This is a genomic window from Streptomyces sp. NPDC127197 (assembly GCF_042672405.1).
GTDB lineage: Bacteria > Actinomycetota > Actinomycetes > Streptomycetales > Streptomycetaceae > Streptomyces > Streptomyces flavusporus.
Genome location: NZ_JBHXVG010000005.1, coordinates 135534 through 248642, shown reverse-complemented (window position 1 = coordinate 248642; position 113109 = coordinate 135534). Strand labels below are relative to the sequence as shown.

General features: G+C 71.4%; 98 protein-coding genes and 2 pseudogenes (1 of these 100 cut by a window edge). 34 read left to right on the top strand and 66 right to left on the bottom strand.

The features are described from left to right. The 4 genes from ACFVJQ_RS10610 to ACFVJQ_RS10595 form a co-directional block, all read left to right on the top strand. On the top strand, positions 1-177 hold the final stretch of the coding sequence (locus ACFVJQ_RS10610; protein WP_385782581.1) for a thiamine pyrophosphate-binding protein. 1506 nt of this gene lie to the left of the window's left edge; the window shows 177 of its 1683 coding nt (coding positions 1507-1683); the start codon falls outside the window, past its left edge; it ends in the stop codon at positions 175-177. A 9-nt stretch (positions 178-186) separates the two neighbouring features. Then, positions 187-1419: a formyl-CoA transferase gene (frc, locus tag ACFVJQ_RS10605; protein WP_385259289.1), complete on the top strand. Its 1233-nt coding sequence runs from the start codon at positions 187-189 to the stop codon at positions 1417-1419. A gap of 4 nt (positions 1420-1423) precedes the next feature. Beyond that, entirely contained in the window at positions 1424-3622 is a 2199-nt protein-coding gene (locus ACFVJQ_RS10600; protein ID WP_385510086.1) for an acetate--CoA ligase family protein, read from the top strand. Between the two features lie 122 nt (positions 3623-3744). Beyond that, positions 3745-5133 (top strand): OFA family MFS transporter, encoded by a 1389-nt coding sequence (locus tag ACFVJQ_RS10595; RefSeq protein WP_385782578.1) that lies wholly within the window; start codon positions 3745-3747, stop codon positions 5131-5133. Between the two features lie 126 nt (positions 5134-5259). On the opposite strand, the gene ACFVJQ_RS10590 is transcribed toward ACFVJQ_RS10595, so the two are convergent. From ACFVJQ_RS10590 to ACFVJQ_RS10505, 18 genes are all read right to left on the bottom strand, one after another. Further along, complete coding sequence (locus ACFVJQ_RS10590) at positions 5260-6300, bottom strand: sugar phosphate isomerase/epimerase (RefSeq protein ID WP_224734030.1); 1041 nt, start codon at positions 6298-6300, stop codon at positions 5260-5262. 60 nt (positions 6301-6360) lie between these two features. Next, positions 6361-7743 carry an alkaline phosphatase family protein gene (locus tag ACFVJQ_RS10585; RefSeq protein ID WP_385509889.1) on the bottom strand — a complete coding sequence of 461 codons (1383 nt, stop codon included), beginning with the start codon at positions 7741-7743 and terminating at the stop codon, positions 6361-6363. A 2-nt stretch (positions 7744-7745) separates the two neighbouring features. Further along, positions 7746-8903, bottom strand: coding sequence for a metabolite traffic protein EboE (gene eboE / locus ACFVJQ_RS10580; RefSeq protein ID WP_385782574.1), 1158 nt, complete (start codon positions 8901-8903; stop codon positions 7746-7748). Positions 8904-8906: 3 nt separating this feature from the next. Beyond that, positions 8907-9755 carry a TatD family hydrolase gene (locus ACFVJQ_RS10575; protein WP_385782571.1) on the bottom strand — a complete coding sequence of 283 codons (849 nt, stop codon included), beginning with the start codon at positions 9753-9755 and terminating at the stop codon, positions 8907-8909. After that, positions 9755-10534 carry an EboA domain-containing protein gene (locus ACFVJQ_RS10570; protein WP_385782568.1) on the bottom strand — a complete coding sequence of 260 codons (780 nt, stop codon included), beginning with the start codon at positions 10532-10534 and terminating at the stop codon, positions 9755-9757. The genes ACFVJQ_RS10575 and ACFVJQ_RS10570 overlap by 1 nt, the downstream gene beginning before the upstream one ends. Before the next feature lie 557 nt (positions 10535-11091). Then, positions 11092-12066: an SCO3242 family prenyltransferase gene (locus tag ACFVJQ_RS10565; RefSeq protein WP_385509886.1), complete on the bottom strand. Its 975-nt coding sequence runs from the start codon at positions 12064-12066 to the stop codon at positions 11092-11094. Then, a complete protein-coding gene (locus tag ACFVJQ_RS10560) occupies positions 12063-13418 on the bottom strand; it encodes an inositol-3-phosphate synthase (protein ID WP_385782565.1) in 1356 nt (451 codons plus the stop codon). The genes ACFVJQ_RS10565 and ACFVJQ_RS10560 overlap by 4 nt, the downstream gene beginning before the upstream one ends. Positions 13419-13504: 86 nt before the next feature. Continuing rightward, positions 13505-17227, bottom strand: coding sequence for a ThuA domain-containing protein (locus tag ACFVJQ_RS10555; RefSeq protein WP_385782562.1), 3723 nt, complete (start codon positions 17225-17227; stop codon positions 13505-13507). A gap of 263 nt (positions 17228-17490) precedes the next feature. Beyond that, positions 17491-18489, bottom strand: a complete 999-nt coding sequence (locus ACFVJQ_RS10550) for a sugar phosphate isomerase/epimerase family protein (protein ID WP_385509883.1) — start codon at positions 18487-18489, stop codon at positions 17491-17493. Positions 18490-18507: 18 nt separating this feature from the next. Then, positions 18508-19716: a Gfo/Idh/MocA family protein gene (locus tag ACFVJQ_RS10545; protein WP_385782559.1), complete on the bottom strand. Its 1209-nt coding sequence runs from the start codon at positions 19714-19716 to the stop codon at positions 18508-18510. 82 nt (positions 19717-19798) lie between these two features. Further along, positions 19799-20842, bottom strand: coding sequence for a substrate-binding domain-containing protein (locus tag ACFVJQ_RS10540; protein ID WP_224739155.1), 1044 nt, complete (start codon positions 20840-20842; stop codon positions 19799-19801). Positions 20843-20859: 17 nt separating this feature from the next. Further along, a complete protein-coding gene (locus ACFVJQ_RS10535; RefSeq protein WP_385509881.1) occupies positions 20860-21879 on the bottom strand; it encodes an ABC transporter permease in 1020 nt (339 codons plus the stop codon). Beyond that, positions 21876-23393 carry a sugar ABC transporter ATP-binding protein gene (locus tag ACFVJQ_RS10530; RefSeq protein WP_385509880.1) on the bottom strand — a complete coding sequence of 506 codons (1518 nt, stop codon included), beginning with the start codon at positions 23391-23393 and terminating at the stop codon, positions 21876-21878. Before ACFVJQ_RS10530 ends, ACFVJQ_RS10535 begins: the two co-directional genes overlap by 4 nt. Positions 23394-23485: 92 nt before the next feature. Continuing rightward, entirely contained in the window at positions 23486-24667 is a 1182-nt protein-coding gene (locus ACFVJQ_RS10525; RefSeq protein ID WP_385509879.1) for an ROK family protein, read from the bottom strand. A gap of 164 nt (positions 24668-24831) precedes the next feature. Then, positions 24832-25509, bottom strand: a complete 678-nt coding sequence (locus ACFVJQ_RS10520) for a GntR family transcriptional regulator (protein ID WP_129800230.1) — start codon at positions 25507-25509, stop codon at positions 24832-24834. A 144-nt stretch (positions 25510-25653) separates the two neighbouring features. Continuing rightward, positions 25654-26592 (bottom strand): beta-ketoacyl-ACP synthase III, encoded by a 939-nt coding sequence (locus ACFVJQ_RS10515; RefSeq protein WP_385509878.1) that lies wholly within the window; start codon positions 26590-26592, stop codon positions 25654-25656. Positions 26593-26739: 147 nt separating this feature from the next. Continuing rightward, the gene (locus tag ACFVJQ_RS10510) at positions 26740-26874 is read right to left on the bottom strand and encodes a hypothetical protein (RefSeq protein WP_263579290.1); all 135 of its coding nucleotides are present in this window, start codon (positions 26872-26874) and stop codon (positions 26740-26742) included. Next, positions 26843-28174: an OFA family MFS transporter gene (locus tag ACFVJQ_RS10505; RefSeq protein WP_385782552.1), complete on the bottom strand. Its 1332-nt coding sequence runs from the start codon at positions 28172-28174 to the stop codon at positions 26843-26845. The genes ACFVJQ_RS10510 and ACFVJQ_RS10505 overlap by 32 nt, the downstream gene beginning before the upstream one ends. Before the next feature lie 225 nt (positions 28175-28399). On the opposite strand from ACFVJQ_RS10505, the gene ACFVJQ_RS10500 reads away from it, so the two are divergent. From ACFVJQ_RS10500 to ACFVJQ_RS10470, 7 genes are all read left to right on the top strand, one after another. Next, the gene (locus ACFVJQ_RS10500) at positions 28400-29371 is read left to right on the top strand and encodes a 2-dehydropantoate 2-reductase (RefSeq protein ID WP_385782549.1); all 972 of its coding nucleotides are present in this window, start codon (positions 28400-28402) and stop codon (positions 29369-29371) included. After that, positions 29368-31290 (top strand): molybdopterin oxidoreductase family protein, encoded by a 1923-nt coding sequence (locus ACFVJQ_RS10495; protein ID WP_385509875.1) that lies wholly within the window; start codon positions 29368-29370, stop codon positions 31288-31290. Before ACFVJQ_RS10500 ends, ACFVJQ_RS10495 begins: the two co-directional genes overlap by 4 nt. A 5-nt stretch (positions 31291-31295) precedes the next feature. Continuing rightward, positions 31296-33113: an NADH-ubiquinone oxidoreductase-F iron-sulfur binding region domain-containing protein gene (locus tag ACFVJQ_RS10490; protein WP_385782829.1), complete on the top strand. Its 1818-nt coding sequence runs from the start codon at positions 31296-31298 to the stop codon at positions 33111-33113. Further along, entirely contained in the window at positions 33110-33970 is an 861-nt protein-coding gene (locus ACFVJQ_RS10485; protein WP_385509874.1) for a 2Fe-2S iron-sulfur cluster-binding protein, read from the top strand. Before ACFVJQ_RS10490 ends, ACFVJQ_RS10485 begins: the two co-directional genes overlap by 4 nt. A gap of 7 nt (positions 33971-33977) precedes the next feature. Then, complete coding sequence (gene fdhD / locus ACFVJQ_RS10480) at positions 33978-34826, top strand: formate dehydrogenase accessory sulfurtransferase FdhD (protein WP_385782545.1); 849 nt, start codon at positions 33978-33980, stop codon at positions 34824-34826. 263 nt (positions 34827-35089) lie between these two features. Then, a complete protein-coding gene (locus tag ACFVJQ_RS10475) occupies positions 35090-36967 on the top strand; it encodes an exo-alpha-sialidase (protein WP_385509870.1) in 1878 nt (625 codons plus the stop codon). 11 nt (positions 36968-36978) lie between these two features. Beyond that, positions 36979-38202, top strand: coding sequence for a DUF4185 domain-containing protein (locus ACFVJQ_RS10470; protein WP_385509869.1), 1224 nt, complete (start codon positions 36979-36981; stop codon positions 38200-38202). Here ACFVJQ_RS10470 and ACFVJQ_RS10465 read toward each other — a convergent pair. Next, positions 38141-39181, bottom strand: coding sequence for a bile acid:sodium symporter family protein (locus ACFVJQ_RS10465; protein ID WP_385782541.1), 1041 nt, complete (start codon positions 39179-39181; stop codon positions 38141-38143). The two genes, ACFVJQ_RS10470 and ACFVJQ_RS10465, sit on opposite strands and share 62 nt — an antisense overlap. A gap of 133 nt (positions 39182-39314) precedes the next feature. Between ACFVJQ_RS10465 and ACFVJQ_RS10460 the strand changes: the two are divergent. The 3 genes and pseudogenes from ACFVJQ_RS10460 to ACFVJQ_RS10450 all read left to right on the top strand — a co-directional run bounded on the left by ACFVJQ_RS10460 (position 39315) and on the right by ACFVJQ_RS10450 (position 43198). Continuing rightward, positions 39315-40182, top strand: a pseudogene (locus ACFVJQ_RS10460) (LysR substrate-binding domain-containing protein). A gap of 247 nt (positions 40183-40429) precedes the next feature. Further along, the gene (locus tag ACFVJQ_RS10455) at positions 40430-42256 is read left to right on the top strand and encodes an AMP-dependent synthetase/ligase (RefSeq protein WP_385782538.1); all 1827 of its coding nucleotides are present in this window, start codon (positions 40430-40432) and stop codon (positions 42254-42256) included. A gap of 105 nt (positions 42257-42361) precedes the next feature. After that, positions 42362-43198, top strand: coding sequence for an aldo/keto reductase (locus ACFVJQ_RS10450; RefSeq protein WP_385782535.1), 837 nt, complete (start codon positions 42362-42364; stop codon positions 43196-43198). Positions 43199-43266: 68 nt separating this feature from the next. On the opposite strand, the gene ACFVJQ_RS10445 is transcribed toward ACFVJQ_RS10450, so the two are convergent. After that, on the bottom strand, positions 43267-44157 hold the full coding sequence (locus ACFVJQ_RS10445) for a class I SAM-dependent methyltransferase (RefSeq protein ID WP_385509866.1): 891 nt from the start codon (positions 44155-44157) through the stop codon (positions 43267-43269). 140 nt (positions 44158-44297) lie between these two features. On the opposite strand from ACFVJQ_RS10445, the gene ACFVJQ_RS10440 reads away from it, so the two are divergent. Beyond that, positions 44298-45068 carry a phytanoyl-CoA dioxygenase family protein gene (locus tag ACFVJQ_RS10440; protein ID WP_385782532.1) on the top strand — a complete coding sequence of 257 codons (771 nt, stop codon included), beginning with the start codon at positions 44298-44300 and terminating at the stop codon, positions 45066-45068. A 20-nt stretch (positions 45069-45088) separates the two neighbouring features. Here the strand turns inward: ACFVJQ_RS10440 and ACFVJQ_RS10435 are convergent, their stop codons facing one another. Continuing rightward, positions 45089-46810: a glycoside hydrolase family 6 protein gene (locus tag ACFVJQ_RS10435; protein WP_385782529.1), complete on the bottom strand. Its 1722-nt coding sequence runs from the start codon at positions 46808-46810 to the stop codon at positions 45089-45091. Positions 46811-46869: 59 nt separating this feature from the next. Continuing rightward, positions 46870-48354 (bottom strand): cellulase family glycosylhydrolase, encoded by a 1485-nt coding sequence (locus ACFVJQ_RS10430; protein ID WP_385782526.1) that lies wholly within the window; start codon positions 48352-48354, stop codon positions 46870-46872. A gap of 252 nt (positions 48355-48606) precedes the next feature. Between ACFVJQ_RS10430 and ACFVJQ_RS10425 the strand changes: the two genes are divergently transcribed. After that, positions 48607-51522 carry a glycoside hydrolase family 48 protein gene (locus ACFVJQ_RS10425; protein WP_385782523.1) on the top strand — a complete coding sequence of 972 codons (2916 nt, stop codon included), beginning with the start codon at positions 48607-48609 and terminating at the stop codon, positions 51520-51522. A gap of 127 nt (positions 51523-51649) precedes the next feature. Here ACFVJQ_RS10425 and ACFVJQ_RS10420 read toward each other — a convergent pair whose 3' ends face one another. Then, positions 51650-53350, bottom strand: a complete 1701-nt coding sequence (locus tag ACFVJQ_RS10420) for a hypothetical protein (protein WP_385782520.1) — start codon at positions 53348-53350, stop codon at positions 51650-51652. A 147-nt stretch (positions 53351-53497) separates the two neighbouring features. Here ACFVJQ_RS10420 and ACFVJQ_RS10415 point away from each other — a divergent pair. Then, positions 53498-53779, top strand: a pseudogene (locus tag ACFVJQ_RS10415) (xyloglucanase); the annotation flags it as partial. 58 nt (positions 53780-53837) lie between these two features. On the opposite strand, the gene ACFVJQ_RS10410 reads toward ACFVJQ_RS10415, so the two are convergent. The 4 genes from ACFVJQ_RS10410 to ACFVJQ_RS10395 form a co-directional block, all read right to left on the bottom strand. Beyond that, entirely contained in the window at positions 53838-55724 is a 1887-nt protein-coding gene (locus tag ACFVJQ_RS10410; RefSeq protein ID WP_385782517.1) for a rhamnogalacturonan lyase, read from the bottom strand. Between the two features lie 93 nt (positions 55725-55817). Continuing rightward, positions 55818-56567: a class I SAM-dependent methyltransferase gene (locus ACFVJQ_RS10405; protein WP_385782514.1), complete on the bottom strand. Its 750-nt coding sequence runs from the start codon at positions 56565-56567 to the stop codon at positions 55818-55820. A gap of 7 nt (positions 56568-56574) precedes the next feature. Next, complete coding sequence (locus ACFVJQ_RS10400) at positions 56575-56880, bottom strand: 4a-hydroxytetrahydrobiopterin dehydratase (RefSeq protein ID WP_224736927.1); 306 nt, start codon at positions 56878-56880, stop codon at positions 56575-56577. 81 nt (positions 56881-56961) lie between these two features. Further along, positions 56962-58044 (bottom strand): ADP-ribosylglycohydrolase family protein, encoded by a 1083-nt coding sequence (locus ACFVJQ_RS10395; protein WP_385782826.1) that lies wholly within the window; start codon positions 58042-58044, stop codon positions 56962-56964. A gap of 28 nt (positions 58045-58072) precedes the next feature. Between ACFVJQ_RS10395 and ACFVJQ_RS10390 the strand changes: the two genes are divergently transcribed. Then, positions 58073-58903, top strand: a complete 831-nt coding sequence (locus tag ACFVJQ_RS10390) for a helix-turn-helix domain-containing protein (protein ID WP_385509855.1) — start codon at positions 58073-58075, stop codon at positions 58901-58903. Here the strand turns inward: ACFVJQ_RS10390 and ACFVJQ_RS10385 are convergent. After that, the gene (locus tag ACFVJQ_RS10385) at positions 58885-59310 is read right to left on the bottom strand and encodes a hypothetical protein (protein WP_385509854.1); all 426 of its coding nucleotides are present in this window, start codon (positions 59308-59310) and stop codon (positions 58885-58887) included. The genes ACFVJQ_RS10390 and ACFVJQ_RS10385 overlap by 19 nt on opposite strands. A 229-nt stretch (positions 59311-59539) precedes the next feature. On the opposite strand from ACFVJQ_RS10385, the gene ACFVJQ_RS10380 reads away from it, so the two are divergent. Continuing rightward, positions 59540-60406, top strand: coding sequence for a helix-turn-helix domain-containing protein (locus ACFVJQ_RS10380; protein WP_385782509.1), 867 nt, complete (start codon positions 59540-59542; stop codon positions 60404-60406). Between the two features lie 69 nt (positions 60407-60475). Then, complete coding sequence (locus ACFVJQ_RS10375; RefSeq protein ID WP_385509852.1) at positions 60476-61291, top strand: SAM-dependent methyltransferase; 816 nt, start codon at positions 60476-60478, stop codon at positions 61289-61291. Positions 61292-61303: 12 nt separating this feature from the next. Here ACFVJQ_RS10375 and dnaK read toward each other — a convergent pair whose 3' ends face one another. The 7 genes from dnaK to ACFVJQ_RS10340 all read right to left on the bottom strand — a co-directional run bounded on the left by dnaK (position 61304) and on the right by ACFVJQ_RS10340 (position 70149). Further along, positions 61304-63166: a molecular chaperone DnaK gene (gene dnaK / locus ACFVJQ_RS10370; RefSeq protein WP_385782506.1), complete on the bottom strand. Its 1863-nt coding sequence runs from the start codon at positions 63164-63166 to the stop codon at positions 61304-61306. A gap of 109 nt (positions 63167-63275) precedes the next feature. Then, positions 63276-64046, bottom strand: coding sequence for a glycerophosphodiester phosphodiesterase family protein (locus tag ACFVJQ_RS10365; RefSeq protein ID WP_385509850.1), 771 nt, complete (start codon positions 64044-64046; stop codon positions 63276-63278). A gap of 70 nt (positions 64047-64116) precedes the next feature. After that, positions 64117-64542, bottom strand: coding sequence for an OsmC family protein (locus ACFVJQ_RS10360; RefSeq protein ID WP_224736920.1), 426 nt, complete (start codon positions 64540-64542; stop codon positions 64117-64119). A 74-nt stretch (positions 64543-64616) separates the two neighbouring features. Next, the gene (locus ACFVJQ_RS10355; RefSeq protein ID WP_385782502.1) at positions 64617-66416 is read right to left on the bottom strand and encodes a hypothetical protein; all 1800 of its coding nucleotides are present in this window, start codon (positions 66414-66416) and stop codon (positions 64617-64619) included. Next, a complete protein-coding gene (locus tag ACFVJQ_RS10350) occupies positions 66413-67474 on the bottom strand; it encodes an ATP-binding protein (protein ID WP_385509848.1) in 1062 nt (353 codons plus the stop codon). Before ACFVJQ_RS10350 ends, ACFVJQ_RS10355 begins: the two co-directional genes overlap by 4 nt. A 79-nt stretch (positions 67475-67553) precedes the next feature. Then, positions 67554-69653 carry a phage holin family protein gene (locus ACFVJQ_RS10345; RefSeq protein ID WP_385509847.1) on the bottom strand — a complete coding sequence of 700 codons (2100 nt, stop codon included), beginning with the start codon at positions 69651-69653 and terminating at the stop codon, positions 67554-67556. A 94-nt stretch (positions 69654-69747) separates the two neighbouring features. Beyond that, the gene (locus ACFVJQ_RS10340) at positions 69748-70149 is read right to left on the bottom strand and encodes a hypothetical protein (protein ID WP_224736916.1); all 402 of its coding nucleotides are present in this window, start codon (positions 70147-70149) and stop codon (positions 69748-69750) included. An 83-nt stretch (positions 70150-70232) separates the two neighbouring features. On the opposite strand from ACFVJQ_RS10340, the gene ACFVJQ_RS10335 reads away from it, so the two are divergent. Then, on the top strand, positions 70233-71006 hold the full coding sequence (locus tag ACFVJQ_RS10335; protein ID WP_385782498.1) for an MBL fold metallo-hydrolase: 774 nt from the start codon (positions 70233-70235) through the stop codon (positions 71004-71006). Continuing rightward, positions 71003-71623 carry a DedA family protein gene (locus ACFVJQ_RS10330; RefSeq protein ID WP_224736914.1) on the top strand — a complete coding sequence of 207 codons (621 nt, stop codon included), beginning with the start codon at positions 71003-71005 and terminating at the stop codon, positions 71621-71623. The genes ACFVJQ_RS10335 and ACFVJQ_RS10330 overlap by 4 nt, the downstream gene beginning before the upstream one ends. A 153-nt stretch (positions 71624-71776) precedes the next feature. On the opposite strand, the gene ACFVJQ_RS10325 is transcribed toward ACFVJQ_RS10330, so the two are convergent. The 3 genes from ACFVJQ_RS10325 to ACFVJQ_RS10315 are packed head-to-tail and all read right to left on the bottom strand — an operon-like array spanning position 71777 to position 74996. Continuing rightward, on the bottom strand, positions 71777-72835 hold the full coding sequence (locus ACFVJQ_RS10325) for an MBL fold metallo-hydrolase (RefSeq protein ID WP_385782495.1): 1059 nt from the start codon (positions 72833-72835) through the stop codon (positions 71777-71779). Next, entirely contained in the window at positions 72832-74079 is a 1248-nt protein-coding gene (locus tag ACFVJQ_RS10320; protein WP_385509844.1) for an aminotransferase class I/II-fold pyridoxal phosphate-dependent enzyme, read from the bottom strand. The genes ACFVJQ_RS10325 and ACFVJQ_RS10320 overlap by 4 nt, the downstream gene beginning before the upstream one ends. Positions 74080-74135: 56 nt before the next feature. Beyond that, positions 74136-74996, bottom strand: a complete 861-nt coding sequence (locus ACFVJQ_RS10315; protein ID WP_385782492.1) for a hypothetical protein — start codon at positions 74994-74996, stop codon at positions 74136-74138. A 259-nt stretch (positions 74997-75255) separates the two neighbouring features. On the opposite strand from ACFVJQ_RS10315, the gene ACFVJQ_RS10310 reads away from it, so the two are divergent. The 5 genes from ACFVJQ_RS10310 to ACFVJQ_RS10290 all read left to right on the top strand — a co-directional run bounded on the left by ACFVJQ_RS10310 (position 75256) and on the right by ACFVJQ_RS10290 (position 79140). Next, the gene (locus ACFVJQ_RS10310) at positions 75256-77049 is read left to right on the top strand and encodes a thiamine pyrophosphate-requiring protein (RefSeq protein WP_385509842.1); all 1794 of its coding nucleotides are present in this window, start codon (positions 75256-75258) and stop codon (positions 77047-77049) included. An 80-nt stretch (positions 77050-77129) separates the two neighbouring features. Further along, positions 77130-77513, top strand: coding sequence for a DUF2795 domain-containing protein (locus tag ACFVJQ_RS10305; RefSeq protein WP_385509841.1), 384 nt, complete (start codon positions 77130-77132; stop codon positions 77511-77513). Then, positions 77513-77971, top strand: coding sequence for a CBS domain-containing protein (locus ACFVJQ_RS10300; RefSeq protein WP_385510083.1), 459 nt, complete (start codon positions 77513-77515; stop codon positions 77969-77971). Before ACFVJQ_RS10305 ends, ACFVJQ_RS10300 begins: the two co-directional genes overlap by 1 nt. Next, positions 77968-78591: a diguanylate cyclase gene (locus ACFVJQ_RS10295; protein ID WP_385782488.1), complete on the top strand. Its 624-nt coding sequence runs from the start codon at positions 77968-77970 to the stop codon at positions 78589-78591. The genes ACFVJQ_RS10300 and ACFVJQ_RS10295 overlap by 4 nt, the downstream gene beginning before the upstream one ends. Before the next feature lie 6 nt (positions 78592-78597). Beyond that, on the top strand, positions 78598-79140 hold the full coding sequence (locus tag ACFVJQ_RS10290) for a type 1 glutamine amidotransferase domain-containing protein (protein ID WP_385509838.1): 543 nt from the start codon (positions 78598-78600) through the stop codon (positions 79138-79140). Between the two features lie 54 nt (positions 79141-79194). On the opposite strand, the gene ACFVJQ_RS10285 is transcribed toward ACFVJQ_RS10290, so the two are convergent. Then, positions 79195-79545 carry a DUF6158 family protein gene (locus tag ACFVJQ_RS10285; protein WP_385509837.1) on the bottom strand — a complete coding sequence of 117 codons (351 nt, stop codon included), beginning with the start codon at positions 79543-79545 and terminating at the stop codon, positions 79195-79197. A gap of 57 nt (positions 79546-79602) precedes the next feature. Between ACFVJQ_RS10285 and ACFVJQ_RS10280 the strand changes: the two genes are divergently transcribed. Further along, positions 79603-80697 (top strand): Vms1/Ankzf1 family peptidyl-tRNA hydrolase, encoded by a 1095-nt coding sequence (locus ACFVJQ_RS10280; protein ID WP_385782484.1) that lies wholly within the window; start codon positions 79603-79605, stop codon positions 80695-80697. 6 nt (positions 80698-80703) lie between these two features. On the opposite strand, the gene ACFVJQ_RS10275 is transcribed toward ACFVJQ_RS10280, so the two are convergent. After that, a complete protein-coding gene (locus ACFVJQ_RS10275; protein WP_385259413.1) occupies positions 80704-82323 on the bottom strand; it encodes an ABC-F family ATP-binding cassette domain-containing protein in 1620 nt (539 codons plus the stop codon). Between the two features lie 42 nt (positions 82324-82365). Next, positions 82366-83022, bottom strand: a complete 657-nt coding sequence (locus tag ACFVJQ_RS10270; protein ID WP_385782481.1) for a histidine phosphatase family protein — start codon at positions 83020-83022, stop codon at positions 82366-82368. A 72-nt stretch (positions 83023-83094) separates the two neighbouring features. Between ACFVJQ_RS10270 and ACFVJQ_RS10265 the strand changes: the two genes are divergently transcribed. From ACFVJQ_RS10265 to ACFVJQ_RS10255, 3 genes are all read left to right on the top strand, one after another. Then, complete coding sequence (locus tag ACFVJQ_RS10265) at positions 83095-84588, top strand: bifunctional phosphatase PAP2/diacylglycerol kinase family protein (protein WP_385782478.1); 1494 nt, start codon at positions 83095-83097, stop codon at positions 84586-84588. 101 nt (positions 84589-84689) lie between these two features. After that, on the top strand, positions 84690-85511 hold the full coding sequence (locus tag ACFVJQ_RS10260) for a class I SAM-dependent methyltransferase (RefSeq protein WP_385509831.1): 822 nt from the start codon (positions 84690-84692) through the stop codon (positions 85509-85511). Between the two features lie 42 nt (positions 85512-85553). Continuing rightward, complete coding sequence (locus ACFVJQ_RS10255) at positions 85554-85724, top strand: hydrophobic protein (protein WP_073495203.1); 171 nt, start codon at positions 85554-85556, stop codon at positions 85722-85724. A 14-nt stretch (positions 85725-85738) separates the two neighbouring features. Here ACFVJQ_RS10255 and ACFVJQ_RS10250 read toward each other — a convergent pair whose 3' ends face one another. The 13 genes from ACFVJQ_RS10250 to ACFVJQ_RS10190 form a co-directional block, all read right to left on the bottom strand. Continuing rightward, positions 85739-86023 carry a gas vesicle protein K gene (locus tag ACFVJQ_RS10250; RefSeq protein ID WP_129800270.1) on the bottom strand — a complete coding sequence of 95 codons (285 nt, stop codon included), beginning with the start codon at positions 86021-86023 and terminating at the stop codon, positions 85739-85741. Then, positions 86020-86208, bottom strand: coding sequence for a gas vesicle protein (locus ACFVJQ_RS10245; protein WP_129800271.1), 189 nt, complete (start codon positions 86206-86208; stop codon positions 86020-86022). Before ACFVJQ_RS10245 ends, ACFVJQ_RS10250 begins: the two co-directional genes overlap by 4 nt. Next, positions 86205-86981 carry a GvpL/GvpF family gas vesicle protein gene (locus tag ACFVJQ_RS10240; protein WP_385509830.1) on the bottom strand — a complete coding sequence of 259 codons (777 nt, stop codon included), beginning with the start codon at positions 86979-86981 and terminating at the stop codon, positions 86205-86207. The genes ACFVJQ_RS10245 and ACFVJQ_RS10240 overlap by 4 nt, the downstream gene beginning before the upstream one ends. Beyond that, positions 86978-87304, bottom strand: coding sequence for a gas vesicle protein (locus tag ACFVJQ_RS10235; RefSeq protein ID WP_385782473.1), 327 nt, complete (start codon positions 87302-87304; stop codon positions 86978-86980). The genes ACFVJQ_RS10240 and ACFVJQ_RS10235 overlap by 4 nt, the downstream gene beginning before the upstream one ends. Next, positions 87301-88377: an SRPBCC family protein gene (locus ACFVJQ_RS10230; protein WP_385782470.1), complete on the bottom strand. Its 1077-nt coding sequence runs from the start codon at positions 88375-88377 to the stop codon at positions 87301-87303. Before ACFVJQ_RS10230 ends, ACFVJQ_RS10235 begins: the two co-directional genes overlap by 4 nt. After that, positions 88374-89030, bottom strand: a complete 657-nt coding sequence (locus ACFVJQ_RS10225) for a DNA primase (protein ID WP_385782467.1) — start codon at positions 89028-89030, stop codon at positions 88374-88376. The genes ACFVJQ_RS10230 and ACFVJQ_RS10225 overlap by 4 nt, the downstream gene beginning before the upstream one ends. Continuing rightward, the gene (locus ACFVJQ_RS10220) at positions 89027-89305 is read right to left on the bottom strand and encodes a gas vesicle protein GvpG (protein ID WP_129800276.1); all 279 of its coding nucleotides are present in this window, start codon (positions 89303-89305) and stop codon (positions 89027-89029) included. Before ACFVJQ_RS10220 ends, ACFVJQ_RS10225 begins: the two co-directional genes overlap by 4 nt. Before the next feature lie 3 nt (positions 89306-89308). Continuing rightward, positions 89309-90082, bottom strand: a complete 774-nt coding sequence (locus tag ACFVJQ_RS10215) for a GvpL/GvpF family gas vesicle protein (protein ID WP_385509825.1) — start codon at positions 90080-90082, stop codon at positions 89309-89311. Continuing rightward, the gene (locus ACFVJQ_RS10210; RefSeq protein ID WP_385509824.1) at positions 90079-90513 is read right to left on the bottom strand and encodes a gas vesicle structural protein GvpA; all 435 of its coding nucleotides are present in this window, start codon (positions 90511-90513) and stop codon (positions 90079-90081) included. Before ACFVJQ_RS10210 ends, ACFVJQ_RS10215 begins: the two co-directional genes overlap by 4 nt. A gap of 58 nt (positions 90514-90571) precedes the next feature. Then, the gene (locus ACFVJQ_RS10205) at positions 90572-90925 is read right to left on the bottom strand and encodes a gas vesicle protein (RefSeq protein ID WP_385509823.1); all 354 of its coding nucleotides are present in this window, start codon (positions 90923-90925) and stop codon (positions 90572-90574) included. 105 nt (positions 90926-91030) lie between these two features. Then, the gene (gene ligD, locus ACFVJQ_RS10200; protein WP_385782463.1) at positions 91031-91957 is read right to left on the bottom strand and encodes a non-homologous end-joining DNA ligase; all 927 of its coding nucleotides are present in this window, start codon (positions 91955-91957) and stop codon (positions 91031-91033) included. After that, positions 91954-93801: a transketolase gene (locus tag ACFVJQ_RS10195; protein ID WP_385782461.1), complete on the bottom strand. Its 1848-nt coding sequence runs from the start codon at positions 93799-93801 to the stop codon at positions 91954-91956. The genes ligD and ACFVJQ_RS10195 overlap by 4 nt, the downstream gene beginning before the upstream one ends. Next, positions 93798-95411 (bottom strand): NAD(P)/FAD-dependent oxidoreductase, encoded by a 1614-nt coding sequence (locus ACFVJQ_RS10190; protein WP_385782458.1) that lies wholly within the window; start codon positions 95409-95411, stop codon positions 93798-93800. Before ACFVJQ_RS10190 ends, ACFVJQ_RS10195 begins: the two co-directional genes overlap by 4 nt. A gap of 199 nt (positions 95412-95610) precedes the next feature. On the opposite strand from ACFVJQ_RS10190, the gene ACFVJQ_RS10185 reads away from it, so the two are divergent. Together ACFVJQ_RS10185 and ACFVJQ_RS10180 are read left to right on the top strand one after the other, a co-directional pair. Then, positions 95611-96570 carry an LLM class F420-dependent oxidoreductase gene (locus tag ACFVJQ_RS10185; RefSeq protein WP_385509819.1) on the top strand — a complete coding sequence of 320 codons (960 nt, stop codon included), beginning with the start codon at positions 95611-95613 and terminating at the stop codon, positions 96568-96570. A 15-nt stretch (positions 96571-96585) separates the two neighbouring features. Next, complete coding sequence (locus ACFVJQ_RS10180; protein ID WP_385782455.1) at positions 96586-97677, top strand: enolase C-terminal domain-like protein; 1092 nt, start codon at positions 96586-96588, stop codon at positions 97675-97677. Here ACFVJQ_RS10180 and ACFVJQ_RS10175 read toward each other — a convergent pair. The 3 genes from ACFVJQ_RS10175 to ACFVJQ_RS10165 form a co-directional block, all read right to left on the bottom strand. Then, entirely contained in the window at positions 97674-98687 is a 1014-nt protein-coding gene (locus ACFVJQ_RS10175; protein ID WP_385510082.1) for an SDR family oxidoreductase, read from the bottom strand. The two genes, ACFVJQ_RS10180 and ACFVJQ_RS10175, sit on opposite strands and share 4 nt — an antisense overlap. 30 nt (positions 98688-98717) lie before the next feature. Beyond that, positions 98718-99221: a phage holin family protein gene (locus ACFVJQ_RS10170; protein WP_385509817.1), complete on the bottom strand. Its 504-nt coding sequence runs from the start codon at positions 99219-99221 to the stop codon at positions 98718-98720. A gap of 64 nt (positions 99222-99285) precedes the next feature. After that, positions 99286-100185: an arginase family protein gene (locus tag ACFVJQ_RS10165; protein ID WP_385509816.1), complete on the bottom strand. Its 900-nt coding sequence runs from the start codon at positions 100183-100185 to the stop codon at positions 99286-99288. Positions 100186-100251: 66 nt separating this feature from the next. Here ACFVJQ_RS10165 and ACFVJQ_RS10160 point away from each other — a divergent pair, with 66 nt between their 5' ends. Beyond that, positions 100252-100599, top strand: coding sequence for a DUF6204 family protein (locus ACFVJQ_RS10160; protein WP_385509815.1), 348 nt, complete (start codon positions 100252-100254; stop codon positions 100597-100599). Here ACFVJQ_RS10160 and ACFVJQ_RS10155 read toward each other — a convergent pair. From ACFVJQ_RS10155 to ACFVJQ_RS10115, 9 genes are all read right to left on the bottom strand, one after another. Further along, positions 100571-101122 (bottom strand): GNAT family N-acetyltransferase, encoded by a 552-nt coding sequence (locus ACFVJQ_RS10155; RefSeq protein WP_224739046.1) that lies wholly within the window; start codon positions 101120-101122, stop codon positions 100571-100573. The genes ACFVJQ_RS10160 and ACFVJQ_RS10155 overlap by 29 nt on opposite strands. Before the next feature lie 34 nt (positions 101123-101156). After that, complete coding sequence (locus ACFVJQ_RS10150; RefSeq protein WP_385782450.1) at positions 101157-102935, bottom strand: CocE/NonD family hydrolase; 1779 nt, start codon at positions 102933-102935, stop codon at positions 101157-101159. Between the two features lie 155 nt (positions 102936-103090). After that, positions 103091-104014, bottom strand: coding sequence for an LD-carboxypeptidase (locus ACFVJQ_RS10145; RefSeq protein ID WP_385782448.1), 924 nt, complete (start codon positions 104012-104014; stop codon positions 103091-103093). Further along, on the bottom strand, positions 104011-105954 hold the full coding sequence (locus ACFVJQ_RS10140; protein ID WP_385782445.1) for a S9 family peptidase: 1944 nt from the start codon (positions 105952-105954) through the stop codon (positions 104011-104013). The genes ACFVJQ_RS10145 and ACFVJQ_RS10140 overlap by 4 nt, the downstream gene beginning before the upstream one ends. Before the next feature lie 25 nt (positions 105955-105979). Next, positions 105980-107284 carry a M20/M25/M40 family metallo-hydrolase gene (locus ACFVJQ_RS10135; RefSeq protein WP_385782442.1) on the bottom strand — a complete coding sequence of 435 codons (1305 nt, stop codon included), beginning with the start codon at positions 107282-107284 and terminating at the stop codon, positions 105980-105982. After that, complete coding sequence (locus tag ACFVJQ_RS10130; protein ID WP_224738421.1) at positions 107277-108110, bottom strand: M55 family metallopeptidase; 834 nt, start codon at positions 108108-108110, stop codon at positions 107277-107279. Before ACFVJQ_RS10130 ends, ACFVJQ_RS10135 begins: the two co-directional genes overlap by 8 nt. Before the next feature lie 137 nt (positions 108111-108247). After that, positions 108248-109387 carry a glycine amidinotransferase gene (locus ACFVJQ_RS10125; protein WP_385509808.1) on the bottom strand — a complete coding sequence of 380 codons (1140 nt, stop codon included), beginning with the start codon at positions 109385-109387 and terminating at the stop codon, positions 108248-108250. A gap of 45 nt (positions 109388-109432) precedes the next feature. Then, positions 109433-109645, bottom strand: coding sequence for an MbtH family protein (locus tag ACFVJQ_RS10120; RefSeq protein ID WP_385509807.1), 213 nt, complete (start codon positions 109643-109645; stop codon positions 109433-109435). A gap of 53 nt (positions 109646-109698) precedes the next feature. Beyond that, positions 109699-113109: condensation domain-containing protein (locus ACFVJQ_RS10115; RefSeq protein ID WP_385782438.1), on the bottom strand; the 3411-nt coding region annotated here is incomplete at its 5' end.

The window sequence follows — 113109 nt, the reverse complement described above, 5'->3', positions numbered from 1 at the left end:
CACTACGACAAGTTCGCGCAGATGCTGGGCGGTTACGGCGAGGAGGTCCGCGACCCCGCCGACATCGGCCCCGCGCTGCGGCGCGCCCGGGAGTCCGGGAAGCCGTCGCTGATCAACGTCTGGGTCGACCCGGACGCGTACGCCCCCGGAACCATGAACCAGACCATGTACAAGTGAGGTGATCCGGTGACCACCAAGGCTCTCGAAGGCATCCGCGTCCTGGACATGACCCACGTCCAGTCCGGGCCCTCCGCAACCCAGCTGCTCGCCTGGCTCGGCGCGGACGTCGTGAAGCTGGAGGCGCCGACCGGGGACATCACGCGCAAACAGCTGCGCGACCTCCCGGACGTCGACTCCCTCTACTTCACGATGCTCAACTGCAACAAGCGGAGCATCACCCTCAACACCAAGACCGAGCGCGGCAAGGAACTCCTCACCGAACTGATCCGGCGCTCCGACGTCATGGTCGAGAACTTCGGACCGGGCGCGGTCGACCGCATGGGCTTCACCTGGGACCGCATCCAGGAGATCAATCCACGGATCGTCTATGCCTCCATCAAGGGGTTCGGCGAAGGCCCGTACACCAACTTCAAGGCGTACGAGGTCGTCGCGCAGGCCATGGGCGGGTCGATGTCGACCACCGGTTTCGAGGACGGGCCGCCGCTGGCGACAGGGGCCCAGATCGGGGACTCGGGCACGGGCGTGCACGCCGTGGCGGGCATCCTCGCGGCGCTGTACCAGCGGGAGCGCACCGGGCGCGGGCAGCGGGTGAACGTGGCCATGCAGCACGCTGTGCTCAACCTCTGCCGGGTGAAGCTGCGCGATCAGCAGCGCCTGGCCCACGGCCCGCTCGCTGAATATCCCAACGAGGACTTCGGCGACGAGGTTCCCAGGTCCGGGAACGCGTCCGGCGGCGGCCAGCCCGGCTGGGCGGTCAAGTGCGCGCCGGGCGGTCCGAACGACTACGTGTACGTCATCGTGCAGCCCGTCGGCTGGCAGCCGATCAGCGAGCTGATCGGCCGGCCCGAACTGGCCGACGATCCGGAGTGGTCGACGCCGGAGGCCCGGCTGCCCAAGCTCAACAAGATGTTCCAGCTCATCGAGGAGTGGTCCTCGACCCTGCCCAAGTGGGAGGTGCTGGAGAAGCTCAACGCGCACAACATCCCGTGCGGGCCGATCCTGTCCACCAAGGAGATCATCGAGGACACCTCGCTGGTCGCGAACGAGATGGTCGTCCGCGTGCCGCACCCGGAACGCGGCGAGTTCGTGACCGTCGGCAGCCCGCTCAAGCTCTCCGACTCCCCCGTGGACGTGACCAGTTCACCCTTGCTCGGCGAGCACAACGAAGAGGTCTACGTCGGCGAGCTCGGCCTCGGCGACGAGGAGCTGCGCCTGCTCAAGTCGAACGGAGTGATCTGACGTGATGGCCGAAGACCGGGTGCTCAGGGTGCGCGCGCTCCTCGACGCCGTGCGCGCCGAGGGGCGCACGGCGCTGACCGCACCCGAGGGCAAGGTGATCGCCGACGCCTACGGGATCGCCGTACCGGGCGAGGAACTGGCGACCGACGTCGACGAGGCCGTGGCGTACGCGGCGCGGTTCGGCGGGCCGGTCGTGATGAAGATCGTCTCGCCGGACATCCTGCACAAGACCGACGCCGGCGGTGTGATCGTCGGCGTCGAGGGGGCCGGTGACGTACGGGCCGCGTTCCACAGAATCATCGACAACGCGCGCGCGTACAACGCGGACGCCCGCATAGCGGGCGTGCAGGTGCAGGAGCTGCTGCCGCAGGGACAGGAAGTCATCGTCGGCGCGGTGACGGACCCGACGTTCGGGAAGGTCGTGGCCTTCGGGCTCGGCGGAGTGCTGGTCGAGGTCCTCAAGGACGTCACGTTCCGGCTCGCGCCCGTGGACGCCGACGAGGCGCTCTCCATGCTGGACTCGATCCGGTCGGCGGAGATCCTGCGGGGGGTGCGCGGCGCGGCGGGCGTGGACCGGTGGGCGATCGCCGAGCAGATCCGCCGGGTCTCCCAACTCGTCACGGACTTCCCGGAGATCGCCGAGGTGGACCTCAACCCGGTGATCGCCACCCCCGAGGGAGCGGTCGCCGCGGACATCCGCGTGATCCTCTCCGAGACGCCCGCGAAGCAGCGCCGCCGCTACTCGCGCGACGAAATCCTCACCTCCATGCGCCGGTTGATGCAGCCGCGCTCGGTCGCCGTGATCGGCGCCTCCAACGAGCAGGGCAAGATCGGCAACTCGGTGATGCGCAACCTCGTCGACGGCGGCTTCCCGGGAGAGATCCACCCGGTGAACCCCAAGGCCGATGACATTCTGGGCCGCAAGGCGTACAAGAGTGTCACGGACGTTCCCGGTGAGGTGGATGTGGCCGTCTTCGCCATTCCCGCCAAGTTCGTGGCCGCGGCGCTGGAGGAGGTGGGGCGCAAGAAGATCCCCAACGCCGTGCTGATCCCGTCCGGGTTCGCGGAGACCGGCGAGCACGAACTCCAGGCCGAGATCGTCGAGATAGCGGAGCGGCACGGCATCCGGCTGCTCGGCCCGAACATCTACGGCTACTACTCGACCTGGCAGGACCTGTGCGCCACGTTCTGCACACCGTACGACGTCAAGGGCGGGGTGGCGCTCACCTCGCAGTCCGGCGGCATAGGGATGGCGATCCTGGGCTTCGCCCGGACCACGAAGACCGGCGTGTCGGCGATCGTCGGCCTGGGCAACAAGTCCGATCTGGACGAGGACGACCTGCTGACCTGGTTCGGCGAGGATCCGCACACCGAGTGCATCGCCATGCACCTGGAGGACCTCAAGGACGGCCGGGCGTTCGTGGAGGCCGCGCGGGAGACCGTCCCCAAGAAGCCGGTCGTGGTGCTGAAGGCGGGCCGTACAGCGGCGGGCGCGAAGGCCGCCGGCTCGCACACGGGGGCCCTCGCGGGCGACGACGCCGTGTACGACGACATCCTGCGGCAGGCCGGTGTCATCCGGGCACCCGGGCTGAACGACATGCTGGAGTACGCGCGCGCGTTGCCGGTGCTTCCTACTCCTCAGGGTGACAACGTCGTGATCATCACCGGGGCGGGCGGCAGCGGTGTACTGCTGTCCGACGCGGTGACCGACAACGGCTTGACCCTGATGGAGATCCCGCCGGACCTGGACGCGTCGTTCCGGAAGTTCATCCCGCCCTTCGGGGCCGCGGGCAACCCGGTGGACATCACCGGGGGCGAGCCGCCGTCGACGTACGAGGCGACGATCCGGCTGGGTCTGGAGGACCCGCGCATCCATGCGCTGGTCCTCGGCTACTGGCACACCATCGTCACCCCTCCGATGGTCTTCGCCGAGCTCACCGCGCGCGTGGTGGCCGATTTCCGGGAGCGCGGGATCGAGAAGCCGGTGGTGGCGTCGCTCGCCGGCGACGTCGAGGTCGAGGAGGCCTGCCAGTACCTCTACGAGCGGGGTGTCGTGGCGTACCCGTACACGACCGAGAAGCCGGTGGCCGTACTCGGCGCGAAGTACCGCTGGGCCCGGGCATCAGGGAGGCTCGGGGCCGAAGGCCCCTCCGCTGAGGGTGGCGGCGGGCGACGGGCGGGACTGTTGGGGGGCGGCTCATGAGGTGAGTGAACAGGGAGCCGGCCGACGGTGCGCGTCGGCCGGCCCCGGGACCCGTGCGCGCACGAAAGGCATTGGACAGGGGGCGCTGGCCAGAACTTTCGACGCAAGGGGTGCAACACGACATGACAACCACCGATTTTCCGGCATCGGTTGCCTACCGAGAGGTGACGGACGCCAACGGGCGCGTCTACCGCGTCGGTGAGACCGACATCGACATCATGGGCCGCAAACGCAAGTGGATGGTCATCCTGCCGTGGGTCGGCATGATGGGCATCAGCTCGGCCGAGTACGCCTTCGCGTCCGCCGAGGACACTCTGCACACGGCGCACAGCTGGAGCAGCGGGCACATCTTCTGGATGCTGGGCGTCTGGGTCTTCTTCCAGGCCGCGGTGGCCTTCCCGGCGGGGAAGCTGCGCGAGAGCGGCAAACTTCCGGCCCGCTGGGCGATGATGCTGGGTGCCGTCGGCACGCTGCTCGGCTATCTTTCGCTCGCGTTCGCGCCGCATGTGATCGTCGCGTACATCGGCTTCGGCATGTTCAGCGGCATGGGTGCCGGCATGGTCTACGCGACCTGCGTGAACATGGTCGCCAAGTGGTATCCGGAGCGCAAGGGCGGCAAGACGGGCTTCGTCAACGGCGGTTTCGCCTACGGCTCGGTGCCGTTCGTCTTTCTCTTCACCGGCTACATGGACCTCACCAACTTCCGCTGGGTGCTGGTCTCGGTCGGTGTCTTCCTCGCCGCGGTCGTGGCGGTGGCGGGCTACTTCTTCAAGGACCCGCCGAAGAACTGGTGGCCGGCCGACGTCGACCCGCTGAAGAAGCCCGACGACGCCCGCGCCCGGCGCGCGCTGGAGAAGAACCCTCCGGCCGTGCACCAGTACACCCCCATGGAGGCATGGCGGACGGGCCGCGTGGCGCTCATGTGGTTCTGTCTGCTGTGCACCTCGGGTGTGAACATCTTCGGTATCGCCTTCCAGGTGCCCTTCGGTGACGAGGCGGGCTTCGCGGGCGGCATCGTGGCGACCGCGATGTCGCTGAAGGCGATCGTGAACGGCACCGGCCGCGGTGTCATCGGCTGGCTCTCCGACCGCTACGGCCGCAAGCAGTGCCTGATCTTCGTCTGCATCGTCCTCGGACTGTCGCAGTACGGCATCCTGTTCTCCGGCAGCATCGGCAACCTGCCGCTGTTCCTGCTGTTCTCGTCCATCTCCGGTTTCGGCGGCGGCGCCATCTTCCCGATGTTCGCGGCGATGACCGCCGACTACTTCGGCGAGAACAACAATGCCTCCAACTACGGCCTGGTGTACTCGTCGAAGCTGGTCTCCGGCCTGCTCGGCTCCGGCATGGGCGCCGTGGTGGTGGCTGCCTGGGACTACGCCGGCGCGTTCGTCCTGGCCGGCTCGATCTCCCTGTTCGCGGGCTTCGTGGCGCTGTTCCTGCACCCGCCGGGACGGCCCAGGGCCAAAGGCATCGCTCCCAACCCGCACCCGCTCGGCGAGGAGATGGCCTGACATGGCGGCGACCCCCGTCGCCGGGCACGACCCACCGTCACACCCCGACGCCGCGCACCGTCCCCCACCATGACCTGAAGGCCCTCCCCGCGAGCGGGGAGGGCCTCCTCGTGTCCGTACCGCCCGTCAGCACTTCTCCCGCAGCGAGTGCAGGTGCTCGCTGGAGCGCCGGGCGAACGTGAACGACTCGGTCGGGTTGTCGTGCTCGGCCTGCCAGTGGTGGGCGAAGCGCTGTCCGCGCAGCCGGGTGACGGCGGAGATGAACCGCTGGTAGTCGATGTCTCCGTCGCCCACGTCGGTCATGCGGTAGCCGTACTGGTTCGAGGGGTCGTTCACGCCGTCCTTGACGTGGAAGAGCGGGTAGCGGTCGGGCTGCTTCAGCACGTAGTCGAGGGGTTCGAAGGGCGCGGGGGTGCCGTCGGGCCGCTTCGAGAAGCGGAACTGGCCGGAGTACGCCCAGAAGATGTCCATCTCCAGGTAGACGAGGTCGGGGTCGGTCTCGGCGAGCAGCACGTCGTAGAGGCGGACGTTCGGCTGGTCCGAAGCGAAGGAGAACTCCTCGGAGTGGTTGTGCTGGTAGAACTTCATGCCGCGGGCCCGCGCCGCCGCGCCGTAGGTGTTGAAGTCCTCGGCAGCCCGCTTCCATGCGTCGACGGTCGAGCCGTAGCGGAAGGGGCCGGAGGCCGTGCCGATGTGCTTCAGGCCGAGTGCCTCTGCGTCGTCGAGGACCTTGGTGAGGTTCTGCGCGAAGGTGTACGCGTTCGGGTCGTTGGAGTAGTAGCCGACGTGGCTGCCGATCGGGTTCAGGCCGTGGTTCCTGGCCAGCCGCTTGAGCTGGGCGAGCGTGATCGGGCCCGCCGAGCCCTGCGTGTATCCGGCGAACTCGACCTCGTCGTAGCCGTACCGCTCCAGCTCGGCGAAGACGGCGGCGAAGCCCAGGGTGGAGACCTTGTCACGGAGGCTGTAGAGCTGAATGCCGAGGCGGCCGGGGGGCAGGACGGGGCGACCGCGGCCCCGGGTGCCGCTCGCGGACTCGGTGGCGGCCGCTGCAGGGGACGCTGCGGCGCCCAGCAGGGCGGCGGCGGTGGCGCCTGCGGCCACGCCGAGCATGCCTCGTCTGGTGAGGCGGTGGGTGAGTTCGGGATCGGGCTGGGAGATGCGGCTCATGCCTGGAACTCCTCGATGTCGGAAGGCGTTGTCAGTGGTGAGTGCTTCACTTGTGACCAGTCAGCACAGACCGGCCAGTTGGAGCAGTAGTGACTTCACGTCGGTGGCCGCGACGCGGTCGCCGACAGCGCGGGGGGTGGAGCAGATGAGGAGCGGACCGTCGTCGTCGCTCGTGGGAAGGCGGCCGTGGCTGCCGCGAATAGGTGAGGGATCCAGCGGCACGACCGCCATGCGGTAGCGCATGCCGAGCTTCTTGCGGGCCAGTGCGGTGGCCGCCTTGACCTTGACGTAGGGGTCGAGGGGATCCATGAAGAGTTCGACCGGGTCGTAGCCCGGTTTGCGGTGGATCTCGACGAGTCGCGCGAAGTCGGGCGCGCGGGCGTCGTCGAGCCAGTAGTAGTACGTGAACCAGGCATCCGGCTCCGCGACAGCCACGAGCTCGCCGGAGCGGGGATGGTCGAGCTGGTGGGCCTTCTTGCCCTCGTCGTCGAGGAGTTGCTCGATACCGGGCAGTCCGTCCAGCGCGGCCCGGGTCGCGTCCAGGTCCTCGGGGCGGCGTACGTAGACGTGGGCGATCTGGTGGTCGGCGACGGCGAAGGCACGGGACGCCATCGGGTCCAGGTACTCCATGCCGTCCTGCGTGTGCACCTCGAGCAGGCCCGCGCGGCGCAGGGCGCGGTTGATGTCGACGGGCCTGTTCACGCGGGTGATGCCGTACTCGGACAGGACGACGACGGTACGGCCCTCGGTGCGGGCGTCGTCCAGGAGCGGGGCGACAGCTCTGTCCAGGTCGGCGGCGGCCTTCAGGGATCGCGGGTCGTCGGGGCCGAAGCGCTGCAGGTCGTAGTCGAGGTGGGGGAGGTAGCAGAGCGTCAGGTCGGGGTGCCGGGTGCGCAGGATGTGGCGGGTCGCGTCGATGATCCAGCGGCTGGAGACCAGGTCCGCACCGGGCCCCCAGAAGTGGAAGAGCGGGAAGGTGCCGAATTTCTCGGTGAGTTCGTCGTGGAGGGCCGCGGGCCGGGTGTAGCAGTCGGGTTCCTTGCGGCCGTCGGCGTAGTAGATCGGACGGGGGGTGACGGTGATGTCGGTGTCTGCGCCCATGGCGTACCACCAGCAGATATTGGCGACCGTGTAGCCGGGGTGTGCGCGGCGGGCGGCGTCCCAGATCTTGTCTCCGGCGACCAGGCCGTTGTGCTGGCGCCACAGCAGGACGTCGCCGAGTTCGCGGAAGTACCAGCCGTTGCCGACGATGCCGTGCTCCGACGGCATCGTGCCGGTCAGGAACGTGGACTGGGCGGCGCAGGTGACGGCGGGCAGGACGGTGCCGAGCGAGGCGCGGGAGCCGGACCGGCCGAGGGCCTTGAGGTGCGGCATGTGGTCGAGGAGACGGGGGGTGAGGCCGACGACATCGAGGACGAGGAGTGGGGTGGGGTCAGGGCTCATGCTCAGGGGAGCTCCTTCAGTCCGAGGTCCGTCAACAGATCGCGGGCCAGGGTGAGTTCGGCGGCGATGCCGTCGGCCAGCTGGGCACGGGCCCGGGGCCGCTGCTCCGGCGGGAGGGCCTGCCAGGTGTAGGTCTCGACCTCGAGATGGTGGGTGAGCGGGTGCGGACCGCCGACGAGCCCGGCCAGTGCCGTCTTCAGGACGTCGAGTGTGGAGGTGAGCGGCGCGGCGGGCGCCGCGTGCAGCGGGACGTGGAAGTGGGCGCGCCAGGGGGCGCCGTCGGGGAGGGCTTCGCCCTTCAGGGCCTCGCCGAGATCGTCCGTGCCGCGCAGGCCCGCGGCGGTGGCAGTACGGGTCTGGTGCAGGAAACGGGGTTCGTCGAACGCGGCGAGGGCCTCGCGTACTTCGGGGAGATGGGGGTGTTCGGCGTGCAGGGCGGCAGAGAGCTGGGTTTTGACGATGGGGACGCCGGCTCGGGTGAGGGCGTCCAGGGCGGTGTCGGGGTCTTCGAAGGAGGTGGCGAGGTGGCAGGTGTCGACGCAGATGCCGATACGGTCGTGGGCGATGGCGGTCAGCGGGGCTATGGCGTCGCTGGTGGTCTCTATGAGGCATCCGGGTTCCGGTTCCAGACCGACGCGGATGGACCGTCCGGTCAGTTCCCGCAGTGCGTCGAGGCGTTCACCGAGGGTCCGCAGGGCGGCGTGGGCCGACTCGGCCCGCCGGGTGCGCCAGGCGAGCGGGAGGGTGGAGATGCTGCCCTCGGTGACGTCGTCGGGGAGCAGGCCGGCGAGCAGCCGGGCCAGGGCCGTGGTGTGGTCGAGGCGCTCGGGGTCGGTCCAGTCCGGCTTGTACACGCGGTACTTGACCTCTTCGGCGCCGAAGCCCTCATAGGGGAAGCCGTTAAGGGTGACGACTTCCAGGCCGCGCCGGTCCAGGTCGGTGCGCAGGCCGCGCAGCGCGGACGGGTCGGTGACCAGGGCGTGGGCGGCGTCCCTGGCGAGCCACAGGCCGATGCCGAGGCGGTCGCGGCCGAGGCGGCGGCGGACGGGTTCGCAGTGGTCGCGGAGCTGGGCGAGGACGCCGTCGAGGGTTTCGGCGGGGTGGACGTTGGTGCAGTAGGCGAGGTGGACCGTGGAGCCGTCGGGGTGGCGGAAGCGCATCGCTCACTCCCCTCCGCGCAGGATGGAGTTGCCCTCGTGGGTGACATCGGTCGCGGCCACGTCCAGATGCAGACGGCCGCTGAGTCCGTAGAAGGCGACGGGGTTACGCCACAGCACCTGGTCGACGTCGTCCTCCGTGAAACCCTCGGCCAGCATCAGATCGCCGACCTTGCGGGTCTTCAGGGGGTCGCTGCGGCCCCAGTCGGCGGCCGAGTTCACCAGGACCTGCTCGGGGCCGTAGGCACGGAGGATGGTGACCATCCGCTCCTCGTCCATCTTGGTGTCCGGATAGACGGAGAAGCCCAGCCAGCAGCCGCTGTCCCTGGCCTCCTTGACGGTGGTCTCGTTGAGGTGGTCGAGCAGGACCCGGTCCGGGGACAGAGCCGACTCCCGGACGACGTCGAGGGTGCGGCGCAGCCCGGCGAGCTTGTCGCGATGCGGGGTGTGCACGAGCGCGGGCAGCTCGTGGTCGGCGGCGAGCTGGAGCTGGGCGGCGAGCGCGGTGTCCTCGGCGGGGGTCATCGAGTCGTAGCCGATCTCGCCGACGGCCACGACCTGGTCCTTGACGAGATACCGGGGCAGTTCGTCGAGGACGGGGACGCAGCGCGGGTCGTTCGCCTCCTTGGGGTTCAGGGCGAGAGTGCAGTGGTGGGCGATGCCGTACTGGGCGGCGCGGAAGGGTTCCCAGCCCAGGAGGGAGTCGAAGTAGTCGAGGAAGGTGGCGGGCGAGGTGCGGGGCTGGCCGAGCCAGAAGGAAGGCTCGACGAGCGCGCGGACGCCCGCGGCGTGCATGGCCTGGTAGTCGTCGGTGGTCCTGGACGTCATGTGGATGTGGGGATCGAAGATGCGCATCAGGACTCCTTGCCGTGGGGGGTGTCCGAGCCGTGCGCCGGCGGCGCGGACTCGGTCAGGGCCAGGACGCGGTGCAGGTCCTCCGGTACGGGACGGCCCGCTGCGGTGCGTTCGGCGGCGTAGTCGCCGAGCATGCGGGCGAGTTCGGCGTCGGCTCGGGCGCGGCGTTCCAGGTCGGCCACCTCGTCGATGGGCACGCCGGTGAAGAGGCACTTCAGCACGGCCTGACGCCAGTTGTGCGGGTCGAGGTGCCGGGCGGCGTAGGGGCCGACGGCGGCGGCGAGGAGGCGGGTGTCATTGGTCCGCAGGGCGTCTTCGATCAGCGGGAGGGCGTCCGGGCCGGGCACGAGGTGGGGCAGTGCGTGCAGGACGGCGCGGCGTTCCGCGGCGGTGCCCTGTCGGTAGACGCGGGTGAGTGCGGCCGGGTCGGCTCGGGCGGCGTGCAGGATCAGGACGCGGGCAGCGTCGGCGTGCTCGTCACCGCAGCGGCGGCCGGCCTCGGCAAGGCGCAGCTCCCAGACGGAGATCGGGCCGTGCATGCCGGGGTGTGCGGCGGCCTCGGTGAGGGCTCGCTCGAGCCAGGCACGGGCGGATGCGGAGAGGTGGGTGCTGAGCTGGGTGTGGAGGGTTTCGGGAGGGGTGCGGGCGGGGGTGGTGCGCGTGAAGGCTGTCGTGCCGACGGCGGCGGGGCCGGCGGCAGGGGCATCAGGGCCGGTGGCAGGGGTCGTGTCCTTGGTTCTCGCCGCCGGGGTGGCCGGGGTGGCGTGGTGGCGTGTCATGGGGTGCTCCCTTGTGGGGTGGCGGAGGGCTCGCCGGGTGGTGCGACGGGCGCAGTGGGGGGTGGGACTGGCCCGTTGGGTGGCGTGGTGTTCAGCGGCGTGGCGTCGGGGTGTGCGGTGGAGGACGACATGGCCTGCGGGGCAACCGTGCCGGGTCGGGTCGGCGCGGACGCAGTCGGCCGGAGAAAGGGGTTGGGCAACTGCTCGCTGAGGAGTGTGTACAACATCGGTTTAGCTCGATCGTGTGATGGTCCGCTCGCGGGCTTGCGGTGGCCTGGGGCCGACTGGAGTAGCGTGATCAGCGCGATCTGGGACACCGGGTACGGCGCCAGCGTGCGGGGCCCCCGCTCCACCGGAGTGATGGTTCGGGGCCTCCCAGTCGCCTCTGGCCGTGCCCACCTGGCCAGGTCGTACAGGGAACTGGCCTCCCGGGATCGGACCACGCACAGGATGCGTGTCGCCGCCCCGGGGCTGAGTACGCCGGGGACCAGTGCGCCCAAGACCGTTCGGGGCGTGCGGCTGAGCGGACTCACTTCTGCTCAGTCCAAAGGAACGGTTCATGTGATGCTCACCTTCCTCGCGTACTTCCGTCCGATCGGGGCGAGCGCGGCAATGGCCACGGCGGTGAGGCCGGCTCCGGCGCGGGCGGCCAGGGCGGCCTGGAGAGGGATGGTCGCGCGGATGCCGCCGCCGACGGCTCGCTGGGTGAGCGGGGGTGAGGGGTTGAGCACGGCGTGGGTGTAGGGGCGGCCGGCGGTGGCGGCATAGGGGGTGGCCAGGGCGGTGCGCAGAGCACCGTCGAGCGTGAGGCTGGCCCGGTCGTGCGCCGGCGTCCGGCGGCCGATGCTGGTGGCGGTGCCGGTCCTGGTGCCGGTGCCGATCCTGATGCCGGTGCCGGTCGCCGTGGCGTCCTTCGTGCCGCGCGTGCCGCTTGCCACGAGCCGGGTGAGGACGGCCGTCGCGGTGAGGGCGGCCAGCGGTGCCAGTGCCGAGCCGCCCTGGGTCTCCCGGCGGGAGACCGCCGTCACCGCGAGCGTGTGGGTGCCGAGGAGGGCGGCGGAGGGCAGTGCCTCCCGCGGACAGCCGGTGGTGGCGGCAGCGCCGAGGAGATGGTCGAGGCCGCGGGCGGCGGCCATGGCCACGGGGCCGGCGGGGGTGTGCTTCAGGGCGAGGTCGTACGCCCAGACGGTGGCCGCGAGGGGGGTGGCCACGGCCAGGGCCGGGCGGCCGGCCCGGGCGGCGAGGGCGAGCCCGGCCGCGGTGAGGGCGCAGGCCGCCGTGAAGGCGGAAGATGGCCGGATCCGGCCGGAGGGCAGGGGCCGCTCGGGGCGCTCGGCGGCGTCCTCCTCCCGGTCCGCCCAGTCGTTGAGAGCCATACCGGCCTCGTAGAGACACACGGAGGAACCGATGGCGAGGACGGTCCGCGGGTTGGGGCGGGCACCCGTGGCGACGGCACCGCTCAGGGCGTCGCCGGGGACGGTGAACAGCGCGGGAAGCCGCAGGAGTTCAGCCCAGGCGCGGCTACGGCTCATGGCCGCTCCCCCTCGGCGGCCTCGCCCTGAGCTTGCGCTTCCGGCCTCTCGGGTCCGGCTTCCGTCGCCGCACCGGCAGCATCGTCAGCACCGCCACCGGCACCCGCACCGCGACCAGCAGCCGCACTGCCACCGCTGTCGCCACCGGCACCCGCACCGCAACCGACAGCCGCGCCCCCACCACTATCGCCACCAGCAGCCGCACCGGCAGCCGCGTCCGATCCCACACCCGCACCCCGGAGCCGTTCCGCCAGCCGACCCAGCGCCGCGTACTGCTCGGCCAGGCCCGCCGGTCCGTCCCCCACCGGGTCCTTGAAGTAGAAGCCCAGGTCGCCGAGCGGGCCGGTCAGGCCAGCCTCGTGGGACCGGGCGGTCAGGCGGGCCAGGTCCAGGACGAGGGGGGCCGCGAGGGCGGAATCGCAGCCCTGCCAGATGGTCTGGAGGATCATGCGGGTGCCGAGGAAACCGTCGAAGGCGATGTGGTCCCAGGCGGTCTTCCAGTCGCCGAGCGCGGGGACGTCGTCGATGTGGACCTCGCCCTCGGGAACGGTGCCGAGGGTGTCGGCGAGGACGCGTACCTTGCCGGCGTTCTTCGCCGCTGCGGCGGACGGGTCGGCGAGGGCCGCGCCGTCGCCGCCGCCGAGCAGGTTGGTGCCGGACCAGGCCCGTACGTTCAGCGCCCGCTGCGCGAACATCGGACCCAGCACGGCCCGCAGCAGCGTCTGTCCGGTCTTGCCGTCCCGGCCGGCGTACGGCAGGCCGCTCCGCTCGGCCTCACGGGCGGCGACGGGGTGGTGCATGCCCTCGGACGGGGTGAAGTTGACGTAGGGGCAGCCCGCGCGCAGGGCCGCCAGCGCGTACAGGGTGCTGGCCGGCAGCGGGGCGTCGGGCCCCTGGGACGCGGGTTCGGTGGAGGCGACGTTCACCACCACGGCCCGCTCCAGTTCATGGCGGTGCACGAAGTCGCGTATGTCGTCGGCGAAGGCCATGATCAGTTCGGCCTCGCTCCTGGTGTCCCCCGGGGTGGGGCCGCCGGGCCTGATCTCCCGGTCGGCGGCGGCGAGTTCGGCGGCGACGGCGGTGGCGACGCCCGGCGGGAGGACGCCGCCGGCGGTCAGGGTCTCGGCGCGTTTGGGCAGGGGGCAGTCGACGGTGTCATGGCCGCCGAAGACGAGGTCGGACAGCGCGGGCAGGCCGCTGTCGATGAACGCCGAGGTCTCGGTCACCATGCCGGTGGGCGGGTGCAGTCCCGCGGTGACGGCGGCGCACCCCGTGACGACGGTGGTGGCGACGGAGCCTCGGGCTCCGATCAGCCACACCCCCACACGCGGTCGGGAGAGGGACGCGGACATGGGCAGCCTCCTGGTCGTGCGCGAAACCCGGGGGGGGAGGGACGGAGACGGGGGGGGGGGGTCCGGCGTCCCCCGCCCGCCGCCGTTCAGTCGCCCGTGACGGGCAGTTCCTTCAACTGGATGTTGCGGAAGGAGACCTGGTCGTCGGCACCGTGGTTCTGGAGGCCGATGTGACCGTCGGTCAGGCTCCGCTGGGGGTCCTTGTTGGTGAAGTCGTTGATCTTGACTCCGTTGAGGAACACCTGGAGGCGTTCGCCCTGGACCTTGATCTCGTAGGAGTTCCACTGGCCGGGCGGCCGCAGGACCTGGTCACGGGCCTTGATGTTCGCCGACTTGAACGAGTAGACGGAGCCCGTGGTGCGGTCCGGCGCATCCGTGGCGTCGATCTGGATCTCGTAGCCCTTGTTCACCGCGGACCAGGGGTCGTCGGAGGCCGGGAAGCCCACGAAGATCCCGGAGTTGTCGTCGCCCTGCATCTTCCAGTCGAGCTTCAGGGAGTACGACTTCAGCTCCTTGGCCTGGTACCAGAGCAGGCCCATGCCGCCCTCGGACTCCAGGGTGCCGTCCTTGACGTTGAACTTGCCGGGGCCGGCCTGCTTCCAGCCGTCCAGGGTCTGGCCGTTGAAGATCTTCCGGTAGTCCTTGCTCGGCTGGCAGTCCGCCTTCACCTGACCGGTGGCGTACTGCAGGCCGCCGAGCAGGTGGGCGCGGAAGGCTTCTTCGGCGTAGGACTCCTTGGTGTGGCCACCGCCGGTGTAGAAGGAGCGGCCACCGCCGTAGCTCTGGCACCAGGCGATCGGGTGGTCGCCCTTCATGGTGCCGCCCTGGTAGGTCGTCTCGTCCAGGGTGGCGAGGACCTTGGCCTGCTCACGCGGGTTGGTGCGGTAGTTGTACCACTCGTCGGTGCGCTCCCAGGCGTCGCCCAGGTGCGCGGTGGACGGGTGGTCGTGGTCCTCGACGCGCACGGTGGCCTTCTGGATGGCCGGGTGCGAGGCGAAGTAGGCGCCGACGAGGCCGCCGTAGAACTCCCAGTCGTACTCGGTGTCGGCGGCGGCGTGGATGCCCATGTAGCCGCCGCCGTTCTTGACGTAGTTCTCGAACGCCTTCTGCTGGTCGGCGTTGAGCACGTCACCGGTGGTGGACAGGAAGGCCACGGCGTCGTACTTGGCGAGGTTGGCCGTGGTGAACTGTCCGGCCTCCTCGGTCGCGTCGACCGTGATGCCGGCCGGGGCGCCGAGCTCCTTCAGGGCGGTGATGCCGGCCGGGATGGAGTCGTGGCGGAAGCCGGCGGTCTTGGAGAAGACCAGGACCTTCTTGCCGTCCTTGAACGGCTCCTTGGAGAACTCGAAGTCGTCCACGTCGTACAGCGCGCCCTCGCCGCCCTTGAAGACCAGGTAGATCTCCGTGGTGCGCTTGGGCAGCGACCGCAGCGGCACGTCGACGTTCTGGAAGGTCTCCCAGCTGCCGGTCGGCGGGATGTAGGCCGAGCCGTGCAGCGGCCCGTCGGGCGAGCCGGTGCGCAGCTCGATGAAGCCGCCCGCGCCGCCGGAGGAGGCCCGCACGGTCATCTTCTTCTGCCCGTCGAACCGGTAGGGAGTGAAGGAGATCCAGTCGCCGTCGTGGATGTCGCCGACGGTCTTGCCACCGTTGGCGCCGGTCTTGTCGATGACCGCGATGCCCTGCTGCTTGGTGAAGTGCTCGCCCTGTCGGTGCAGCGGCTGGAGCACGGTGCGGGCGGTGCCCGTCAGGGCCTCCTGGCCGTTGGCGCCGCCGTCGGTGTAGCTGGCGCCGACGACGCCGTAGATGTTGGCGTTGGGGTCGTGACCGCCGTCTCCGGCGGGCGGCTTCAAGGTGCCCTCGCAGCCCATCTCGCTGGTCAGCTCGTGGGCGTGGGAGTCGTGGCCGAGGCTGTAGACGACCTTGACCTTGGAGCAGTCGATGGTCTCCTCGGGGTCGGTGACGGTCACCTTGAACGGGACGGGCTTGCCGAACTCGGCCAGGCTGCCGTTGCCCGGGACGTCGATCTTCACCTTGGGCTCGGTGTTGCCGACCACGATCCGGGCGCTGGCGTTACCGGTGTTGCCCTCGGGGTCCTTGGCGGTGAAGGTCGCGGTGTAGGTGCCGACCTTCTTGTACTGGTGGGTGGGAGTGAGACCCTCGCCCTTCGTGCCGTCACCGAAGTCCCAGCTGTAGGTGAGATCCGGGGAGTCGGCATCCTTGGCGGAGGCGGTGAACTTGACCTTCAGGCCGGCCGCGCCGGACGTCTTGTCGGCGCTCACCTCGGCGATCGGGGAGAAGCCGTCCTCGGCGTTCTCGATCCGGTAGAGCGCGGAGTGCTCGTCGCCCTGGAACCAGGAGACGCCGTAGTCGAGGACGTAGAGCGCGCCGTCGGGGCCGAACTCCATGTCCATGATCTGGGTGCCGGTCCACGGGAAGTCGTTGATCTTCGCGACCGAACCGTCCTCGTTCTGCTCGATCCGCTTGATCCAGCGGCGGCCGAACTCACCCGCGAAGAAGTCGCCGTCGTACGACTCGGGGAACTTCACCTTGGAGTCGAGGTCGGGGTCGTAGCGGTAGACGGGCCCGGCCATCGGGGACTCCGAGCCGCTGCCGAACTCGGGCACGGAACCGCCGTCGTAGGGGATCCAGGCGGCCTGCGCGGGCGGTAGGTCGACCAGGCCCGTGTTGTACGGCGAGGTGTTCTTCGGGGCGGCGCAGTCGAACTTCTCACCGGAGGTGCCGGTGGCGAAGTCGTAGTCGACGTAGGCGTCGTTGTTCCCGGTGCAGAACGGCCAGCCGAAGTTGGCGGCCTTGGTGACCTTGGCGAACTCGACCTGGCCTGCCGGGCCCCGGTTGGGATCGGCGGCGCCCGCGTCGGGGCCGTAGTCGCCGACGTAGACGATGCCGGTCTTGTCGTCGACGCTCATCCGGAAGGGGTTTCGGAAGCCCATCGCGTAGATCTCGGGGCGGGTCTTCTCGGTGCCCGGGGCGAAGAGGTTGCCCTCCGGAATGGTGTACGAGCCGTCCTCGGCGACCTTGATCCGGAGGATCTTGCCGCGCAGGTCGTTGGTGTTGGCGGAGCTGCGGCGGGCGTCGAAGGCGGGGTTGCGGCCCTCGCGGTCGTCGATCGGCGTGTAGCCGTCGGAGGCGAAGGGGTTGGTGTCGTCGCCGGTCGACAGGTAGAGGTTGCCGTCCGCGTCGAAGTCGATGTCGCCGCCGACGTGGCAGCAGGTGCCGCGGGAGGCCGCGACGTCCAGGACCTTCTTCTCGCTGGCCATGTTCAGCGTGCCGTTGGCGTTCAGGACGAAGCGGGAGAGGCGGTTGACGCCGTCGAACTTCGCGAACTCCTCGGCGGTGCCGGTCTCCGGGGCGTCGCCCGCGGGGGTGTCGAGCGGCGGGGCGTAGTAGAGGTAGATCGCCCGGTTGTTCTTGAAGTCCGGGTCGATGCCGACGCCCTGAAGGCCCTCCTCGTCGTGGCTGTAGACGGGGATCTTGCCGGCGACCTTGGTGACGCCGCCCTGGTCGGTGAGGCGCAGCGTGCCGTCGCGCGAGGTGTGCAGGACACTGCGGTCCGGGAGCACGGCGAGCGACATCGGCTCGCCCGTCTCGGGTTCGCCCTTGGCGAGCGGCACCTGCTGGAACTGCCCCTCGGCGGCGGCCGGTTCGTCGTGTTCCGGGTGGCCGGGGTGGGCGCCGGCGACGGTCGCCGGGGTGCCCACGGCCAGGAGCAGGCCGGTGAACAGGGCGAGGCTTGTGCGAAGTCTGGGACGCCTCGCAGTGCGGGTGCTTCTGAGTCTGGTTCTGTGCACGAAGTCCCTCCGGGAACGGGGTGGGCCGTACGGGGTGGGTCGAAGACGTGCGGTGCGGGCGCCGGGGTGCGCCGTCACCCCGGAGGTGTGTGTGTCCTGAACACTTCAGGGACGGTAACCGCGTCCGTCCGGGGCGAACACCCCTTGCGTCAGGGTTGGTTCGAACTTTCTCCCATCGCAGGACAAAGCAGGATCCGCGCAGGTCGGAGGGGGGACCGGCGGTTGTTCCGGCCCCCGTCCCGACCTGCCGCCGGGTGCGTGGTTCAGTGGTTGAACGCGGCGTCGAAGGACGCGCTGGGCGGCTCGAAGTCGAAGGCCTTCAGGCGGGCCAGCGCCTCGGGGGCGCCCTGGAGCCGGTCCATGCCGGCGTCCTCCCACTCGACCGAGATGGGGCCCTGGTAGTCGATGGAGCGCAGCATCCGGAAGACGTCCTCCCAGGGGACGTCCCCGTGTCCGGCGGAGACGAAGTCCCAGCCGCGGCGCGGGTCGCCCCACGGCAGGTGGGAGCCGAGCCGGCCGTTGCGCCCGTCGAGGCGCTTGCGGGCCTCCTTGCAGTCGACGTGGTAGATCCGGTCACGGAAGTCCCACAGGAAGCCGACCGGGTCGAGGTCCTGCCAGACGAAGTGCGAGGGGTCGAAGTTCAGCCCGAAGGCGGGACGGCGGTCGACCGCCTCCAGCGCCCGCTGCGTCGTCCAGTAGTCGTACGCGATCTCGCTGGGGTGGACCTCGTGGGCGAACCGCACGCCCTCGGCGTCGAAGACGTCCAGGATCGGGTTCCAGCGCTCGGCGAAGTCCTCGTAGCCGCGTTCGATCATCGACTCGGAGGCGGGCGGGAACATCGCGACCAGGTGCCAGATGGCGGAGCCGGTGAAGCCGATGACGGTGTCGACGCCGAACGCGGCCGCGGCGCGCGCGGTGTCGGCGATCTCGGCGGCGGCCCGCTGCCGTACGCCCTCGGCGTCGCCGTCGCCCCAGATGCGGGCGGGCAGGATGGCCTGGTGGCGTTCGTCGATGATGGCGTCGCAGACGGCCTGGCCGACCAGGTGGTTGGAGATGGCCCAGCATTTCAGGCCGTACTTGTCCAGCAGCGCATGCCGGGATTGGAGGTACGCGGGATCGGTCAGCGCCTTGTCGACCTCGAAGTGGTCGCCCCAGCAGGCGAGTTCCAGCCCGTCGTAGCCGAAGTCACGGGCGAGGCGGCAGACCTCCTCGAGCGGCAGGTCGGCCCACTGGCCGGTGAAGAGCGTGAAGGTGCGGGGCATGTCAGGGGCTCCTCGGTATCAGACCGCTATCGGTGTGTAGACGGAGTTCTTCTGGGCGCTCTCCTCCACCGCCGCGAGGACGCGCTGTACCTGGAGCCCGTCGGCGAAGGAGGGTTCGGGCCGGCGGCCCTCGGCGACGGCGTGGACCAGGTCGCGGGCCTGGTGGACGAAGCTGTGCTCGTAGCCGAGGCCGTGGCCCGGCGGCCACCAGGCCTCCAGGTAAGGGTGGTCGGGCTCGGTGACGAGGATGCGGCGGAAGCCGGCGTGCGCGTCGGGTTCGGTGCCGTCGTGGTACCAGAGCTCGTTGAGCCGCTCCAGGTCGAAGGCCAACGAGCCGCGTTCGCCGTTGAGTTCGATGCGCAGGGCGTTCTTGCGGCCGGTGGCGTACCGGGTGGCCTCGAAGGAGGCGAGCGCGCCGGAGGTGAAGCGGGCGGTGAACACGGCGGCGTCGTCGACGGTCACCTGCCCGGTACCGGCGGCCGTGACCGCGGACAGGCCTCGCGCGGAGCCGCCGGGCAGCGGGCGCTCCCGTACGAACGTCTCGGTGAGCGCGGAGACCCCGGCCAGCTGCTCGCCGGCCAGGTACTGCGCCAGGTCGACGATGTGCGCCCCGAGGTCGCCGAGCGAGCCGGAGCCGGCCAGTTCCTTGCGCAGCCGCCAGGTCAGCGGGGCCTGCGGGTCGACCAGCCAGTCCTGGAGGTACGTCACACGGACGTGCCGCAGGGTGCCGATCCGGCCCTCGGCGACCATCCGGCGGGCCAGCGCGGTGGCGGGCAGGCGGCGGTAGTTGAAGCCGACCATCGCCAACTGGCCGCGCTCGTACGCGGCTTCGGCGGCGGCCGTCATCGTCTCGGCCTCCTCGACGGTGTTCGCGAGGGGCTTCTCGCACAGAACGTGCTTGCCGGCGGCAAGCGCGGCCAGGGCGATCTCGGCGTGGCTGTCGCCGGGGGTGCAGATGTCGACCAGGTCGACGTCGTCGCGGGCGATCAGGGCACGCCACTCGGTCTCGGCCGCCGCCCAGCCGTGCCGGTCGGCCGCCGCCCGCACGGCGGTCGCGTCCCGCCCGCAGATCGCGGCCAGTACCGGGCGCCGGGGCAGGTCGAAGACGCGGCCCACGGTGCGCCAGCCCTGGGAGTGGGCGGCGCCCATGAAGGCGTAGCCGACCATGCCGATGCGCAGCGGAGGCTTCTCGGACTCGGCCCCTTCGGACGTTTGCGGCTGTGCCATACGGATGTCCTCCTCGTCGTCGTGGCGCGGTGGGGGGTGGGGCCCGACCGAGACGTGCGGTCGGGCCGTCGTACAGGGCGCCTCACTGGAAGCCGGTGGACATGTACTGGTCGACGTTGGTCTTGTCGACCACGGCCGAGTAGAGCGTGATCGACGCCGGGATCTCGTACTCGGCGAGGCCGCCGACGCCCTTGCCCTGCCCGAGGGCGCGGGCCAGGTCGATCGCGGAGGCCGCCATGGTGGGCGGGTAGAGGACGGTCGCCTTCAGGACGCCGTTGTCCTGCTCGATGGCCTGGAAGGCGGAGAGCGCGCCCGCGCCGCCCACCATCAGGAAGTCGTCACGGCCGGCCTGCTCGATGGCACGCAGCGCGCCCACGCCCTGGTCGTCGTCGTGGTTCCACAGGGCGTCGAACTTCGACTGCGCCTGGAGCAGCTGGGCCATCTTGGCCTGCCCGGACTCCACGGTGAACTCGGCGGCCTGGCGGGCCACCTTCCGGATGTTGGGGTAGTTCTTCAGCGCGTCGTCGAAGCCCTTGGTGCGCTGCTGGGTCAGTTCCAGGTTGTCCAGCCCCGCCAGTTCGATGACCCGGGCATTGGGCTTGTCCTTGAGCTTCTCGCCGATGTAGTGGCCGGCGTTGAGGCCCATGCCGTAGTTGTCGCCGCCTATCCAGCAGCGGTACGCCTGCGGGGTGTTGAAGATCCGGTCCAGGTTGACCACCGGGATCCCGGCCCGCATCGCCTTGAGCCCGACCTGGGTGAGCGCCTTGCCGTCGGCGGGCAGCACGACCAGGACGTCGACCTTCTTGTTGATCAGGGTCTCGATCTGGCCGATCTGCTGGGCCGTGTCGTTGGAGCCCTCGGTGATCTCCAGGGTCACGTCCTCGTACTTCTCGGCGCGGCTCTTGGCGTTGTCGTTGATGGCGTTGAGCCAGCCGTGGTCGGCCTGCGGGCCGGCGAATCCGATGGTGACCTGCTTGCCCGGCTGGTCGTCGGCGGCCGGCTGGTTGCTGTCGGCGGCCTCGCCCTGCTCCTTGGGCTCGTTACTCGTGCAACCTGCGAGGAGGGCACCGGCCGAGACGGCGGCGGTCCCGAAGAGCAGTCCTCTGCGTGTGGGGAGCTGTGACATGGCGGTGAACCCTTTCCTCAGGTCGTGCTCGCGGTACGGCGCTGGACCAGCACGGCGGCGACGATGATCGCGCCCTTGGCGATCTGCTGAACGTCGCTCTGCAGGTTGTTCAGGGCGAAGATGTTGGTGATCGTGGTGAAGATCAGGACGCCGAGCACGGAGCCGACGATGGTGCCGCGGCCGCCGCTGAGCAGCGTGCCGCCGATGATCGCGGCGGCGATGGCGTCGAGTTCGTAGAGGTTGCCGTTGGTGTTCTGACCGGAGCCGGACAGGATGATCAGCAGGAAGGCGGCGATACCGCAGCACAGTCCGGACAGCAGGTAGAGGTAGAGCCGCTGGCGGCGGACGTCGATACCGGCCAGCCGGGCCGCCTCCGCGTTGCCGCCGACGGCGACCGTGCGGCGGCCGAAGGTGGTGCGGTTCAGGATCAGCCAGCCGATGATCGTGACCACGGCGAAGACCAGGACGAGCGGCGGGATGCCGAGCACGTACGCGTCGCGTTCGCCGAGGTCGAGGATGCCGTCGACGGTGACGATCTGCGTCTTGCCGTCGGTGATCTGCAGCGCCAGTCCGCGTGCCGAGGCCAGCATGGCGAGGGTGGCGATGAACGGGACCATCCCGCCGTACGCGATGAGCAGTCCGTTGACCAGACCGCAGCCGAGGCCGACGAGCACCGAGGTGAAGAGGATGCCGCCGAAGCCGTACTCCTGTGTGGCGACGGTGGTCGCCCACACGGAGGCGAGGGCGACGATCGCACCCACGGAGAGGTCGATGCCGCCGGAGGTGATGACGAAGGTCATGCCGACGGTGACGACGCCGATCACCGAGGCCTGGGTGAGGACGAGTTGGAGGTTGCGGGTGTCGAGGAACTCGTCCGGCTTGGTGATGCCGCCGATGACGACCAGCGCGGCGAGCACGCCGAGAAGGGACAGGGTGCGGACATCGGCGCGGGCCAGGAGGCCGCGCCAGGCGGGGAGTTGACCGACCGGCGGCACCTTGTCGGTGCTGCCCCGCGGCGGGGACACGGGCTGCGTCATGACGCCGGGCTTCCTTCCATCACGAGGTCGAGTACGCGGTGTTCGTCGAGTTCACGGGCGGGGGCGGTGTGTACGACGCGGCCCTCACGGAGCACCAGGACGCGGTCGGCGAGGCCCAGCACCTCGGGTACTTCACTGGAGACCAGCAGGACGGCGAGCCCCTCGTCGGCGAGCCTGCGGACCACCGCGTAGAGCTCGGCGCGGGCGCCCACGTCGACTCCGCGGGTGGGTTCGTCGAGCAGCAGGACGCGGCAGCCACGCAGCAGCCAGCGGGCCAGGACGGCCTTCTGCTGGTTGCCGCCGGAGAGGGTGCGCACCGGCACGTTCGGGTTGTCGGGCCGCAGCGACAGTTCGCGGGTCGCCGCCCGTGCGGCGCCCAGTTCTGCTCCGCGGTCGATCCAACCGCCGCGTGAGAAGCGGGACATGGAGGAGACCGAGACGTTACGGGTGACCGACTCCAGCATCAGCAGGGCCTGCGCCTTGCGTTCCTCGGGCGCGAGTCCGAGTCCGGCGCGGACGGCGGCGCGCACGCTGCCGGACTTCAACGGCCGTCCATCGACCAGCACCTGGCCGGAACTCGGCTTGCGGGCACCGTAGATGGTCTCCAGGATCTCGGACCGCCCGGAGCCGACGAGCCCCGCCAGACCGACGATCTCGCCGGGCCGCACGCTCAGGTCGAACGCCTCGAACTCACCGTCCCGGGCCAGTCCCCGGACCTCGAGCAGCGGCTCGCCCTGCGCCGGTGCGGCCGGCCGGTCGGGGAAGACGTACTCGACGTTGCGTCCGGTCATCAACGCCACCACCTCACGCGTCGGCGTCGACTTCGCGGGCAGCCCGCCCGCCACCGCCCGCCCGTCCTTCAGCACGGTGACCCGGTCGCCGATGCGGCGGATCTCCTCCAGGCGGTGCGAGATGTAGACGACGGCGACACCGTCGGCGGTGAGGTCGCCGACGATCCGGAAGAGGTTGTCGACCTCGTCGGGGTCGAGGGCGGCGGACGGCTCGTCCATCACGATCAGCCGTACGTCGTGGGAGAGCGCGCGTGCCATGGAGACGATCTGCTGCTGGGCCGCGGACAGCTCGCCGACCAGACGTGCGGGGTCGATCTCCGGGTGGCCGAGCCGTTTCAGCAGCTGCGCCGTCGAGGCTTTCGCCGTCCTGCGTCGTACGACGAAACCGGCGGCCGTGGGTTCATGGCCCAGGTGCACGTTTTCGGCCACCGACAGATGCTCCACCAGGTCGAGTTCCTGGTAGATGGTGGCGATGCCGAGGCGCATGGCGGCGATGGGTGAGCGGAGGGTGACCGGTTCGCCGCGCCAGCGGATCGTGCCGTCGTCGGGCTGGTGGGCGCCCGCCAGGACCTTGATGAGCGTGGATTTCCCGGCGCCGTTCTGGCCGAGCAGACAGTGCACTTCACCGGCCTGGACGTCGAGGTCGACACCGTCCAGGGCGCGGACGCCGGGGAACGACTTGGTGATGCCGGACATGCTGAGCAGCGGTGGTTCTGGTGCCATGTGGGTTCCCCTTGGCGGGCGTGCGGACCGGTTCAGGGCAGGGCAAAGCAGAGCAGGGTGCGGTGCTGGACGAACTGTGGTGCGAGGTCTCGTTACGCCGGTGAGAACAGGTGGTCGCTGATCAGTCGGGCCGCGCCGATGACTCCGGCGGTGGGGCCCAACTCCCCCAGAACGATGGGCAGGTTGCCGGTCGCCAGTGGCAGCGACTGGCGGTAGACCTGGGTGCGGATCGCGGCGAGCAGGGTGTGGCCGAGGCCGGTCACCCCGCCACCGATCACCACCAGGCCGGGGTTGAAGAAGCTGACCAGGCCGGCGATGACCTGGCCGGTGCGGTTGCCGCCCTCGCGGATCAGCTCGAGGGCGGTGGCGTCGCCGGCGGCGGCCGCGGCGGCGACGTCGATCGCGGTGAGGCTGCCGTTCGCCTCCAGCCTGGTCGCGAGCTCGGCGGAGAGCCCGTGTTGAGCCGCCTCCAGCGCGTCGCGGGCGAGTGCCGCGCCGCTGAAGTGGGCCTCCAGGCAGCCCCGGTTGCCACAGACGCACGGACGTCCGTCGGGCACGGCCTGGATGTGCCCGATGTCGCCCGCGGAACCGGTCGTGCCGCGGTGGACCGCACCGCCGACGACGATGCCGCAGCCGATGCCGGTGCCGATCTTGACGCAGAGGAAGTCGCCCACGGAACGGGCGACGCCCGCGTGCATCTCCCCCATCGCCATCAGGTTCACGTCGTTGTCGACCATGACCGGACAGCCGAGTTCCTGGCTGAGCGCCTCCCGCACCGGGAAGCCGTCCCAGCCCGGCATGATCGGCGGCGCCACGGGGACGCCCTCGGGGAACCGGACCGGACCGGGGACGCCGATGCCGGCGCCGTCGAAGCCCTCGGCGAGCCCCGACGCCTTCAGCTTGGCGGCCATGGCCAGGACCTGCTCGAAGACCGCGACCGGACCCTCGCGCACCTCCATCGGCTGGGTGATGTGCCCCAGGATCTCCAACTCGGCGTTGGTGACCGCGACGTCGATGGAGGTCGCGCCGATGTCGACGCCGAGGAAGCGCAGGTTCGGCGCCAGCCGGATGTTGTGCGAGCGGCGTCCGCCGCGCGAGGCGGCGAGTCCGTCGGCGACGACCAGGCCCGTCTCCAGGAGCCGGTCCACCTCCACGGCCAGCTTGGACCGCGACAGGTCGACCTGATCACCCAGCTGGGCCCGGGAGTTGGGCCCGCCGTCGCGCAACAGCTTCAGCAGCCTGGCCTGGTGGGCGTTCGCGGGTCGTGCCGTCATGCGTCTCACAAGCCCCTCCCCGCCTCGGATCGGCCATCGCTGTCCGGCTTTCGAGGGGAACGTAGCAGCGGCTGCCGGAGGGGGGAAGAAGTCGCGCAGGAATTCGCGCAGACTTTTTCCACTGACAGGACAAAGACCCGGCACCTAGGGCCGGTGAGGCAGGCTCAGGACGTCGCCCGCGCGTGGTACGACCGCCGTGTGTGCTCCGTGTGCTCCCGCATCAGCTGCGTGGCCCGCTGCTCGTCCCGTTCGGTGATCGCGGCGATCAGGGCGCGGTGCTCGATCCAGGACTGCTTGCCGCGCTGCCGGGCGACCGGCGTGTAGTACCAGCGCACCCGGCGGTCCACCTGGGCGGCGAGTTCGGCGAGGACCGCGTTCCCCGCCAGTTCCATGATCTTCGCGTGGAAACGGGCGTTGAGCGCCACCGCCCCGTCCACGTCGTCGGCGGCGACCGCGCCCTCGCCCTCGGCGCACAGCTCCTCCAGGGCGGCGACACCGGCGCTGCCGGCGTTGGCGGCGGCGAGCCGGGCCGCCTCGGCCTCCAGGAGCGTACGGACCGTCAGGAGCTGGTCGGCCTCCTCCTCGGTGGGCTCGTGCACGAACGCGCCCTGGGCGGGCCGCAGATCGACCCATCCCTCGGTGTTCAGCCGCTGCAACGCCTCGCGCACCGGCTGCCGGGAGACGCCGAGATGCCCGGCCAGTTCGCTCTCGACCAGGTGCTGGCCGGGCTGGAGGGCGCGGGTGGTGATGAGTTCGAGCAGCGCCTCGTAGACGCGATCGCGCAACGGGCCGGGCCGTTCGAGCTTGGGCACCGCCCCCTGCGGCAGTCCTGTCGACAACATCGGTCCCCCTCCTCGGCAGGCCGTGCACAGCAGCCGTAAAGCCAATGGAAAGACAGTATCAATTGTCTTTCGTCTACAGTCTACGGCGCACAAGTGCCAGGCCCCGGGGGAGTCGACCGCGTCACACCCCGTGGTCCGCGCAGGTCAGGGGCACCGGACGACCTGCCCGGCGTACGACAGGTTCCCGCCGAAGCCGAACAGCAGCACCGGATCCCCGCTCGAGATCGCGCCCTGCTCCACCAGTTTGGAGAACGCCAGCGGGATGCTGGCGGCCGATGTGTTGCCGGACTCGGAGACGTCGCGCGCGACGACCGCGTTCACCGCGCCGAGCTTCTCGGCGAGCGGCTCGATGATGCGCAGGTTGGCCTGGTGCAGCACGACGGCGGCGAGGTCCTCGGGGGCGAACCCGGCACGCTCGCAGGCCTGGCGGGCGAGGGGCGGCAGTTGGGTGGTCGCCCAGCGGTAGACGCTCTGGCCCTCCTGCGCGAACCGCGCGGGCTCGCCCTCGATGCGCACGGCGTGCCCCATCTCGGGCACGGATCCCCACAGCACCGGACCGACACCCGGCTCGTCGGCGGCCTCCACGACGGCGGCCCCCGCTCCGTCGCCGACGAGCACACATGTCGTCCGGTCCGTCCAGTCGGTGACGTCGGACATCTTGTCGGCGCCGATGACCAGCGCCCGGGTCGCCGCACCCGCGCGCACGGTGTGGTCGGCGGTGGCGAGGGCGTGGGTGAAACCGGCGCACACCACGTTGATGTCCATCGCGGCGGGCCGGGGGATGCCGAGCCGGGCGGCGACGCGGGCGGCCATGTTCGGGGAGCGGTCGACGGCCGTCGAGGTGGCGACGAGAACCAGATCGATGTCGCCGGGGGCCCGTCCGGCCGACGCGAGCGCCTTGGCCGCGGCGTGTGCGGCCAGCTCGTCGACCGGCTCGTCGGGGCCGGCGATGTGACGGGTCCGGATGCCGACCCGGGACGTGATCCACTCGTCGCTCGTGTCGACCATGCCCGCCAGGTCCTCGTTCGTGAGCACTCTGGCGGGCTGGTAGTGGCCGACGGCGGCGATCCGCGAGCCGTTCATGGTGTCCCCCTCCTTGTTGCGGTTAGCGGGGTTCACCAGTCTGATCAGTGACTCGCGGGTACGACGGCAGGTGAAGCCACAGGAATCGGCCGCCCGGCTTGTCGGCTTCCCTCAGATTCCCGGACGTCCAGCAAAGTCCCGGAGCGGTCACCCGGTGAACAGCTGGGTGGCCTTCCGTACGAGTTCGTACAGGCCGTAGGCGAGTGGCGCCCCCACCCACAGCCAGGCGAAGGCGATCAGCGGCCGCCGGTCAGGCGGACTCTGGCTGCTGTCGTCGGACATCGGCGGCCTCCCTCGGAGTGGACACGTGGTGGCGGGGATGGACGGGGCGGACCAGCTCGTTGGCGACGAATCCGACGACGAGCAGCCCGATCATGATGACGAACGACAACCCGTACAGGGACGCGCCGTGCTTGCCGGCCTCCTCCTGCCGGTCGGCGATCCAGTTGACGATCAGCGGACCGAGCACACCGGCCGTGGACCAGGCGGTGAGCAGCCGTCCGTGGATGGCGCCGACCTGGTAGGTGCCGAAGAGGTCCTTCAGGTAGGCGGGGATGGTGGCGAACCCGCCGCCGTAGAAGGACAGGATCACCAGCGCGCACAGGATGAACAGCGGCTTGGAGGAGTCGCCGAACAGCGCGATGAGCAGGTACATCAGCGCGCCCGCGCCGAGGTAGACGCGGTAGATGTTCTTGCGCCCGATCAGGTCGGACGTCGACGACCAGCCGATGCGGCCCGCCATGTTGGCCGCCGAGAGCAGGGCGACGAATCCGGCGGCCGCCGTCACCGAGACCGGCGTGGAGGTGTCGGCGAAGAAGTCCGTGATCATCGGTGCGGCCTTCTCCAGGATGCCGATGCCGGCGGACACGTTCATGCAGAGCACGACCCACAGACACCAGAACTGCGGGGTGCGCACGGCGTTTCGCGCCGACACCTGCACGCCCTCGACCACGCTCGGCCCGTCGGCCACCGGCTTCTCGGTCCGCGGCACCCGCACCAGCAGCACGCCGAGCAGCATGAACACGGCGTACGTCAGCCCGTGCACAAGGAAGGCGAGCGCGATCCCGGAGCTGTCCGAGCCGAACGACTCCAGCATCTGCGCCGACCAGGGCGAGGCGATGAGCGCGCCGCCGCCGAAGCCCATGATGGCGATGCCGGTGGCCATGCCGGGCCGGTCCGGGAACCACTTGATCAGTGTGGAGACGGGCGAGATGTAGCCGATGCCCAGGCCGATCCCGCCGACGAAGCCGTAGCCGAGGACGATCAGCCAGTACTGCTCCGTCGCCGCACCGAGCGCGGAGAGCAGAAAGCCCGACGAGAAGCACACCAGTGCCACCGTCATCGCCCAGCGCGGCCCGTTGCGCTCCACGAGCGTGCCGCCGAACGCGGCCGACAGACCGAGCATGACGATGCCGAGCTGGAAGGGCAGCGCACTCTGCGTGCCGCTGAGACCGAGCGCGGATTCGAGCGGCGGCTTGAACACGCTCCAGGCGTAGGCCTGGCCGATGGACAGGTGGACGGAGAGCGCGGCGGGCGGCACCAGCCACCGGCTCCATCCCGGGGGTGCGACGGGGGGACTCATGATCCCGAACGGTAGGAAGGAAGAAGGGAGTTGAGAAGTCGACGCGTCGACCGTATGCGGTGAACGGTATCCCGGGCGCGACGAACGGTCAGCGCTCGGACTCTTGCCGACCCAACTTCCATACTGTAGACAATATTTCGTCGACAAGACATGAAACCGCCGTCGACCACCCCGGACCCACCCCGACCACCTCCGCGGTATCCCTCAAACCGAACGGAGTGTCCCGTGAAAGTCGCAGTCCTCGGCGCCGGTGCGATCGGCGCCTACGTCGGCGCCGCGCTCCACCGCGCGGGTGCCGATGTGCATCTCATCGCCCGTGGACCGCATCTGGCGGCCATGAGGCAGCACGGAGTGCAGGTGCTCAGCCCGCGCGGTGACTTCACCGCGCACCCCCACGCCACCGACGACCCGGCCGAGGTCGGCCCGGTCGACTATGTCTTCCTGGGCCTGAAGGCCAACTCGTACGCGGCGTGCGGGCCGCTGATCGAGCCGCTGCTGCACGACACCACGGCGGTCGTGGCCGCCCAGAACGGCATCCCCTGGTGGTACTTCCACCGGCACGGCGGCCCCCACGACGGCCACCGCGTCGAGAGCGTGGACCCGGACGGCGCGGTCAGTGCGGTGCTCGCGCCCGAACGGGCCGTCGGCTGTGTCGTCTACGCGGCCACCGAGCTCGAAGGGCCGGGTGTCGTACGGCACTTGGAAGGCACCCGGTTCTCCATCGGCGAGCCCGACCGCAGCGTGTCCCGGCGGTGTCTCGCCCTCAGCGAGGCCATGCAGACCGGCGGGCTGAAGTGCCCGGTCGAGCCGGACCTGCGCAACGACATCTGGCTGAAGCTGCTCGGCAACATCTCCTTCAACCCGATCAGCGCGCTGGCCCGCGCGACCATGCGGCAGATGTGCCTGCACGGCGGCACCCGCAGAGTCATCGAGATCATGATGGCCGAGACCCTCTCCGTCGCCGAAGCCCTCGGCTGCAAGGTGGGCGTCTCCATCGAACGCCGCCTCGCGGGCGCCGAGAAGGTCGGCGACCACCGCACCTCCACGCTCCAGGACCTGGAGCGCGGCAAGCCGCTGGAACTCGACGTACTCCTGGCCGCCGTCGTCGAGTTGGCGGACATCACCGGCGTGGACGTGCCCACCCTGCGCACCGTGCACGCCATCTCCGACCTGCTCGCGCTGAGGAGCGCCGCATGAGGAAACGCCAGTCCACGAAGACGTACACCCGGCTCACCCACCCCCTGGTCCGCGACTCCCGCGATGAGCCGCTGCGCCGGGCCACCTGGGACGAGGCGCTCGACCGGACCGCCCGGGGCCTGGCGGCCGCCCGCGGCGCATTCGGCATGTTCTCCTGCGCCCGCGCCACCAACGAGATGAACTACGTGGCGCAGAAGTTCGCCCGCGTGGTCATGGGCACCAACAACGTCGACTCCTGCAACCGCACCTGCCACGCGCCGAGCGTCGCGGGCCTGTCCGCCGCCTTCGGCTCGGGCGGCGGGACCTCCTCGTACGAGGAGATCGAGCACACCGACGTCATCGTGATGTGGGGTTCCAACGCCCGTTTCGCGCACCCGATCTTCTTCCAGCACGTACTGAAGGGGATCAGGAACGGCGCCCGGATGTACGCGGTCGACCCGCGGCGGACGAGCACCGCCGAGTGGGCGGAGAGCTGGCTCGGCCTGAACGTCGGCACGGACATCCCGATGGCGCACGCGATCGGCCGCGAGATCATCCACGCCGGCCTGGCCAACGAGGCGTTCATCGAGCGGGCGACCAGCGGCTTCGAGGAGTACCGGGCGCTCGTCGAGCCGTGGACGCTGTCCCTCGCCGAGAAGGTGACCGGCGTACCCGCCGCCGCCGTCCGGGAGTTGGCGCACGCCTACGCCCGAGCCGAGCGCGCCCAGCTGTGCTGGACCCTCGGCATCACCGAGCACCACAACGGCACCGACAACGTCCGCGCCCTGATCAACCTGTCCCTGCTGACCGGCCACGTCGGCCGCTACGGCGCCGGGCTCCAGCCCCTGCGCGGCCAGAACAACGTCCAGGGCGGCGGCGACATGGGGGCCATCCCCAACCGCCTGCCCGGCTTCCAGGACATCCTCGATGCGGACACCCGGCTCAAGTTCGAGTCGGCCTGGGACACCGTCATCCAGCCGCACTACGGGCTGAACCTGACCGAGATGTTCGAGGCGATGGAGGAGGGCACGCTCAGGGCCGTCTACTGCATCGGCGAGAACCCGGCGCAGTCGGAGGCGGACAGCGGGCAGGCGGTACGGCGGCTGCAGGCCCTGGACTTCCTGGTCGTCCAGGACATCTTCCTGACGAAGACCGCCGAACTGGCTGACGTCGTCCTGCCCGCCACCGCCGGTTGGGCGGAGACCGAGGGCACGACCACCAACAGCGAGCGCCGGGTCCAGCGCGTACGCCGGGCCGTGACCCCGCCCGGCGAGGCCCGCGAGGACATCGACATCATCTGCGACCTGGCGGCCCGGCTCGGCCACGAATGGAAGTACGCCGACGCCGAGGCGGTCTGGAACGAGCTCAGGTCGGTGTCCCCGGACCACTACGGGATGACCTACGAGCGCCTGGAGGACCACCAGGGCATCCAGTGGCCCTGCCCCAGCACCGAGCGGCTCGAACCGACCTATCTGCACGGCCGGTTGTGGGAGTCCGACCCGGCGAAACGGGGCAGGCTCGCGCCCTTCGGGCTGGTGCAGCACGATCCGCCCGTCGACCTCACCGACGAGGAGTACCCGATCCGGCTCACCACCGGGCGGCGGCTCGACTCCTACAACACCGGTGTGCAGAGCGGCGGTTTCGCCTCCCCGCTCCGGCGCGGCGAGTACGTCGAGCTGTGCCCGGAGGACGCCGAGCGGTACGGGGTCGTGGTCGGCGAGGAGGTGCGGGTGACCTCACGGCGCGGCTCGGTCGTGGCGCCGGTGTGGGTCGACCCGGCGCTGCGGCCCGGGCTCGCCTTCATGACCATGCACTTTCCCGACGAGGTGGACACCAACCAGCTCACGATCGAGGCCAACTGCCCGATCGCGGGGACGGCGGAGTTCAAGGCGTCGGCGATCCGGATCGAGAAGCTCCCCGTCGCGACCATCGTGAGGTGACGCAAGTGGACCTGCACTTCGGCGACAGCAAACCGACGGACGACGAACGGGCGGCCGTCGACGCCCTGCTCGGGCCTCCGGAGTCCTCCTGGGAGGGCGCCGACCGCTCCGATGCCGACCTGAGGTGGGCGCGCGGCGGCCGCGAGGCCCGGGACCGTCGCGACCTGCTGTTGCCGGGGCTGCACGCGATCAACGACCGGGTCGGCTGGATCAGCGAGGGCGCCCTGGACTACCTGTGCCGCCGGCTGACCGTGCCGCCGGCGGAGGCGTACGGGGTGGCCACCTTCTACGCCATGTTCTCCGTCCGACCCCGGCCGGCAACCGTGCTCCATGTGTGCACGGACCTGGCGTGCCAGGCCGCCGGGGCGGCGGAGCTGTGCGCCGGGGTCGAGGCCCGGCTGGGGCCCGGGGTCTTCGTGGAACGCAGCCCCTGCCTGGGCCTGTGCGAACGTGCCCCGGCCGCGCTCGCGATCAGGGCGGGGGATCCGGTCCGTACGGCGGTCTCGGCGCCGACGACCGTGCACGAGGCCGTCCTCGCTGCCACCTCGCCCGACTCGGCGCCTGAGGAGCCGCCGGCCGCGATGGCGGTGCCGCAGGCGGGCTCCCCTGGGCTGACGCTCCTGCGCCGCGTCGGCGTGGTGGACCCGTCCTCGCTCGACGACTACCGCGCCCACGGCGGCTACACCGCCCTGCGCCGCGCCTTCGAGCTCGGCCCGGCCGGAGTCATCCGCGAGGTCACCGACTCCGGCCTGGTCGGACGCGGCGGCGCCGCCTTCCCGACCGGCCGCAAATGGCAGGCCACGGCAGCGCAGCCGGACCACCCGCACTACCTCGTCTGCAACGCCGACGAGTCCGAGCCCGGCACCTTCAAGGACCGCGTGATCATGGAGGGCGACCCGTACGCGCTGGTCGAGGCGATGACCGTCGCGGCGTATGCGACCGGCGCGCACAAGGGCTATCTCTATCTGCGCGGCGAGTACCCGCGCGCCCTGCACCGCCTGGAGCACGCCATCGCCCAGGCACGCGCGCGTGGCCTGCTCGGCGACGACGTCCTCGGCCAAGGGTACGCCTTCGACATCGAGATCCGTCGGGGCGCGGGCGCGTACATCTGCGGCGAGGAGACGGCACTGTTCAACTCCATCGAGGGCTACCGGGGCGAGCCGCGCTCGAAACCGCCGTTCCCCGTGGAGAAGGGCCTGTTCGGCAAACCGACGGTGGAGAACAACGTCGAGACGCTGGTCAACGTGCTGCCGATCCTGACGATGGGAGCACCGGCGTACGCGGCGATCGGCACGGAGAAGTCCACCGGACCGAAGCTGTTCTGCGTGTCGGGGAGTGTGGAGCGGCCCGGGATCTACGAACTCCCCTTCGGTGCCACCCTGGGCGAGCTGCTGGAGCTGGCAGGGGTGCGCCAGGGTCTGCGGGCCGTGCTCCTGGGCGGCGCCGCGGGCGGCTTCGTACGCGCCGACGAGCTCGGCATCCCGCTCACCTTCGAAGGGACCCGCGAGGCCGGCACGACGCTCGGTTCGGGGGTCGTCATGGCCTTCGACGACACCGTCCCGCTGCCCCGGCTGCTGCTGCGCATCGCCGAGTTCTTCCGCGACGAGTCGTGCGGGCAGTGCGTGCCGTGCCGGGTCGGGACGGTGCGGCAGGAGGAGGCGCTGCACCGGATCGTGGAGCGCACGGGCGCCGCTGCCGCCGACGACATCGCACTGCTGAGGGAGGTCGGCCGCGCGATGCGGGACGCCTCGATCTGCGGTCTGGGGCAGACCGCGTGGAACGCCGTGGAATCCGCCATCGACCGTCTGGGGGCGTACGAATGACCGCGATACCGTTGGGAGTGCCGCGCCGGCTGGTCGAGTTCACCATCGACGGGGAGGAGGCCCGCGTCCCGGAGGGCTCGACCGTCCTCGACGCCTGCCGGGCCGCCGGGAAGGACATCCCGACCCTCTGCCAGGGCGACACTCTGACGCCCAAGAATGCCTGCCGGGTCTGCATGGTCGAGGTCGAGGGCTCCCGCACCCTGGTCCCGGCCTGTTCCCGCAGGGCGGAGCCCGGCATGGCGGTGCACACCGACACCGAGCGCGCCCGTCACAGCCGCAAGCTGGTCCTCGAACTCCTCGCGTCCTCAGTCGACTTGTCGACCACTCCCCAGGTCGCCGAGTGGCTCAAGGAGTACGAGGCGAAGCCGGACCGCTTCGGCCCGGACGCGGCCCGACTCAACGAGGAGCCGAAGGTCGACAACGATCTGTACGTGCGCGACTACGACAAGTGCATCCTCTGCTACAAGTGCGTCGACGCCTGCGGCGAGCAGTGGCAGAACACCTTCGCGATCTCCGTCGCGGGCCGGGGCTTCGACGCCCGGATCGCGGTCGAGCACGACGCCCCGCTCACCGACTCCGCGTGCGTGTACTGCGGGAACTGCATCGAGGTGTGCCCGACGGGAGCGCTGTCCTTCAAGTCGGAGTTCGACATGCGGGCGGCGGGCACCTGGGACGAGTCGCAGCAGACCGAGACGACCACCGTCTGCGCGTACTGCGGAGTGGGCTGCAACCTCACGCTGCACGTGCAGGACAATGAGATCGTGAAGGTCACCTCGCCGCACGACAACCCGGTGACCCACGGCAACCTGTGCATCAAGGGCCGCTTCGGCTACCAGCACGTACAGAACCGGGACTGATGGGGACATGGGACGAGTCACGGAACGACGCAAGGTGATCCGCATCCGGGACGGGGCGGTCTCCGCCCGTCCGGACACGCTCGTCGCCGAGGAACCCCTGGAGATCCGGCTGAACGGCAAGCCGCTCGCGATCACCATGCGCACCCCGGGCGACGACTTCGCGCTCGCCGCGGGGTTCCTGGTGAGCGAGGGTGTACTGGCCGAGCGGACGGACCTGCAGAACATCGTCTACTGCGCCGGCGCGACACAGGACGGCTCGAACACGTACAACGTGGTGGACGTGAAGACCGCGCCGGGCGTCGCGATTCCCGACATCACGCTGGAGCGGAACGTCTACACCACCTCCTCCTGCGGGCTGTGCGGCAAGGCGAGCCTGGACGCGGTCCGTACGACGGCCCGCTGGCCCATCGCCGACACTCCCCCGGTCCGGGTGGAGCCCGAGCTGCTCGCAAGCCTCCCCGACCGGCTGCGCGCGGCCCAGCGGGTCTTCGACCGGACCGGGGGGCTGCACGCGGCGGCCCTGTTCGCCGAGGAGGGGGAGCTGCTCGACATACGGGAGGACGTGGGCCGGCACAACGCGGTCGACAAGCTGGTCGGCCGCGCCCTGCAGAGCGGCGGTCTGCCCCTGTCCCGCACGATCCTGCTGGTGTCCGGCCGCGCCTCCTTCGAGCTGGCGCAGAAGGCCGTGATGGCGGGCATCCCGGTACTGGCCGCGGTCTCGGCGCCCTCGTCGCTGGCCGTGGACCTGGCCGTGGAGAGCGGGCTGACCCTGGTGGGCTTCCTGCGGGGCAGCTCCATGAACGTGTACGCGGGCGAGGACCGCATCGCCCTGCGGACCGCGGCCGCCCAGGGCTGACGGTTCCCCGCGGCACGGCGGCGGGACCCCGACCGGCGGGGAGCGCCCCCTGCGCCGCAGGGGTCCCGCCTCACACTTTGTCATGAACGCGTCCAATTTCGTGACGAGGTTTCAGTTGACGTGAGCTCAGACGACCACTCCCCCAGTCGAGTTGCCCCGAGCACGTTTCTTGTGGTGTGTCGCTGCCACCAACTACCCTCTGTGACGCGTAGGTTCGACGTGGGATGTCCCGATGTTCTGACAAATGAAGGGCGGGTCACTGCATGCCGTCGAGACTTCGCGCACGTCTGAGAGCCACCCTCACCGCGGGCGTCGTCATGACGGCGACAGCCGTCCTGCCCGACCCGGTGCAAGCCCAACCCACCACGGCTGCCCCGCAGTTCGAGCAGCAGGTGCTCTTCAGGACGTCGCAGGATCCCGGCTACGCCTGCTTCCGGATCCCGGCCATCGTGCAGACCACCGAGGGCACGCTGCTCGCGTTCGCCGAGGGCCGCGTCCTCAACTGCGGAGACGCGACCGACATCGACATCGTGATGAAGCGCTCCACCGACGGCGGCCGCACCTGGGGCCCGCTCCAGGTCGTCAACGACGGCGCCGGCGACACCCACGGCAACCCGGCCCCGATCGTCGACCGCGAGACCGGCCGGATCCTGCTGGCCCAGACCTACAACACGGGCCGTACGGACAGCGGCAACTGTGAGGTCCCGTGCGACCGCCGGCCCCATCTGCAGTACAGCGACGACGACGGCCACACCTGGTCCGATCCGCGCGACCTCAGCTCGCAGACCATGCCCGCGCACTGGAACTCCTGGTACGCCACCGGTCCCGTGCACGGCATCCAGCTCACTCAGGGAAGCCGCGCCGGCCGACTGGTCTTCGGCGTCAACACCGAGACCTGGGACGGCACCAGGGTCACCGGAAACCACGCCGCCCTCATCGTGAGCGACGACGGCGGCGACACCTGGCGGGTCGGCGCCAACGACTCCTGGCCGATCGCGTTCGACGGCACCTTCCGGCAGAAGCCCTCGGAAGTCACCCTGACCGAGCACACCGACGGCTCGCTCCTGGTCAGCGGCCGCGAACAGGACGGCACCGACCTCGGTCACCGCACCCAGACCGTCAGCCGCGACGGCGGCGACAGCTTCGCCACCCCCTTCCGGTCCGTCCCGGACCTCTACGCGCCCCAGGTCCAGGGCGCCACGCTGCGCCTCGGCGACCGGATGCTGCTGTCCTGCCCCGGTGACCCCGACCGCCGCCGGACGATGATGATCCGCTCCTCCTACGACGGCGGCCGCACCTGGGAGAGCGTGGACCGCGGCACCGTCGTCACCAGGGACTGGTCCGGCTACTCCGACCTGGCGCCGATCGACGACAGCACCGTAGGCCTGCTGTACGAAGGCGGCACGGTCGACGCCCGCGACGAGATCCGCTTCGCCCGCTTCAACGAGGAGTGGCTGAAGCCGCGCCGCGGCGCCGACCCGACCACGCCCGACCATGCCGTGCTCGGCCAGCCGGCGGCCGTGCTCGGCGGCGCCGAGCGCACGACCGGCGTGTCGGGCGGCGCGCTGACCTTCGACGGCACCGACGACGCCGTACGCCTTCCGTACCGCCCCCAACTTCCGCTCGACACCAAGGACTTCACCGCCTCACTGTGGTTCCGCTACACCGCCGGGAGCGGAGATCAGCCGCTGCTGTGGATGGGCGGCGTGGGCAACAGCCAGCCCCAGGTGTGGCTGCGCGGTGAGCCCGCCGCCGACCGGGTGCGCGGCCTGATCGCCACCCGGGAGGACGCGACGACCGTACGGTCGGCATCCGTGAGCACCACCGGCGCCCACAACGACGGCCGGTGGCACCACGTCGCACTGCGCCGCGGCGACGGACGGCTGACCCTGTTCGTCGACGGCAGCCCCAGCAGCACGGCCGACGTGCCCGGCTCCGTCAGCCGCAACTCGCCGTTCGGCGTGCACATCGGCCAGAGCATGGACAGCCGGGCCTTCTTCACCGGGGCCATCGACGAGGTGCGCGTCTGGGACCGGGCGCTCAGCGACAGCGAGATCGCCGACGTACACGAGACGCACACCGGCCCAGACTTCGACAACGTGCTGTGGCTCCCCATGGACCAGGTGGCCGCCGGCCGCTAACGTCCCGGAACGTGCCCGACGACATACGTGCACGACAGCGGACGGGAGCCGGGGTCGGCCTGCTGCTGACCCTGGTTCTCGCGGCCGTGCTGCTCACCGCCCTCCCGGACGACGACCGGGAGGGCGGCGCCGCGTGCGAGGCCCGTACGATCGCGTCCTGGTCGCCGCACGACGCGCTCACCGCCGAGTTCGCCCGCTACGGCGACGACGCGACCCGCACCGACGACTGGACCGGCGGCGACGGCACCCACTCGCTGCGGCTGCCGGACGGCCGGGTGCTGTGGCTGTTCTCCGACACCTACCTCGGCCCCGTGCACGCCCCGCCCAACCCGTCCGGCGAGTCGTACGCCTGGCGCGACACGACGGCGCCGCTGGTGCGCAACTCGGCGGTGGTGATGTCCGACGGCCGCCTGAGTACGACACTGCCCGCGCCCCTCTTCCCCGACCCGGCCCCGAACCAGTGGCGCTGGCCGGTCGCCGCCCGGGTCGAGCCGCGCTCCCCCGGCTCGTCGGAGCAGGTCGTACGGGTGCTGCTGTGGACGCGAGCGGCGGGCCAGGCGCCGTGGATCTACGGCGTGCCCCTCGCCACCGAAGTCGCCACGCTGTCCCTGCCGGACCTGCGCGTCGAGGGCATCGCCAGGGTGTCCGACCAGCAGCGGGTGCCGGACCCGTCCCGGCGCGTGCTGTACGGGACGACGCTGCTGACGGACGGCGGCTGGACCTACGTCTTCGGCGGCAACGACGGGCAGGCCGCGTCCCGCCCGACCTCCTCCGCGTATGTGGCGCGGGTGCCGGCGGGCGGGCTCGCCGACCCCGCCGCCTGGGAGTACTGGGACGGCTCCGCATGGGTCACCGGGTCGCGTCCGGCTCCGGTGCTCGGGGACCAGCGGCGCACCGGTGTGGGCAGCGCGTTCTCGGTGGTCCGGGACGAGGACACGTACGTGCTGTTCACCATGGCCGCCGGAGCACAGGGGCTGACCACGGTGACGTCGTACTGGGCCTGCTCGCCCACCGGGCCGTGGCACGGGCCGACCCGCAGCTTCAGCCCACCGCTGCCCGCCGGCGGGGTCGCCGCGTACAACCCGCAGGCGCATCCCGGCGTCGGCGGCGGGGATCGCCTCGTCCTGAGCTACGACGTCAACTGGCTGGCGACCACGGGCGCGTCCGCGCAGATCAACGGGAACGTGAGCCTGTACCGACCGCGGTTCGTGACGCTGCGGCTGACGCCCGCGTAGTGAGCGGCTCGACGGGGTCGTGGGAGCGGCGCTTGGCGATCACCGCGCACACCATCAGCTGCATCTGGTGGAAGAGCATCAGCGGCAGCACGGCCAGCGACGCCTCGGCCCCGAACAGCACGCTCGCCATGGGCAGTCCGGAGGCCAGCGACTTCTTCGAGCCCGCGAACTGGATGGCGATGCGGTCCCCCCGGTTGAAGCCCAGCGCCTTGGCGCCGTACCAGGTCAGGGCGAGCATCACGGCGAGCAGCACCGCCTCGACGCCGAGCAGTCCGCCCAGCCGGGCGGGGCTGACCTGGTGCCAGACGCCCTGGACCATGCCCTCGCTGAACGCGGTGTAGACGACCAGGAGGATCGACCCGCGGTCGACGAGGCCGAGGCCCTTCCGGTGGCGTGTGACGAACCCTCCGATCCAGCGGCGCAGCAGCTGCCCGGTCAGGAACGGCACAAGGAGTTGCAGCACGATCTTCACGATCGAGTCCGCGTCGAACCCGCCGGCGCTGCCGCCGAGCAGCGAGGCCGCCAGGAGCGGGGTGATGACGATGCCCGCCAGGGAGGAGAAGGAGCCGGCGCAGATCGCGGCGGGCACGTTGCCGCGGGCGATCGAGGTGAAGGCGATCGACGACTGGATGGTCGACGGGACGAGGGTGAGGAAGAGCAGGCCCGTCCACAGCGAGTGGGTGAGAAACACCGGCACCAGTCCGCGGGCGGCGAGGCCGAGCAGGGGAAACACGACGAAGGTGCAGGCGAGGACGGTGACGTGCAGCCGCCAGTGCCTGAGCCCGTCCAGCGCCTCGCGGGTGGACAGCCGGGCGCCGTAGAGGAAGAAGAGAAGAGCGATCGCGGCGGTGGAGGCGCCGGAGGCCACGTCGGCACCCGTACCGCGCGCCGGGAGGAGCGCCGCGAGGCCCACCGTCCCGAGCAGCAGCAGGATGTACGGGTCGATCGGCAGCCAACGCGGCCATCGCAGGCGTTTCACGGTGCTCCACTTGCTTGTGCTCGGGCGGTATCGGGAGCCAAGAGGTCCCCTCTCCATCCTGCTCCTCGGCACGTCGATCGGGAATCCGGCATACCACTCTGACTGTCATCACGATCGGCGATAGGCTGGCACGGTGTACGACCCTTCCCACCTGCGGACGTTTCTCGCGGTGGCCCAGACGCTGAGCTTCACCCAGGCCGCGCGGCGGCTCGGGCTGCGTCAGTCGACCGTCAGCCAGCACGTACGGCGGCTGGAGGACGCCACCGGACGGCAGCTGTTCAGCCGGGACACCCACTCCGTGCAGCTGACGGAGGACGGCGAGGCGATGCTCGGCTTCGCGCGCCGGATCCTGGAGGTGCACGAGCAGGCCACGGCGTTCTTCACCGGCACCCGGCTGCGCGGCCGACTGCGCTTCGGCGCCTCGGAGGACTTCGTACTGACCCGGCTGCCGGAGATCCTGGAACGCTTCCGGCACGACCACCCCGAGGTCGACCTGGAGCTCACCGTCGAACTGTCGGGGACGCTGCACGAGCAGCTCGCGGCCGGGAAGCTGGACCTGGTGCTGGCCAAGCGGCGGACCGAGGATCCGCGCGGGGAGCTGGTGTGGCACGACCGGCTGGTCTGGATCGGCGCGGAACGCCTGCGCCTCGACCCCGACCGTCCGGTCCCACTGATCGTCTATCCCCCGCCCGGCATCACCCGCGAGCGCGCCCTGGATGCGCTTCAGCGGCAGGGGCGCGAGTGGCGCATCGCCTGCACCAGCGGCAGCCTCAACGCACTGATCGCGGCCGCCCCGTGCGGGCCTCGGCGTGATGGCCCACTCCCGGGGCTTCGTCCCGCCCGGCCTGGTCCGGGTGCCCGACCGCGTCGGCCTGCCCGAGCTCGGCCCGGTCGACTTCGTCCTGATCCACGGACACCGCCGGCCCGCCGCCGCCCAGGGGCCCGCCGATGCCCTGGCCACAGCGATCCTGGCGGCGGGCGACCGGCTGCACCGGCGCTGACGTCCCGGTCGGCGCGGGGCCGTAGTCGGGTCGTACAGATTCCGTGGAGATTACGGCGCCGAAACTTACTCCACCGTCAGGAATCTGTCCGACCCTTCCCCTTGTGCGCGTATTTTCCCCGCTGACCAGCGCATACCTGAACACTGCTCGGCTTTCGCGCCCCCTCCCGTCCCGACTGCGTGTGGGGTAGCTTTCACCGCCTGTGCGGAGCGTCACAGGGAGCCGTCACAGAGAGCGGGGAACGGGTTTGCGCGAGTTCACCAATCCTCCCTTGGCGTTGGCACCCCCGGTGGGCGGTCTGGCCGACGCCGTCTTCGAGCACGCCCAGGAGGACCCGCTCCACATCGCGCTCGGCCGCAAGGACGAGTCGGGGCAGTGGCGGGACGTGACCGCGGCCGAGTTCCGCGACGAGGTCCTCGCCCTGGCCAAGGGCCTGCTCGCCCGCGGTATCCGGTTCGGCGACCGGGTCGCCATCATGTCCCGCACCCGCTACGAGTGGACGCTGTTCGACTTCGCCCTGTGGACGATCGGCGCCCAGGTGGTGCCCGTCTACCCGACCTCCTCGGCCGAGCAGTGCTTCTGGATGCTGTACGACGCGGAAGTGGCGGCCGCGATCGTCGAGCACGAGGACCACGCGATGACGATCGCCACCGTCATCGACCGGCTCCCGCGGCTGCGCCAGCTGTGGCAGCTCGACGCGGGCGCGGTCCAGGAGCTGTACGACGCGGGTGCCCATCTCGACGACGAGGTGGTGCACCGGCACCGCAAGGCGGTCACCCCCGACTCCGTCGCGACCGTCATCTACACGTCGGGCACGACCGGCCGCCCCAAGGGCTGCGTCATCTCGCACGGCAACTTCATGTACGAGGCGGACACCGTCATCGAGCGCTGGGAGCCGGTGTTCCACTCCAAGAAGGGCGACGAGGCGGCGACGCTCCTCTTCCTGCCGCTCGCGCACGTCTTCGGCCGGATGGTGCAGGTCGCCGCGATCCGCGGCCGGGTCCGCTTCGGCCACCAGCCTCAGCTCAACGCGGCCGCCCTGCTGCCGGACCTGGCCGCCTTCAAGCCGACGTTCTTCCTCGCCGTGCCGTACATCTTCGAGAAGGTCTTCAACGCCGCCCGCCGCAAGGCCGAGCGGGAAGGCAAGTCCGGACCGTTCGAGAAGGCCGTGGACGTCGCCGTGCGGTACGCGGACGCGGTGGAGGCGAAGGCGTGGGGGATCGGGCCCGGCCCTTCGGCGGGTCTGCGCATGCAGCACCAGCTCTTCGACAAGCTCGTCTACTCCAAGGTGCGCGAGGCGATGGGCGGCCGGGTGCGCAACGCGATGTCGGGCGGCTCGGCTATGGACCGGCGGCTCGGGCTGTTCTTCGCGGGCGCGGGCGTGCCGATCTACGAGGGGTACGGCCTGACCGAGTCCACGGCGGCCGCGACCGCCAACCCGCCGCACCATACCCGGTACGGCACGGTCGGGCAGCCCATCCCCGGCATGACCGTGCACATCGCGGACGACGGCGAGATCTGGCTGCACGGCCCGAATGTCTTCCAGGGCTACCTCAACAACCCCAAGGCCACCGACGAGACCCTGCACGACGGCTGGCTGGCGACCGGCGACCTGGGCTCCCTCGACGAGGACGGCTTCCTCACCATCACCGGCCGCAAGAAGGAAATCCTCGTCACGTCGGGCGGCAAGAGCGTCGCGCCGGGACTGCTGGAGGAACGCGTACGCGACCACCCGCTGGTCGCCCAGTGCATCGTCGTCGGCAACGACCGCCCGTACATCGCGGCCCTGGTCACCCTGGACCAGGAGGCCGTCGAACACTGGCTCCAGATGCGCAACAAGCCCCAGCTGTCCCCCGCCGAACTGGTGCGTGACCAGGATCTGGAGACCGAGGTGCGGCGCGCGGTGGTCGCCGCGAACACACTTGTCTCGCAGGCCGAGTCGATCCGCACCTTCCGCATCCTCGCGCAGCCGTTCACCGAGGAGCACGGACTGCTCACCCCCTCCCTGAAGCTGAAGCGGAAGGCGATCGAGAACGCGTACGCCAACGAGGTGAACGCCCTGTACCAGACGTGAGGCGGGCATCTGATTCCGGCGGATTATGCGGTCAGGAATGCAAGGGGGCTCGTGATCGTTGACGATAGGAGTACCACCTGACGACAACCGAAGGATCAAGAGCTCGTGAGCAGCAAGGTCCCCCCGATCATCCTCAACAACGGCGTCGCGATGCCCCAGCTGGGCTTCGGCGTCTGGCAGGTGCCGGACGACGAGGCGGAGCGGGCGGTGGCGACGGCGCTTGAGGCCGGGTACCGCAGCATCGACACAGCGGCGATCTACGGCAACGAAGAGGGCACCGGCAAGGCGATCGCCGCCTCCGGTCTCCCCCGCGAGGACCTCTTCGTCACCACCAAGCTCTGGAACAGCGACCAGGGGTACGAGTCCGCTCTGCGCGCTTTCGACGTCTCCCTCGGCAAGCTGGGCCTGGAGTACGTGGATCTGTACCTGATCCACTGGCCGTTGCCGTCCAGGGGCAAGTACGTCGACACGTACAAGGCCTTCGAGAAGCTCCACGCCGACGGCCGGATCCGCGCCATCGGCGTCTCCAACTTCCTGCCGGAGCACCTGGAGCGGCTGATCGCCGAGACGTCGGTCATCCCCGCGGTCAACCAGATCGAGCTGCACCCGCACCTCCAGCAGCACGCCGCCCGTGAGTACCACGCGGAGCAGGGCATCCACACCGAGGCCTGGTCGCCGCTCGGCCAGGGCAGAGGCCTGCTGGAGGTTCCGGCGATCGTGGCGATCGCCCAGAAGCACAACCGCACGCCCGCCCAGGTCGTGCTGCGCTGGCACCTCCAGCTCGGCAACATCGTGATCCCGAAGTCCGTGACGCCGTCCCGGATCGAGGAGAACATCGACGTCTTCGACTTCTCGCTGGACACCGAGGACCTCGCGGCGATCAGCGCGCTCAACGAGGACCGGCGGCTGGGTCCGGACCCGGCCACCTTCGACATGGGCTGACGCACCGTACGCCGAAGCGCCCCGGGGACCACACCGGTTCCCGGGGCGCTTTGCACATGTCGGTCGGTCTACGGGGTCCTGGTCGCCGTGTGGACCGTGTGCGCCGCCAGGACGAAGACGTCCGGACGGTGATGGACGCTCGCCTTGTCGTCGGGGTCGAGGAGGCGGTCCAGGGTGGCGCGGTCGGTGGCGTCGAGTTGGTCGCCGAAGGCATCGCGCAGCCGGGACAGGGAGGCCGCGATGTAGGCGCGGGCCCGGCCGGTCGCCGGGGCGGGCAGGTCCAGCAGGAAGCTGCGGGTGCCGGTGGGCTTCAGGCCCGCCGCGGTCATCAGCGCCGGCCAGTCCTCTGTCTCGGCGACGGCACCGGGCAGGGACGAGCGCATCTGTGCGAACCACTCCTCCTCCAGCGCGTCGAGCCGCGCCTGCAGTCCGGGACGGCCGATGCCGATGTCACGCGGCAGGAACCGGGAGGGCAGCCCGCCCTCCATGAGGGCGAGCGTGCCGCCGGGCGCCAGGTGCCCGGCGAAGGCGGCGAGCGCGGCCCGCTGGTCGCCGAGGTGGTGCAGACTCCGGCTGGCCCACAGCAGGTCGGCGGGGTAGTCCAGATCGCCGAGGACCTCGGGAAGGTCACCCGGGAGCGTGGCGAAGCGGTCGGCGACGCCCAGCCGCTTCGCCCGGGCACCGGCCCGCTCCAGCAGCGGCTCGGTGCCGTCGACCGCGACGACCCGGGCACCCGGGAAGGCCTCGGCCAGCAGACAGGCGACGACACCGGGACCGCTGCCCGCGTCGACGATCAGCCCCGGGTCGGTCTGCCGCTTCGCGAGCCAGGCCAGCGCCCGCTCGTACAGCGGGGTGAACAGCTCCGCCTGCGCTTCCAGCAGCGGGCCCATCTCGGCCCAGTCGATGTCGGCGTGGTCGTGATGGTGATGGCCGTGATCGTGCTTGTGGTCGTGCGCCATGGTGGTCAGCCTCTCCTCCGGATACGGCCAGCGTGCGGCGGCGCACCACCAAGGGGCAAGTTCCGTTGCCGGAACTGCAAAAAGATGGACGCCAGAAAATGGGATGCGGACGCCCGCCGGGCTCGCCCACCATGGCCGGCATGGACGACGAGATGGTGGAGCGGTTCCTCGAGGACGGGTTCGTGAGGATCGAGGGTGCCTTCCCGCCACGCGTCGCCGAGGACTGCGCGCGGCTGCTGTGGCGGGAAACGGGATACGACCCGGAGGACCCGGGTACGTGGAAGGCCCCGGTGCACTGGGTGGCCGCGATGGCGCAGGGCCCGTTCGCCGCCGCCGCCAACTCCCCCGTGCTGCACGAGGCGTTCGACGTGCTGGTCGGCGCGGGTCGCTGGGTGCCGCGCTATGCGCTGGGCAGTTTCCCGCTGCGGTTCCCGCACGAGGAGGAGCCGGACGACGCGGGCTGGCACATCGAAGGCAGTTACCTTCCCGAGGGCGCGACCCTGTGGCACACCAACGTGCGGTCGAAGGACCGTGCCCTGCTGATGCTGTTCCTGTTCAGCGAGGTGACCGAGGCGGACGCCCCGACCCGTATCAGAGTCGGCTCGCATCTCGACGTACCGCCGGTCTTGGAGCCGTACGGCGAGGCGGGCGCCTCCTTCCTGGAGCTCGGTCCGAAGGTGGACGCGGCCTCCGCACACCGCCCGCGGGCGTACGCCACCGGCCGTCCCGGCGACGTGTACCTCTGTCATCCGTTCCTGGTGCACGCCGCCCAGCCGCATCACGGCACCCGGCCCAGGTTCATGGCGCAGCCGCCGCTGTGTCCGGCGCAGCAGGTGGAGCTGGACCGGGCCGACGGGGACTACTCGGCCGTGGAGTTCGCGATCCGCCGGGGTCTGTCCCGGGAGGGATGACCCCGGCGGACCGGATCAGGTCACGACAGCGGCGGGTACGCGTTCGCCATCAGCTGCCGGAACTGCGCGGAGAACCAGTGCCCGGACAGTGGTGCGTCCGGCAGGGCGCCCGACATGTTGAAGTTGTTCCGGGCGTTGCCCGTGTAGGTCGGGTCGCACATCCGGTCGAAGCCCTTGCCCTCGTCGTTCGGGATCTCCCGGCTGGCCCCGTCGGACTCCCCGGGCGGCTTCATCCACACGTAGGCGTCGATGCCCGCCGCGGGAGCGGCCTGCGGGCGCTCGCCGAGGCCCGCGCCGGACTGGTTGCACCAGTTGCCGACGTGGATCCGGCGGTCGTAGCGGCCCCCGTCGACGTAGGTGTCCACACTGGTCAGCGAGCCGGGGCCGGTGGGCCGGGCGGAGCCGCCCCAGCCGTTGCGGGAGGTGTCGATCAGCATGCCGATGCCCGGGTTGAAGCCGACCGAGACCAGCTGGCTGCGGAACGCCTGGGCGAACGACAGCTCGTCGACGTAGCGGTTCCAGTCGACCCACTTGGACTGGCGCACCGAGGTGCCGTTCACGGCGTCGTTGATCGTGAAGTTCTCCTCCTTCAGGGCGCTGTAGTTCGCCGTGTTGGTGATGAAGCCGTGGACGTCGTTCACCGTGGCGCCCTCGGCGGTGGCCGCCTCCTTGAAGGTGTTGGCCGAGGCACCGAAGTTGTCGTCCCAGCCGATCCAGCCGTGGTGTCCGGCGTCCACGTAGTTGTAGACGTTCGGCACGTCGCCGAGCTTGTTGAGCGCGTAGCCGACGCCCTTGACGTAGTTGCCGTTGGCCTTCATCACGTCGCACTGGGGGGTGGCCGTCGGGCGGCTGCCGGTGTTGGTGACCAGGTTCGGCAGCGAGTCGATCTCGACGGTGGTGACGATCCGCAGGTCCGCGTACTTCGGGTCGGCGAGGATCGCGGCGATCGGGTCGATGTACTCGGTCTTGTACCGGCCGATCTCCGTCGGGCCCAGCTCGCCGTTGGAGGCGAGGGCCGCGCAGTCACGGCCGGGCAGGTTGTAGATGACCAGCTGGACGACGAGCTCGTCTGCGCCCTTCTGCTCCAGCGCCTCGTCGAGGTGGTCGCGCAGGCCCATGCCGCCGTTCACGCCGTTGATGGCGGCGATCCGGTCGAGCCAGACGCCCGTCGGTTGGTCGGAGATCCGGCTGCCGCCCGGTTCGGCGGCGGCCTTCGCCGACCATTCGGGGTTCACGTACACCTTGGCGCCGGAGTAGGGATTGTCGACCCGCGCGGTGGGGTCGGGGTCCGGCGGATCCGTGGGGCCGCCGCCTCCGTCGTCGACGTTGCAGGTCACGCCGTCGAGGGTGAAGGTCGCCGGGACGGCGTTGGTGCCGCTGTACGTGCCGTTGAAGCCGAAGCTGACCGAACTGCCGGTGGCCAGCGTCCCGTTGTGGCTCTCGTTGGCGGCCGTGACGGCGGCGCCGCTCTGGCTGACCTTCGCGTTCCAGGCGCTGGTGATCTGCTGGTTGCCGGCGTACGACCACTTCAGCGACCAGGCGTTCTTCGCGGCGCTGTGGTTGGTGACCGTGACGGATGCGGTGAAGCCGGTGTCCCACTGGTTCTGCACCTTGTAGTCGACGGTGCAGGGGATGGCGGCGGCGCCGACGTCGCCGGGGGCCGCCGCCATCGCGGTCCCGGTGGCACCGCCCACGAGCGCCAGGGCGGCGAGCAGTGCCGTTCTTGTTCTGGTACGGCTCATCAGTGCGGGTTCCTCTTCCTGGGTTGGGATTCCTGGGTTGGTGTGTTTCTGGGTTGGGGTCATCCGTCGAGGCCGCGCAGGTGATCGCGCAGCCCGATTCCGTACGACGTGGGAGTCCCGTCGTAGCTGGAGATCAGGGCCGGACCGGAGTTGCAGTTCCAGGTGTTCCAGGTCCAGCCGAGGTAGGAGAGCTCACGCGCGTCGAACCAGGCCATGACGCGGTCGATGAAGGAGTGCGCGCAAGTGTTCTCGCCGATCTCGCCCGCGACGAGCGGCACCTGGGCGGCTACCGGGGCGAGGGTGGAGTCCCAGCAGCTCTCGTTGGCACAGACGTTGAAGTTGTACACGTGCCAGGCGGCGGCGAGGTTGCCCGCCGGGTCGCTCGGCTTGTACGTCAGCCACTGGCTGAGGTCGTTGGAGTACGCGAGCCCGCCGGCCAGGATCAGGTTCTTGGCACCGGTGGCGCGGATCGCGTCGATCAGATCCTGCATGCCGGCGACCTGGTAGCCGATGCCGGGGCAGGTGCCGCCTTCGCGCCAGCAGGTCCAGGCCTGCTCCGCCGTCGAGGTGGCGCGGTCCGGGTAGGGCTCGTTGAACAGGTCGAAGACGACGGTCGGGTCGTCCTTGAAGGTGCCCGCCACCGAGGACCAGAACGACGGCGTGTACTCCATGTTGGGCATCGGCTTCTGGCAGCTGGCGTGGATGTCGGAGCAGCCGGCCGAGTTGCCCGTGTACTGGCCCCAGGACCAGTGGAGTTCCAGCATCGGCGTCATGCCGTGCGCCTTCACCCGGGTCACCAGGTCCTTGACGGCGTCGATGTAGTGGGCGCCGGCGTACTCCGGCTCGATGTTGGAGGTGCCGAGCCAGCACTCCTCGTTGAGCGGGATGCGGACGGTATTGGCGTTCCAGTCGGCGATGGCCTTGATCGCGGCGTCGTCGACCGGGCCGTCCCAGATGCCGTATCCCTGCACGCACGCGAACTCGCCGCCGGAACGGTTGACGCCGAGCAGCCGCCGGGTGGCGCCCCCGGCGTCCACGAGCTTGTTGCCGGAGACGCTCAGGACCGGGGGCCCGTCACCGGGGTCCGGGGGGTCGGTCGGGTCGGTGGGCGTCGGGGTGGGTTCCGTATCGACGTTGCATGTCGTGCCGTTCAGCCGGAACGACATCGGTGCGGCGTTGCCCCCCGACCAGGAGGCGAGGAAGCCGGCGCTGACGCTTGCGCCGGTGGCCAGTGAGCCGTTCCAGTTCTCGTTGGCCGCGGTGACCGTCGTACCGGACTGGGACCACTTGGCGTTCCAGCCCTGGCTGACCTTCTGGCCGCCCGCGAAGTCGAAGGTGAGACTCCAACTGCTCACTGTTGCCATGTTGTTGGTGATGGTCACGGCGCCCTGGAAGCCGGTGTCCCACTGGCTGGTGACGGAGTACTCCACTGTGCAGGCGGGCGTGGCTCCCTGGGCCGTGACGACGGGTGCGACCGCGGTGCCCAGCAGGGCGAGCGCGGCGGCACCGGCGAGTAAAAGACCTGAACGCGGGGGGTGTCGCATGAGCGACTCCTTGCAGCTCGGGCGCGTCGTGACGGACGCGTCGACTGATGGAACCGCTCCCACTGGTGTTGGCGAAGGTAGCGCCAAGTGACGGTAAAGAACAGGGGAGTTGCTTGACTTTTCCTCAACCGCATCCATCGAATCTTTTCGACTCTTCAAGCACCTTGACCCTCTTCGCCCCTGTCCCCACTATGGGAGCGCTCCCACTGGTTCAAGCCTTGACTTCTCCGAGCCGCAAGGAGGAACCAGCACATGCCCCCCAGAAACAGACGCCGCGCCGTGCGGCGGTTATGGACCGCCGTAGTGGCGGCCTTCGCGGTCCCCTTGTCGATGCTGGCGGCGAACCCGACTCCCGCGCATGCGGCGGCGGTTCAGTGCAGCGTGGACTACAAGACCAATGACTGGGGCTCCGGCTTCACCGCGGACCTGACCATCACCAACCGCGGCACGGACGTCATCGACGGCTGGACCCTGACGTACGCGTACGCCGGCAACCAGAAGCTGACCAACGGCTGGAACGGCACATGGTCCCAGTCCGGCTCGACGGTCACCGTGCAGAGCGCCTCGTACAACGCGCGGATCGCCGCGGGCGCGGCCGTGTCGACGGGTGCCCAGTTCACCTACAGCGGCAGCAACGCGGCGCCCACCTCGTTCGCCGTCAACGGCACCACCTGTGCGGGTGCGCACCAGCCGCCCATCACGGTGCTGACCAGCCCGGCGCCGGGTGCGGTTTACTCACAGGGCGATGCGGTGCCCCTGGCGGCCACCGCCGCGGCGGCCGACGACGCGACGATCACGAAGGTCGAGTTCTACGACGACACGACGCTGCTCGGCACCGACACCAGCGCGCCGTACTCGTTCTCGGCCACCGGGTTGACCGTGGGCAGTCATTCGCTGGTGGCCAAGGCGTACGACAGCCTGGGCGCATCGGCGTCGTCCACACCGGTCGGCATCACGGTCGCCTCGGGACCGGCCGTGGTGGCCACGCCCACCCAACTGCCCGTACGGCAGGGCAGGTCGGCCACGTACGATGTGAAGCTGTCGACTCAGCCCTCGTCCAATGTGACCGTGACGACCGCCCGCACCGGCGGCAACACGGGCCTGTCCGTGACCGGCGGCGCCTCGCTCACCTTCACGCAGTCGAACTGGAACACGGCACAGCAGGTGACCGTCACCGCCGACTCCTCCGGCACCGGCGCGGCGACCTTCGAGTCGACGGCGACCGGGCACGCCAAGGCCTCGGTCACGGTCACGCAGATCGCCGCGACCAAGGAGTACGACGCCCGTTTCCTGGAGCTCTACGGGAAGATCACCGATCCCGCGAACGGCTACTTCTCGCCCGAGGGCATCCCCTACCACTCGGTCGAGACGCTGATCGTCGAGGCGCCGGACCACGGCCATGAGACGACGTCGGAGGCGTACAGCTACCTGCTGTGGCTGCAGGCGATGTACGGCAAGGTGACGGGCGACTGGACCCGGTTCAACGGCGCCTGGGACCTGATGGAGAAGTACATGATCCCGACCCACGCCGACCAGCCGACCAACTCGTTCTACACCGCGTCGAAGCCGGCGACGTACGCGCCCGAACTCGACACCCCGCAGCAGTACCCGGCGCAGCTCGACCCGAGTGTCCCGGTCGGCCAGGACCCGCTCGCCGCCGAGCTGAAGAGCGCGTACGGCACCGACGACGTCTACGGCATGCACTGGCTGCAGGACGTCGACAACGTCTACGGCTACGGCAACGAACCGGGCAAGTGCGAGGCGGGCCCGACGGCGACCGGGCCGTCGTACATCAACACCTTCCAGCGCGGCTCCCAGGAGTCGGTGTGGGAGACCGTCCCGCAGCCGACCTGCGACGCCTTCAAGTACGGCGGCACGAACGGCTATCTGGACCTGTTCACCGGTGACGCGTCCTATGCCAAGCAGTGGAAGTTCACCAACGCCCCGGACGCCGACGCGCGTGCGGTGCAGGCCGCGTACTGGGCGGACCTGTGGGCCGAGGAACAGGGCAAGGGCGGCGATGTCTCCGCGACCGTCGCGAAGGCGGCGAAGATGGGCGACTACCTGCGCTACGCCATGTTCGACAAGTACTTCAAGAAGATCGGCAACTGCGTGGGCGCCTCGGCCTGCCCGGCGGGCGGCGGCAAGGACTCCTCGCACTACCTGCTGTCCTGGTACTACGCCTGGGGCGGCGCCCTGGACACCTCCGCGGGCTGGGCCTGGCGCATCGGCTCCAGCCATGCGCACGGCGGCTACCAGAACCCGATGGCCGCGTACGCGCTCAGCTCCTACGCCGACCTGAAGCCCAAGTCGGCGACCGGGCAGGCGGACTGGGCGAAGTCGCTCGACCGGCAGCTGGAGTTCTACCGCTGGCTGCAGTCCGCGGAGGGCGCCATCGCGGGCGGCGCGACCAACAGCTGGCAGGGGCGGTACGCCACCCCGCCGGCCGGGAAGTCGACCTTCTACGGCATGTACTACGACGACAAGCCCGTCTACCACGACCCGCCGTCCAACCAGTGGTTCGGCTTCCAGGCGTGGTCGATGGAACGGGTCGCCGAGTACTACCAGCAGAGCGGTGACGCGGACGCCAAGGCGGTCCTGGACAAGTGGGTCGACTGGGCACTGTCCGAGACCACGGTCAACCCGGACGGCACCTACCAGATCCCGTCCACCCTCCAGTGGTCGGGCCAGCCCGACACCTGGAACCCGTCAAGTCCGGGCGCCAACAACGGACTTCACGTCACCGTCGCGGACTACACCAACGACGTGGGCGTGGCGGCCGCGTACGCCAAGACGCTGACGTACTACGCCGACCGTTCCGGCGACACGGAGGCGGCGGCGACCGCGAAGGCCCTGCTCGACGGCATGTGGGACAACCACCAGGACGCGCTGGGCATCGCCGTGCCGGAGACGCGGGCGGATTACCTCCGGTTCGACGACAGCGTGTACGTCCCGAGCGGGTGGAGCGGCACGATGCCGAATGGTGACCCCGTCAATTCGTCGTCGACCTTTGATTCGATTCGGTCGTTCTATGAGGACGACCCGGCGTGGTCGAAGATCGAGGGCTATCTCGCGGGCGGGGCGGCGCCTTCGTTCACGTATCACCGGTTCTGGGCTCAGGCGGACATTGCGTTGGCTCTGGGCTCGTATGCGGAGTTGCTGGAGTAACGGCCGCGGAGCGTTTCGGGGGGCGCGGGTTGTGTGGCGGCTGCGGGTCATCCGTGGCTGGTCGCGCCCACGCGGCGGAGCCGCATATCGACACAGCCCCGCGCCCCTATCGGCGCCTCAACCGTTCCTAGGGTTGTCGGCCGGTGTCGGCCAACTCGCCATAAACCGGGCCGGTGATGGTCCGGTGGCCCTCCGAACGGTCTTGAGGGCCGGGGAACAGCGCGAGCTGGTCACCTCGGCACGGTCGGGTCTTGCCGCCCTGGGTGGGCGTGCCCGCTGTCCTGGGTGGGCTCGCGGTCCCGCACGCCCGCGGCAGGGATACGGCCTGGCCGGCAGCTCTCCGCTGCACCATCCTCTGGTGGTGGGCGGTCACACCTGGCCGACGCCGGATCCCGTATCCGAGGGCGCGCCTGCCGATGGCCACACCGGCTGCGTGGTGCCGGGTGACCGTGGTCTTCTTCGCCTGCTCCTGCAGGGGCTTTGCCCAGTGCTGTCCGCCCCAGCGGCTGGTGTAGGCCGGGTCGACCGCGACTACCACCAGACCGGCGTGATACGCCATCCCGCGCAGGCGTTCGCGGAAGCGGGCGGTGGGCATCCCGGCCACCGTACGGCGGAACGCCTTGCCGCGCCTGCCCCGGCCCATCGTCTCCCGGCCGGTGGCCCGGGCGTCGGCAAAGCCCAGGTTTTCCATCGCGATCCCGGCGCAGCCGTGCGCGCGGGCGAGGGCGATCAGGTCGCCGATCGCGGCCCGCAGCCGCCCGTCTCGCGTGGCGGCGGGGCCGGTCAGCTCCAGCGGGACGGTGAGGGGTTCACCGATGGGGTTGCCGTGCGGGTCGAGAACGTAGGCGGCCAGGTGGTCGGCGTTCAGGTCGACCCCGAGCAGCGGCCTGCCGAGCGCCTTGAGCTCGTCCGGGGTGGGCGGCACGACGGTGCCGACGGTCCAACTCGCGTCCAGGTACCAGCGGCCCCGGGCCGGGTCGCAGGTGATGTCGTAGCGCACGGCCCGGTGGGCGGTGACGCGGTCCAGCCACTCGCCGCGCCGGTGGTGAAACGTGACGGTGCAGCCCAGCTTGTACCGCCCGCGGGGCGCGTTGGCCAGGTGCCGCAACGGCTCGGGCAGCACAAGCGTCACCGAGCCGTCGGCCGGATCGACGGTGCTGGTGTGGTTGCCGTACGGGGCACCGGACTCCCCGTCCGCGGTCAGGAACAGCCGCTCGGCCTCCCACCGCCGACGCCACTCGGCCTCGGTGAGCTGCGCGTCGGCCAGATGGTGCCGCACTCCGGCCAGGCGGCTGCCGCCCACCGTGACCGACGGCCGGCCGGAGGCGATCTTCTGCTCCACGGAGGCAAGCCTGGCTTGGAGTACGTGCACCCGGCGCTGTTTCTGGAAGCGCTCGCTCTGGTCGGCGTAGCCGCGCACCCCGTTCTTGGAGCGCTTGCCGCAGGGGGCGGCCAGTCGGCGGGTGATCGTGCAGATGGCGCGGCGCAGGCTGGCGCGTGCGTCGTACAGGCAGCGCATCGACAGCTGGTACTGATCCTCCGAGGCGCGGGTCATCGCCCCCGCCCAGCGGGAGGAGGACACCGCCGTCAGCCGCTTCTTGCGCTCCGCCCGCCGCGTGTCCTTCGTTTTCACCCGGCCGAGCCGGACGCGTTCGGCCAGGTCGGCCCGCTGATGATGGCCGAGGTGCTCGCCCACCAGACGCAGCACCTTCTCATCCGCCGCTGCCAGGCGCAGCCGGTCCCTGATCCGCGCCCCCGACGGCGCCGCCACGGTGAACGGAGCAGCCGGCACACGCTGTTCCCGCTTCCTCCCGCGCTTGCGTGCCACCAGCCCCTCCCTTCCCCTGGTCGCGGCGAACTCAGCTGCCACCACCGATCATGCGTTCCAGGCGCTTACATGATCCGGGAAACCAACCCCATTCACTCATACGAGGGATATGACGGCCAACCATGACCAATAACCCAGTCAACAGCTGCATACCCGTCACCGCCCGAGCAGACCCCGAAACTCGGCTGGATGACCGAGACGTTGGAGATCGACCCGTTCGACTCGGACCGCATGATGTACGGCACGGGCGCCACGATCTACGGCACGGACAACCTCACGAACTGGGACAGCGGCAGCACGTTCACCATCGAACCGATGGTGCAGGGACTGGAGGAGACGGCCGTCAACGATCTCGCCTCTCCCCCGTCGGGCGCTTCACTGCTCAGCGCCCTCGGTGACATCGGCGGCTTCCGGCACACGGACCTCACCCTCCGGCGGCGCCTGAACCGGTGGGGGCGTGCCGGCCGGGGCACGCCCCCACCCTGGTTCACGGTGTGTGGACCGTCGGCCGCGGGGCCGTCGCCATGCCGTTGCCGATGAAGAAGCTCGGGTGGGGCGGCTGGTTGTAGGCGGTGTTCTGCCAGGCCAGGGCCACGCGGTACTGCGTGTCGTGGAGCAGGGTCGTGATCCTGGTGTTCGTCTCGTGCGGCGTCGAGTAGATCCTGAGCGCCCGGTTGTCGCTGGTGCGCCAGACGACCTCCTCACGCCAGTCGCCCAGGATGTCCCCGGAGATCGCCGGGGTGGACTTGCTGCCGTTGTTCGACGAGACGCCCGACCCCGTCAGCAGGCGGGTGTCGGAGGACGTGCCGTACTTGTCGATGCGGGTGCCGTCGAGGAGTTCGCGGACCGGGTCGCCGTCCCACCAGTTGACGAAGTTGATGCTGGAGGGCTCGCGGCCCAGCGAGCCGCCGGTCGCCGAGCGCAGGGTGGTGTCCGAGGCCGACCAGGACTCGGCGCCCGCGGAACCGGCGTGGATGTCGGCGGAGACACCGCGCCCGTTGTCCGCGCCGGACGCCGTCTGCCACAGGATCTGGCCGGTGCGGGCGTCGGCCATCCAGGAACCGGGCTTGGAGGAGTCCTCGGACACCTTGAAGTACTCAAGGCCCGATCGCGCCGGGTTGAGGTCGCCGACGTGGCCCGCGTCGCCGTGGCCGAGCTTCGTCGTCCACAGGCCCCAGCCGTTGTCGTCGACGGTCATCGCGCCGTAGACGATCTCGTCCTTGCCGTCGGCGTCCACGTCGGCGACGGACAGGCTGTGGTTGCCCTGTCCGTCGTAGCCCTTGCCCGCGTTGGTGGAGGCGTTGGTGTCGAAGGTCCAGCGGCGCGTGAAGGCTCCGTTGCGCCAGTCCCAGGCGGCGATCACCGTGCGCGTGTAGTAGCCGCGCGCCATGATCAGCGAGGGGCGGGCGCCGTCCAGGTAGGCCGTGCCGGCGAGGAAGCGGTCGACACGGTTGCCGTAGGAGTCGCCCCACGACGAGACCGTGCCACGGGCCGGGACGTAGTCGACGGACTGCATCGCCGCACCCGTCTGGCCGTTGAACATGGTCAGGTACTCCGGCCCGGACAGGACGTAGCCGGAGGAGTTGCGGTGGTCGGCCGACGAACTGCCGATGACCTTGCCCGTCCCGTCGACCGTGCCGTCGGCGGTCTTCATGGCGACCTCGGCCTTGCCGTCGCCGTCGTAGTCGTACGCCTGGAACTGCGTGTAGTGCGCGCCGGAGCGGATGTTGCGGCCCAGGTCGATGCGCCACAGCCGGGTGCCGTCGAGCTTGATGCCGTCGACGACGGTGTTTCCGGTGTAGCCGGACTGGGAGTTGTCCTTGGCGTTGGTGGGCTGCCACTTGAGGACGAAGTCCAGGGCGCCGTCACCGTCGAGATCGGCGACGGAGGCGTCGTTGGCCTCGTAGGTGTAGGCGACGCCGTCGGGGGTGGTGCCGCCGGCCGGCGGGGAGAGCGGGACGTCCTTGTAGCCGCTGCGGAACTGGATCGCGTGGACGGAGTCGCCCTGTTCGACACCGTTCACGACCGCGCGGACGGTGTAGTCGGCGTGGGACGGGGCGCCGGAGTGGAAGAAGCTGGTGGAGCCGGTGATCGGCGACGAGTTGACCTTCGTACCGGCACGGTACACGTTGAAGGAGACGTTGTCGGCGTCGGTGCCGAGCCAGCGCCAGCTGACCAGGTTGCCGCTGCCGGTGTGCACGCTGACCACACCCCGGTCGAGCTTCTCCACCTGGCGGGCGGTGGCCGCCTCGGCGGAGTCCGGGCCGAGGACGATGACTCCGGCGCCGACCAGGGTGGCCGCGGCGGTCGCGGCCGCGAGGACGGCGTTACGGCATCTGCGGTGCTTGTGCGCATGCCTGTGCGGGTGCTTCACGGGGACGAACCTCCCGGGAGGACGGACGGGTTCCGTCACTCAGTTGCCGCCGGGGGCCGAGGGGTTGCCGTATGTCCCGGCGTTTCGGATGATTCACGCGGTCGGCGGTTTCCGGAACGCTCGCAAAGTGAACCAGGGGTCGGGGCGCGGCCGGTCCTGGTCGGGCAGGGCCGCCAGGCGGGCGGCGAAGCCGTCGGCAAGCGGGTGGCCCGGCGGCAGTGTGACGAACCAGCCGCGGCGCAGGTCCGCGACGGTGCGGCGCGGGCTGCGGCCCTGACCGCGGCCCGGGAAACGGGTCTGCCCGGCGGGATACAGGCCGTGTTCGACGGCGTACGACTCGACGGCCGACGCCTCGTCGACGGCGCGGCGGCGGGGCCGGGAGGCGAGGACGGCATCGATGTCACTGCCCACGTTGTGCGAGGCGGCCTTGTCGACCGTCGTGACATACACACCGCCGGGCCGCAGCACCCGCGCGCACTCCGCCACGACGGCCCCGACGTCCGCCGGGCGCGGCAGCAGGTGGAGCAGCCACACGCTGCTCACGGCGTCGAACTCCCCGTCCCGGAAGGGCAGTCGGCGGCCGTCGGCGAGGGCGACGGCGCCGGGCAGGCGGGCGGCGGCCTGCCGGGCCATCGCGTACGTGAGGTCGACGCCCGTCACCCGCATCCCGTCCCGGCCGGCCGCGAGCCGCCGCGTCACGATGCCGGTGCCGCAGGCGACGTCGAGCAGGCTGCGCGCATCCTGCGGCACCAGGCTCAGCACGCCCTGCGCCGCGGCCGCCGCCCGCGGCTCCCCGCCGCGGGCGGCGTCGTACCGTTCCGCCTCCTTGCTGTAGTCCAGCACCGTGGGCTCAGCTCGCGCCGTGCGCCGGGGCCAGGTCCGCCACGCGCCGGGCGAGCCGGAAGTCCAGCTCGGTCACCTTGCCGCCCACGCTGTGCGTGTTCACGGAGACGGACACGGTGTGGTAGCCGAGGGTGAGGTCGGAGTGGTGGTCCAGCTCCTCTTGAACCTGGGCGATGTGCACGACCATGGCCGTCGCGGCGAAGTGCGAGCCGAGCCGGTAGGAGCGGGTGAGGCGGTCACCGTCGGCCGACCAGCCCGGCAGTTCGGCGATGCGGTTCTCGATCTCCTGCTGCGACAGCGGTTCGACGGGCATGAGGTCGCTCCCTTTCCTCGGGGTCGCGTGCGGTGTCGCGTACCTGTTCAGCGTGCCACAGGCGGACGGCAGCGGCCCTGGTCAGAAGGGGTCGCCGGGGTCGGAAGGGGCGCATTCGGCCGCCAGGTCGTCCGCCAGCGCAGCGATCCGGTCCCGTCCCTCGACCCGCTCGACCCACGTGTGCGGCAGCCCGACGTCGCCGTGCCGGGCGCCGAGGATGTTGCCGCAGAGGGAGCCGGTCGAGTCACTGTCCCCGGAGTGGTTCACGGACAGCAGCAGGGCGTCCTCCACCCGGGCGACCGCCAGCGCGCAGTACACGCCGATGGCGAGGGCCTCCTCGGCGACCCAGCCCGCGCCGAGCTTCTCCACCTTCTCGGGGGCCGGGCTGCCCTCGGCGGCCAGGTCGAGGGCGGCTTCCAGCGCTGCGGTGGTCTCCTCGTGGCCGGGGTGACGGGCCAGCAGGCGCAGGGCGCGCAGCACCGCGCCCTCGACGGAGTCGCCCGCGACGAGGAACGACACGATCGCGGCGAACGCGCCGGCCGCGTAGTAGCCGGTCGGGTGGCCGTGGGTGATCTGGGCACAGCGCGCGGCGAGCCCGAAGGCCGGGCCGGCGGGAGCGCCGGTGAGCCCGAAGGGCGCCGAGCGCATGACGGCGCCGCAACCCTTGGAGTCGGAGTTGACCGGACCGGGCGGGCCCAGCTCGGCCCAGGGCAGCGGCACATGCTGCTGGGCGAGTCCGGAGAGGCAGGCGTTGCCGGGGGCGCGACGGGCGTAGAGCCAGGGTTCGGTGACCAGGCCGCCGCCCGCTGCGGAGGGCTTCGGCTCGCTCTGGGTGCGCAGCCAGTCCCCGTAGGCCTCGCGCAGCAGCCGGGGTGCCGCGCCGCCGATGCCCTTGAGCCGTTCGCGTCGGTGCGCCCGCAGGACGCCCTCCACGGTGAACAGGGTCATCTGGGTGTCGTCGCTGATGCGGCCCACGACGCCGTCCGTGTCGGGCACGAGCCCGGACACGCCGCGCGGGCCGTGGTCCTGGCGGATGCGGTCCAGGGAGGAGAACTCCACGGGATAGCCGAGGGCGTCGCCGACCGCCCCGCCAAGGAGGCAGCCGCGCACCCGGGAGCGGTAGACCGCCTGTGCCTCCAAGGTCGACTTCCACGGCTCGTTCATGCGGTCCTCCTCGACTACGGTCGTCGGCATGACCATTCTCCCGTCCGCGCACACCACGCCCGCCGCCACCCCCGCCGGTCAGGGTGTCGGTCCGCTGCTGCGGGCCTGGCGCGAGCAGCGGCGGGTCAGCCAGCTGGAGCTGGCGCTGCAGGCCGGCTCCTCCGCCCGGCACATCAGCTTCATCGAGACGGGCCGCTCCCGGCCCAGCGAGGAGATGGTGCTGCGGCTGGCCGAGCACCTGGACGTGCCGGTGCGGGAGCGCAACGCCCTGCTGCTGGCGGCCGGTTACGCCCCGCGCTACCCGCAGACACCCCTGGACGACCCGGCGCTCGCCGCCCTGCGTGAGGGCATGGAGCGGCTGATCCAGGGCTACGAGCCGTATCCGGCACTGGTGGTGGACGCCATGTACAACGTGGTGGCCGCCAACCGGGGCATCACCATGCTGCTGGACGGCATCCCCGAGGCCCTGCTGACGCAGCCGCTGAACGCGATGCGGCTGACGCTGCACCCCGAGGGACTGGCGCCGCGCATCCGCAACTTCCGTGAGTGGCGCGGCCATCTGCTCGCCCAGATGGAGCGGCAGATCGCCCTGCAGCGCTCCGCGCCGCTGCGGGAGCTGTACGAGGAGGTGGCCGCGTATCCGGTGCCCGAGTCGGCGACGGACGCCGAACCTGCCGAGCCGGTCCCGTACTTCGCGCTGCCGATGCAGATCGAGCACGCGGGCCGGACGCTGTCCTTCATCTCGTCGATCTCCACGTTCAACACACCCCTGGACGTGACCGTCGCCGAGCTGGCCATCGAGACGCTGCTCCCGGCCGATCCGGCGACGGTCAAGTACCTTCAGTCACTGCTCCCATGACGTCCCCTCAGCGCGAGGTACTGCAGCACCGCGAACCCCGCCACGGTGAGTGCCTGGAGCACCGTCCAGACCGCGCCCGCCGTGCTCGGCGTGAGCCAGAGGGCCAGGGCGAGGAAACTCAGCACCGTCCAGGCGAGGTTGGTCTCGATCACCGCCCGCACGGGGAGCGCCGGCGGCCGCTGCCGGGCGGCGAGCAGTCCGACGGCGGCCGCGTACGCCGTGAGGAACACGCCGAGGACCAGCAGGAGTCCGGAAGTGACGCCGAGGAAGTCGCCGAGCGGACCGGACGCGACGAGGTAGGCGACGCCGTTCGCCCCGGTGACCACCGCGTCCAGGGCCAGGAAGCGACGCAGCACGGTCTGCGGCTCGGTGGTGCGGGCGAGAGCGGCGAGCTGGGTTGCGGACATGGCGGAATCACCCTCCGTCGAGGTCGAGTTGCACCTGGGGCCCGGGTTCCGGACCGGAGTGCGCCGGCCCGGAACCCGGTACGACCACGATGGCGCGCGGGGACGGACCGGTCGATTACCCCCGAGGTAATGACGGGCGCCGGTGCCTGCCTCACCGCCGGCCCGGTGAGACCGGAAGCGGAACATGGCAGACTGCACACAGACTTTCGGCGCGTAGGGGAGGCGTGGCGTGAGTGAACGGCGGGCCGCGCCCACCGTCGGCCAGGTGGTGCTCGGAAGACGGCTGCAGGAGCTCCGGGAGGCAGCCGGCCTCAAGCGCGAGGAGGCCGCCCGGGTGCTGCGCGTGGCCCCGGCGACCGTACGGCGCATGGAGATGGCCGAGGTCGCGCTCAGGATCCCGTACCTGCAGATCCTGCTGCCCGCCTACGGTGTCCCCGAGGACGAGGTGGCCGCGTTCGTCGCGCTGGCCGAGGAGGCGAACCGGCCGGGCTGGTGGCAGCGGTTCCACGATGTGCTGCCGGACTGGTTCAGCCTGTTCGTCAGCCTGGAGGGCGCCGCCGGGATGATCCGCTCCTACGAGCCGCACTTCGTGCCCGGGCTGCTGCAGACCGAGGACTACGCACGTGCCGTGCTGGAGGCCGGGACGATCGGGCAGGCGGGCGGACCGCAGACGATCGAACGGCATGTGTCGCTGCGGATGGCCCGGCAGGAGCTGCTGTGCCGCGCGGACCCGCCGCACCTCTGGGTGATCATGGACGAAACGGTCCTGCGGCGACCGGTGAGCACCCGCCCCGGCGTCATGCGCGCCCAGCTGGACCGGCTGCTGGAGGCCGCCGAGAGCGACCGGGTCACCCTGCAGGTCGCGGAGTTCGGCAAGGGCCCGCATCCGGGGACGTACGCGCCGTTCTCGCTGTTCCGGTTCGCCGAGCCGGAACTGCCGGACATGGTGTTCACCGAGTACCTCACCGGCGCGCTCTACCTCGACTCCCGCACTGAGGTCTCCGCGCATCTGGAGGTGCTGGACCACATGACGGCGCACGCCGCGTCGGCACAGCGCACCAAGAAGATCCTCCAGGAGCGCCGCAGGGACTTCTAGCGCCCCTGGCCCCCTGATCCCCGTACCGAAGCCCCTGCCCCGTACCGAAAACCGAGGAGACCACACCGCATGACCGGATCCGACGCCGCGCCCACCCGCATCGACACCAGCCGGCCGCATCCGGCCCGGGTGTACGACTGGTGGCTGGGCGGCAAGGACAACTACCCGGTGGACGAGGAGCTGGCCCGGAAGATCCTCGCCGCGGACGAGACGGTGCTGCGGGGGGCGCGCGCCAACCGGCGTTTCATGCACCGGGCGGTACGCACCGCCGCCGAGGCCGGGATCCGCCAGTTCCTGGACATCGGCACCGGCATCCCCACCGAGCCGAACCTGCACCAGGTGGCCCAGGGTGTCGCGCCGGAGTCCCGGGTCGTGTACGCCGACAACGACCCGATCGTGCTGCGGCACGCGGAGGCACTGCTGCACGGCTCCGCCGAGGGCGCCACGCACTATGTGCACGCCGACGTCCGCGACCTGGACGGCGTGCTGCGGAAGGCGGGCGAGACGCTGGACTTCGACCGGCCGGTCGCGCTGTCGCTGGTCGCGCTCACCCACTACCTGAGCGACGACCCCGACGGTGACGACGTGTACGGGCTGCTCGCGAAGTACGTCGCCGCCCTCGCCCCCGGCAGCCACCTGATCCTGTCCCAGGTCACCCCGGACCTCAGCCCGGAGGCCATCGGGAAGGCGGCCGACCACTTCCGGCGCAGCGGCACCCCGTTCTTCCCCCGGTCGCTCGCGGAGTTCGCCCGCTTCTTCGACGGGCTGGAACTGCTCGGCCCCGGAGTCATCCCCGTCCACGGCTGGCGCCCGGAGGCGGAGGACGTGGCCTCCCAGGCCGAGGGCATCGTGCCGGTGTACGCGGGCGTCGCCCGCAAGCCCTGACGGTGCGGGGCCTCAGGCCGCCCCGCCCTTGGAGTCCTTCTCGTCGTCCACGATCTCCGCGTCGACCACTCCTTCCTCGTCCTGGGGTGCGGTGCGCGGCTCGCTCGGCTCCGTCGGGGTCTGCTGGGCCTGCGCGTACATGGCCTGGCCCATCTTCTGGCTCACGGTGGCGAGTTTCTCGACGCCGGTGCGCAGCTCGTTCGTCTCGGCGTTGCGCTCCAGCAGCTGCTTGAGCTCGGTGACGGCCGACTCCACCTCCGACCTGGTGTCGGCCGGCACCCGTTCCTCGTTCTCGCGGAGGAACTTCTCGGTCTGGTAGACGAGCTGCTCGGCCTGGTTGCGGGTCTCGGCGGCCTCCCGGCGCTTGCGGTCCTCCTCGGCGTACTGCTCGGCCTCCCGCATCATGCGGTCGATGTCGTCCTTGGGCAGCGCCGAGCCGCCGGTGACGGTCATCTTCTGCTCGCGGCCGGTCGCCAGGTCCTTCGCGGAGACATGCATGATCCCGTTGGCGTCGATGTCGAAGGCGACCTCGATCTGCGGGACGCCGCGCGGGGCGGGCGGCAGGCCGGTGAGGTCGAAGGTGCCGAGCTTCTTGTTGTACGCGGCGATCTCGCGTTCGCCCTGGTAGACCTGGATGCCGACCGAGGGCTGGTTGTCGGTGGCGGTGGTGAAGATCTCCGAACGCCGGGTCGGGATCGTGGTGTTGCGCTCGATCAGCTTCGTCATGATGCCGCCCTTGGTCTCGATGCCCAGGGACAGCGGGGTGACGTCGAGAAGCAGTACGTCCTTGACGTCGCCGCGGATGACGCCGGCCTGGAGGGTCGCGCCGATGGCCACGACCTCGTCGGGGTTGACGCCCTTGTGCGGGTCCTTGCCGGTGAGCTGCTTGACCAGCTCGGTGACGGCGGGCATGCGGGTGGAGCCGCCGACCAGGATGACGTGGTCGACCGCGGCGAGCTTGATGCCGGCGTCCTTGACCGCCTGGTGGAAGGGGGTCTTGCAGCGGTCGAGGAGGTCGGCGGTGAGCTCCTGGAACTGAGCCCGGGTGAGCTTCTCCTCCAGGTGGAGCGGGCCCTCCGCGGAGGCGGTGATGTACGGCAGGTTGATCGACGTCTCCGAGGAGCTGGACAGTTCGATCTTGGCCTTCTCGGCGCCCTCGCGGAGCCGCTGGAGGGCCATCTTGTCGTTGGACAGATCGATGCCGTACTGCCCCTTGAAGCGTTTGACGAGGTGTTCGACGATTCGCTGGTCCCAGTCGTCGCCGCCGAGGTGGGTGTCGCCGTTGGTGGCCTTGACCTCGATCACACCGTCGCCGATTTCGAGGAGCGAGACGTCGAAGGTGCCGCCGCCGAGGTCGAAGACGAGGACGGTCTGCTCCTCGCCGCGGTCGAGGCCGTAGGCGAGGGCGGCGGCGGTCGGCTCGTTGATGATCCGCAGCACCTTCAGGCCCGCAATCTCCCCGGCCTCCTTGGTCGCCTGCCGCTGGGCGTCGTCGAAGTAGGCGGGCACGGTGATCACCGCGTCGGTGACGTCCTCGCCGAGATAGGCCTCGGCGTCCCGCTTCAGCTTCTGCAGGACTCGCGCCGACAGCTCCTGGGCGCGGTAGCGGGTGCCGTCCACGGAGCCCTGTTCCGGGAACCGCCAGTTCGCATCGCCCATGTGGCGCTTGACGGAGCGCGCGGTGCGCTCGACGTTCGTCACGGCCTGCCGTTTGGCGACCTCGCCCACGAGCACCTCGCCGTTCTTGGCGAAGGCCACGACCGACGGTGTGGTCCTGGCCCCTTCCGCATTGGCGACCACGGTGGGTTCGCCGCCCTCCAGGACGGCCACCACCGAGTTCGTGGTTCCGAGATCGATACCGACCGCGCGTGCCATCGCTGTCCCCTTCCGCCAGGGAGCCTCTCGATGTCCAGCAGAAAACTTGAGTGGGCTCTTGTCAATGGGGCCTCCTGGTCATTCAGGCACATACCCGGGCAGGGGCCGGTCAGTCGGCGCGGGGCTTCCCGGCCGGTGCAACCGGCTCCGCGGCGCGCGCCCCGTCGCGCAGGGCCACGGCGCGCCGCGGCCGGTCGGTGATCAGTACGTCCACCCGCTCATCGGTCAGGAAGGTCCGCAGTCCGGCGTCGTCGTTGACCGTCCACACCATGCTGAACAGACGGTGCCGGGCGGCCTCGCGCAACACGTTGGCGCGGGCGAGCCGCTGGTGCACGGCGACCCCGTCCGCTCCGCAGGCCCGCACCCGCCGCAGGGGGAACAGTTCGCTCGCCCGGGTCGCCGCCAGCCGCCCCGCGGCCACCTCCTTGCGGCCGCGTCCCAGCGACAGGGCCGTCCGCACACGGGGGAACGCGTGCTTGATCGCGGCGATGGAACGGTCCTCCAGCGTGGTGGCCACGAACCCGTCCGTGCCGAGCAGGGCGATCGCCCGGTCGATCAGCTCGCGCTCATGGCCGGTCTCCTTCAGGTCCAGGTGCCCGACGAGCCGGCCGGCGATCAGCTCCATGACGTCGTCCACGACGGGCACGGGGTAGCCGGCGCGTTCGCTCAGCTCGGCGTGGGTGATCAGGGACAGCAGCGGCCCGCCCAGTCGCACGCGCGCATCGTGGTGGACGACGAAGACACCGTCGGCGGTGCGCCGGATGTCGAACTCGACGTACTCCGCGCCCGACCGCAGCGCGTCCTCGTACGCCTCCCAGGTGGCGGCGCCGAACTGTTCGGAGCCGCCCCGGTGGGCCGAGACGGCGGGGCGTGGCGTCATGGGTCAACTCCCGGACGACGAGCGGGGCACGGGCCGCCCCCTGAGGGACGGCCCGTGCCGGAAGTGCGGCTCAGGCGAGCTTCGCGGTGAGCGTGATGGTGGTGCCCGTCAGGGCCTGGCTGACCGGGCAGTTGGCCTTGGCGTCCTCGGCGGCGGCGACGAACGCGTCGTTGTCCAGGCCGGGGACCGTGCCCTCGACGGTGAGGTGGATACCGGTGATGCCCTCGCCGGGCTGGAAGGTCACGTCGGCCGAGGTGATGAGCTTGGTGGGCGGGGTCCCGGCGCCGGTCAGGCCGTGCGACAGGGCCATGGAGAAGCAGCTGGAGTGGGCGGCGGCGATCAGCTCCTCGGGGCTGGTCTTGCCGTTCGCCTGCTCGGCGCGCGACGGCCACGACACCGGCTGCTGGCCGATGCCGGAGGAGTCGAAGGTGACTACGCCGTTGCCCTCGAGCAGGTTGCCTTCCCAGACGGTGTGTGCGGAGCGCGTGGTTGCCACGGTTCTTCCTTTCACATGCTTTTGATGCGACCCCGTCTCCGGGGTTCTCGGGCACCATCCGATCACATTCCGGCTCACCGTACGCGGAACACAGGCCCACGGGGGGTGAACGGCAGGCGGGCACCCTGGGGAACGAGGTAGGCGTGCTCGCGGCGCACCCGCAGCACATCGCACCAGCCGTCCGTGATCACCAGGACCGGCGCGGCCGGCGGGAAGTCGTCCGCGCGGTGCAGCAGATCGATCCCGGGCTGCAGGACCGTACCGCCGCGGCCGTGCACCCGCACCTTCCCCGCGATGTCGGTGACCGGAAGGTAGCCCGCGTCGTGCGGGGCCGCGTCGCAGAACACGACGCGGGCGGCCGGCACGTCCCGGGCCTCGGCGTACGAGGCGATCGCGCCCAGCGCCTTGCCGAGCAGCGTGCGGTCCATCGAACCGGAGGTGTCCAGGACGACGCCGAAGGTGCAGCGGGCGATCTCCTCGGGCGGGAAGTACCGGCCGGCCCGGGGAATGTCGGGGGTGGACGCCTGGCGGCGCGAGGGACGGGCGTACGACCGTACGGGCTCGGGTCGGGGCACGAACTCGTCGAACCAGCGGGCGAGCTGCGCGTCCCAGGGCAGCGGCGGCTGGCTGAGCGCGCGGATCTCCTCGACCAGGCCGCCGGGCAGGAAGCCGCGCTCCTGCTGCTGGTGCAGGTCGAGGCCCTGGCCGAGACCGCGGCGGTAGAACTCGTCCAGGTCGACGTAGTCGCGCGGGCTGCCGAGCGGTCCGCCGAGGATGTCGCCCACGCCCTTGCCGCGCAGGGTCGACAGCCGGCGCATCCGGCGCAGGTCGCCCGCGATCCGGTCGTACACCTCCTCCGCCGACAGGCCCTTCAGGTCCGGGTCGTGCAGCAGCCCCTCGGGCATCGTGCCGACCTGCATCTCGCACAGCCAGCCGTTGATGACGTAGTCGGCGGCGATGTTGAACAGGTACGGGTCGCGGGTGCCGCAGCGGTCGCCGTGCCGCAGGGCGGCGTGCAGCATCTCGTGGGCGAGGACGAACCGCCACTCCTCGTCCTCGAACTGCCTGAGCGGGTTGACGTAGATCTCGCCGGCCTCGGCGTTCACGGCGGCGATCGAGATGTCGTGGGCGCGGGCGAGTTCGGCGTCGGCGACCAGCCGGATGCCGGCGGCGATGCCGCCGAGCAGCGGATAGGAGGAGACGAACCAGCTCAGCGCCTTCTCCCAGGGGCGCTGCGGGGCGAGCTTGCCGTCCATGGTGTCGCGGCGGCCGCCCGCCAGGTCGAGGGCCGCGGACATGGTGCGGGTCAGGGCGTCCGCGAACGCGAGCTGCCAGTCCTGGGGCGGCCCGAACCAGGTCCCCCAGTCGACGAGCAGCTGGTCGGCCTCCCCGCCCGCGGTACCGCAGCGCTCGTACACGGCCGGGATGCCGGCACGCCGCCAGCGCGCGGCGAGCTGCTCCTCGTCCCCGTCGGGATAGGAGGCGGGCAGGTCCTCGGGCGTCCGGCCCACCGGGAAGGTGAGGAGGAAGCGGTTGACGACGGCACAGCGGGCGGCGAGGTCGTAGCGGTCGGGCTGCTCGCGCACCCCCCTCGCCGCCGGGACATGGCCGAAGCCGAGGTGGATGACGGCGTGCGCGATCGCCCAGGCCCAGTCGCGGCCGTCGGCAAGGCGGTCGGGGTGGGAGTGCAGGACGCCGTCGGAGTCGACGCGGATGAGACCGTCCTTGGGCGCCAGTGTGCAGTCCTCGCGCCGGCAGGTGTTGAAGTCGACGGCTTTCAGGGCGGGGTTGGCGAGGACCAGCCGCATGCCCTCCGCGAACGCCTCCCCCGCCACGTCCCGCTTCTTCTGCCCCTTCGCGCGGGTACGGCTCATCGTCGCGCCTCCACCAGCCGCGGCATGTCCCGGGCGGCCTCGATGAGGAACCAGGCGGGCAGGACGGGGTTGCCGTCGGCGTCGGAGGCGATGACGCTCTGGGCGACCTCGACGGAGATCTCGGCGAGCTGCACGAGCAGGGACTTGGCGCGGTACGCGGTCTCCCGTCCGTGCGCCGACATGTGCTCCTTGCTCGTCGGCAGTTCCTTGACGAGACGCCCCCGGAACGACTCGGCGAGGTAGTACAGCAGGTCCCGGTCCTCCAGGCGGTGCGGCCAGCGCGCGTCGCCCTTGATGATCGCCTCGATGCCGTACCGGCTGCGCACGATCTTGACGTAGCCGCAGAAGGCGGTCGCGTGCGCGGGCGTCAGCGTGCCGTGCGCGATGACCTTCAGGGTCTCCTCGTCGAGCCCCGCACCGAAGGAGTGCAGCGCGTCGGAGAGCATGTGCCAGGAGCGGGGCGTGGAGAACGGCTCCTCGGTCTTCGGCGGCTTGGACCACAGGTGGTCGGGCCGGTCGGTGAGGTGGTCCAGGATCCAGGGGTGGATGCCGTTGTTCGCGGCCCAGGTCAGCCAGTCCTTCGGCGAGGCCTCCAGGTGCACGTGGGTGAGGCGGTTGACGAGGGCGGAGGCGATCGGGCGGGCGAGCGCGTTGTCGGTGGCGCGGTTTCCGGCGCCGATGACGATGGAGCCCTTCGGCAGTTCGTAGCTGCCGATCCGGCGGTCCAGGATCAGCGAGTAGAACGCCTTCTGCACATCCGGGGTCGCCGCGTTCAGCTCGTCCAGGAACAGGCAGTACGGCTCGTCGCGGGCGATCGCCTCCGGCGGGCAGAACACCGAGCGCCCGTCCCGGATCTGCGGCACGCCGATCAGGTCCTCCGGCGCGAGCTGCGTGCCGAGCAGGCTCACACACTCCAGGCCCAGGGACTCGGCGAACTCCCTGACCAGGGAGGACTTTCCGATACCGGGGGCGCCCCAGAGGAAGACCGGCCGCACGGTCGCGAGACCGAGGAGCAGTTCCGGTACACGGGCGGGAGTGACGGTCACAGCAGCCTGCAACGCAGGGGCTCCTTGAAGGTGTTGAAAGATGCGGAATGCGACCAGTGTGTGGGTACGCATCCGAAAGCGCAGCCGATTTTCAGGCGGCCCGCTCCTCCGGCTCCGCCTCGATCGGCACCTGCGGGCCGGTCGTCTCGCGCAGCCAGCGGCGCAGGACGCGGTGGACGTGCTCGGCGCCGACGAGGTCCTCCCCGTCGTCGACGGGCGCGGAGAAGGTGTACGGCGACAGCAGGAACGGCTTGGCCTGGGCGCCGCCGAGGCCGCCGTGCGAGCCGATCTGCTCCTCGAAGGCGAGGACCTCGCCGTCGCCCGGGTCGTGGAAGGAGTTGACCATGATGTCGGCGGCGTGCGGGAAGGAGTGCGTCCGGCGGACGGCGTCGGCGGCGCCGGGTCCGAAGGGGGCGAGCGGTCCGGAGTGGTCGTCGTCCAGCTGGTCCACCGGAATCTCCGCGCCGTACGCCCCGAGCACGACCCCGCCGTGCTCCTCGCTGCGCACGAGCAGGAAGCCGATGCCGGGATGGTTGGCGAGGGTCGGCAGCAGCGCGGGGTGCCGGGCGTCGATCTCCTCCTTGGTCATCCGGTGGTGCACGTCCGGGAAGGAGACCAGGCCGAGGTTGCCGGAGGCCAGCACGATCGGCTCCGAGCGGCGCGCCGGGCGGCGCTGCTCGTGCTCCTCCTCCACGGGCCGGTGCAGCGCCGCCCGCACGGCCGCGCGCGCCTCCGCGCCGCTGCGGGTGCGCCCCGCCCTGCGCGGCACGGGCAGCCCGCAGCCGGCCCGAACCAGGTCGCCGAGGGTGAGGCCGTAGCGGGAGCGGAAGGTCTCGCCGGGGCTCTGGCCGTGGTCGGACAGGACGACGATCCGGTACGGCCGCGGCGCGTGCTCGGCGACCTTCTCGATCAGCGCGAGTGCCCGGTCCAGGCGGGCGAGCACCTTCTCGGCGTCCCGGCTCATCGGCCCCGAGTGGTGCGCCACCTCGTCGTACGCCACCAGGTCGGCGTAGACGGCCGTGCGGCCCGCGAGCATGTCGCCCATCACCGCGGCGACGACGACGTCCCGTTCGACGACGGTCGCGAAGGCACGGACGAACGGGTAGAGGCCGCCGCGGGCGACCCGCGGGCGGACCTTGCGCAGCCGGGCCCGGGTGGACTGGCCGATCTCGCGACCGACCTCGGCGATGAACGACAGGGCGGTGCGGACGGCGTTCGCCGGGTCGGAGAAGTAGGCGAAGTAGCCCGCCCGGGAGCGGTTCTCCCGGCTGCGCCGCCGGGCGGCGATGGACAGCACGAGGGCCTGCTGATCGGCGCCGCCGCTGAAGAGGTTGCCGCGGCTGGCGCCGTCGACGGAGAGCAGTCCTCCGTCACCGGTGCGCTCGACCGCCCGGCGCTGGAGTTCTGCAGCGCTGGCCGGCCGGTTGCTGACCATCACCTCCTGGCGGTCCTTCTCGTACCAGCGGAACGCGGGGATGTCGAAGTTGCTGCCGTGCAGGATGCCGAGCTGGCTGGCGCCGGTCTGGCTGGACCAGTCGGTGCGCCACGGGGTGAGCCGGTGGGTGGGTTCGGTCTCGGCGGCGCCGTCCGAGCCGTTGCCGAGCCAGTGGGCGACGGTCGGCATCAGCCCCTTGTCGACGGCGCTCGTCAGCACGTCGTGGCCGACGCCGTCGAACTGCACGAAGACGGTGCCGGGGCTGACGGGGCCGGGCGGCAGGGCGTGCGGGCGGCGGTCGGAAAGGCGGTAGAGCCGGCGCCGGTAGGCGTCGTCGTCGCGCACGGCGAGGGCACCGCCGGTGGCGGAGGCGACGGCGGACATCGCGGCGGCCACCACGACCGCCGTCTCCGGGTCGACGGCGCCGCGCTCGGCGGGATCGAGGCGCAGCGCGACCAGCAGCAGCGCACCGTTGAGGAAGAACACCAGCAGGCCGAGAACGAGCGCGGGCACGAGCAGCAGCAGCCGCACCAGCAGCGGCCAGACCACCGCGGACAGCAGACCGAAGGCGCCGGCCGCCGACGCGGCGGTCACGGCGATGGTGGTGGCGCTGTCGCCGTCCGCGCTCTGCAGCTGGAAGTCGGGCAGGATCCCGGCGAGTACCAGCATCGTGACCGTGCTGACGGCCCACACCGCGACGCTCCGCCCGATCTGGCTGACGGCCCGCCGCCAACGCCCTGCACGCACGCCCTGCACACCTCACGTCCCGGCCCGCCGCCGGAGCGGGCCTGCGTCCAGATTGTCACAACGCCTGGCAGACCCCGTTCGTCCCCCGGGGCCGCACCATCCGTCAGCGCCCGTCGTACCCGGCCGTCGGCATCGACAGCCGCCGATGGACGCGGGCCTTCATCTGCGCGTCGTACGACGGCTCGGCGCGGCCCACCGTCTCGACCCGCACCCCGCGCCGCGCGCACTCCGCGGTGAACTCGTCGACGGACGACAGCGCGCTCTCCAGCACCCGGCGGCTGGGCGCCACGAACAGGTCGCATCCGGGCCGCACTCCGTCCCACAGGGCGCAGTGGTCGGGGCGCAGCCCACGGACCAGCAGCTGCCGGGCCACGACGTACCCCCGCTCGGCGGCCCAGCGCGCGCACATGGCGTGCTGGCTGCGGGAGTCCACCAGGAAGGGGTCCGCGTCCAGCTCCTGCAGCGGCGTCAGGCTGGCGATGGCAGTGACCCGCAGTTCTCCCATGGCGTCCCCCTCACCTCCGGGTTTCGCCGCAGACCCTACTCCTGCCCGTAGGCTTCGGGGAGTCGCGCGAAGGAGGCAAAGAGGTGCCGGTGGAGGTCACGTGGTGGGGTCACGCCACCTGCACGGTCGCGGACTCGGGCGTACGTGTGCTCACCGACCCTCTGTTCGCCCGTCGGCTCGCGCATCTGCGCCGCCGCCGCGGTGCGCTGCCCCCGGCGGACGCCTGGCGCACCGACGTGGCACTGGTCTCGCATCTGCACGCCGACCACCTGCACGTGCCGTCGCTGGCGCGGCTCGCGCCGGGCACGCGCCTGGTCGTACCCCGGGGCGCACCCCGGTCCGTGCCGGGTCTGCGCCGACTCGCCCATCTGCAGCTGACCGAGGTGGCTCCCGGGGACGAGACCCGGGTGGGCGGCCTCGTCATACGGGCCGTGCCCGCGCAGCACGACGGACGGCGGCTCCCGATGGGCCCGCACCGCTCCCCCGCCCTCGGCTACGTCATCGAGGGCGAGGCCCGGACCTACTTCGCCGGGGACACCGGGCTGTTCGACACGATGGCGAAGGAGGTCGGGCCGGTCGACGTGGCGCTGCTGCCGGTCGGCGGCTGGGGGCCGTACCTGGGGGACGGGCATCTCGACGCGGGGCGGGCGGCCGAGGCGCTGGCCCGGCTGGCGCCGCACAGTGCCGTGCCGGTGCACTACGGCACGTACTGGCCGATCGGCATGGACGCCGTACGCCCCCATGAGTTCCACGCGCCCGGCGACGACTTCGTGCGGCTCGCGGCCCAGCGTGCGCCGCAGGTCGCGGTGCACGCGCTCCGGCACGGCGAGAGCGTGCGCCTGGAGGTCGCCCGGTGAACTGGCTCGCGGCCTCCTCCACGGTGCCGCCGGAATCCACCCAGCAGGCGATCGGCTATCCGACGCTGTTCCTGCTGGTGCTGATCGGGGCGCTGGTGCCGGTGGTGCCGACCGGGGCGCTGGTGAGTTCGGCGGCGGTGGTCGCTTTCCATCAAACGGCGCCGTTCTCGCTGGCGCTGGTGTTCGTGACGGCTTCGCTGGCCGCGTTCCTCGGTGATGCCACGCTGTACTGGCTGGGGCGGCGCGGCATGGGGTCGAGGAACGGCTCGCGCTGGCTGGAGGCGATCCGGGCGCGGGCGCCGGAGGAACGGCTGGCCCAGGCCCAGGAGAAGCTCGCCGCGCACGGGGTGGCGGTGCTCGTGCTGTCCCGGCTGGTGCCGGCGGGCCGGCTGCCGGTGATGCTGGCCTGCCTGCTGGCGAAGTGGTCGATGCGGCGGTTCGCCCGCGGCAATCTGCCGGCCTGTCTGGCCTGGGCTGTGACGTATCAGCTGATCGGGATTCTCGGTGGGTCGCTCTTCCCCGAGCCGTGGGAGGGCGTGGTCGCGGCGGTGGCACTGACGCTGGTCATCAGTGCGGTGCCGAGTGGCTGGCGCCGGCTGCGGAAGGCCGGCGCCTGAGAACTCGGGGGCAATGCCGTACGGCGGCTGCGGGTCGTTCGTGGCTGGTCGCGCCCACGGTGGGGGTCCCCCCGCTCGAGCGAAGCCGAGAGTGGGGGAGGAGCCGCATGTCGACACAGCCCCGCGCCCCTTACCGGCATGTCCTCGCGCCTCTCATTGGGCGCCGTCCAGCACCCGTGACCCACCAACCGGCAAGTCCCACAGGTCCTCCCGTGCCAGTCCCGCCTTCTCCCACGCCGCACGCACGCGCGTGAGCGGTTCCAGGACCGGCTCCGCCGACAGCACGAACGTGGCCCAGTGCATGGGGGCCATGCGCCGGGCGCCGAGGTCCTGTACCGCCCGTACCGCCTCCTCCGGGTCGCAGTGGACGTCGCTGAGCCACCAGCGGGGGTTGTACGCGCCGATCGGCATCAGAGCGAGGTCGATGCCCGGGTAGCGTCGGCCGATCCGGGTGAACCAGTGGCCGTAGCCGGTGTCGCCGGCGAAGTAGAGGCGGCGGCCGTCGGGGGCGGTCAGCACCCAGCCGCCCCACAGGGTGCGGCAGGCGTCCGTCAGGGTCCGCTTGGACCAGTGGTGGGCGGGCACGAAGTCGAAGCGGACGCCGCCGAGTTCGGCCCCCTCCCACCAGTCCAGCTCGGTGACGCAGGTGAACCGGCGGCGGTGGAACCAGCGGCCGAGCCCGGCCGGTGCGAACACGGGGGTGTCGCGCGGGAGTCGGCGCAGGGTGGGGGCGTCCAGGTGGTCGTAGTGGTTGTGGCTGATGACGACCGCGTCGATGCGCGGCAGCTCGTTCCAGTCGACCCCGACGGGTGTGATGCGGGCGGGAGTGCCGAGGATGCGGCGGGACCACACCGGGTCGGTCAGCACGGTGAGCCCGCCGATGTGCAGTACCCAACTGGCGTGTCCCGCCCAGGTGACGGCGACGGTGCGGGCGTCCACGCGGGGCAGCGGGGCGGGTTCGAAGGGCAGGCGGGGGATGTCGGCGAGGCCCTCGCGGCCGGGGCGTACGGCGCCCTCGCGGGCGAACCGGGCAAGGGCCTTGATGCCGGGCAGCGGGGCGGTCAGCCGGTCGTGGAAGGTCCGCGGCCAGACCCGCCGCTCGGCGAGCGGACGGGGTTCGGCGAGCGGCGGGACAGGGGGCGCGAAGGGTGACGTGGCCGCCGGATCGTCGGATTCCTGGGTGCTCGTGGTCGACTCTGACTGTGGCGTCATCGAGGAGGCTCCCGTCGCTGAGCGTCGTCGCGGAGATCGTCGAAGACCGACCTCAAGCCGGTCAACGCGCGTCGCACGTGTGGCAGTTCCAACGGCTCGGGTGAATCGAGGCATTCCGCGCGCTCGGCGTCCGTGCCGCCCAGCAGCGGGCCGGTGGACAGCCGGACGCGCAGCGCGCCGAGCTCGTCGCCGAAGCGGTGGCCGCCCGGAGCGGGCATGCCGAGCCGGGCGGTGAGGAAGTCCTCCAGTTCCTGCGCGTCGCCCACACCGTGCGGGGCGAGCGCGGACCGCAACGGGCCCAGATCGACGTAGAGATGACGGCCCGCCTGCGGCGGCCGGGCGAGGGCGCCCGCCGCGACGACGGTGTGGTGCGCGGACTGCGCCACGCGCGCGTGCAGGCGTACGACGGCGGCCGCCCGGGCGCTGACCGGCTCGGGCTCGCCCAGGGCGTACCCGGCCGCGGCGGCGACCGGGCCCGCGACCCGCGCGTCGAGCGCGGTCAGCACATCCAGTACGCGCGCGTGCAGCTCCTCCCCGGACTCGCCCGCGGGGAAGCGGGCGACGGCGGCGGGCCAGCCGGGCGGCAACAGCGCACCGGCCAGGTCGCTGACGACGGTGACCCGGTCGGGCAGCATCTCGGCAGGGCTGAACAGCACGGTGTCGTGCCGCGCGTGCAGCGTGTCGCGCCAGGTCTCGTCGCTGACCAGGTGCAGTCCCTCACCGGCCGCGGCCTCGAGGGTCTCGTGCAGCACCTCCGGCGGTGCCACCGTCGCCGTCGGGTCGTCGGCGACGGACAGCACGAGCAGCCGCGGATCGCCGCCCTCGGCGCGCACCCGGCGCACGGTCTCCAGCAGCGCGTACGGATCGGGCACCCCGCCGCACTCGGCCGGCGTCGCCACGTGGAAGGCGGGTCTGCCCAGCAGGCGTGCGTACGGGGCCCACCATGCGGCGCAGGGCCGGGGCACCAGGACGTCGCCGCCGATCGCGGCGGTCAGCGCGAGCAGCAGGGGGGGTGCGCCGGGAGCGGCCACGGCATGCTCGGGGGCGACGGCCAGTCCACGCCGCTCCCAGTAGCCGCACGCCGCGTCCAACAGGGCGGATCCCCCGCCGACCGGCTCGCTTCCGGCCCGGCCCGCGGCCGCGGCGAGCACGGCGGACAGTTCCGGCAGCACGGGCAGCCCGTCGTCGGGGAGGGGCGGCCCGTAGCGGACGGGGCCGTGGCCTTCCGGGTCCGTCCGCCGCATGCGTACCTCCCGTGCCGGTCGTCTCTCGCGCTCTGCGTACCCAGCCCGCCCCCCTCTCAGGCGTCCGCCGACGAGTCCCTGCGCCACAGGCGGTACACGGCCGCGCCGAGCGCCCCCGCGATCAGCAGGCCGCCGGTCACGAGCGCGGGCACGGACACACCGAAGTCCCCTCCCTCGCCGGCCTTCACCCCGTGCTGGATCACCGGAGGCTTACAGGATTCGCGCGGCACGGTGCAGCGCGGGCCGATGCCGCCGTCCTCCGGACGGGCCACGATGAACGTCGCCTTGAACGGTTTGCCCTTCGCGCCGGGCGCCGCCGGGCAGATGCCCTCGACGGTCCACCTGGATTCCGTTCCGGCGGCGGGCGGGGCGGCGGCGGGCGGGGGTGCCGATCCGGCGGGAGGCGGAGCAGCCGACCCACCTGGGGGCGGGGCAGCCGTCCCAGCGGGAGGCGGAGCAGCCGATCCGGCGGGAGGCGGAGCAGCCGACCCACCTGGGGGCGGGGCAGCCGATCCGGCGGGAGGCGGAGCAGCCGACCCACCTGGGGGCGGGGCAGCCGATCCGGCGGGAGGCGGAGCAGCCGACCCGGCGGCAGGCGGAAGTGCCGCGAGGCTCGCGGCGGGCGGGATGCGGGCGGTCCCCCGGTACGCGGGCCCGGACAGTGCGTTGTCGTTGCCGGGCACCAGGCTCAGCTTCAGGGTCCCCCCGGCGAACGCCTTGGACTTCGCCACCACAGTGGCGGGCGCCTTCCCTCCGAAGGGATCGCAGGACACGGAGACGGTGACGTTGCCGCCCGGCCGGCTGGCGGCGGGTCTCACCTCCGCAGCCGGATCCGCCGAGGCGACGGGAACGGTACTGGCCAGCACAGCCCCGGCCGGAATGGCGACGGACAGGACACGGGCGCTGCATGGGCGCATGGGACGGACTCCTTGGACCGATCGGACCGACGGCGACGGGGCACGAGGACCGCACCCCCACAGCCATCACAGCCCTCCCGTCAAAGGGGACGCGCGCGGCGGGACCCCATTGGCGGGACGTCAACGCTCGTGTGGGTGATCCGCCCCCGGCCCGGCCGGCAAGCACCCGGCAGGTTTTCCACAGGGGCGGGGGGTGACTCGTAGAGATGCCGACAACCCCTTACGCGACTCACTTCCTACGTCCGGAAGGACGCCTCACATGAGCACCAAGGTCTCCGACCACGTCCTGCAGCGGCTGCGCGAGTGGGGTGTGGAGCACGTCTTCGGCTACCCCGGCGACGGGATCAACGGGCTGCTCGCCGCCTGGGGCCGCGCCGACGACCGGCCGCGGTTCATCCAGTCCCGGCACGAGGAGATGTCCGCGTTCCAGGCGGTCGGCTACGCCAAGTTCGGCGGCCGTCTCGGAGTGTGCGCGGCCACCTCGGGACCGGGCGCGATCCACCTGCTCAACGGTCTGTACGACGCCAAGCTGGACCATGTTCCGGTGCTGGCGATCGTCGGCCAGACGCACCGCAGTGCGATGGGCGGCTCGTACCAGCAGGAGGTGGACCTGCACGCGCTGTTCAAGGACGTCGCCTCCGACTTCCTGGAGACGGTGACGGTTCCGGAGCAGCTGCCGAACGTGCTGGACCGGGCCATCCGCACCGCGTACGCCCGGCGCTCCCCCACCGCGGTCATCATCCCCGGCGACGTGCAGGAGCTCGACTACTCGCCACCCACCCACGAGTTCAAGATGGTGCCGTCCAGCCTGGACCGCAGCGCGTGGACGGCGATTCCCTCCGAGGAGTCCCTGCACCGGGCCGCGGACGTCCTCAACGCCGGTGACAAGGTGGCGATTCTCGTCGGCCAGGGCGCGGCGGGCGCACGGTCGGAGGTGGAGCGGATCGCCGAGCTGCTCGGTGCGGGCGTCGCCAAGGCGCTGCTCGGCAAGGACGTGCTCAGCGACGAACTGCCGTACGTCACCGGCTCGATCGGTCTGCTGGGCACCCGTCCGTCGTACGAGCTGATGCGGGACTGCGACACGCTGCTGACCATCGGATCCTCGTTCCCGTACACACAGTTCATGCCGGAGTTCGGCAAGGCCCGCGGGGTGCAGATCGACATCGATCCGCACATGGTCGGGATGCGTTACCCGTACGAGGTGAATCTCGTCGGCGACGCCAGGGAGACCCTCCAGCGGCTCATCCCGCTGCTGGACGGCGAGCGCGGGCGCGAGTGGTTCGACACGGTGTGCGCGAACGTGACGCGCTGGCGCGAGGTGATGGAGCGCCGGGCGGGGCTGTCGGCCGATCCGATCAACCCGGAGTACGTGGCCAGTGCCCTGGACCCGCTGCTGCCGGCCGACGCGATCATCACGTCCGACTCGGGGTCGGCCGCGAACTGGTACGCCCGGCACCTGACGATGCGGCCCGGCATGCGCTCCTCGCTCTCCGGGACGCTGGCGACGATGGGCTGCGGCGTGCCGTACGCGATCGGCGCGAAGTTCGCCCATCCGGACCGGCCGGCGATCGCGCTGGTCGGGGACGGGGCGATGCAGATGAACGGGCTCGCCGAGCTGATCACGGCGGCGAAGTACTTCGGCAACTGGCAGGATCCGCGGCTGGTGGTCGGCGTCTGGAACAACCACGACCTGAACCAGGTGACGTGGGAGATGCGGGCCATGGAGGGCGCACCGTCCTTCCTGCCCTCGCAGGAGATCCCGGACGTGCAGTACGCCGCCTTCGCCCGCTCCCTGGGCCTGACCGGTGTGCGCGTGGAGAAGCCGGGGGACGTCGAGGCGGGCTGGCGGGCCGGTCTGGAGGCCGACGGTCCCGCGGTGATCGAGTTCCTCACGGACCCGGCGGTGCCGCCGATCCCGCCGCACGCGACATGGGAGCAGATGGAGGCGACGGCCGCGTCGATCCTGAAGGGCGACGCCGACCGCGGCTCCATGATCAAGCAGGGCCTGAAGGCGAAGGTGCAGGAGTTTCTGCCGGGCCGGCAGAAGAAGTAGGCGGTTGTGCGGCGCCGTGCCGGTGTCGCCGCCCGCCCTCCGGGTACGCGGTGCGCACCCCCGAATATCTGGAGCACGACATGCAGCGAGGCAGTGACCGGCTGAGCGTCCACCGGGACGAGGAGATGAAGCACGAACTGCAGGGGCTGCTCAGGTCGGGCCACCCCACCCGCACGGAGGAGTGGAACGACCCCGAGCCCGTGGCCGAGGACGATCCCCGGATCGCGGGCGGACCGGCCATGCCGGGCTCCCTTGCGGAGATCCGGCTGGAGCTGGGCCGCATTCTGGGCCGCAGCGCGTTTCCCGCGGGACCGGGCGAGCTGATGAGCGCCCTGCGCCGCCGGAACGCGCCCGACGCCCTGATCGAGCCGCTGCGGCGACTGCCCCGTTCGGCGCGTTACGGCAACGTCCAGGAGCTGGCGGAGGCCCTGACGCGCGGTGAGCGACGGGAGGAGGCGCGATGATGGCCGATTTCGTGCGGGAGGTGATGACGCCGGGCGTGGTCGCCGTCCGTCCGGACGCCTCGGTGGTGGAGGCGGCGCAGCTGATGCGCGCCCAGGACATCGGCGATGTGGTGGTGGCCGACGGACAGCAGGTGGTCGGCATGCTCACCGACCGTGACATCACGGTGCGTGCCGTGGCCGAGGGTCTCGATCCGCTGACCGTGAGCGCACGGTCGGTGTGCACACCGCACCCGGTCATGGTGTCGCCGCAGGACCCGGTGTCGACGGCGGTCGCGCTGATGCGCGAGAAGGCCGTACGCAGGCTGCCGGTCGTGGAGAACGGCCTCCCCGTGGGGATGGTGACTCTCGGGGACCTGGCGGTCGCGCAGGACCCGGACAGCGCGCTCGCCGACATCAGCCGGGCCGAAGCGGACCACGACCTCCACCCGGCCGCCCCCGACATCCGGGGACCGGTGTGAGCCGGGACCAGGCGGCCGGGATCGCCACCACCGGCGGCACGGTCGACGTCGGTGCCGCAACGACCCGCTATCTGCTGTACGGGCTGCTGCCGAGCTGGTTCGTGCCCGGTCTCGCGGACTGGGCGATGCACCGGCGCACCCGCATCGAGGACACGGCGGGGACGAAGGAGTCACTGATCCACTCCCTCATGATGACGGAGGTCGGCATCCCCATCGCGCTGACCCTGCGCTACGAGATCAACCCCCTGCTGCTGTCGGTGCAGTTGGCGGGGGCCGCGGCGCACGAGGCGACCGCGCTGTGGGACGTCCGCACGGCCGTCGACAGCGACCGCCGGGTCAAGCCGGTCGAGCAGCACATCCACAGCTTCCTGGAGTCGCTGCCGTTCGGCGCGCTGGCCTCGCTGATGTGTCTGCACGCCGACCAGGTGAAGTCGCTGCTGCGTGGCGGCGACGGCGACCCGGACGCGTGGCGCCTGGTGCCCCGCCGACCGCCGCTGTCGCGCGGCTATCTGGCGGGGATCGCGGCCGCGATCGGGGTGTGCGTGGTGCTGCCGTACGGCGAGGAGCTGATGCGCTGCCGACGCGCGGCCAGGAGGAGGAAGCTCACGAAGGGACGGTGAACCGTCATGCGTATCGCGTTTCTGACCGCACCCGAGGGCGTCGAACAGGTCGAGCTGACCGACCCCTGGCAGGCGGCCGTCGAGGCCGGCCACGAGCCCGTGCTCGTGTCGACGAAGCCGGGCGAAGTGCAGGCCTTCCATCACCTCGACCGGGCGGACACGTTCGCCGTCGACGAGGTGGTGGGCGAGACGTCGGCCGACTCCTTCGACGGCCTGGTGCTGCCGGGCGGTGTGGCCAATCCCGACTTCCTGCGGATGAACCCCGAGGCGGTGGCGTTCGTCCGGGACTTCTTCGAGCAGGGCCGGCCGGTCGCCGCGATCTGCCACGCGCCGTGGACGCTGGTCGAGGCGGACGTCGTACGGGGCCGGGTGCTGACCTCCTGGCCGAGCGTGCAGACCGACATCCGCAACGCGGGCGGCACCTGGGTGGACGAACAGGTCAAGATCTGCGACCACGGCTCGAACAAGCTGGTCACCAGCCGCAAGCCGAACGACCTCAAGGCGTTCTGCGCGGCGTTCCTGGAGGTGTTCGCGAAGGAGACGGCGTAACAGCACCGGCCGAAAGGGGACGGTCGTCAGGGGACCGGCCGTCCCGCTGTCGTGTCACGTGCCGGGGCTGCGGTCCGGGCCCGGTTCGGTCGCGGCGGCACCCTGCCCCCACTTCCCGACCGGGGTCTGCCGTCCGCCGGTCCCGTCACACACCGCGGCCCGCTCCCGGGCGCCCTCCCGGGTGCGCCCCGGGGAGACGAAGCGGCGCGGATTGCGGCGCAGGTACTCGCCCTCCAGCTGGGCCATGCGTTCGTTGTGGGCGCGCAGCGCGTCGTTCGAGCCGTACAGCAGGGTGTCGTGGCGCGTGCGGTGGATGGTCTCCAGCTCCTTCATGAGCTGCTGGTCGTCCAGCCGACCCGGTTCGACTCCGGTCATGGTGGTGCCCCGCTCATCGTGTTCATTCATGGGGTACGGGTACCCGCCCGGCAAGCACTACCCCCGAGCGGCAACCGGGAGGGAGCCATGGATCTCGCGTTCCTGCATCCACTCTACGAACATCCGGGGCCCTGGGCCTCCGTGTACGTCGACCTCTCCCGGCACACGGAGGACACGCCCCACGAGCGGCATCTGACGGCCGAGGCGATGTCCCGGGAACTCGCGGGTCAGGGCGCCGACGAGGCGACCTGCCGGGCCGTACGCGACGCGATCGAGGAACTGAAACACTCGCCGGAGCCGCACGGCCGGGCCCTGTTCGCCCGCGCGGGTCAGGTGGTCCTCGACCCGCCGCTGGCCCGCGCCCCGCAGGGCGGCTGGGCGCAGTGGGCGCCGCTGCCCCGCACCACCCCGCTGCTCGACCTGACCGGCGAGGACGCCGTGGCCGTCGTGGCGTACGTCGACCGCAAGGGCGCCGACTTCGAGCTGCGCAGCGCGCTGGTCCGGGAGAAGGCCGGTTCGGTCGCCGGACGTCAGTGGCCGGTGCACCGTACGAGCAGTGTGGACTGGTCGGAGCGGCACTTCCAGCTGCGGGTGGAGAACACCTGGGAGCACAACGCGGCGGAGATCGCCGACGCGCTCGCGGTGTGCCAGGAGGAGACCCTGGCCGATCTGCTGATCCTGGTCGGCGAGGACCGGGAGCGGCGGGCCGTGCACGAGCGGCTGCCGCAGCGGCTGCACGACCGGCTGGTTCAGGCCCCGCACGGTACGGGCAGCCGGCTTCTCGACGCGGACGTGGAGGAGGCCCGCGCCACCCATGTGCGCCGGCATGCCGAGGCCGAGCTGGAGCGGTTCCTGGCGGCCCGCGCACAGGCGGCGGAGGGCGTGCCCGCGGTGATCGAGGCGGCCCGGGAGCACCGGATCGATGAGCTCGTCGTCCGCCCGGACGGCCCCGACACGCACCGCGAGGTGTGGATCGGTGAGGACCCGGACCAGCTGGCGGTGCGCCGTACGGACCTGAAGATCCTCGGCGAGCAGCACTCCTGGTCCGCCCGCGCGGACGACGCGCTGATCCGCTCGGCGGTGGCGACGGCCGCACCGGCGATCTCACTGACCCCGGCCGAGGCGGCACGCGAGCAGGACGTACCGGCGGGCGGCCTGGGCGCCCTGCTGCGCTGGACGTGAACGGCCCTAGCGGGCCCGCTCCACGCGGCGTTCGTCCCATACCGGTTCCGGGGTCTCGCGGACCCGGCCGTCGCTGCCGAAGACCAGGTAGCGGTCGAAGGAGCGGGCGAACCAGCGGTCGTGGGTGACCGCGAGGACCGTGCCGTCGAACGCCTCCAGGCCTTCCTGGAGGGCTTCGGCGGACTCCAGGTCGAGGTTGTCGGTCGGCTCGTCCAGGAGCAGGGCGGTGGCGCCCTGGAGTTCCAGCAGGAGGATCTGGAAGCGGGCCTGCTGGCCCCCGGAGAGCCGGTCGAAGCTCTGCTCGGCCTGGCCGGTCAGCTCGTAGCGGCGCAGCCGGGACATGGCGGCGCCCCGGTCCTGGGCGTGTTCGCGCCACAGGATGTCGAGCAGTGACCGGCCGGCCAGCTCCGGATGCGCGTGGGTCTGCGCGAAGTGGCCGGGCACGACCCGCGCCCCGAGCTTCCACTCCCCGGTGTGCGCCACGTCGTCCCCGGCGAGCAGCCTGAGGAAGTGCGACTTGCCGGAGCCGTTGGAGCCGAGGACGGCGACCCGTTCGCCGTAGAAGACCTCCAGGTCGAAGGGTTTCATCAGCCCGGTGAGCTCGAGTCCCTTACAGGTGACGGCGCGGACGCCGGTACGGCCGCCCTTGAGCCGCATGCGGATGTCCTGCTCGCGCGGCGGCTCCGGCGGCGGGCCCGCCTCCTCGAACTTGCGCAGCCGGGTCTGGGCCGCCTGGTAGCGGGACGCCAGCTCGTGGCTGATCGAGGCGGCCTGACGGAGGTTCAGTACGAGCTTCTTCAGCTGGGCGTGCTTCTCGTCCCAGCGCCGGCGCAACTCCTCGAAGCGGGCGAAGCGTTCGCGCCGGGCCTCGTGGTAGGTGGCGAAGCCGGCGCCGTGCACCCAGGCGTCGGCACCCGCGGGGCCGGGCTCGACGGAGACGATCCGCTCGGCGGCACGGGCGAGGAGTTCCCGGTCGTGGGAGACGAACAGGACCGTCTTGCGGGTCTCCGCGAGACGCTCCTCCAGCCAGCGTTTGCCGGGCACGTCGAGGTAGTTGTCGGGCTCGTCGAGCAGCAGCACCTCGTCGGTGCCGCGCAGCAGCGCCTCCAGGACCAGCCGCTTCTGTTCACCGCCGGACAGGGTCCGTACCTGCCGCCACTGTGCCTTCTCGTAGGGCACGCCGAGCGCGGCCGTGGTGCACATGTCCCACGTGGTCTCCGCCTCGTAGCCGCGCGCCTCGGCCCAGTCGGCCAGTGCCTGCGCGTACCGGAGCTGGGCGGCCTCGTCGTCGACGGTCATGATGGCGTGCTCGGCCGCGTCGACGGCCGCGGCGGCCTCGCGGATGCGCGGCGGTGCGACGGACACCAGCAGGTCGCGCACGGTCGTCTCGTCCCGTACGGAGCCCACGAACTGCCGCATCACGCCGAGCCCGCCGCTGACGGTGACGGTGCCGCCGTGGGGTTTCAGCTCGCCCGAGATCAGCCGGAGCAGAGTGGTCTTGCCGGCGCCGTTGGGGCCGACGAGGGCGACGACCGCCCCTTCGCCCACCCGGAACGACACATCGCCGAGCAGGGTCCTCCCGTCCGGGAGGTGGTACTCGAGATGTGCGGCTTCCAGATGTCCCATGGGGTCGCATTGTGCGGGCGGCCCACGTCCTGCGGCAAACGCTTATTCGGTCCCGCCCAGCGGGCGCCCGGCGGGTCCGCCCTCACCCACGGGCAGCACCGTCGCGCCCGCCCACGACAGCGCCTTCCAGCCGTCGGAGGGCGAGCCCTCGAGGATGACCACGCCGGTGTTCTCCAGCGGGCGGGCCGCGGCGAAGGGCACGTCGACATTGGCGGCGCGGGCGGCGGTCCACATCCGGATGGCGGCGCCGTGGCTGACCATGGCGACGGTCCCGGCGCCGCTGTCTGCGGCCTCGGCGACCACGGCGTCGTACCGCGCGAGCGCCTCCTCGCCGCTCTCCCCGCCCGGCATCCGCAGCGCGGTGTCACCGGCGGCCCAGGCGAACGCCGTCCGCATGTACTCCTGGCCGCGCTCGGAGTCGCCGGGCAGCATCTCCAGCTCGCCGGCCGTGAGCTCCCGGATGCCGTCGCGGACGATCACCTCGAGCCCGCGGGCCGCCGCGAGCGGCTCGGCGGTGAGCTGGGTGCGCACGAGGGTGGAGGCGTACACGGCCTCGATGTCCTCGTCGGCGAGGGCTGCGGGCAGGGCGACGGCCTGGCGTTCGCCCAGCTCGGTCAGGCCCGGCCCGGGGACGGTGGTGTCCAGCAGGTAGGCGAGGTTGGTGGGGGTCTGGCCGTGGCGGACGAGGAGCAGGCGCATCGATGGGTTCCTCCGGGTACCGGCCACCGCCGACGGGGCAGAGAACGGCGCCTTCAGGGTACCCGCGCCTGTATGAGCCCAGATGTCGACCTCACCCTGCCGAAACCCGGCCATCACATCCTGCGCGACCGGCTGCTCGCTCTCGACTGCCGACTGTTCGAGTTCGCCGCCGAACGTCACTGGCCCGCCGCCGAGCCCGTCCTGCCGAGGCTGAGCCGGAGCGCGAACCACGGTGTGCTGTGGTTCGCGACGGCGGGCCTGATCGCGGCGAGCCGCACCCCGAGGGGCCGCCGGGCCGCCGTGCGGGGCGTGGCCTCGCTCGCCCTGGCCTCGGCCACCATCAACACCCTCGGCAAGCGCAGTGTGCGCCGCCCCCGCCCGGTCCTCGACCCCGTCCCGCTGGTCCGGCAGCTGAAGCGGCAGCCGATCACCACGTCGTTCCCGTCCGGTCACTCCGCCTCCGCGGCGGCCTTCGCGGCCGGCGTGGCGCTGGAGTCCTCCGCCTGGGGTGCCGTCGTGGCCCCGGTCGCGTTCTCGGTCGCCATGTCCCGTGTCTACACGGGCGCCCACTTTCCGAGCGACGTCCTGGCGGGTGCGGCGCTCGGCGTGGGCGCCGCGTTCGCCGTACGCGGTCTGGTGCCGACCCGGGCGCAGGTCACGCTGCCGGCCCGGCCGCGGGCCGAGGCGCCGCCGCTGCCCGAGGGCGAGGGCCTGGTCGTCGTGGCCAACACGGCCACGGGCAGGGCGGACCGGGCGTCGGCGCTGCGGGACACGCTGCCGCGGGCGGAGGTCGTCGAGTGCGCGCCGGAGGACATGCGGGAGGAGCTGGAGAAGGCGGCCGCCCGGGCCCGGGTGCTCGGCGTGTGCGGCGGCGACGGCACGGTGAACGCGGCCGCGGAGATCGCCCTGCGCCGCGGCCTGCCGCTCGCGGTGCTGCCCGGAGGCACGCTGAACCACTTCGCCGGCGACCTGGGCGTGGAGGACGTCCGGACGCTGAGTCGCGCGGTCCGGCGGGGCGACGCCGTGCGGGTGGACGTGGGCCGGTTCACCTGCGGCGAGAAGCAGGGCGTCTTCGTCAACACGTGCAGCCTGGGCGTCTATCCGGAGCTGGTCCGTGAACGGGACCGCTGGTCGCACCGGATCGGCAGCTGGCCGGCCGGGGTGCTCGCGGCGCTGCGTGTCCTGCGCGCGGACCGGCATCCGCTGGAGGTCGAACTCGGTGGCAGGCCACGGCCGTTGTGGCTGTTGTTCGCCGGGAACGGCACCTACCACCGGATGGGCCTCGCACCGGCCCGCCGGCTCGAGCTCGCGGACGGACAGCTCGACGTACGGGTCGTGCACGGCGGGCGCGGACCGGCGCTGCGGCTGCTCGCCGCCGCCCTCGCCGGCCCGCTGACCCGCTCCCCAGCGCACGCGGCGGTCCAGGTGGGCCGGTTGCGGCTGTCCGGCGTCGCGCCGGGCACGCTGCTCGCCTACGACGGAGAGGTCACCGAGGTGGAGGGCGAGGTCACGCTGGAGAAACTGCCCGAGGCACTGGTCGTCTACCGACCCACAACCAAGAACTGACGAGTCGTCAGTCCATATTGCAGAACACGGTGTCTCATCATTCGGCCCGGCGCGTACGGTGGCGGAGGACATGAACCTGCGTGACGCGAAGGGGTACAGCCATGCCGAAAGCACAGGAGACCGCCGTCTACACGCACGGGCACCACGAGTCCGTGCTGCGTTCGCACACCTGGCGGACCGCCGCCAACTCCGCCGCGTACCTCCTCGGCTCGCTGCAGCCCCACATGAAGATCCTGGACGTCGGCTGCGGGCCCGGCACCATCACCGCCGACCTGGCCGCGCTGGTCCCTGATGGCCATGTCACCGGTGTCGACTTCGCGCCGGACATCCTGGACCGGGCACGGGCCACGGCGGCCGAACGCGGCCTGACCAACGTCGACTTCGCGGTCGCCGACGTGCACGCCCTGGACTTCCCCGACGACACCTTCTGCGTGGTCCACGCCCACCAGGTGCTCCAGCACGTCGGTGATCCCGTGCAGGCACTGCGCGAGATGCGGCGGGTGACGAAACCGGGCGGGGTCATCGCCGCCCGCGACTCGGACTACGCGGCGATGACCTGGTATCCCGCCTCACCCGGCCTCGACGAGTGGCTGGACCTGTACCGCAGGGTGGCCCGCGCCAACGGCGGTGAGCCGGACGCGGGACGCCGGCTGAAGTCCTGGGCGCTGCGAGCCGGGCTCACCGACATCACCGCCACGTCCGGCACCTGGACGTTCTCGACGCCCGACGAGCGGGAGTGGTGGAGCGGCCTGTGGGCGGACCGCACCCTCGCGTCCGCCTATGCGCAGCGGGCCACGGAGGGCGGGCATGCGAGCCCGCAGCAGTTGCGGGCCGTATCGGAGGCCTGGCGCCAGTGGGGGAAACAGGACGACGGCTGGTTCGCGGTTCTGCACGGAGAAATTCTGTGCCGCAAGGAAGCCTGAATATTCCTTTTCTGGAAACTCGGAGAGCAGGAGGTTCACATTATGGTTCCCATCCTGCTGGTACTGCTTTTGGTGCTGATTCTCTTCGGCGCCGGATTCGCGGTAGAGGTGCTTTGGTGGATTGCGATCGCGGTCCTTGTTCTGTGGCTGCTGGGCTTCCTGATGCGGGGTACGACCGCAGCCGGAGGCAGGGGCCGCTGGTACAGGTGGTGAACTGACCCGGGAGCTCAGTCCCGGGGCAGCAACGGTCCGAGCGGCCCGAGGTCCAGATTCAGGTCCTCGGGCCGCAGTCCGTAGCGCTCGCGCAGCTCGGTCATCCGGTCGTCGAGCAGCATCAGGGTGAGCCCGATCCGCTCCTCCTGCTCCTCGCTGAGATCACCCGTGTCGAACCGGCGCAGCGCCTGCCGTTCCATCAGCTGGCGGAGCAGTTCCACGACGGTGAGGACGAGCTTGACCAGATCGCGCTCGACGGTGTCGGGCTCGAGTTCGAGACGGCCCCGGCGGGCCGTCACAGGTCCTCACCCCAGGGGGCCGGCACCCGGTCGTTCACCGAGCTGATCAGCGCGTTGAGATCGATACGGACGAGATCGACGTCCGCGATGCGCAGGGTGACGTCGCCGGTGATCACGACCCCGCCCGCCAGCAGCCGGTCGAGCAGGTCCACGAGGGCGACCTCACGGCGTTCGATCACCGTCACGGCTTCTCCCCCGCGAAGGAATAGGCCGCCCAGGGGCCGGTGAGTTCCACCCGCATTCCGGGCGCGTCGTCCTTCGTCCGGTCCACGATTTCCACGAACTCCTCGGATTCGGCGCGCAGCACCAGATAGGCCGCATTCAGGACATTGCGACCGGAGGTGCCGGACAGCGCGGGATCCTGGGGCGCGTGCAGCCGGGAATCATCGGCATGCGCGGCAAGCGTTTCATGCAGCCGGGTCGCGAACTCCTCGGCTTTCCGCCACCGGTCCTCCTGCTCCCGGGCGCGCATACTGCGCTGCCGCAGATAGTCCCGCCCGGACACGGCTTTCCCGGCCGCCGACTCGCTTTCCGCGGTTCCCCCGGGAGTTTCACCGGGTGCGGATTCGACGTACACCTTCACACCCCATTCCACCCGTCCCTCCAGCCGGTCGAGAGTGCGCCGGAAGTCGCCCTCGCGGGCCTCCAGCATCATGCGTACGCCGCTGTCGTCCCGGAACACCGTGGCCAGCCGGAGCGGCAGGGGCGTGGTCACCGTCATCAGCGCGTCGATCACGCCGTGGTGGGCGCGGGCGGTGGCCGTGAGCCACTCCAGGTCCTCCAGATGGGCACGGAGCTGCTCCTCCGCGAAGTCCCGCTCCGGCACCGTACTGACCACGGCGACCAGACCGCGATGGTGCAGCAGTTTGGGCGGGGCGCCCGCCACGCCGGTCAGCTGGGTCTGCAGGGCCGCACCGAAAGGGCGGCAGACGGCGTACACGTACCGCAGTCCGGTCATGAGGCCTCCTCCTGTGTACGGCCGGTCTCCAGCTCCGCCAGCCGCTCACGCAACTCGACGTTCTCCCGGGCGAGTTCGGAGCGGCGGGCCCGGGACGACAGCGCCGGGTCGTCCTCCCACCAGTCGATGCCCATCTCCTTCGCCTTGTCGACGGAGGCGACGATGAGCCGCAGCTTGACGGTGAGCAGCTCGATGTCGAGCAGGTTGATCCGGATGTCGCCCGCGATGACGACGCCCTTGTCGAGCACGCGCTCCAGGATGTCGGCAAGGTTGGCGCCACCGTCGTGGCCGTAGGGCTCGGGGAGCCGGCTGGGCGAGGTCATCGACGGCTCCCGGCGTCGGCGTACTCGTCCCGGTACTCGTCCTCGGTCTCCTTCTCCGCTGCCGGCTCCCCTTCTTCCCGGGGTTCCTCTTCTTCGTATTCCTCCTCGGGTTCCCCTTCTTCGCCGTATTCCTCGTCGTACCCCCTGTACTCGTCCTGGCCGTCGGCCTCCTCCTCGGGGGCATCGTCTTCGGGGACCTCTTCCGCTGCGATCGCGTCCTCGTGATCGCGTACGACCTCGCCGTCGCGGATCTCCCCGCGCCAGCCGTCCTCCGCCTCTCCTCTGAGCGTGATGTGGCGGGCGTAGTTCTTCAGGTCGAGCCGGGCTCGGCGGCCCTGGGCGCGCCACAGGTTGCCGGTCTTCTCGAAGAGGCCCTTGGGGTAGTACTCGATCACCAGCAGGACCCGGGTGAGGTTGTCGGCGAGCCGGTGGAAGGAGACGACGCCCTTCGTCGTGCCCTTGGCACCTTCCGAGGTCCAGGTGATCCGGTCGTCGGGCAGCTGCTCGGTGGTGTGGGCCTTCCAGCTGCGAGGGGACCAGAAGACCTTCAGCTGCCAGTCCGAGGTCGTGTCGTCGGCCCGTTCGGCGCTCTTGACGCCCTTGGCGAAGATGCTGAAGTCCTGGTAGCGGGTCCACTGGTCGTACGCCGTGCGCAGCGGCACGCCCACGTCGACGGACTCGATGATCACGGTCGGCCGGTGGCCGGAGCCGCCCCTGCGGCCGCCCTTGCCGCCGGTCAGGTGCTTGAGCGCGCCGACCACGTTGTCCTTGGCACGCGAGGCGCCGACTTCCAGCGCCGAGCGCACCGGGCCCTTGCCCTCGGCCAGCTTGCGACCGCCGTCCAGGGCGAGCCGGGCGAGGCCTGGGCTGCGGCCCTCAGCCATGTCGTTCAGCTTGACGGTGGTCTCGCCGAGCCTGTGGCCGAGGCCGGTCAGCAGCCGTACGGCCTGGGCGGCGAGATACTCCCGCGCCTCGGCCTTGAGCCGGTCCGCGGCCTCGCTGCGGGCCACGTCGGCGAACGGGTGTGGGCGCCGGCCGGCCGTGGAGGCCGCCGATCCGAGAGTGTCGGTCATCGGTCGCCGCCCCCCTTCGGGATCCGGGCGGACGCCGGCTTGCGGGCCGCCGACTTGGCGGAGGCCGTCTTCCGTGCGGCGGTCCGCTTCGCCGCCGTCTTCCTGGCGGGGGCTTTGCGCGCGGGCGCCGTCTTGGCGGCGGCCTTCTTCGCCGCCTTCTTCGCCGGTGCCTGCTTGCGGGCGGGCCGCTCGGGCTCCGCCTCGACCTCGGCGACCGGCCCGTGCGCGTCCGGCCCCTCGGTCTCCGGCCCTTCGGCGTCCGGCCCGTGGGTGTCCGGCTCCTCCCTCTCCGGCCGCTCCTCGTCCCCGTACCGCCGGTCCGGCCGCTGCGGCACGACGCCGCCGAGCCGTTCGCGGACCCCGGCGGTGCGGTCGTGCAGCCGGTCGGCGAGGGCGTCGAGCTGCCGCTCGACCAGGGCGCCGGACGCCGCACCGCCCACGCCGCGCAGGTCCTCGCGGAGCTGGTCCCCGATCTCCTTGAACTGCGGGTTGTTCCGCAGCTGCCCGGACACCAGGTCCGCGAGCGCCCGCGGGCTCAGCTGCATCCGCTTGCCGGCCACCAGCGTGCCGACGGCGAACGCCAGTTTCAGTTTCCTCGTGCGTCCGAGGACGTATCCGGCCCCTATCGCGAGGCCCAGCCCCACTCGGTTCATCGTGTCGTCCCGTCGTCCGTTCCCACGGCCGCGGCTCCCGGACCGCCACGCAGCCCGGTCTCCAGCCGGTCGAGGAGTTCGTCCTCACGGCGGTCGAACTCCTCCTCGTCGATCTCGCCCGCCTCCAGCCGCCGCTCCAGCAGGGCGAGCTCGCCCCGTACCGCGGCCGGGTCGTAGTACCGCCGTTCCGCCTCGCGCAGCACCTGTCCGATCACCCATGCGCTGCCGCGCACCGGGGCGAACGGCAGCAGCAGTACCTCTCCGATCAGGCCCATGGGCTACTCCCCGGCCGTATCCGCGCGACCGGCCGTGCTGCCCGCCGGCTCGGCGGGGCCGGGCTCGACGAAGCTGTACGGCGGAAGCGGTCCGTTGACCCGCAGATCGAGGTGCGGATGACTCTTGCGGGCCTGCTCCACCGCGGTCACGAACATCTCGGCGGCGCCCCGGTCCACCAGGAACGAGACGTTGGCCAGCCAGCCCGTGGAGTCGGGTCCCACGCTCACGGCCTCGGCGACCGGTTCCAGGGCGCGCTGCACCTCGGCGGCGTCCTCGGCCTCCCGGGTCTGCACCGCGGCGGCGACCATCTCGCCGAGCCGCAGCTTCTGTTCGTGACTGCCGCCGCCCGACTGCCGGTTGGCCTCCGCCAGGGCCCGGATCTCCGGGTTCTCGGCCATCACGCGGTGCAGGACCGCTTCCTCGACGTGTGAGGCCTTGATGTTGTACTCGACCTTGCCGTCCAGGGCCCGCAGCCGCTCCCGGTAGTGCGCGGCGCGTTCGGCGAGGACGCCGGTGACCGCGTCGTCGTCGGGGGCGACGCTGCCGAACCGCATGGGCAGCACACAACCGGCAGATCCGGCCTCGGCGAGCACGTTCTGATGGGCCATCAGGTCCCTGCGCTTGGGGCGCAGACCCTCGGGTGCGTCGCTGACGATCGCCGCCAGGTCGCCCTCCGTCAGGATGCGCACGGGTCGGGCGGGATCACCGACGCCGCCCATGCCCTCGGGGAGCGCGGAGTGCGAGCGTGCGGTGATCCCGTAGACGTACGTGCTCACTCCTGCTCCTCCTTCCGGCGCGTGGCGGTGGCCTTGCGGGCGCGCGGCCGGGGCTCGCTCTCGGTCTGCGAACCCTCCTCACGGGCCTGCTTGAAGGCGTCGGAGACGGTCTGCGCGGCGCCGGACAACGCGCCCTTGGACTTGCCGCGCGCGCCGGACTCGGTGATCTCTCCGACGACGTCGGGAAGGCCGGGGCTCTTGCGCGGCCCGGCCTCCAGGTCGAGCCGGTTGCACGCCTCGGCGAAGCGCAGATAGGTGTCGACGCTGGCGACGACGACCCGGACGTCGATCTTCAGGATCTCGATGCCGACGAGGGATACACGCACGAAGGCGTCGATGACGAGTCCTCGGTCGAGGACCAGCTCCAGGACGTCGTACAGGCCGCTGGTGCCGCCTGAGCCGCCGGTCTGCTGTGCCGGGACAACGGTCATGCCGACCGGTCCTCCTTGTCTGTTTCGTCTCGGGATGTGGGGGGCGCGGGCGGGCGGCCTAACGGCCGCGGGGCCTGTGTGCGTCGGCCCGCCCGCGTTCGTAACGGCGAACGCGCCGGTAGCCGGTGAGCCGTCCGTCGGGGTCGAGGTCGACCTGGTAGCTCGCCATCAGGCTCATCGTGTCGGGCACGCGGGCGAGTTCGAGGACCTCGACCTCCAGGGACCAGCCGTCATCGGTCTGTTCGAAGGACGACACGGTCTCGGCGGCCATGCCGGTGAGTTCCGCCAGCTGGATGCGTGCATGGCGCAGCACCTGCATGGGGCTCGGCCGGTCGTCCGCCGTACGGTCTTCGGCGTGTTCGGGGTCGTGACGTGAATGCTGTGCATCCGATGTGTTGTTTGTGTTCGACATGGCCACCTCGAACCCCGGGTGGCCGCACGGTCCTTGGCCAAACCTTCGGAAAACGCACGCCCCCGCCGCAGGGCGTATCACGCCTGCGCAGGGGCGGTACGTGTGTCAGCCACGCAACGCGTCGAGCCGGCGCCGCGCCGGCCCCAGGGCGCGTCCACGGCTCGGCCTGTCGGCCCAGGGACTGGTGCGGGCCTGGTCGACGGCGTCGGCGATGGTCCAGCGGCGCGGGCCGAAGTCCGGCTCGTCCAGCTGGTCCCAGGTGACCGGGACCGCCACGGGGGCGCCGGGCCGGGCGCGCACGGTGAAGGGGACGACGGCGGTCTGCGCATAGGCGTTGCGCTGCACGTCGAGGTAGAGACGGTCGCCGCGGTCCTTCTTGCGGGCGGCGGTGGTGAGCCGGTCGGGGTGGGCGGCGGCGAGGGTGTCGGCGACGTCCCGGGCGAACTCGCGTACCTCGTCGAAGCCGTGGTGCCCGCCGACCGGCACGATCACGTGCAGGCCACGCGAACCGGTGGTCATCAGGGCGGAGGGCAGCTTCAGTTCGTCGAGCAACTCGCCGAGCAGCCGGGCCGCCTCGCGGACGGGCGCGAAGGAGTCGCCGGAGGGATCGAGGTCGAAGACCATCCGGTCCGGGCTCTCCAGGCGTCCGGTGCGCGACAGCCAGCGGTGCAGGGTGATGCAGGCCTGGTCGGCGAGGTGGACGAGGGTGGCGGTGTCGTCGCAGACGGTGTGACAGACGGTGCCGCCCTCCTTGGGCACCTCGACGCGGGTGATCCAGTCCGGGTAGGTGTCCGGCGTGTTCTTCTGCATGAACTGCGGACCGTCCAGGCCGTCCGGATGCCGCTCCAGCATCAACGGCCGGCCGCGCAACTGCGGCAGCATGAACGGGGCGACGGCCCGGTAGTAGTCGACGAGGTCGCTCTTGGTGTACTCCTTGGCGTCCCCGCCGCCGGGGAAGAGCACCTTGTCCGGCCGGTGCACCTCGACCGTGCGCCGGCCGGCCCGCACGGTCCGTACGTCGTCACCGCTCACCGCACGACCGCCTGTTCCACCAGCAGATCGACGGCGGCGGCAATGGACTCGGCGTCGATGCCCGCCGCATGCAGCTGCTCGTCGGGGGCCGCCGAGCCCGGCATGGTCCGCACCGCGAGACGCACCAGACGCGGCATGGGGCGCCCGTCGAGGAAGGGGTCGAGGACCGCGTCCCCGAGGCCGCCCGCCTCGTGGTGGTCCTCCACGGTCAGCAGACAGCCGGTGTCCTCGGCAGCCTGCCGCAGGGTGAGCCGGTCGACGGGCTTGACCGAGTACAGGTCGATCACCCGGACCTGGATGCCCGCCCGGTCGAGGGCGTCCGCGGCGGCCAGCGCCTCGGGCACGGTCACGCCCGCCGCAACGAGGGTCAGCCGGTCCCGGTCGGAGGAGCGCAGCACCTTGCTGCCGCCGATCGGGAACTCCTCGTCGGGCCCGTAGATCACGGCACTCTTGCCGCGCGAGGTGCGCAGATAGCGGATGCCGTCGAGGTCCGCCATGGCGGCGACGAGGTGAGCGGTCTGGTTGGCGTCGCACGGGTACAGGACCGTCGAGCCGTGCACGGCCCGGAACATCGCCAGATCCTCCAGGCCCATCTGCGAGGGCCCGTCCTGCCCGATCGCGACCCCGGCGTGCGAGCCGACCAGGTTGATACCTGCGCCGCTGATGGACGCCATGCGGACGAAATCGTACGCACGCGTGAGGAACGCGGCGAACGTCGAGGCGTACGGCACCCAGCCGCGCGTGGACATGCCCACCGCAGCGGCGACCAGCTGCTGCTCGGCGATGTAGCACTCGAAGAAACGCTCGGGATGTTCCTTGGCGAAGTACTCGGCGCGGGTGGAGTCGCTGACCTCGCCGTCGAGGGCGACGATCTCGCCGCGTCCGGTGCCGAGGGCGGCGAGCGCCTTGCCGTAGGCGTCCCTGGTCGCGACCTCCTCGCCCTTGTCGAAGCGGGGCAGCTCGACCTGCCCGTCGCGCACGGCGTGCAGCAGGCGGGCGCTGTGCGGTTCGTGCACATGGACGCGCAGGTCGCGAGGGCCGCCGAGTTCGGCGATGGCCTCCTCGGGGTCGGGCAGCGGCTTGCCGTGCAGGCCCTCCCGGTCCTGGACGGCGCCGACGCCCTTGCCCTTCAGAGTGCGGGCGAGGACGGCGGTGGGCTGTCCCTTCGTCGAGATCGCCTCGCCGTACGCACGGTCGATCGCGTCGACGTCGTGCCCGTCGACCTCGACGGTGTGCCAGCCGAAGGCTTCCAGACGGCGGGCGTAGGCGTCGAGGTCGTGGCCGTGCCGGGTGGGGCCGCGCTGGCCGAGCCGGTTGACGTCGATGATCGCGGTGAGGTTGTCGAGATGCTCGTACGAGGCGTGCTCGGCGGCCTCCCACACGGCGCCCTCGGCGAGCTCGCTGTCACCGCACAGCACCCACACGCGGTAACCGGTGCGGTCGAGCCGCTTGCCGGCCAGGGCGATGCCGACGCCGACCGGCAGTCCCTGCCCGAGCGATCCGGTGGCCGTCTCCACCCACGGCAGCCGCTGCGGCGTAGGGTGCCCTTCGAGGCGGCTGCCCAGCTTGCGGAAGGTGAGCAGTTCGGCGTCGTCGACCACGCCGGCCGCCTTGTAGGCGGAGTACAGCAGGGGCGAGGCGTGTCCCTTGGAGAGGATGAAGCGGTCGTTGCCCGGGTGGTCGGGGCGGTCGAAGTCGTAGCGCAGGTGGTTGGCCAGGAGCACGGCCATCAGATCGGCGGCGGACATCGAGGACGTGGGGTGCCCGGAGCCTGCGGCAGCGGAGCACCGCACGCTGTCCACGCGCAACTGCTGCGCCAGCTCGACGAGTTCGGGGGTGTTCATCGGTCTCCTTCGGCGGAGATGTCGGTGCGCTTGACGGGGCCGGGTGAGGGGTGGCCCTCGCCGGGGGCGGGGGGTGGTTGCTTCTTGGCGGGCTCTTCGCCCGGTTGGTTCTTTGCGGGCTCCCCGCCCGGTTGGTTCTTGGCCGGCTCCCCGCCGGGCTGGTTCTTTGCGGGTTCCCCGCCGGGCTGGTTCTTTGCGGGTTCCTGGCCCAGCTGGCTCTTCGCCGGTTCCGGACCCGGTTGCCTCTCCGCAGCTCCCGCACCACCGTCCCCCGCCCCCACGCCGGCCTCGGCCCCCGTCTCCCCCCGGCCCGGCACCCGGGCCAGCTCAGGCGAAGCCGTGTCCAGCGGTACCGACCAGGACCGTACGAGCCCCAACTGGACCGCCTGGCGCGGCAGTACCGCGTCCAGGAGCCAGTCGGCGGCGACCCGCACCCGGTTGCCGGGCATCGCGGCGAGGTGATAGCCGCGGGTGACCGCGCCCGCGACAGGCCCGGACAACGGCACGCCGAACGGGTTGGCCGCCGCCTGTGTGCCGCCCAGGTCCACGACGAACCCCAGGTCCCGGTGGCGGTAGGGCCGCGGCTCCCCCGCCCCGAAGGACGCGGCGATGTTGTGCGCGCAGACCTTGCCGTGCCGCCAGGCGTGCTGCGCGGTCATCGGCGTGTACTGCCCCGGTCGGTCGAGGTCGGGCACGGCGGCCGCATCCCCGCATGCGAACACCTCGGGCCGGCCCGGCACCTGCAGGTACGGGTCGACCAGCAGCCGCCCGCGTTCCATCGGCTGGTCGAGGGATTCAACAAGCGGATCGGGCCGTACGCCCACGCACCACACCAGCGTGCGGGTGTCGACGAACTCGCCGTCGGTCAGCAGGACTCCCCCGTGCATGGCCTCCTTCACGGAGGTCCCCATCCGTACGTCGACACCCCGCTGCCGCAGCACGCGGTTGGCGGTGCGGGAGAGCCGTTCGTCCAGCTCGGGCAGGACGCGCGGTGCGATGTCCAGCAGCATCCAGCGTGGCCGCATGCCCTCCCGCAGGGGATGCTTGCGGACCTGAGCGTCGGTGAACATCTGCCCGTGCGCGGCGACCTCGGTTCCGGTGTAACCGGCGCCGACCACGACGAAGGTGCACCGCGCCGCACAGCTCTTGGGGTCGTCGGCGGCAGCCGCCAGTTCCACCTGCCGGGTCACGTGGTCGCGCAGATAGAGCGCCTCGGGCAGCCCGCGGAAGCCGTGCGCGTGCTCGGCGACGCCGGGAATGGGCAGCAGCTTGTTGACGCTGCCGGCGGCGAGCACCAGCCGGTCGTACTGGAGGGTGCCGCCACCGCCCTCGGGGTCGGAGTAGTGCACGGTGCGCGCGTCGAGGTCGATGCCGTCGGCCTCGCCGAGCACGGGCCGCACCCGGGGCAGGGTGCCGGAGAGGGAGACGGTGACCCGGCGCGGCTCCAGGATCCCGGCGGCCACCTGGGGCAGCAGGGGCAGATACAGAAAGTAGTCGGTCGGGTTGAGCAGGGTGATGTCGGCCTTGTCCCGGGCCAGCCGCGACAGCTCGCGGGCGGTCCGGTAGCCGGCGAAACCGGCACCGACGATCACGATGCGGGGTCGACTCACGTTCGCCTCCGGTGGGGGTCCCCCACGCCCTCGAGGCAGAGGGGGTGTGGCTCGTACGAGGTTTTCCGCGTCCCCCTGGCCCGGGCACCCAAACGCGCCGGGCCCCTGGTCCGGCCCCCACCCCCACCCGCGTTTCGTGCCGGGGCGGGCGGATACCCGGCCGGTGACCTGCCCGACCGCTCCTTCGTGGAGGCGCCCCATGCCCCAGTACGGCTACTTCCTCTCCTGCGAGGAGTTCGGCCCCGCGGATCTCGTCGAGCAGGCGAGGATGGCGGAGCAGGCCGGATTCGAGACGCTGTGGATCTCGGACCACTACCACCCCTGGAACGACGCCCAGGGCCAGAGCCCCTTCGTGTGGTCGGTGATCGGCGCGATCTCCCAGGCGGTGTCCCTGCCGATCGAGACCGCGGTCACCTGCCCGACGGTCCGGATCCACCCGGCGGTGGTGGCACAGGCCGCCGCGACCAGCGCGGTGATGACGAACGGCTTCCGCCTCGGCGTCGGCACGGGCGAGGCACTGAACGAGCACGTCGTCGGCCACACCTGGCCGCCCGCGAGCGTCCGTATGGACATGCTGGAGGAGGCGATCCTCGTCATGCGCAAGCTGTTCTCCGGCGAGGAGACCAGCCACTACGGCACGCACTACAAGGTCGAGAACGCCCGCCTGTACACCGTCCCCGACGAGCCCGTCCCGATCGACATCTCCGGCTTCGGCCCCAAGGCGACGGCCCTGGCGGCACGCGTCGGCGACGGCTACATCACGATGACGCCCGAGGCGTCGATGGTGGAGCAGTTCCGCAAGGGCGGCGGGGGCGCGAAGCTGGTGAGCGGCGGAACGAAGGTCTGCTACGGCACCGACCGCGACGAGGCCGTCCGCACGGTCCGCCGACTGTGGTCGAACCAGCTGCTGCCCGGTGAGATGGGCCAGGTCCTGCCCTCACCGCGCCACTTCGAGCAGCTGGAGCCGCTGATCACCGAGGACATGGTGCGCGACAACACGGTCTGCGGCGACGACGTCGACGAGCACGTCGCCACGCTGAACGCGTTCGCCGAGGCGGGCTTCGACCGGATCTACGTCAACCAGATCGGCCCCGAACAGCGCGTCTTCTTCGACTTCTACCGCACGAAGGTGCTGCCCCAGCTCCAGCAGAGTCACTGACCGGGTGAGGGCCCGATGAAGCTGCATCGCCCCGCCGTGTCGGTGTACACGGTGCCCACGGACGCCCCCGAGGCGGACGGCACGCTGGACTGGGACACCACGACCGTGGTGCTCACCGAGGTGACCGCGGGCGAGGCGACCGGCACGGGCTGGACGTACGGCCCGCCGGCGGTCGGCGACTTCCTGCGCGACCAGCTCGCCCCGCTCGTCGAGGGCCGCACCGCCCTGGACATCCCGGCCACCCATCACGCCATGGTCCGGTCCGTGCGCAACGCGGGCCGCCCGGGCATCGCGGCCTGCGCGATCTCGGCCCTGGACATCGCCCTGTGGGACCTGAAGGCCCGGCTCCTGGAACTCCCGCTGGCCCGGCTGCTGGGCACGGTCCGGGAGCGGGTCCCCGTCTACGGCAGCGGCGGCTTCACGACGTACCACGACACCCATCTGGCCGCGCAGTTGAACGGCTGGGTGCACGGGCAGCACATCCCGCGCGTGAAGATGAAGATCGGCGAGAGCCGGGGCCGGGCGGTGGCCCGCGATGTGGCCAGGGTGCGCACGGCCCGCCATGTCATCGGCGAGCAGGCCGAGTTGTACGTCGACGCCAACGGCGCCTACACCCGCAAACAGGCGGTGCGTGTCGGTCATGCGCTGGCCGAGCACGGCGTCGGCTGGTTCGAGGAACCGGTGCCCTCCGACGACCTGACAGGGCTGCGGCTGGTGCGTGACGCCCTGGTCTGCGACATCGCGGCGGGCGAGTATGGCTACGATCTGCCCTACTTCGCCAGCATGATCACGGCGGGCGCGGTCGACTGCCTGCAGATCGACGCAACGCGCTGCGGCGGCATCACCGAGTTCCTGCGCGCGGCGGCCCTGGCCCAGGCGCACGGCCTGGAGGTCTCCGCCCACTGCGCCCCGCACGCGCACGCCGCGGTGGCGGCCGCGATTCCCAACCTGCGGCACATCGAGTGGTTCCACGACCACGTCCGGATCGAGTCGATGTTCTTCACCGGTGCCCTGGACCCCACGGGCGGCACGGTCCGCCCCACCGCGGGCACGGGCCACGGCCTGACGCTGCGGACCGACGACGTGGAGGAATACCGGGTCGCCTAACGGCGGGCGAGACGGGTCAGTTTGCGTGCGGCCAGCACCCCGGCGCCGACGGTGAGTGCCTTCCCCACATGTCCACGGTTCCGGGAAACCCATTCTTGTGGGCTGGCCGGAAGGGACTCCGCGTCGAACCGTCCGTGCGCGCCGAAGTCCCGCCCGTGCGGACCGTCGGCCGGCACCCACAGGTTCCCCTGACCGGGATGCTCGCCCGCGTCCCGCTGGGCGTCGAAGGCGGTCCGGGCGAGGTAGCGCTCCAGCAGCCCGGGAGCCACGGCGTTGGCGAGCAGCGTGGCCACCGTGGAGCCGCCCACCCAGTACTCCCGGCGCCGCCCGTGCCGCGCCGCGTGCACGATCGCCCGCGCCGCGACCTCCGGCTGGTACACCGGCGCCACCGGCCGGGCCCGCCCCGGCACCCGGCTCAGCACCCAGTCGAACTGCGGCGTGTTGACGGCGGGCAGCTGCACCATCGTCGTACGCACCCCACTCCCCTCGTGCAACAGCTCGCACCGCAGTGACTCGTTGAAACCCTGGATCGCATGCTTGGCGCCGCAGTACGCGGACTGCAACGGAATCCCCCGGTACGCCAGCGCCGAACCCACCTGCACGATCGTGCCCCGGTCCCGCGGCAGCATGTGCCGCAGCGCGGCCCGCGTACCGAAGACACAGCCCAGGTACGTCACTTCGGTCACCCGCCGGAACTCGTCCGGGGTGATCTCCGTGAACGGCGCGAAGACCCCGGCGAAGGCGTTGTTGACCCAGACGTCGATCCGTCCGAACGCGTCCACGACCTGCTGGGCGGCGTCGTCGACGGCCTTGGCGTCGGCCATGTCGACGGTGACGACCAGCGCCTCGCCTCCGACGCGCTGCACGTCGTCCGCCGCCGCGGCGAGCCCCTCGCGGCCCCGGGCCAGCAGGGCGACACGGTCGCCCCGGGCGGCGAAGGCGCGGGCGCTGGCCCGGCCCACGCCGCCGCTGGCCCCGGTCACCACGACGGTCCTACGACGCCTGGTCAGCGGCCTCGTCGAAGGCGTGCGCACCGGTCGTCACGCCCGGTGGTGCGGGTTCTCGGGGTCGATCAGGTCCGGCCGCGGCACCGGGCCCGGGGCGGGCGTGCCCGGCTGCGGGGTGTCCGCCACCGGCGCCGCGGTCGCTCCGGGGACCTCTCCGGGCGCGACGGGCGGCATCGGCGGATACGGCGCGGCGCCGCCGGGGACACGCTCCGGATGGCCGGCGGCCGGTTCGGTCATGTGTCGGTGTGCGGGCCGTGCCGCCCCGCGCAGCACGTAGGCGATGCCACCGAGGATCGCCGCGGTGACCAGCGCAGCGGCCCAGTCCGGCAGGGCGATGGCGAGGGCCAGGCCCACGGCGAGAGCGAGGGCCGCTCCCGCGTAGAGGGCGACGGCTCCGGAAGCGCCGTACAGCATGGCGGTGCGGCGCTGCTTACGGGTCTGCTGCCGCAGTTCGTCACGGATCGTCTCACGCGCGACCTGCGCCAGTTCGTCGACCAGATGCTTGTCCAGATGCTCCAGATGATCCATGCGGTCCATGCCCGCCGGGTACCCGCGGCCCTGCCCGCGTAACGCCACGGACACTGGCCGGAGGAACCGCCGGTCAGGCTTGCGCAAAGGCGTCCACGACGACGTCGGCGAGCAGCGCGCCCGCCGTGCCCTCCGGGTCCAGGTCGGGGTCGTAGATGGTGACGTTGAGGCCGACGCAGTGCGGGGAGGCGAGCCAGGGCCGCAGCAGGGCGACGAGTTCGTCGGGGAGCAGTCCGTCCGGGTCGGGGCTGTCGACGGCGGGCATGACGGACGGGTCGAGGACGTCGGCGTCCAGGTGCACCCAGAATCCCTGGAGCTGCGGAATCGCAAAGGCCTCGGCGGTGACGCGGGCCAGGGCGTCGGCGCCCCACTCCCGGATGTCACCGACCGTGACGACCGGGATCTTCAGGCCGGCGAGTTCTGCCGTGTCCTCGTCGAAGTAGTCGCGAATGCCGAAGAGCCGCACGTCCGCGTCCCGCAGATACGGCTTCAGCCCCTCCAGGTTCGTCAGGTCCTCCTGCCCGCGCCCGGTGGCCAGCGCGAGCTCCTCGCCACCCGCCGCGCCGACGTGGTCGGAGTTGCCCGGGTGGCGGAAGTCGTGCGAGGCGTCCACCGCCGCCAGCCCGTACCGCCCGATACGGCGCAGCGCGAGCGAGGCGCCGAGCTGGATGGAGCAGTCGCCGCCGAGCACGAGCGGGAAGTCCCCGGCGCGTACATGGTGCTCGATCCGGTCGGCCAGTCTGCAGGTGTACGAGGCGATGGCGGCTGCGTTGAAGACGCCGTCGCCCTCCTGCCAGTCCCCGCGGTCGTAGCGCGGCGGCACGACGACACCGCCCTCCAGGGCGTTCAGCCGCTGCACGATGCGCTGCTCACGCAGGGCCCCGGCGAGCTTGTAGCAGCCGGGGACGGTGCCGGGGGCGGGCGGGCGCAGGCCCAGGTTGGAGGGGGCGTCGATCACGACGATATTCCGCATGCGCCGCATCCTCCCCGACGTAGAGTCGAGCCTTCAACGGTAAAAGCACGAGGAGCGGACCTGCACATGAGCGAGCAGCACACCTACCGGGTCATCGTCCGGGGCACCTGGGACGCGCTGACCGACGAGGCGCGGGACCGGCTGCTGGCCGAGGCGGCCGACCACGGGATGCTGAGCATGCGGTTCACCGAGGAGGGATCGCTCTCGTACGAGGCGTCGCCGCTGAAGCACTTCTCGATGCGGTACGTGGTCGTGTCCGACGCCGAGGACGGCGAGGAGATGGCCGCGGTGATCGCGGAGGACCGCGCCGGGACGACGCTCCGCGGCCTCGGATACGGCTTCCGGGATCTGCGGTCGACGGTCACCGATCTCGACACGATGAAGATCAACCACAAGCCCGCATCTCGGCGGTGAGCGCCCAGCGTTCGTGGTCCCGCCAGGCGCCGTCGATGTAGAGCATGTGCGGCGAGAAGCCCTCCAGGCGGAATCCGCAGGCGCGGGCGAGGGCGATCGACGCGGCGTTGCCGGGCTGCACGTTGATCTCCAGCCGGTGCAGTCGCATGGGGCCGAACGCATGGTCCACGACCAGGTTCAGCCCCTCGCGCATCAGCCCGCGCCCGGCGGCGTGCGCGAAGGCGCCGTATCCCAGCGCCCCGCTCTGGAAGGCGCCGCCGACGATGTTGTTGATGTTGATATAGCCGGCCAGGGCGTGCGTGACCCGGTCACAGACCAGGAACCCCGCCTTCGTCGGGTCCTCGATCAGCCGGCCGGCATAGCGGGCGTACGCCTCGGCGGTGTCCGGCGGGAAGAGCCACGGATGGTGCAGCGCCTTGCTCTCCCGGACACGCGCGGTGAACTCGGCGCCGTCCTCGTGGGTGAAGTGGCGTATGCCCACGCGGGGACCTTCGGCGAGGTAGCGGGACGCGGAGTGGGGCACGCCGCCACCCTACGACGGCTCCCTCCGGGCGGGCTCACTCGGGCACCACGGGCAACTCCAGCACCCCCGTGTCCCCCGGCGCGCTGACCACGGTCACGGGCTTGATCCCCCGGTTGCCGAGGTACGCGTCGTCGCTCGCCGCGATCACGAACCGCAGCCGGTGGCCCTTCTCGTACCGGTGGACGATGCCCGGCAGGGTCACGGTGAACGGCTTGGTCACGTCCGGCACGCGAACCGGTGCGACCAGCCGGTGGACCAGCGTCTGCTTGCCGTCGGGCGCGACGTCGTACAGCTTGGCGAAGAGAACGAGCTTGTCGGCGGCGTCGCCCGAGTGCTGCGTGCGTTCCGCCTTCGGCGAGAGAACCCTCAGCGTGGCCCGGGGCGCGCCCACGACGTCGACGGTCCGCCCGAGCGGCTCGCTGGTCCAGCCCAGGTAGGTGCCCTTGGTGTCGTACGGCCCCGGGTCCGGCACTCCGAGGAGCCCGGCCACGGAGCTCTCCGAATGGCTCGTGGGGTTCAGCCAGTTGGTGTACGAGCGGCTGCCGCGCACCACCTTCCTGTGGTTGTCGACGAGTTTGCCGTCGCCGGAGAGGTACAGCTTTCTGCCGGTCGCGGGGAGTCGGTCGGCCGTGGCGTACCTGCTGCCGGAGTCGCTGATCCAGTCCCGGTAGTACGCGAAGGCCGGTCCGGTGTCGACGTTCCTCTTGCGGAGGTGGCGGTCGAACCAGGAGAGGATCCGCTGGCCCACGTAGCTGCTTTCCAGGTTGCCCTGAACCAGGTTCAGTTCGCCGCTCGCCGGGTCGGTGAGACCGCCGCTGTGCCCCCAGGACTGCCAGATCATCTTCACCGGCGTGCCGTGCGCCTTGAGCGTCTTGTACGTGGCGGTCGCCTCGTTGAGGTTGAACAGGGTGTCGGCCTGCCCCTGGACCAGCAGGGTGGGCGCCTTGACCCGGTGCAGATAGGACACCGGGGAGACGCTGCGGGCGTAGTCGAGCAGTTCGGCGGTCCGGTCGGCCGGATAGCGGCCGGAGTTGAGGGTGCGGATGGTGTCGCAGGCCCTGCTGACGAAGTGCAGACAGGTGCGGGAGTTGATGCGGGACGGGTCGAGGCTCGGCTGGAGCAACGGCTGGCCCTCGCCGATGAGGTAGAAGCCGTTGGTCCACTGCCATTTGAAGGCGCCGGGCACACCGCGGGCGCCGACGGCGTTGTTCGGGTCGAGCGAGTACACGAGGTCGTTCCAGGTGATCATGGGCACGAGGGCGTCGACGCGGTGGTCGACGGAGGCCGTGGCCAGCTGGATCGCCCCGCCGTAGGAACCGCCGATCATGCCGACGCGCGGGTCGCCCGGACGGTCGAGGGTGACGTAGTCGACGCTGGTGCCGTCGTCGGCGGCCCGTTTGCCGGCCAGGAAGTCCAGCAGCTGCGCGGCGGCCCGGCCGTCGATGGCCGGGTCGTCGAGCGAGATGAGACAGCCCGATCTGCCGAAGCCGAGCCCGGAGTAGACGAGCCCGACGTAGCCGCGCTGGGCGAAGGCCTTGCCGATGGCGTCCGTGGAGCCGTCGTTCTTGCTGCCGCCGAAGCCGTTGGTGGCCAGCACGGCGGGAGCGGGGCGGGCACTGTCCACGCCCACGGGCCGGTAGAGGTCGGCGTCGATCGTGCAGGTGCGGCCGCCCGCCTGGACGGTGAACTTCAGGGCGCTGACGGTGTACTGGCCGGTCGCGGCGGCGGGAGCGGTGAGTGCGAGGGGTGCGGTGAGCGCGACGCCGAGGGCGGCGGCGAGAACGGCACGGGACCTGGACACAGGTCGGGACACGTAGACCTCCACACTGAGGACAACCGGAGAACGAGGACGACCGGACAACACGAATACCGACCAGTAGGTGCAGGCCGGTAATCATGTTGTGACACGTGTCAGGACGGGTCAATCACCGTGGTCGGAGATTCTTGACGGAATTTCAGTTCCGCTGCTCAGCGCAGAGCGGGCTCGTCCAGCGTCAAGGTGCCCGTGTCCGCGTCCAGCTCGGCCGCAACCCCGAACGGGATCGTCAACGCCCCGTCGCAGTGCCCGAATCCGAACTCCTCGACCACGGGAACCCCGAGCCCGCCGAGCCGGTCGACGAGCAGGGCACGCACCCGGTCGTAGGCATCGCATCGCTCCCACGACCCGAGCAGCACCCCACGCACCCCGTCGAGCCAGCCGGCCCGGAGCAGTTGGGTGAGGTAACGGTCCAGACGGTACGTCTCCTCCCCCACGTCCTCCAGACAGAGCAGCCCGCCGCGTGCGGAGTGGCGGGCGTGCGAGGTGCCCAGTTCCGCAGCGAGCAGGCAGAGGCATCCGCCCAGGACGACACCCCGCGCCCGGCCGGGAACCAGGGCCGTACCGCCGGAGGCGATCGTGCGGACCGTCTCCGGCGCGAACAGCGTGGCCTTGAGGTGCTCCTGCGCCCGCGCGTTCTTGATGAAGTCGACGCCGGCCGCCATCGGCCCGTGCAGCGTGACCAGGCCCAGCCGCACGGCGAACGCCTCGTGCAGCGCAGTGATGTCGCTGAAGCCGACGAGCAGCTTCGGCCCGGCCGCCCGCAGCGCCTCCCAGTCCAGCAGGTCGACCATCCGCTGCACCCCGTACCCGCCGCGGGCGCACAGCACGGCGTCCACGGACGGATCGCACCAGGCCGCCTGGAAGTCGGCGGCCCGGTCGGCGTCCGTGCCCGCCAGGTAGTCGAACGTCCCGTGCCGGTCCAGCACATGGGACGCCGTCACCGGGTCGAGGTCCCAGCCGCGCAGCACGTCGAGTCCGGCCTGCAGCCGCTGCTCCGGCACGGGTCCGCTGGGTGCGACGACGGCCACCCGGGCGCCGGGGGCGAGCCGGGCCGGACGCAGGAGTTCCTTCACTTGGCCAGCTCCAACGTGGGAACGCCGCGCGGGTTCAGCCCGAACACCTGGGCGTACAGGGAGAGTTCGGCCTCCAGGGCGCGGATCATCGTGTCGGCCCGCCGGAACCCGTGTCCCTCCCCCTCGAAGGCGATGTACGCGTGCGGCACCCGTCCGCCCTCCATGCGGGCCAGGAACCGCTCGCACTGCGCGGGCGGGCAGATCACGTCGTCCAGGCCCTGGAGCAGCAGGAAGGGTGCGGTGATGCGGTCGGCGTGCTCGGCGGGCGAGCGTTCCACGTACCGTCCGGGCACCTCGGCGAGCGGCCCGACCAGGCTCTCCAGGTACTGCGACTCGAAGTCGTGGGTCTCCCCCGTGCCCCAGCCGGTGAGGTCGAGGATCGGGTAGATGATCGTGCCGCAGGCGTAGACGTCGGTCGTGGCGAGGGACGCCGCCGCGGTCCAGCCGCCCGCGCTGCCGCCGCGCACCGCGAGCCGGTCACGGTCGGCGGTGCCCTCGTCGGCCAGCGCGAGCGCGACAGCCGCGCAGTCCTCCACATCGACGACACCCCACTGCTCGCGCAGCCGGTCCCGGTAGGCGCGGCCGTACCCGGTGGACCCGCCGTAGTTGACCTCGGCGACGCCGATGCCGCGGGAGGTGAAGTAGGCGATGGCCAGGTCGAGGACGAGCGGTGCGCGTCCGGTGGGGCCGCCGTGCGCCCAGACCACGTACGGCGGCAGCTCGGCGCCGGGTGCGATGCAGCCGGGGTTGTGCGGCGGGTAGACGTGCGCGTGGATCTCGCGTCCGGCGGGGCCGGTGAAGGTGCGGATCTGCGGTTCGGGGTAGTACGCCGGGTCCACGGCGTCGTCGTGCTCGGCGCCGATCACCCGGGCCCGGCCGGTCCGGGCGTCCAGCTCCACCACCTCGTAGGCGCTGCGCGGGCTGGCCCCGACGCCGACGATCCGCTCGCCGTGCACCGCGAGGGTGGGCGCGAACTCGGTCCAGGGGCCGGCCGCGTCGACGACCTCGCCGGTCTCGGGGTCCAGTATCCCGAGGGCGGTCGCGCCGCGCCCGTGCACGACGGCGATGAGCCCGCTGTCCAGCGGGGCGAACCAGCGGTGCCCGAGCTTCCACAGCGGCCCGCCGAACTCCTCCTCGCGCGGGCACAGCGGTTCACCGTCGCGGTAGAGGTTCCACCAGCCGGTGCGGTCGCTGCTGTACAGCAGGGAGCCGTCGGCCGCGAAGTCGACCTGGGCGATCGACTCCTGAGGGCCGCCGGCGACCGTCCGGGGCGCGAGGAGGGTCCCGTCGGATCCGACCTCGGCGAGCACCAGCTCCGTGCCGTCCCACGGCATGCGCGGATGGTCCCAGGCCAGCCAGGCCGCGTGCCGTCCGTCGAGCGAGAGGCGGGGTCCGGTGACGAAACGGTGCCGGTCGTCGGTGAGTTCCCGCACGGCGTCCCGGTCCTCGGCGGCGGAGCCGTCCAGCGGCACCGCGGCCAGTACGCGCCGCACGTCGGTGGGTCCGTCACCGGTGAACTCCTCCAGCACGCACCACACCTCACCGCGCTCCGGCCGCAGCCGCGGATCGGCCCAGCGCAGCCCGCCGCCCACCGGGGACACGGGCGTCAACGGGCGCGGCTCGCTCCCCGGCTCGTAGCGGTACAGCCGCTGGTCGGGGAAGTGCACGAACACCACCAGCGGCCGGCCGTCGACGAGGTCTCCGGCCCAGGGCTGTCCGCCGTACTCGATGACTCGGCTGCGCACGTTCCACGGAGCGGGCAGCACGGACTCCTCCACGCCGTCGGCATGCCTGCGCACCAGTGTGCGCCGGCCCCCCTCGGCGGGCCGCGGCTCGGTCCACCAGGCCTCGTCACCGACGAAGCCCACGTACTCGGGATGGCCGTCGTGCGCGGCGGCGAGCGCCGCGTCGATCGGCGAGGGCCAGGAACCGTACGCCATGGTCTGCACGTTCTCCCCCAATGTTCTAGGCGCTCCGCAGGAACCGGTCGAGGACGCGGACGCCGAAGTGCAGCGCCTCGACCGGGACGCGCTCGTCGACCCCGTGGAAGAGGGCCTGGTAGTCGAAGCCCTCCGGGAGCTTCAGCGGCGCGAAGCCGTAGCCGGTGATGCCGAGCTGCGAGAACTGCTTGGCGTCGGTGCCTCCCGACATGCAGTACGGCACCACATGCCCCTCGGGCGCGAACTCCTCGACGGCGGCCCGCATCTTCGCGTACGTCGTCGAGTCCACGGGCGCCTGCAGGGCCACCGTGCGGTGCTCGTACGCCCAGTCCACATCCGGCCCGGTCAGCAGGTCGAGGGTGGTGCGGAACTCGTCCTCGCCGCCCGGCAGAAAGCGTCCGTCGACATACGCCACGGCCTCGCCCGGAATGACGTTGATCTTGTAGCCGGCGGTCAGCATGGTCGGGTTGGCGCTGCTGCGGACGGTGTGCTCGACGAGCTTTCCGGCCGGGCCGAGCTTGTCCAGGAGCGCGTCGACATCGGAGAGGTCCGTGTCGATGCCGTACAGCGCGGCCAGTTCGGTGAGGGCCGCGCGCACGGTCGGGGTCAGCCTGAGCGGCCACTCGTGCGCGCCGATCCGGGCGATCGCGGCGGCCAGCCGGGTCACCGCGTTCTCGCGGTTCACCTTGGAGCCGTGTCCGGCGCGCCCGCGCGCGGTGAGCTTCAGCCAGCCCGTGCCGCGCTCACCGGCGGCGATCGGATAGATCTCCCGGCCGCTGCCGTCGTGGAAGGTGAACGCCCCGGACTCGCTGATGCCCTCCGTGCACCCCTCGAACAGCCCGGCGTGCTGCGTGGCGAGGAACTCGGAACCGTCCTCGGCGCTGGCCTCCTCGTCCGCGGTGAACGCGATCACGATGTCCCGCCGGGGCCGTACGCCCTGCCGGGCCCAGGCCCGGACGACGGCGAGGATCATCGCGTCCATGTTCTTCATGTCGACCGCGCCCCGCCCCCAGACGACCCCGTCCCGGATCTCCCCGGAGAACGGGTGCACGCTCCAGTCGGCGGCTTCGGCGGGTACGACGTCCAGGTGCCCGTGGACGAGCAGCGCGTCCGCCGAGGGGTCGGTGCCCTCGATGCGGGCGACGACGTTGGTCCGCCCCTCGGTGCGCTCCAGCAGCACGGGCTCCAGTCCCGTCTCCGCGAGCCGCGCCGCCGCGTACTCGGCGGCCGGCCGTTCCCGGCAGTCGCCGCCGCCCCGGTTGGTGGTGTCGATACGGATCAGGTCGGAGGTGAACTCGACGACCTCGTCCAGCGCCCGCTGGTCAGCCATACTGCTCCTCCACGGCGGCCGAGACGACAGTGGTGACCGCCTTGAAGGTACGGATTCCCTCGTACATGGTCTCGCTGGTGTACGCCACTTTCCGTTCCCCGATCCGGTCCACGCCCGGCACGACGGTCGCGGCCATGGCCAGATGTTCGGCGTCGAACTCGACCGCCACGGTGTACGGGCCGCCCCTGACCGGCTCGTGACGCACCGCCAGGGCGGCCGCCTCCTTCGCCGCGGCCCGGATGTCGGCGGCGGTCCTGGCCGGCGTACGGCACACCGCCGCGTACCGCGACACATGGTCCTTGACGGCGACCTTCAGCGCCTCGGGCGCATACCCGAGCGCGTCCTCGCAGGCCACGTCGTCCCCCGTCACGAGGATCACCGGTACCCCGTACTCGGCGACGACATGCGCGTTCAGCAGCCCCTCGCTCGCGCGGACGTCGTTCAGCCACACCCCGGTGATCGAGTTCGCGAGGTAGGTGTGTGCGAGCACGCCCTCCGCTCCGGCGCCGGCGTGGTAGCCGACGAACGCGATGCCGTCGACGTCGCCGTGCTGCACGCCCTCCACCATGGACAGCGACTTGTGCCGTCCGGTGAGCATTTCGACCCGTTCGTCCAGGCGCTCCAGCAGCAGGTTCCGCATGGTCCAGTGCGCCTCGTTGACGACGACCGCGTCGGCACCTCCGTCGTAGAAGCCGAGCACCGCGGCGTTGACGTCCGACGTGAACATCGAACGGCACCGCTCCCACTGCGGTGTCCCCGGCAACACGTCGGCCGGCCAGGTGACACCGGTGGCGCCCTCCATGTCGGCGCTGATGAGGATCTTCATGGTGCGCACGTTACGCGGCGCGGCGGGGACCGGCTACGACCGGGCCCGGGCCGATGCGCAGGGTTGGGTGTGCCGGGCCTCTGCGCACGGGGGAATGCGCGTGCCCGGCACACCCGGCTCTGTGACCGGCCGCGGGGTCAGACCAGCGGCTGGTAGTCGAGGTTCGGGAAGTAGTCCTCGCGCGTGCCCGTGCGGCGTACGTCCCAGGTGGCGCAGTGCAGGGAGCCGCCGTACTCGAAGACGTTGCGGAACGGGACGGTGAAGACCTCGAAGTCGTGCTTGGCGAGGAGGTCCTGGAGCGGCTTCTCCTGCTCCTCGCAGATGACCTTGGTCGGGGAGATGCTGAGCACGTTCATCGACAGCCACTTGGAGGACTGGCAGTACTGCGGCATCTCGTCGTTGGACAGGACCGGCTGGGGGGCCTCGACCAGCTCCCAGTCGTTGGCGAGGAACATCTTCTCCTCGCCCTCGCGCAGCGGCCGTTCCGGGTTGGTGAGGATCAGGCCCGGGCGCAGCGGCACAAAGGTGCAGTCGATGTGCGAGGGGAAGAAGTCCAGCGGGAAGTGCACGGTGTGGACGCGGAAGCCGCGCGGCTCCAGGTGCTGCCTGAGCCAGCGGATGCCCGCCCGGTTGGTGGTCATCGACTCCTGGACCAGGATGTCGCGGCCGAGCCGGCTCATGTCCGCCGCGTCGAAGACGACCTCGTCCTGGTTGATGCAGAACTCGAAGGAATGCATCTGTGCGTGCCGCTGCTCCAGCGGCCAGTCCCAGAACTCCTCCCGGTACATGCCGTCGGCCATCGACGGCTTGGGCGCGGTGGTCCACATCACGCGCGGGTCCGCGTTCCAGTACTCGTAGACCAGCTTGCGGTAGGGCTGGTACTCGAAGTAGCGGGCGCGGCGCGACATCGTGGCCTCGATGATCTCGTTGCCCATGGTGATCATCACATCGCGCGGGCAGACCGCGCAGTACTGGTTCTCCACGTCGAAGTCCGGGGTGCTCACCGGGCGGGAGAAGTCGTGCGGTTCCGGGCGGCGCACCTTGACGCCCTGCGACTCCAGCACGGCGACGAGACCGGCGAGCTCCTCGTTGGCGAGGTCGATCGCCTCCTTGGACTTGGGGCCGGCCGGGAACGGCGCGCCGGGGGCGTTGCGGATCGCGGGCCGGCTGCCCGGCTCGGTCGGTTCGAAGCAGGCGTTGTCGGCGGAGCCGACCACCATCTCCTCCAGCGGGTCCCACTCGTTCCAGGAGTTGACGACCACGGAATCGTTCTGCATGTCTACGGCCACCTGTCTGTGAGGGCGGGTGCGGCGGATCGGGGGTTACGCAGCGTCGGTCGCGCCGGCCAGGCTCGCCGGGCGCATGTCGGTCCAGTTCTTCTCGATGTGGTCGAGGCAGGTCTGCCGGTCGCTGTCCGCCACGACGACCTCCCAGCCGGGCGGCACCAGGGCGAAGGCGGGCCACAGGCAGTACTGGCGTTCGGCGTTGACGAGCACATGGAAGGTGCCGTCCTCGTTGTCGAAGGGGTTGGTCATGTCGTTTCCCAGCTTTCTGTCCAGGTGTTCGTCGGCGGTGGCGGTGGGCCGCTTCAGGTGAGGGCTTCGGCAAGTGCCCGTGCCGTCCGGCAGCGGAAGACCGTGCCGACATCGAGGCGGCGGTCCAGGTCCGCCTCGATCCGGCCGGCGAGGCGCAGCGCCGTCAGCGAGTCGCAGCCGAGGGCGAACACGTCGTCGTCGGCGCCGACGTGCGCCCGTCCCAGGACCTCGGCAATCAGCTCGCACAGCCGCCGGCCCGTGGGCCCGACGGCCGTCTCCGGCTCCGGTGCGCCGGTCAGGAGGCGCCCGGTGGGCTCGGTGAGGGCCTGCGGCAGCCCGGTGAGGAGCTCGCGCAGGTGGTCGGCCACCTGCTGTGCGGCCTCGGCGTCGAGCAGGTCGGGGCGGTGGCTGAGCTCCAGGTGGAGACGCCTGCCGGGGGCGACCATCAACTTCAGCGGGTAGTGGTAGGGGTCGTGGCCGGTGAAGCCCACCAGGCGCAGCCCGTCGTCGGGGCTCGGCAGGGTCTCGGCGGTCGGGTAGTTCTCGAAGACGACGCAGGTGTCGAACAACGTGCCCTTTCCGACGGCGCGTTGGATGTCCGTCAGCGCGAGGTAGTGGTACGGCAGCAGCTCCGCCTGCTCGCCCTGCAGGCGCCTCAGCAGTCCTGCCACCGGTTCCGCGGCGTCGAGGCGCACCCGTACCGGCACGGTGTTGATGAACAGCCCGACCATCTCGTCCACGCCCGGCAGCTCGGCCTCCCGGCCCGAGACGACGGCGCCGAAGGTGATGTCCCGCTGCCCGGTCCGCCAGTGCAGGCACAGCGCCCAGGCCACGCGGACCAGGGTGTTGAGGGTGACGCCGTGGGCGCGCGCCGCGTCGAGCAGCGCGGCGGTGTCCGCCTCGGACAGCTCGACCGTGCTGCGCTCGGGGAGGGTGCGGACGCGCGCGGTGTCCTGGTCGGGGCAGACCAGCGTGGGCGCCGTCAGCCCCGCCAGCGCGCCGGCCCAGGCGGCCCACGCCTCGCCTCGGTCCTGCTCGACGAGCCACCGCAGGTGGTCAGGGTAGTGGCCGGGGACGGGCAGCCCGCGGGTGTCGCCGTGCTGGTCGAAGAGCGCGAGCAGATCCCGCAGCACCAGGGACGTCGTCCAGCCGTCGACGAGCATGTGGTGCATGCTCAGCACCACCTCGTGCCGGTCCTCGGCGAGCGCGAGCACGGTGCAGCGCATCAGCGGGGGCCGGGCGGGGTCGAAGCGGCGGCGCCGGTCGGCGTCCAACAGCTCCGCACGCCGCGCGTCCCGGCCCTGCGGGTCGAGGCCGGTCAGGTCGTGTATGTGCCAGGGCATGCGGACCTGCTCCGGGACGGCCTGCACCGGCTCGCCCGACCGGCGCTGGAGGAACGCCGCACGCAGCATCGGGTGGCGCCGCAGCAGGGCGTCGCAGGCGGCCCGGAACCGTTCGGTGTCCAGCGGGCCGCTCGTCTCCAGGGCGATCTGCACGTTGTAGACGTCGAGGTCGCCGCTGTCGTAGCGGGCGTGGAAGAACAGCCCCTCCTGCGTCGGCGTCATCGGCAGTAGCAGCTGCACGGGCATGCCGATCTCGGCGGCGAGCCGAGCGCGCTCCTGCTCGTCCTCCTGTGCGGCGCGCGCCGGCTGCGCGGCGCCGTGGGCCACCAGCGCACGCAGAGCCGCGAACCAGAGCTCGGCCAGGTCGCCGGCCTGCGCCTCGGTCAGCAGGCGCCGGGCCCACAGCCAGTGGGCGACGAGCCGGGGGCCTGACGGACCGTCCTCGACGGCCGCGTTGACCTCGACGACGTGCGTCAGCGGCATCCGCGGGTCGGCGCCGAGCGGCAGCACGTCCGACTCGGGTGCCACGCTCCAGTCGGTTTGATCCGCGTCCGAACCGTGCTGTCGGCCCAGGTAGTTGAAGCAGATCTGGGGTTCCGCGCCGGCGGACAGTTCGGCGGCGGTCTCGTGGTTCAGGTGGCGCAGCAGACCGTAGCCGATACCGCGCCGCGGGATCCTGTCGACCTGGGCCGCGACCCGGCGTACCGCCTCGCCGAGACGCGCGTCGGCCGCCGGGGCGCCGTCGGGGGCCCAGTCGCGGGCGCCCGCGTCGAGCCGTACCGGATACAGGGACGTGAGCCAGCCGACCGTGCCCGACAGGTCGGCGTCCTGAGCGACCGGCTCGCGGCCGTGTCCCTCCACGTCGACCAGGACGGCGGTGCCGCCGTCGGCCTCGGTGCGCCGCCAGGCGGCGACGGCGAGGGCGAGACCGGTGAGCAGGACCTCGTTCGTGCGGGTTCCGAAGGCGGCGGGCACCTTGGTGAGCAGCGGCTCGGTCAGGTCCTCGGGGAGCGTGAGGCGCAGGTCGCCCGCCGTGGCGTGGATGTCGAGCGACGGGGACAGGCGGGCGTCGGTCAGCGTGAGGCTGCCGGGGCTCACCGTCCGCCGCCAGAAGGGGAGTTCGGCGAGCACGTCGGGCGACTGCGCCGCTGAGTGCAAATGGTCGCTCCAGTCCCGCAGCGGCACCGGCACGGGGGCGAGTCGCGCAGGGGCGCCCGAGCTCGCGCTCTGCCAGGCGGTGTACAGGTCGGTGAGCACGATGTGCCAGGACACCGCGTCGACGGCCAGGTGGTGGACGGTGACGAGCAGCCGTCCCTGGCGCCCCTCGCCCGCGTCGAACCAGGTGACCCGCAGCATCGCCCCGTCGCGCGGCGCGAGGGCGTCGGCGTCCTGAGCGGCGCAGGCGGCGATCCGCCGGCGCAGCGCGTCGCCGGAACCGTCCGGGCCGAGGACGTCGACCCGCCGTACCGCGTCCCGCAGCCTGCCCGGGTCGACCGCGTCCACGGCGAGGGAGCCGTCCTCGCGCAGGCGGGCGCGCAGTGCCTCGTGCCGCTCCACGACCGCGCGTACGGCGGTGACCAGCGGGTCGGTGCCGAGCCCGGGCGGCACCCGCAGCAGGGTCGACTGGTGGAAGGCGTCGTACGTGCCACCGTGTTCGCGCAGCCGGTGCATGATCGGCGTGGCGGGGACGACGGTGGATGCTGCCGGGGCGGGCACGGGCTGCCCGCGCTCACCGGAATCAGCGGGCGCGGACTTCCCCAGGAAGGCGGCGAGCCCGGCGGCCGTGCGGTGTGCGAACACCTGCTTCGGCGTCAGCCGCACCCCCGCCTCACGCGCCCGCGCCACCAACTGGATCACCGTGATCGAATCACCACCGAGACCGAAGAAGTCGTCCTCGACCCCCACCGCCTCCAGACCCAGCACCTGCCCGAACAGACCGGCCAGCGTGTCCGCCACGTCGGGATGCGCGGGCTCCTCGGCCGGGACGGGCGCTGGGGCCTGCAGCTGCTCTTGCTCTCCGGCGGACGCGGCGAGCCCGGCGGCCGTGCGGTGTGCGAACACCTGCTTCGGCGTCAGCCGCACCCCCGCCTCACGCGCCCGCGCCACCAACTGGATCACCGT

Excerpts from the sequence above, each read along its gene's own strand:
- ACFVJQ_RS10600 (WP_385510086.1), top strand. The coding sequence starts at position 1,424 with ATGGCCGAAGACCGGGTGCTCAGGGTGCGCGCGCTCCTCGACGCCGTG.
- ACFVJQ_RS10595 (WP_385782578.1), top strand. The coding sequence starts at position 3,745 with ATGACAACCACCGATTTTCCGGCATCGGTTGCCTACCGAGAGGTGACG.
- ACFVJQ_RS10590 (WP_224734030.1), bottom strand. The coding sequence starts at position 6,300 with ATGAGCCGCATCTCCCAGCCCGATCCCGAACTCACCCACCGCCTCACC.
- ACFVJQ_RS10585 (WP_385509889.1), bottom strand. The coding sequence starts at position 7,743 with ATGAGCCCTGACCCCACCCCACTCCTCGTCCTCGATGTCGTCGGCCTC.
- eboE (WP_385782574.1), bottom strand. The coding sequence starts at position 8,903 with ATGCGCTTCCGCCACCCCGACGGCTCCACGGTCCACCTCGCCTACTGC.
- ACFVJQ_RS10575 (WP_385782571.1), bottom strand. The coding sequence starts at position 9,755 with ATGCGCATCTTCGATCCCCACATCCACATGACGTCCAGGACCACCGAC.
- ACFVJQ_RS10570 (WP_385782568.1), bottom strand. The coding sequence starts at position 10,534 with ATGACACGCCACCACGCCACCCCGGCCACCCCGGCGGCGAGAACCAAG.
- ACFVJQ_RS10565 (WP_385509886.1), bottom strand. The coding sequence starts at position 12,066 with ATGAGCCGTAGCCGCGCCTGGGCTGAACTCCTGCGGCTTCCCGCGCTG.
- ACFVJQ_RS10560 (WP_385782565.1), bottom strand. The coding sequence starts at position 13,418 with ATGTCCGCGTCCCTCTCCCGACCGCGTGTGGGGGTGTGGCTGATCGGA.
- ACFVJQ_RS10550 (WP_385509883.1), bottom strand. The coding sequence starts at position 18,489 with ATGCCCCGCACCTTCACGCTCTTCACCGGCCAGTGGGCCGACCTGCCG.
- ACFVJQ_RS10545 (WP_385782559.1), bottom strand. The coding sequence starts at position 19,716 with ATGGCACAGCCGCAAACGTCCGAAGGGGCCGAGTCCGAGAAGCCTCCG.
- ACFVJQ_RS10540 (WP_224739155.1), bottom strand. The coding sequence starts at position 20,842 with ATGTCACAGCTCCCCACACGCAGAGGACTGCTCTTCGGGACCGCCGCC.
- ACFVJQ_RS10535 (WP_385509881.1), bottom strand. The coding sequence starts at position 21,879 with ATGACGCAGCCCGTGTCCCCGCCGCGGGGCAGCACCGACAAGGTGCCG.
- ACFVJQ_RS10530 (WP_385509880.1), bottom strand. The coding sequence starts at position 23,393 with ATGGCACCAGAACCACCGCTGCTCAGCATGTCCGGCATCACCAAGTCG.
- ACFVJQ_RS10525 (WP_385509879.1), bottom strand. The coding sequence starts at position 24,667 with ATGACGGCACGACCCGCGAACGCCCACCAGGCCAGGCTGCTGAAGCTG.
- ACFVJQ_RS10520 (WP_129800230.1), bottom strand. The coding sequence starts at position 25,509 with ATGTTGTCGACAGGACTGCCGCAGGGGGCGGTGCCCAAGCTCGAACGG.
- ACFVJQ_RS10515 (WP_385509878.1), bottom strand. The coding sequence starts at position 26,592 with ATGAACGGCTCGCGGATCGCCGCCGTCGGCCACTACCAGCCCGCCAGA.
- ACFVJQ_RS10510 (WP_263579290.1), bottom strand. The coding sequence starts at position 26,874 with ATGTCCGACGACAGCAGCCAGAGTCCGCCTGACCGGCGGCCGCTGATC.
- ACFVJQ_RS10505 (WP_385782552.1), bottom strand. The coding sequence starts at position 28,174 with ATGAGTCCCCCCGTCGCACCCCCGGGATGGAGCCGGTGGCTGGTGCCG.
- ACFVJQ_RS10495 (WP_385509875.1), top strand. The coding sequence starts at position 29,368 with ATGAGGAAACGCCAGTCCACGAAGACGTACACCCGGCTCACCCACCCC.
- ACFVJQ_RS10485 (WP_385509874.1), top strand. The coding sequence starts at position 33,110 with ATGACCGCGATACCGTTGGGAGTGCCGCGCCGGCTGGTCGAGTTCACC.
- fdhD (WP_385782545.1), top strand. The coding sequence starts at position 33,978 with ATGGGACGAGTCACGGAACGACGCAAGGTGATCCGCATCCGGGACGGG.
- ACFVJQ_RS10475 (WP_385509870.1), top strand. The coding sequence starts at position 35,090 with ATGCCGTCGAGACTTCGCGCACGTCTGAGAGCCACCCTCACCGCGGGC.
- ACFVJQ_RS10445 (WP_385509866.1), bottom strand. The coding sequence starts at position 44,157 with ATGGCGCACGACCACAAGCACGATCACGGCCATCACCATCACGACCAC.
- ACFVJQ_RS10440 (WP_385782532.1), top strand. The coding sequence starts at position 44,298 with ATGGACGACGAGATGGTGGAGCGGTTCCTCGAGGACGGGTTCGTGAGG.
- ACFVJQ_RS10435 (WP_385782529.1), bottom strand. The coding sequence starts at position 46,810 with ATGAGCCGTACCAGAACAAGAACGGCACTGCTCGCCGCCCTGGCGCTC.
- ACFVJQ_RS10430 (WP_385782526.1), bottom strand. The coding sequence starts at position 48,354 with ATGCGACACCCCCCGCGTTCAGGTCTTTTACTCGCCGGTGCCGCCGCG.
- ACFVJQ_RS10425 (WP_385782523.1), top strand. The coding sequence starts at position 48,607 with ATGCCCCCCAGAAACAGACGCCGCGCCGTGCGGCGGTTATGGACCGCC.
- ACFVJQ_RS10400 (WP_224736927.1), bottom strand. The coding sequence starts at position 56,880 with ATGCCCGTCGAACCGCTGTCGCAGCAGGAGATCGAGAACCGCATCGCC.
- ACFVJQ_RS10395 (WP_385782826.1), bottom strand. The coding sequence starts at position 58,044 with ATGAACGAGCCGTGGAAGTCGACCTTGGAGGCACAGGCGGTCTACCGC.
- ACFVJQ_RS10390 (WP_385509855.1), top strand. The coding sequence starts at position 58,073 with ATGACCATTCTCCCGTCCGCGCACACCACGCCCGCCGCCACCCCCGCC.
- ACFVJQ_RS10385 (WP_385509854.1), bottom strand. The coding sequence starts at position 59,310 with ATGTCCGCAACCCAGCTCGCCGCTCTCGCCCGCACCACCGAGCCGCAG.
- ACFVJQ_RS10375 (WP_385509852.1), top strand. The coding sequence starts at position 60,476 with ATGACCGGATCCGACGCCGCGCCCACCCGCATCGACACCAGCCGGCCG.
- dnaK (WP_385782506.1), bottom strand. The coding sequence starts at position 63,166 with ATGGCACGCGCGGTCGGTATCGATCTCGGAACCACGAACTCGGTGGTG.
- ACFVJQ_RS10365 (WP_385509850.1), bottom strand. The coding sequence starts at position 64,046 with ATGACGCCACGCCCCGCCGTCTCGGCCCACCGGGGCGGCTCCGAACAG.
- ACFVJQ_RS10355 (WP_385782502.1), bottom strand. The coding sequence starts at position 66,416 with ATGAGCCGTACCCGCGCGAAGGGGCAGAAGAAGCGGGACGTGGCGGGG.
- ACFVJQ_RS10340 (WP_224736916.1), bottom strand. The coding sequence starts at position 70,149 with ATGGGAGAACTGCGGGTCACTGCCATCGCCAGCCTGACGCCGCTGCAG.
- ACFVJQ_RS10325 (WP_385782495.1), bottom strand. The coding sequence starts at position 72,835 with ATGACGCCACAGTCAGAGTCGACCACGAGCACCCAGGAATCCGACGAT.
- ACFVJQ_RS10320 (WP_385509844.1), bottom strand. The coding sequence starts at position 74,079 with ATGCGGCGGACGGACCCGGAAGGCCACGGCCCCGTCCGCTACGGGCCG.
- ACFVJQ_RS10315 (WP_385782492.1), bottom strand. The coding sequence starts at position 74,996 with ATGCGCCCATGCAGCGCCCGTGTCCTGTCCGTCGCCATTCCGGCCGGG.
- ACFVJQ_RS10310 (WP_385509842.1), top strand. The coding sequence starts at position 75,256 with ATGAGCACCAAGGTCTCCGACCACGTCCTGCAGCGGCTGCGCGAGTGG.
- ACFVJQ_RS10305 (WP_385509841.1), top strand. The coding sequence starts at position 77,130 with ATGCAGCGAGGCAGTGACCGGCTGAGCGTCCACCGGGACGAGGAGATG.
- ACFVJQ_RS10300 (WP_385510083.1), top strand. The coding sequence starts at position 77,513 with ATGGCCGATTTCGTGCGGGAGGTGATGACGCCGGGCGTGGTCGCCGTC.
- ACFVJQ_RS10290 (WP_385509838.1), top strand. The coding sequence starts at position 78,598 with ATGCGTATCGCGTTTCTGACCGCACCCGAGGGCGTCGAACAGGTCGAG.
- ACFVJQ_RS10285 (WP_385509837.1), bottom strand. The coding sequence starts at position 79,545 with ATGAATGAACACGATGAGCGGGGCACCACCATGACCGGAGTCGAACCG.
- ACFVJQ_RS10280 (WP_385782484.1), top strand. The coding sequence starts at position 79,603 with ATGGATCTCGCGTTCCTGCATCCACTCTACGAACATCCGGGGCCCTGG.
- ACFVJQ_RS10275 (WP_385259413.1), bottom strand. The coding sequence starts at position 82,323 with ATGGGACATCTGGAAGCCGCACATCTCGAGTACCACCTCCCGGACGGG.
- ACFVJQ_RS10270 (WP_385782481.1), bottom strand. The coding sequence starts at position 83,022 with ATGCGCCTGCTCCTCGTCCGCCACGGCCAGACCCCCACCAACCTCGCC.
- ACFVJQ_RS10265 (WP_385782478.1), top strand. The coding sequence starts at position 83,095 with ATGAGCCCAGATGTCGACCTCACCCTGCCGAAACCCGGCCATCACATC.
- ACFVJQ_RS10260 (WP_385509831.1), top strand. The coding sequence starts at position 84,690 with ATGCCGAAAGCACAGGAGACCGCCGTCTACACGCACGGGCACCACGAG.
- ACFVJQ_RS10255 (WP_073495203.1), top strand. The coding sequence starts at position 85,554 with ATGGTTCCCATCCTGCTGGTACTGCTTTTGGTGCTGATTCTCTTCGGC.
- ACFVJQ_RS10240 (WP_385509830.1), bottom strand. The coding sequence starts at position 86,981 with ATGACCGGACTGCGGTACGTGTACGCCGTCTGCCGCCCTTTCGGTGCG.
- ACFVJQ_RS10235 (WP_385782473.1), bottom strand. The coding sequence starts at position 87,304 with ATGACCTCGCCCAGCCGGCTCCCCGAGCCCTACGGCCACGACGGTGGC.
- ACFVJQ_RS10230 (WP_385782470.1), bottom strand. The coding sequence starts at position 88,377 with ATGACCGACACTCTCGGATCGGCGGCCTCCACGGCCGGCCGGCGCCCA.
- ACFVJQ_RS10225 (WP_385782467.1), bottom strand. The coding sequence starts at position 89,030 with ATGAACCGAGTGGGGCTGGGCCTCGCGATAGGGGCCGGATACGTCCTC.
- ACFVJQ_RS10220 (WP_129800276.1), bottom strand. The coding sequence starts at position 89,305 with ATGGGCCTGATCGGAGAGGTACTGCTGCTGCCGTTCGCCCCGGTGCGC.
- ACFVJQ_RS10210 (WP_385509824.1), bottom strand. The coding sequence starts at position 90,513 with ATGACCGTTGTCCCGGCACAGCAGACCGGCGGCTCAGGCGGCACCAGC.
- ACFVJQ_RS10205 (WP_385509823.1), bottom strand. The coding sequence starts at position 90,925 with ATGTCGAACACAAACAACACATCGGATGCACAGCATTCACGTCACGAC.
- ACFVJQ_RS10195 (WP_385782461.1), bottom strand. The coding sequence starts at position 93,801 with ATGAACACCCCCGAACTCGTCGAGCTGGCGCAGCAGTTGCGCGTGGAC.
- ACFVJQ_RS10185 (WP_385509819.1), top strand. The coding sequence starts at position 95,611 with ATGCCCCAGTACGGCTACTTCCTCTCCTGCGAGGAGTTCGGCCCCGCG.
- ACFVJQ_RS10180 (WP_385782455.1), top strand. The coding sequence starts at position 96,586 with ATGAAGCTGCATCGCCCCGCCGTGTCGGTGTACACGGTGCCCACGGAC.
- ACFVJQ_RS10170 (WP_385509817.1), bottom strand. The coding sequence starts at position 99,221 with ATGGACCGCATGGATCATCTGGAGCATCTGGACAAGCATCTGGTCGAC.
- ACFVJQ_RS10165 (WP_385509816.1), bottom strand. The coding sequence starts at position 100,185 with ATGCGGAATATCGTCGTGATCGACGCCCCCTCCAACCTGGGCCTGCGC.
- ACFVJQ_RS10160 (WP_385509815.1), top strand. The coding sequence starts at position 100,252 with ATGAGCGAGCAGCACACCTACCGGGTCATCGTCCGGGGCACCTGGGAC.
- ACFVJQ_RS10140 (WP_385782445.1), bottom strand. The coding sequence starts at position 105,954 with ATGGCGTACGGTTCCTGGCCCTCGCCGATCGACGCGGCGCTCGCCGCC.
- ACFVJQ_RS10135 (WP_385782442.1), bottom strand. The coding sequence starts at position 107,284 with ATGGCTGACCAGCGGGCGCTGGACGAGGTCGTCGAGTTCACCTCCGAC.
- ACFVJQ_RS10130 (WP_224738421.1), bottom strand. The coding sequence starts at position 108,110 with ATGAAGATCCTCATCAGCGCCGACATGGAGGGCGCCACCGGTGTCACC.
- ACFVJQ_RS10125 (WP_385509808.1), bottom strand. The coding sequence starts at position 109,387 with ATGCAGAACGATTCCGTGGTCGTCAACTCCTGGAACGAGTGGGACCCG.
- ACFVJQ_RS10120 (WP_385509807.1), bottom strand. The coding sequence starts at position 109,645 with ATGACCAACCCCTTCGACAACGAGGACGGCACCTTCCATGTGCTCGTC.